This is a genomic window from Bradyrhizobium sp. NBAIM08, assembly GCF_020193935.1.
Lineage (GTDB): Bacteria > Pseudomonadota > Alphaproteobacteria > Rhizobiales > Xanthobacteraceae > Bradyrhizobium > Bradyrhizobium yuanmingense.
This window is the reverse complement of sequence record NZ_JADYVR010000003.1, coordinates 1-112988: the sequence shown is the minus strand read 5'-3', so window position 1 is coordinate 112988 and position 112988 is coordinate 1. Positions and strand designations below refer to the sequence as shown.

Here is a 112988-nt window from a genome sequence, read left to right as displayed (position 1 = left end):
GGCGAAGATCGCGAGCAGCAGGACGGCGACGAGTGCGGTCTGCAACCAGATGGTCCGCGTGGTCCAGAAGAAGTCAACGCCATGCAGGAAGCCGACGAACAGAGGGGGATCGCCGAGCGGGCTCAGCGCGCCGCCGACATTGGCCACCAGGATGATGAAGAAGATGACGACATGGGTGTTGTGGCGCCGCTGCCGGTTGGCGCGGATCAAGGGGCGGATCAGGATCATCGCGGCACCCGTGGTGCCGACGATGCTCGCCCCCAGCGTGCCGAGCGCGAGGATGCCGACATTCGCCGCCGGCGTGCCCTTGATGTCGCCGGTGATGAGGATGCCGCCGGCCACGACATAGAGAGCGAACAGCAGCACGATGAAGCCGAGATATTCGGCGAGCATGGCATGGACCAGCGCCGCCAAGGTCGCCGCGCCGCCGGCAAAGACGACGAGCGCGGCGAGCGCCAGCAGCGACCAGGCGGCGGTGATCTTGCCGTAGTGGTGATGCCAGATCTTCGGCAACAGCAGCGGCCCCATTGCAATCGACAGCAACAAGCCGGCAAAGGGCAGCGCATAGGGCCAGCGCATCGCCGCACCATCGAGGCCGGTCGCGGCAAGCGCATTCTGCGGCAGAAGCGTCAAGCAGGAGGCAGCGAGCGCGGGGATGTAACGTTGAGCCAAGCCGTCAGCCGCCAATGAAGCCTCTCGCCGTTTCGATCGCGCCATATTGATCGAGATCGTCGTGCCCGCCGCCCTCGATGCGAACGAACCGCTTGGGCTCGCGGGCGAGCGCGAACAGACGCTCTCCGAAGACGATCGAAATGACAAGGTCATTGGTGCCATGCATGACGAGCAGCGGCACCGTGACGCGCGACATGCGCTGGTCCGAATGGAACGGGTCGCGCATCAGAAGGCGGACCGGAACGAACCAGAACGATGACCCCGCAATGTCGGCCGTCGACGTATAGGGCGCCTCCAGGATGAGTTTTCCAACGCGATGCTCCGAGGCGAGCGCGACCGCGACGCCCGTCCCGAGCGAAAAGCCCCAGGCGACGATTCGTTCCGCCGCATAGCGCGCGGTGGTGAACGCGTAGGCGGCTGCAGCGTCGCGCAGCAGGCCCTGCTCGCTCGGCATCCCGCTCGAGCCGCCATAGCCGCGATAGGACAGCGCAACGAGGCCGGTGCCGTCGGCGGTCATCGCCTTGAAACGGCCGACGCGGCCGGCGAGAAAATCGCCATTGCCGTGGAAGTAGAGGATCACGGAACGACCGGGCTTGGCCGGCACGTGCCAGACGATGACCTGCTCGCCATCAGACGTGGTCAAGACATGCTCTTGCGCCTCAGGAAGGCCCGCAGCATCGGGTGCGGTGCGACCGGCGGGCGGGATCGGAAACAGCATCTCGCGCTGGCGGACGTACAGCACGAGGAGACCGGCGCAATAGACGGTCAGGAGCACGATGGCGATCCACTTGACAATGCTCATCATTGCGCGGCCGCTCCCTCGCTTGAGACTAGGGCTTGCGACGGCTCCGCAGCAATTTCATGACGTCGGTCGCAGGCTCGCCGGAACGTCGCGGCAGCTGCACGCCGCCTTGTGGGCAGCGTGCCAGGCGACGCGCTGCTCGCGCACGCCTTGGGCGGCATGCGATCGGACTGGTGCCATTCCTAATTGATGGCCACGGTCCCTCCCCCCGTCACATCGCCTTGACGATGTTCTCGGTGACCTTCTTGGCGTCGCCGAGCAGCATCATGGTGTTGTCGCGGTAGAACAGCGGATTGTCGATACCGGCATAGCCCGACGCCAGCGAGCGCTTGATGAACATCACCGTGCCGGCCTTCCAGACCTGGAGCACCGGCATGCCGTAGATCGGCGAAGTCTTGTCCTCTTCGGCCGCCGGGTTGGTGACGTCGTTGGCGCCGATCACGAAGGCGATGTCGGCCTGCGCGAATTCGGAGTTGATGTCCTCGAGCTCGAACACCTCGTCATAGGGCACGTTGGCTTCGGCCAGCAGCACGTTCATGTGGCCGGGCATGCGGCCGGCGACCGGGTGAATGGCGTATTTCACCTCGACGCCTTCCTTCTTGAGCATGTCCGCCATCTCGCGCAGCGCGTGCTGGGCCTGCGCCACCGCCATGCCGTAGCCGGGCACGATGATGACCTTGGAGGCGTTCTTCATGATGAAGGCCGCATCGTCCGCCGAGCCGAGCTTGGCGGGCTTCTGCTCGCCCGTGGCGCCGCCGGCCGCCGCGGTCTCACCGCCGAAGCCGCCGAGGATGACCGAGATGAAGGACCGGTTCATCGCGTGGCACATGATGTAGGACAGGATCGCGCCCGAGGAACCGACCAGCGCGCCGGTGATGATCAGCGCGGAATTGCCGAGCGTGAAGCCGATGCCGGCGGCCGCCCAACCCGAATAGGAGTTCAGCATCGAGATCACGACCGGCATGTCGGCGCCGCCGATCGGGATGATCATGAGCACGCCGAGCGCCAGCGCGATGATGGTGATCATCCAGAAGTCGAACGCGCCGCCGGTGAGGACGAGACGGACGATGAAGAACACCAGCGCGACGGCCAGCGCGATGTTGATGATGTGGCGGAACGGCAGGATGATCGGCGCGCCGCTCATGCGCGCGGACAGCTTCAGGAAGGCGATCACCGAGCCGGTGAAGGTCAGCGCGCCGATGGCGACACCGAGCGACATTTCGACCAGACTTGATGCATGAATGGCGCCAGGCTTGCCGATGTCGAAGGCCTCAGGCGCGTAGAACGCGCCGGCAGCGACCAGCACCGCGGCCATGCCGACCAGCGAGTGGAAGGCGGCGACCAGTTCCGGCATCGAGGTCATCGGCACGCGGCGGGCGATCACCGCGCCGATGCCGCCGCCGATCGCGACCGCGAGGATCACGAGGACCCAGGCCACGCCATCCGCCGGCGGATGGCTCGCCAGCGTGGTGGCGACCGCGATCGCCATGCCAATCATGCCGAACAGATTGCCCTGGCGCGAGGTTGCCGGGCTCGACAGCCCGCGCAGCGACAGGATGAACAGCACCCCCGCCACGAGATACAAGAATGCAGAGAGATTGGCGCTCATCTCAGGTCCCCATTGATCCCTTCAGCCCGAGGTGGCCGCTTACTTCGACTTCTTCTTGTACATCGCCAGCATGCGCTGGGTGACAAGGAAGCCGCCGAAAATGTTCACGCAGGCGAAGACGAGCGCGACGAAGCCGAAGCCGCGCGCCCAGCCCGAGCCGCTCGAAACCATGCCGACGCCGACCGCGAGCAGCGCGCCGACCACGATCACCGAGGAGATCGCGTTGGTCACGCTCATCAGCGGCGTGTGCAGCGCCGGCGTCACCGACCACACCACGAAATAGCCGACGAAGACGGCGAGGACGAAGATCGACAGCCGGAAGATGAAGGGGTCGACGACCTGTGCAGCGTGCTCCATGGCAATCTCTCCTTAAGCTTTCGGCTGGAAGTTCGGGTGGATCACGGCGCCGTCCTTCGTCAGCGCGGTAGCCTTGACGAGTTCGTCGTCCCAGTTGACGGCGAGCTTCTTCTCTTTCTTGTCGACCATGGTCTCGATGAAGGAGAACAGGTTGCGCGCGTAGAGGCTGGAGGCCGAGGCCGCAACGCGACCCGCAACGTTGGTGTAGCCGACGATCTTGATGCCATCGAGGTCGACGACTTCGCCGGCCTTGGCGCCCTCGACATTGCCGCCGCGTTCGACGGCGAGATCGACCAGCACCGAGCCGGGCTTCATCGACTTGACCATGTCGGCACTGACGAGCTTCGGCGCCGGGCGGCCCGGAATCAGCGCGGTGGTGATGACGATGTCCTGCTTCTTGATGTGCTCGGCGGTGAGCGCGGCCTGCTTGGCCTGGTATTCTTTCGACATTTCCTTGGCGTAGCCGCCGGCGGTCTGCGCGTTCTTGAACTCCTCGTCCTCGACGGCGAGGAATTTCGCGCCGAGGGATTCCACCTGCTCCTTGGTGGCGGGCCGCACGTCGGTCGCGGTCACCACGGCGCCGAGACGGCGCGCGGTCGCGATCGCCTGGAGGCCGGCGACGCCGACGCCCATCACGAACACCTTTGCGGCAGGCACGGTGCCGGCTGCGGTCATCATCATCGGAAAGGCGCGGCCGAAGGCTTCGGCGCCCTCGATCACGGCGCGGTAGCCGGCGAGGTTGGCCTGCGAGGACAGCACGTCCATCACCTGCGCTCGGGTGATGCGCGGCATCAATTCCATCGCGAAGGCGGCGATGCCGGCATCGGCCATCGTCTTCAGCGCGGCCTCGTTGCCGTAGGGGTCCATGATGGCGATGACGAGGGCGCCGCGCTTGTACTGCGCCAGCTCGGATGCCTCAGGGCGCTTCACCTTGATGATGATGTCGGCGTCCTTGAGCGCGTCAGCGCTGACGGTGGCGCCGACCGCGGTGAATTCGGAATCCGGCAGGCCCGATTTGATGCCGGCACCCGGCTCGACGGCGATCTCGGCGCCCAACGCCTTGAACTTCTTCACCGTATCAGGCGAAGCGGCGACCCGCGGCTCCGACGGATCTATTTCTTTGGCAACGGCGATCTTCATAGGCCCTCCGGCGACGCGGACAAAAACGCGCACGCGAACTTAGCGTTACTCCCGCAACGTTTGGATACCGGTTTTGAAACCGGCTTGTATGCAAATTTAATGAGCAGCCGCCGGCGTTGGCGGATGCAGCCGACGATGGATCAGGTCAGAAAGACCGCCATCAGGATCACGATGAGCGCGACCGAGACCGTGCCGTACTTCACCAGCTTGATGAAGCCCTCATAGGTCTGCTCGTGGGCAACGTAGTCGTTGCCGTCGGCGGTGGTGTACGCCACTTCGCTATGGTCAGCCATGGAATGTCCCCAGTCGAACGTCGAATTCTCGGGCTGGGATACCTGAAAGATTTAGACAGGGCAACGGCACCGAGGCGGGGTTTTCCCGCAAATCGGGTCATTTGGAATTCCAATTGTCCCGGATCCATCGCGTCAGACTCTCCTCACTGACTTCGCCGGCGGCGAGGGAGAGGATGATCGTTGTCGCTTCCGCGGGATCGGGGCTGAAAGCTACGCCGTTCTTGCGAAGAAAAGCCATCATGGCCATGAAGGCGATGCGCTTGTTTCCATCGACGAATGCATGATTTTTCGCGAGGCCGAATGCATAGGCTGCAGCGAGTTCGTCCAACGGCGCCTGTTCCGAGCGCCATTTGTTGATCGGGCGCTCCAGCGCCGAGCGCAGCATGCCTTCGTCGCGCAATCCCGGCGCACCGCCGAAGCGCCGGAGCTGTCGACCATGAATTGCGACAGCCTGCTCGTAAGTGACCCAGAGCGGCTCCTGAGGATCGCTCATGCGCATCGCCAGCTATTTTGCGAGCGCAGCGAGCGTGTCGCGATACTTATCCATGATCTCGTCGGCGATCTCCATCGTCCGCTCGAAATCGGGGTCGTAGGGCAGCAGCTGAAAACCACCACCAGGCAATTCCACCACATGCAATTGCTGGCCGCGCTTGAGATCGAGGCGCTGCATCAGCTCGCGTGGCAACAGCAAACCATCCGAATTGCCGATCTTCTTGATCTCAATTTTCATGGCTGACCTCCGGCGCGTTATACACTTGTATAACACAACCAACGAGTCGGTTCAACGGATGTTTTACGGATGGCGAATGCGTCAGCCCATCGCCTCCAGCTCGTCGATCATTCCGGCGATGACGCTGAGCCCGCCGTCCCAGAACTTTGGGTCCTTCGCATCTAACCCGAATGGCCGCAGCAGCTCGGAATAGTGCTTGGTGCCGCCGGCGGCGAGCATGTCGAGATAGCGCTCGGCGAAACCCTCGGCCGCGTTCTCGTAGACGGCATAGAGCGAGTTCACGAGACAGTCGCCGAACGCGTAGGCGTAGACATAGAACGGCGAATGGATGAAGTGCGGGATGTACATCCAGTAGTTCTCGTAGCCCGCCTTGATCTCGATCGCCGGTCCAAGGCTCTCGCCCTGCACCGACAGCCAGATCTCGCCGAGCCGCGTCGCGGTGAGCTCGCCGTTCTTGCGCTCGGTGTGGACCGCACGCTCGAAGGAATAGAACGCGATCTGCCGCACCACGGTGTTGATCATGTCCTCGACCTTGCCGGCGAGCAGCGCCTGGCGCTGCTTCGCGCTCTTGGTCTGGGCCAGCAGCCGCTTGAAGGTGAGCATTTCGCCGAACACGCTCGCGGTCTCCGCCAGGGTCAGCGGCGTCGGCGCCATCAGCGCGCCGTTCTTTGCCGCGAGCACCTGATGGACGCCATGGCCGAGCTCATGCGCGAGCGTCATCACGTCGCGCGGCTTGCCCTGGTAGTTCATGAGAACGTAAGGGTGCGCTGACGGCGTGGTCGGATGCGAGAACGCCCCGGGCACCTTGCCCGGCCGGACCGGCGCGTCGATCCAGCGGTCGGTGAAGAAGCGCTCGGCGATATCGGCCATTTTGGGCGAGAAGCCGCGATAGGCCGTCAGCACCATGCTGCGCGCCTCCGGCCAGGCGATGACATCGGTCGCCGCGAAAGGCAGCGGCGCGTTGCGGTCCCAATAGGCCAGCCGCTTCTTGCCGAACCATTTCGCTTTCAGCGCATAATAGCGATGCGACAGTTTCGGATAGGCTGCGCGCACCGAGGCGACCAGCGCATCGACGACCTCGCGCTCGACACGATTGTTCAGATGGCGGGAATCGGCCACGTCCTTGAAGCCGCGCCAACGGTCGGAAATGTCCTTGTCCTTGGCGAGCGTGTTGGTGATCAGCGCAAACGTGCGCTCATTGGCCTTGAAGGTCTTCGCCAGTGCCTCCGCCGCGCTCTTGCGCTTGGCGCCGTCGCGATCCTGCAGCAGATTCAGCGTCGGCTCGATCGCGAGCTCCTTGGCGCCGACCTTGAAGCGGAGGCTGGAGATGGTCTGATCGAACAGCCGGTTGAAGGCTGAATAGCCGGTCTGCGCCTTCTCCAGGAAAAGCTGCTCGAGCTTGTCATCGAGCTGGTACGGCTTCTCCTTGCGCAGATCCTCGATCCAGGGAGCGTAGTGCGCGAGCTCGGCGGCCTGCATCGCGCGATTCAAAATATCGTCATCGATCCGATTGAGCTCGAGCGCGAAGAACAACAGATGCGTGGACGCCGCCGTCAGCCGCTCGGACACGTCGCCGTAAAACTTTGAAATCGCAGGGTCCACACTGTCGCCGGCATGGACGAGCCCGGCATAGGAGCCGAGACGGCCGGCGAGATCGTCGATCGCCTCATAGCGTCGCACCGCCTCGGCGAGCCACTTTCCGCCATCTTCGTTTGCTGTCCCTGTCGCCAGCTTGCCCCTGTAGTCCGTCTCGAAGGCGACGCAGTCGGCATCCATTCTCTCGAGGTCGCGCGCCACCTCCGGCGCCTCGATCCCGGAATAGAGGTCGGCCAGGTTCCACTCCGGAAGCTTGCCGGTCTTGCTCGCAGCTTTGGAGGGTGCAGCTTTGGAGGGCCTTGCCTTGGCGGCGGATTTTTTGGTGCTTGGCTTGCGGGGAGCGGGCTTGCCGGGAGCGGACTTCTTGAGAGCGGTCTTGTTCAAGGCGGACTTGTTCAAGGCGGACTTGGAGCGCGAATTCATTGTGTGGGAAACCTGTGTTCAACAATCGCGGCGGCAGGCGGGGGCATCAAGGTTTAAGCGTGCGTTAATCGGCTTCGGCCAGAGTGCCCCGATTCGAGACAGATAGTAGTAGCGTGCGGGGAACACCATGGCTGCCAGTATTTTGATCGCCGACGACGACGCTGTAGCCCGCCGGCTGGTCGAGAACATGGTGCAGAAATGCGGCTATGAGACGGTCGTCGTGGACTCCGGTGACGCCGCAATTGCCGCCCTCACTGCCCCCGACGGACCGGCCATCGACGCCGTCATCCTCGACCTCGTCATGCCCGGCCTCGACGGCATGGGCGTATTGGCGAAGATCCGCGAAGCCGGCCTGAGCGTCCCCGTCATCGTGCAGACCGCTCATGGCGGTATCGACAACGTGATCTCCGCGATGCGCGCGGGCGCGGCCGATTTCGTCGTCAAGCCGGTCGGCGTCGAGCGGCTCCAGGTCTCGCTTCGCAACGCGCTCAACACGTCCGCGCTCAAGGGGGAATTGCAGCGCATCCGTCACAGCCGCGAAGGACGGCTCACCTTCTCCGACATCATCACCCGCTCCGAAGCGATGACGGGCGTGATGCGCGCCGCCCAGAAGGCGGCAAACTCCGCGATCCCCGTGCTGATCGAGGGCGAGTCCGGCGTCGGCAAGGAGATGTTCGCGCGCGCCATCCATGGCAGCGGCGAGCGCAAGGCCAAGCCGTTCGTTGCGGTCAATTGCGGCGCAATTCCCGACAACCTCGTCGAGTCCATCCTGTTCGGCCATGAGAAGGGCGCCTTCACCGGGGCCACCGAGCGGCACACGGGCAAGTTCGTCGAGGCTCATGGCGGCACGCTGTTTCTGGACGAGGTCAGCGAGCTGCCGCTGACGGCGCAGGTAAAGCTGCTGCGTGCGCTCCAGGAAGGCGCCGTGGAATCGGTCGGCGGCCGCAAGCCGCTCAAGGTCGACGTCCGCATCATCTCGGCCACCAATCGCAAGCTGCTGGAGCGGGTGAAGCAGGGACAATTCCGGGAAGACCTGTTCTACCGGCTGCACGTGCTGCCGCTGACGATCCCCTCGCTGCGCGCGCGGCGTGAGGATATCCCGCACCTGCTCAGGCATTTCATCGCGCGCTTTGCCGCCGAGGAGAGCCGCCCGATCACCGGGATCAGCGGCGAGGCGGTGGCCCATCTTGCCCAGCTCGACTGGCCCGGCAACATCCGCCAGCTCGAGAACGCGGTCTATCGCGCCGTGGTGATGAGCGACGGGGACCAGCTTGGTCTCGGCGACTTCCCTCTGCTCGCCTCGCAAGCGCATCCCGTCACGGATATTCCGACCGCTCCGTTGCTGCTCGAGCCGGCGGCGACGCCCTCCGTAGTGTCGGGTAATGAAATACCAATCGCCCCGCTCCCCGCGGTGGGAACGCTGTCTATGCTCACTGCGACCGGGGATGTCCGCCCGCTGGAGGACATGGAGAACGAGATCATCCGTTTCGCGATCTCGCATTATCGCGGCCAGATGTCCGAAGTGGCTCGCCGACTCAAAATCGGCCGCTCGACGCTCTACCGCAAACTCGACGAGGCCGGGGTTCCCGGGCATGGCGGCAAAAGCGGCGAGGAGACGCATTGAGCCCAGTGCGAACGAAGCTTCGCGCGGCGGTGCGAGATCGCTCTAAGCCGTTCGCGTGACGACGGAATTCGTCTGCGATTTGAACCGTGACTTGGAAGTGACAGACAGAGGGAAAAGCGCGTGGCAGAAGCGTACAATCCGTTGCCAAGAGGCTCCCTTGAAGTCAGTTTGTCGTGAGTTGCCCCGGGCAGCGCTGGCCGCAAAATCGGGGCCTGTATATCGTCTGCGTCAGAATCGTTGCGTGCAGGCGTGCAACTTTCGAGAGGCCGGCGCGGTTTAGCCGAAACACCAATAAGCGATAACAAGCTGTTCCATGAAGGAACAGTTCACCCGAGGGGTGCGACACAATGCGTGACTGTTTGAACCACCGTGTGGGCTTTGACCGTGTCTTGATGACGGTCGCGGCGACCTTCCTCACGGTGTCGGCCAGCTCGGCCCTGGCGCAGGATCTGCCGCGCAGCAGCGCCGCGGAACTCGCGATCGAAGCCGCGATCCCGCGCCCCGAACCGGCAAACGTCCCGCCCCCGACTGCAGCCGACATCAAGCTCGACACCACCGCCACGGTGCAGAATTCCACGAAGGACGTCGCAAGGGATTCCGCCAAGGTGAACGTCGCGCCCACGGCGGACAAGGTGGAGACCAAGCCCTCCGACGTTGCCACCACACCCGCGCCGGAAGCGCCGAAGAGCGAGACTGCGAAAACCGAGCCGGCCAAGGCCGACACCGCAACGGCCACGCCGGCGGCTCCCGCAGCACCGGCCGCCGAACCGGTGAAGGCCGCAAGCAACGTGCCCACCGCCGACCAACCGGTCGCGGACAAGCTCAAGGACATCATCGGCGCTAAGACCTCGCGCCATTTCGACCGCAAGAACGAGCGCGCCGCCGTCGAGAAGTTTTACGGCGCGCGCGACTTCGCGCCGGTCTGGACGCAAGGCGGCAACCTGACTGCTGCGGCCAAGGGCGTGATCGCACGGCTCAAGGACGCGGCGTCCGACGGTCTCAATCCCGCCGACTATCCGGTGCCGGATTTCGCCGCCACGACCCCCGATGCGCTGGCCGATGCCGAGCTCAAGCTCACCGCCAGCGTGTTCGACTATGCCCGCCACGCCCAGAGCGGCCGCATGCATTGGTCGCAGGTCGCCGGCGACATCCTCTATCCCGAGCATCCGGTCGATCCCGGCGAGGTGCTCGCCAAGGTCACGACGGCGACCGACGCCTCCGCGGCGCTCGACAGCTACAACCCGCCGCACAAGCTCTACAAGGAGCTGAAGGCCAAGCTCGCCGAGTTGCGCGGCCAGGGCAGCGGTCCGGTGATCGAGATCGCCGACGGCCCTGCGCTGAAATACACCCCTCCCGGCAAGAAGCAGGCTGAGATCGTCGTGGAAGATCCGCGCGTGCCGCAACTGCGCGCCAAGCTCGGGCTCGCCGAGAATGCCAGCGACACCCGCTACGACGCTGCGGTCGCCGAAGCCGTGCGCAAGTTCCAGACCGGCGCCGAGCTGAAGCCGACCGGCATCCTAGACGACAAGACGGTCAAGGCGCTCAACACCCCCAAGCGCGACAAGCAGATCGACGTGGTGCTGGTGAACATGGAGCGCTGGCGCTGGCTGCCGCGCGATCTCGGCGCGCCGGCGCTGGGTGACGCCTATGTCATCCTCAACATTCCGGACTTCACGCTGAAGGTCATGCAGCGCGGCCAGCAGGTCTGGACCACGCGCGTCGTCACCGGCAAGCCGGGCAAGCATGCCACCCCGCTCCTCACCGAGACGATGAAGTACATCACGGTCAATCCGACCTGGAACGTGCCGCCGTCGATCGTCTACAACGAGTACCTGCCGGCCTTGCAGCAGGACCCGACCGTGCTCCAGCGCATGGGCCTGAGGCTCGAGCAAAACCGCGACGGCTCGGTGCACATTTCGCAGCCGCCGGGCGAAGCCAACGCGCTCGGCCGCGTCCGCTTCAACTTCCCGAACAAGTTCCTGGTCTATCAGCACGACACGCCGGACAAACACTTGTTCGCCAAGGAAGAGCGTGCTTTCAGCCATGGCTGCATGCGGGTGCAGAATCCGGATCAGTACGCCTCCGTTCTGCTCAACATCGTCATGCCGAACGAGAAGTACACGCCGGAGCGCATCCGCAGCATGTACGGCAAGAGCGAGATCGACCTGAAATTCCCGACGCCGATTCCGGTCAACATCACCTACCAGACCGCGTTCGTGGATGAGGCCGGCAAGCTGCAATTCCGCAAGGACGTCTATGGTCGCGACGCGGTCATGATCAACGTCCTGAAGAACAATCGCGGCAAGGACCTCGAGGCCGTCGTGGCGCATTCCCAGCCGAGCTATTCGCGTCCGGCAACGACGCTGCCCTCAGGCGTGGCGGTGGCCAACAATGGCGGGGGCTTCGGCTCGTCCGGGCCGAACTTCTTCGAGCGGCTGTTCGGGGCGCCGACCCCGGCCGCGCCGCCGGCACCGGTCGGCCGTCGGCCGCAACAGCAGCAGCGGGTGTTTACCCGCTGACGCCTGCCCGGCCCCCCGATTTCCTGAAATTCTACAACGAAATCAGCGACCCCATCCCCCGATGGGTTCGTCTGACGTTAACCATGTCCCGCCGTCCACCCGGGCGGCGGGCGTTTTTTTGCCACAGTCAACCGGTTAGGATCGTAATCTGACTTGGTTTGGGGGCGGGAAGGTCAACCTCAAATTAACCTTCTCGCTTTAAGAAAGCGTTCATCCTCTTTCGCGCTGCTAACGGGGTTGGCGGGAGAGTCCATTTGAACGCTCGTCGACTGGGTGGGCTCATACGTGCTGACTGGTCTCGCACGCCAACTTGCTGTGCTGTCGTTGTCCCATGCGGGCGTGAAGGCCGGGTCCCGGATCGGCCTTGCGGCTGCATTGCTGCTTGCGGCCGCCGGTTCGGTTCATGACGCCGCCGCGCTGAACGAGACCAAGACGCTCTCGTTCCACCACACCCATTCCGGCGAAGACCTCACCGTCACCTTCAAGCGCGACGGGCGCTATGACGAAGCGGCGCTGAAGCAGCTCAACCATTTCCTGCGCGACTGGCGCAGCCAGGAGCAGACGGTCATGGACCGTCGCCTGTTCGACATCCTCTGGGAAGTCTATCGGGACGTCGACGGCAAGCAGCCGATCCAGATCATCTCCTCCTATCGCTCCCCCGCCACCAACGCCATGCTCCGCCGCCGCTCCTCCGGCGTGGCGCGCGCCAGCCAGCACATGCTGGGCCATGCGATAGACTTCTACATCCCCGGCGTGCCGCTGGAGCAGATCCGCTTCGCCGGCCTGCGTCTGCAGCGCGGCGGCGTCGGCTTCTATCCCACCTCCGGCTCGCCTTTCGTGCACCTCGACACCGGCAGCGTCCGGCACTGGCCGCGGATGACGCATGACCAGCTCGCCCGCGTCTTCCCGGACGGCAAGACCGTGCATCTGCCGACCGATGGGGTGCCGCTGAAGAACTATGAGCTCGCCAAGGCCGAGATCGAGCGGCGCGGCAGCGGCGATGATGCCGGCAGCAAGCCGAATTTCTTCGCAGCCTTGTTCAGGAGCAAGCCGGCAGCTCCGGCCGCCAGCGACGAGGATGACGAGGGCGCGCCCGCCCCGGCCGCGAAGCCGGCGGCACCGACCGTCGTCGCAGCCGCCGCCAAGCCCGCCGAGCCGGTGCCGACGCCCCGCGCCAAGCCGCAGATCGCCGCCGCGATCCAGCTCGCGTCGGCCGATGCGCAGATCGTCGCGCCGCCCAAGCCGAAGCCCGCGCCCGTGGCTGACAAGCCCGCTGCCAGCAAGCCGGAAACCCCGGCCGACATCATCAATGCGCGCGGCTTCTGGGATGACGTTCCGACCACGCCGCAGCAGGCGACACCGGCGCAGGTCGCCGCGCTGAAGGCGCGCCAGGCGCTGGCCGCGGCCACCGATCCGCAACCAACCGCGAGCGTGTCCAACGCGGCCCTCCAAGCCCTGGCTTTCGCGCCGGCGGCCTCCCCGGTCGACCGCGCCAACGTCGTCGCCGCCTCCGCGCCGATCCCGCGCACCGCCCGCCCCCGCAGCCTGGCTCAGGCAACGGAGATCAACAGCGTGGTCGGCAAGAGCGTCGACGGCAGGGTCGCAACCGCGACCCGCCTCTCCGCGGCCAAGGGCGAGAGCATCTGGCTCAAGATCGTGATGCTGTCGCCGAGCGCCAGCCACGCGATGTCGGTGACGCTGATGGGCGAGCTCGATACCGCGGCGCTGCGCGGCTATTTCGTCAAGCCGCGCTCCGTGATCGCGATGGGCTTCTCCGACGACCCAATGCAGGGCCTGTCCTGCGACAATTTCTCGGGCAGCGCGACCGCAAAGCTCGAGACGACGTCGTTCGTCGTGCGCACCGCCGCGCTGCGCTGAGTCCTCTGTACCAGCAAAGCTCTCTCTGTTCGTCCTTGCCCGGGGTCGATCAAGCCGGCAAGCCGGCCGCGATGAGACCGGCCTCGTGGCGCTGCCGGTCGGGCTCGCGCTTGTAGTGCAGCGTCGCAAGATAAGCTGCCACCGAGAATCCCGGTTCGCGCTTCAAGACCTCGGCGGCGTGAGCGCCGGCCGCGATCGCGTTCTTCATCTGCGCGAATGTCGCCGCCAGGAACGCATGATGGGTATAGTCGGGGCGCGTGATCCTTGAAAACGCCTCGGCGGCCTCGGCGTATTTCTCCGCGCAATAATAGGCGCGGCCCAGATGGCTCCAGAAGCGCTCGGGATGATAGGGATTGAGACGCATCGCTTTCCTGATCCAGTCGATACCTTCCTCCGGCAGGCCCAGCCAAGTCAGAAGCTCTCCCTGTTGCACGACGACAAGGTCGTAGTTCGGATTGAGGGCGAGTGCACGCTCCTGGTGATAGGTGGCCTTTTCGTAGTCGTGTCGCGTCAGATTGAGCGCGGCGAGAATTCGGTGCACGTCCGCGTCGTTGTCGTCGAGCGCCAACGCAATTTCCAGCTCCGAAGCAACCTGCTCGAAGGTCGCCTCGCGGTCGGCGCACCAGCCATAGATCCAGCACTGACCGAGCACGCATGCCTTCCAGGCATGAGCGTGGGCATAGTTCGGATCCATCGAAAGCGCACGGTTGAGCAGCGTCTGCGCCTGAGCGTTGTCGTCGCGGGTTGATCGATGATGCAGGAGCTTTGCAGCCAGCACGCATTCGTAAGCGGGCATGTTGTCGGTCGGCTTGCGCTTGGTGCGGTCGTGCGTTGCGGCTTCTACTCGCCCCGGCAACGTCGCCACGATCGCGCGGGTCATCTCGTCCTGGATGGCGAAGATATCCCGGAGCTCGCGGTCGTAGCGTTCGGCCCAGATATGGCGGTCAGTCTCTGCATCGATCAGCTGCACGGTGACGCGGACGCGCTCGCCGGCCTTGCGAACGCTGCCCTCGATGACATAGTCGACTCCGAACTCACGGCCGATGTCCTGAACCTTTACGGCCTTGCCCTTGTAGACGAACGTCGAGTTGCGGGAGATGACGAGCAGGTCGTGGAAGCGCGAAAGCTCGGTGATGATGTCCTCGGTGAGACCGTCAGCGAAGAACTCCTGCTCCGGATCGCCGCTCATATTGGCGAACGGCAGCACGGCGATGGACGGCTTCTTCGAAACACCCGGCGGCGTCAGAGCACGATTGGACCCGTCAGGCAGGCTTGCGGGCCCCTCCGCCAGCCGAATGCGGAAGATGCGGATTGGACGGGCGATGTTCTTGACGCTCTGTTCACCGAGATCGTCGAACTGAACGCCGTCGAGCCGGTCGCCGACCTGATCGCGCACCGCGCCGGAGACGCAGATTCCTCCGGGCTCGGCCAGCGTCTCCAGCCGCGCCGCGACGTTGACGCCATCGCCGAATATGTCGTTCTGATCGACGATGACGTCGCCGAGATTGATGCCGATGCGGAATTGGATCCACCGCGGCGGCGGGACGTCGGCATTGCGCCGCGCCATGCGGCGCTGAACCTCGGCCGCACATAGCACGGCATCGACGACGCTGTGGAATTCCGCGAGCATGCCGTCGCCGGTCGTCTTGATGATACGGCCGCGATTCTTGGCAATGGCAGGATCGATGAGCTCGACACGATGGGTCTTGAGGCGCGCAAGAGTGCCGGCCTCGTCGACCTCCATCAGCCGGCTGAAGCCGACCATGTCGGCAGCGAGAACCGCGGCAAGCCTGCGCTCTGGTCCCGGCACATCCATCGCTCGGTCCCTTCACCGAGCAACCTAGCAGATGCCGAGATTTTGCCCAAGCTTGGTGCGCTGCAACGCCGACCGGGCGGGGCGCCTCAGAGCATCCCCAGCGCCTGCATGTAGGTCTCGAGGATGGTCTCTGCCTCGGCGCGCTCGTTGGGGTCCTGCTTGCGCAGGCGCACGATGGTGCGCAGCGCCTTGACGTCGTAGCCGTTGCCCTTGCTTTCGGCATAGACGTCGCGGATGTCGTCGGAGATCGCCTTCTTCTCTTCCTCCAGCCGCTCGATGCGCTCGATGATGGATTTGAGCTGGTCCTTGGCGAATTTCGTCGCGGGCTCGTCGTCGCGGACGGCGGCGGAGGTGGCCATCTTGGTACTCCCAATGGAACTGGCAAAACGAGGTGACGCCGGCATCCCTCACCGCGCGTGCTGGGTAGACCCTTAGGGTCGGCGCTCCCAGCGTTCAAGCAAGCATCACGCTCGTCCACAGCGCGCCCACACCTTCCTGCGCCGACGCACAGAAAGCTGTTGTGTGGTGCGACTCAGGGCTCGGCGATGGGCCGTTCAATGCCCGTGGGGATGGACCTTCTTCATCGCCTCGAGCTGCTCGGGCGTGGCCGTGCCCTGGTGCTTCGCCTTCCAGGTCTCATAGGGCATGCCGTAGACGGCCTCCCGGCTCTCGTCCTTGCTCAAGGCGACGCCCTGGGCGTCCGCGGCGTCCTTGAGCCAGTTGGACAGGCAATTGCGGCAGAAGCCGGCCAGATTCATCAGGTCGATGTTCTGGACGTCGGTGCGGCTCCGCAGATGCTCGACCAAGCGCCGAAAAGCGGCCGCCTCGAGCTCCGTTCTGGTTTTGTCGTCGATTGCCATGGCTGTCTTTCCTCAAGGTCCGTTCCGGGGCAGGGTTACGGGATCAGGTGGGTCTTGTCACAGATTTTGCCATATCGCGGCGCAAAGGGGCCACTGCCCGGCTGCCCCCGGCCCAACGCCAAATCGTCAATGATCTGGTATAGCTTCCGCGACAATGACTGCCGAATCTCCCCGCTCCCCGCTTTACCTGCTCGCCCGGTTGGTCCCGGTGCTGGTGGTCGCCCTGGCGTGCCTCTACGCCGGCCCGGCCTCCGCCGATTTCCGCCTCTGCAACAACACGTCGAGCCGGGTCGGGATCGCGCTCGGCTACAAGGACGCCGAGGGCTGGACCACCGAGGGCTGGTGGAACATCTCGTCCCGTTCCTGCGAGACGCTGCTGCGCGGCACGCTGGTCGCCCGGTACTACTACATCTACGCCATCGACTACGACCGCGGCGGCGAATGGTCGGGCCAAGCCTTCATGTGCTCCCGCGACAAGGAGTTCACCATCCGCGGCACCGAGGATTGCCTGGCCCGCGGCTATGACCGCACCGGCTATTTCGAGGTCGACACCGGCGAGCAGCGCGCCTGGACGGTGCAGCTGACCGACGCCAACGAACAGCCGGCGCAGCAGCGCGTGCCTGGCCTGCCCGGCCCGGTGGGCCCGGGCGGCGTTCCGGGTTTGCCCAATAGCCCGCCCGGTGCTACGCCCCCGGGCTCGCCCGGCCTGCCACCCCCGTCTGGAAATAAGCCATGAGGCGCCTTCGCCGTATCAAGATTCTCGCGACCCTGGGACCAGCCTCTTCAGACCTCGCGATGATCCGCCGCCTGTTCGAGGCCGGCGCCGACCTGTTCCGCATCAACATGAGCCACACCCCGCATGACAAGATGCGGGAGCTGGTGGCGACGATCCGCAACGTCGAGAGCAGCTACGGCCGGCCGATCGGCATCCTGGTCGACCTGCAGGGCCCGAAGCTGAGACTGGGCGCCTTTGCCGAAGGGGCGATTCAGCTCCAGAACGGACAGACCTTCACGCTGGATTCCGACAAGACGCCCGGCGATGCCACGCGCGTCCAGCTCCCGCATCCGGAGATCCTGGCGGCGCTCAGGCCCGGCCATGCGCTGCTGCTCGACGACGGCAAGGTGCGGCTGATCGCGGAGGAGACCTCGAAGGAGCATGCGGTGACGCGTGTCGTGGTCGGCGGCAAGATGAGCGACCGCAAGGGCGTCAGCCTGCCCGACACCGACCTGCCGGTCTCGGCGATGACGCCCAAGGACCGCGCCGATCTCGAGGCCGCCCTCGTCACCGGCGTCGACTGGATCGCGCTGTCCTTCGTGCAGCGCGCCGACGACGTCATCGAGGCCAAGAAGATGATCCGCGGCCGGGCCGCCGTGATGGCCAAGATCGAGAAGCCGCAGGCGATCGACCGCCTCGCCGACATCATCGAGGCTTCCGATGCGCTGATGGTGGCGCGCGGCGACCTCGGCGTCGAGCTGCCGCTGGAGCGGGTGCCGAGCCTGCAGAAGCAGATGACGCGGATGGCGCGCCGCGCCGGCAAGCCGGTGGTGATCGCGACCCAGATGCTGGAATCGATGATCCAGTCGCCGGTGCCGACCCGCGCCGAAGTCTCCGACGTCGCCACCGCGGTCTATGAGGGCGCCGACGCCATCATGCTGTCGGCGGAATCGGCGGCCGGCAAATTCCCGGTCGAGGCGGTCTCGACCATGAACCGCATCGGCGAGGAGGTCGAGCGCGATCCGACCTACCGTTCGGTGATCATGGCCCAGCGCCCGGCGCCGGAATCCACCGCGGGCGATGCCATCGCCGACGCCGCCCGGCAGATCGCCGAGACCCTCGATTTGCCGGCCTTGATCTGCTGGACCTCATCGGGCTCGACTGCCGTGCGCGTGGCGCGCGAGCGGCCGAAGCCGCCGATCGTGGCGATCACGCCGAACATCACCGCCGGCCGACGGCTCGCGGTCGCCTGGGGCGTGCATTGCGTGGTGGCGGAGGACGCGCGCGACCAGGACGACATGGTGAGCCGCGCCGGCCAGATCGCCTTCCGCGACGGTTTCGTCCGCGCCGGCCAGCGCGTCATCATCGTCGCCGGCGTGCCGCTCGGCATCCCCGGCACCACCAACATGGTGCGCATCGCCTCGGTCGGGCCCGAGGGCGACGCGAACATATGAGGGTCCGCCAGGGCGGCCAAACAAAAAGTCAAAAAACAACCCCATGCACAGTAGCCGGCCACTCTGGCCGGTCTTGCCGGGGTTTTGCGAAAAGGCACGCTCGGGCAATGGCCTGAGCGCGATCAGGTCGCCTTTTGGCTCGCGGCGCGATTTCTTCAGGTCCCGACCAGCGCCGTGTTCGCCGGCATCAGCGTCAGCTGCACCAAGCCGCGGGGGCGGCGAGAAGTTGTTCGAATGGAATCGGTCGCATGGCCACCGTAGAATCCGAAGCCCGCGCCCGCCCGACGCTGGGCATCGTGCTCATGGCGGCCGCGATGCTTTCGATCCCGCTGGTCGATGGGATCGCCAAATATCTGAGCGCCGACTATTCGCCGCTCTTCATCGCCTGGGCGCGCTACGCCGTGGCAAGCGCCGTCGTCCTTCCGGTGGCCGCGATCAGGTACAAAGGAGAGATCTTTCCCGCCGAACGGCGCGCCTCCCATATGCTGCGGACGGTGTTCCTCGTCACCGGGATGACGCTTTACTTCCTGTCCATCGCGACCGTTCCGCTGGCTACAGCCGTCAGCGCCTATTTCGTGGGGCCGGTCATCGCGGTCGCGCTCGCCGCCATGGTCCTGAAGGAGCGTTTGACGCAACGAAAGCTCGCGAGCCTGGCGCTGGGCTTCACCGGCGCCATCGTCATTCTGCGCCCGGACGGCGACATCGAGCCCGGCATCCTGCTGGCGCTCGGCGCCGGGCTAACGTTCGCGCTCTATCTGATCGCAACGCGGCAGGCTTCTCTGGTCAGCGATCCCGTCAAGACGCTCGCCTTCCAGTGTGTCGTCGGCATGGTGCTCCTGACGCCACAAGCCATCTTGACCTGGACCACACCGGCTTGGGACGCTGTCATGTTCTTTCTGGCTTTGGGTGCGCTCTCTGCTGTCAGTCATGTCCTGTCCATCGCGGCATTTCGCTTCGCCGAAGCGTCCACCCTGTCGCCGCTGGTCTATCTCGAACTGCTCGGTTCCACAGCCATCGGCTATCTTGTCTTCAAGCATATCCCGCAAGGCTCCACGATCGCCGGAGCCGTCCTCATTGTGACCGCCGGGCTCATTCTTCTGAAGCGTCCCACCGGGGTTGATCAGTCCGGCCGGGAAAATGCTGATGCAGCAGGATAACAGGGAGCTTGGGCCAGATCCCGGTGGCGGGTCGGCTCAGGCGCCGACCAGTGCCTTGGTCGTCGGCAGCAGCGTCTGCTGCACCACGAGGCCGCGGGCACGAGCGTCCATGACGCCGACGGCGCGCAGCGCCAGCAGGGTCACGGTCTGCACCGCATCGCGCATCTTGACGGGATCCTCGAGATTGTCGGGCGCGAGCGGGCCGACGAGCGCCTCATGCAGCGCGCCGAGCAAGGCGGTGGCCGCAAGCGCGGTGTCCTGCGCCGGCAGATGGCCGGCACGCACGGCGGCGTCGATCCGGGAGGCGATCTCGCCGGCGATCTCGCGCCGGCTGGCCAGACGGGAGGCGCTGACATCGACATCGACAGGCTCGGCCAGGATGCCCCAGGCCAGCCGGCGCTGCGACAGCGTATGCACCGCCACGGTGGTGACGGCGGCCGCCAGCGCCGAGGACGGCCCCGGCGCGGCATCGGCCGCCCTTCGGATCGCCGCGAGCTCGTCGCGGGAGACCTCGGCAATGAGCTCGGAGATCAGGTCGGCCTTGGAGGGGAAATAACGGTAGACCGTGCCCGCCGCGACATTGGCCCGGACCGCGACCGGTGCGATCTGCACCGCCGCCATCCCCCCTTCCGCCGCCGCCTCCCGCGCCGCCGCCAGTATGGCGCTGCGCCGCGCCGCAAGGCGCTTCACCACTTGATGCGTCCGCCGATAAACCATGGCGCGCTTCCTGTCCCACCACGCCCACCGCACGCCCTGCGGCCGAACGCTTCTCACGCAATAGATGCAAATCGCCCCGCAAGGACTGAACAACTATTCAGGGTGAATGACAAGATGCAAATGCGTGGGGCGTCATGGTGGGCGGACGGAGGCGTCAAACGAACCGGTCGAGAGACTGAACGAGTATTCTTGGAGGGCTTGGATCGCACAATGTGAATTCAGTGGTCGGTGTTTCGCCTGTGAGTGTTCCGGCTGGATTGCGCTACGATCATATACTTATAGGTTCATTTATCCTGTTCGCAGCCAGAAGTTGACGCGCGCCTGGTGCAGTGTGCTGATGGCATCGATCTTCACTGCCAGGCAGTTTTCGAAGCCTCGAAAGACTCGGCGCTCTCTCAAGCTGCGGTGGACAGTCTCATGGACGAACGGAGCGTGCGTCATGAAGCGGCTCTTGGGCCTCGCGCTCATTCTCTTTCTGATGCCGACGCCAGACCGCGCGGCAGCCGGTGAATTATTTTCGGTGCGGTGTGAAGGCGGCATTCCCGCCCGCCTCTACTTCGCGACGTTCGACGTCGATGCCAATGCTGTCGTGTTTGAGACGCCACCGATAGACCTCGAAACAAATTTCGGCATCACTACACGTTCTGGAGAAATCATTTCCAAAAACGATGGAAAGATCGAATTCATGCTGCGCGTTCGTCCAGGTCGGATCGGCCTGATCTTTGATAGCAACAAGAAGACGATGACTTGGCCGGGACTCGACGACCCCACCTTTCGGCCGACATTAACCCATCCGTGCACTGTCACGCCCCCGAGAAGCATTTTGAGCTTCGGGGTTCGCGATCCCATTCTGAATCCGATCTCTGTACGCTGTGAACACACAGGCGCTGTGTACTTCACGATGGATGCAGCTTCGAAACAAGCACTCTTCGAGCGTGGCAAGGAGGGAAGAGGGTTTCGCGGTGAAGTCACCGATGCCGGCCAGGATGACGTCACGCTCTCGATGAATTTCGAGGTCCTCCGCCGGGTCGTATGGAGCAGAAGCCGCCAGACCATCACGATTGAAGGCATCGATGGCGATGCATCGCGACCTCGCACTGTCGTGCAATGTCAAGAAGTCCCGCCTCGAACAATGATGGAATTCCATAGAGAGTCGCAGCGGTAAGAGACGCCTCTCCACGACAGCAACAATCAAAGAAAACGAAAGACTGGGCGACCGTGCCGACGACATGAACGTTGATGGTGCGTCGTCATGAGACGCAAACTCGCTGCACGCGGAGCAAGCTGCGCCATTCTCGTTGTGGCGTTGCCCACAGCAACCTTTTCGGCCGAGCAGCCGACCAAGAACCAAACCCTCCAAGTCCGATTCGCGGCACATTTGGTCCCGGCAAGCTCATCTTGGAGAGGAGAACGAAAGATGCTGCTCACAGCCGGATCCGAGCTGCCCGTTATGTACTTTCTCGATAAGCCTCCGAGCGATATTCGCACGTCAACATTACCCACGACGGCCAAGGAAGTACTGCTGGCGAGAGTGCGGCTACTGGGGACTGCGGCCGGCCTGGGTGGGCGGATTCCACCGGGAGGCCGTGGGAACGATTCTCTCAGGGAGCGTCTCGCGGTCAGCCTCAGGGTTCTCGAAGTCCAGAGCGGAAATGCATCGGTCGACTCGGTCTTCGACGCGACGTTCGGAGTAACTGATCAAACCCATTCCCTAATTCCGGTGCCGCGTACCAAGTCCGAGCTGGAGAGGGATTATTTTGTCGTCGTGTACGCGGACGATGGCGGTCATTGGCATTTGGCCGGATTTCCGATGAGCGAGGCAGAGTATCGGAGTTGGGAAGAGAAATTCTGGAACGATGAGCGCGAGCGCCTGGGCATCAGGCCCTAAACGCTGCAGGTCGACCCGGAGGACCGATTCGAGCCCTCGACTACTCGCGACTTTGACGTGCAATCACGCAAAGTTCCCGCATAGATTCATACAACTTTAACTGGCTATCCATAGTCATACGGTTGTAAATTGGAATTCGGCAATGCATTTCACGAGCGGGCTTTCTGCGGTTCAGCGACCCGGCTCTGCTCGTGATGTTCCCGGCGCCGATGGCGCCTTGATGCTGGAACGCGCGGCCATTTCCTCCGATCTGCGAGAGGTCATGTCCCTGCCCGCGGCCGACAGGCTGCGGCGGTCGTGGAGGGCGAAGCAGCGCGGCAATGCGCTTACAGCCATCGCCGTTGTCGTCTGCGCGATGCTGGCGGGCGCGCTCTACACCCTGGCCATGGGCGAGGACGTCAACTGGGATTGGCAGAACTACCACGAATACAATGTCTGGGCCGTTCTCAACGGCCGCTATGGCGTCGATGTGGTCCCGCCGGGCTTTCAGACCTACTTCAATCCGCTCGTCTATTTTCCGGTCTACTATCTCCGCCATGTGCTGCCGGCGCCCTACGGTCTGATGATCATCGGCGCCGTTCACGGCCTCAACCTCGCGCTGATCTGCCTGTTCGCACGTCTGGTGCTGCGCCAGGCCGCAACCATCGCGTCGGTCGCAGCAGTGGTCGTCATCGCTGCCTCGGGTCCGATGACGCTCTCGGAAGTTGGCACGAGCTTTTCCGACGTGCTGCTGGCCTTGCCCGTGATCGGCGGCTGCCTTCTGATCCTGGTGGCGGATCGCCGACCCGCGATCTGCGTCCTGCTCGCGGGATTGCTGATCGGTGCCGCCGTCGGGCTGAAGCTGACCAATGTCGTCTACGCGATCGGCGCTGCCGCGGCGCTGCTCGTCTCCGCGCGTCCGCTTCGCGCGATCGCGCTTCTTGGCATCGGCGGGATGGTCGGCGCGGCGCTCACCGGCGGCGGATGGTGCCTGATCACGTGGCGCGACACCGGCAATCCGATCTTCCCGCTGTTCAATGCACTGTTCCAGTCGAGCGAGGTGGCCGGCGTCAACCTGATGGATGCGCAGTTCATGCCTCACGGCGTGCTCGACGCACTGGCCTACCCCTTCTACTGGCTGATCGGCGACCACCGAGGCGCGGAGCATCCGTTCCGCGACGCGCGCTTCGCGGTGGTGATGGTCCTGCTCGTGCTCGGCCTGTGGGTCCGCGCGAGGCGCAAGAGCGCGATCCTCACCCGGGGTGACGTGCAGCTGGTAGTGCTGTTTGCGGCCTCTTACCTCGCATGGCTCGGCTTGTTCTCGATCCAGCGCTATGCGGTGGTTCTGGAGCTCCTGTGCGGTCCGCTGATCGTTCTCCTGCTCACGCGCCTCGCCGCGAGCACCGGACCGCCATCGCTGACGGCGTCCCCTCGTCCGCTCGCCGTGTTGACGTTGACGCTCGCAGTCGCGATCGCAGCGTGGTCGCAGCCGGCGGACTGGTGGCACCGCCCCTGGTCCGACGTCTACCGGCCGAAGATCGCCCACGAGCTCGATCAGCCCGCGACCTATTTCATCCTCGGCAAGCCGCTGGCCTATATCGCGCCGCAGCTGCCCTCCCAATCGCGCTTCTACCTGCTCGCCGATATCGCCGTGCCGATCGTCCCCGGCGGCATCTTCGACCAGCGCATTCGCGCCGGGCTGAAGACGCCGCTGCCCGGCGGCGTCCGCGAATTGCACATGCGCGGCGATCCGGACCGCAGCGCGCTGCTGGATCGCTACGAGCTCACCATCGATCGCTCCCGGCCCTGCGTCACCATTGAGGGCGCCCGCCCCGGCACGGTGATCGAAAGTTGCCCGCTGATCGCGCGGACTGCGCATTAGTCGCCGTCCGCGCGGAACTCAAACTTGAGAACCATCGCGCCTCTCGAACAGAGGCCTTACCCTTTGAGCGTACAATGAGTCATGGCAAGCTCGGCACAGGCAATCCAGCATCAGTAAGGATCTACGCGTCCCTCACCGTGGTCGCTGCGGCCATTCTGCTGGCGGTTGTCATATTTGACTTCCAACTGGCAGCAGCCCAGTCGTTCCCATCGTTCGTACTTGACCCTTTCCGGTTGGTCGAGATTTTCTGAACACTTGGATAGGCGGCCGATCGGCTTTTTCCGGCGGCCCTGCGGACTGGTTTGATTCCAGCGCCTACATGGCTGCGATAGCGAAGGTGACCGGCATTCCCGATTTGGCACCTCTGTATTGGTCGTATCCGCCGCATCTTCTGTTCTTCATTTGGCCCTTTGGTTTGCTCGGTTTTCTGCCGTCGTACATTGTGTGGTGCGTCACCGGGCTTGCCCTGTACGTTTGGGCGGCAACATCATGTGGTGTCGAACGAAAATACTGGGTGTTTCTGGCCGTCGCACCTGCCGTCACGGTTAACGTATTCCTCGGCCAAAATGGCTTCTTGACCGCTGCGCTCTTGATCGGCGGTCTGGCAAACCTCGAGCGGCGGCCGATACTCGCTGGAATTTTGTTTGGTATGCTGACTATCAAGCCGTAACTCGGACTCCTGCTTCCGATCGTGCTGGTGCTGGGAGGGCACTGGCGAGTCATTGGTTCAGCCGTCGTCATGACGGTGTCGCTTGTCGCCGCGACTGCAGCATGGTTTGGGCCAGAAATCTGGATCGCATATTGGCATAAAGTTTTGCCGCAACAGCACGAACTGCTCGACGTGGCAGGTATCATGGGCTGGCCGATCGTTGCCTCAGCCTTGATCAACGCCCGCCTTGCGGGTCTTCCGGCTGATTTGGCCTGGGTAGTGCAAGGAGCGGCGTCGGTATGCGCCGTCGGTGCGGTGGTTTGGACGTTCTGGCGCAAGCGCGATCCGGTCCTCTCACTAGCGCTCTTCGTTACCGCCACCTTCTTGTTTTCAGCCTGGATCATGAACTACGACATGGTCGTATTCGGATGGATTGTCGCGCTTCTGCGTCAGCGCGGAAACGAAGCATTCGCCGATCAAGTTCTTTCGCTTGCGTTGTGGATGTTGCCTATTCTGATGTTTCCATTCGGCTTCGCGCAAATACCGATTGCTTTACTGATCCTCCCCTTGTTCGCCACTCGTCTCCTGTGGCGGTTGTCCAATGGCAAAACAAAGCAGGCCTCGTCAGTGGCATCGCCAGCTTTAGCTTGAGTGGCGACATTTCCCATCTGACGTCTGACCGGTGACTGTGCCCGACCGAGCTTCTCAGCTCGTTCGCGGGAGCACGACCTGCGCCGATGCGGCCTCGGCACTCCGCCAGGCTGCGCAGCGTCTAAGGATCAGCCCGAACACGATCAGGATCGCAGGAAAACCGACCGGTTGCCCGAGAAACAGGAAGCTCGCAAGCAGGCCGAAGACGAGCGCCAGCGCCATCCCCTCGTGGCGTGCGAAACCTTCGTCGAGACCGGCTCGGATGAGGAAGGCCACGGCGATGCCCAGCACGACCAGATCGTACATGAAGAGATAGGGCGTCGTCAGCAGCGCCGCGGTCGCGAGCATCGCCGCCTTGAGGGCATAGGGCAGCCGGCTCCGCCACACCACGACCAGCGCCACGGCAACAGCTGTGGTCAACACCCACTGGAAGATCCATGCGAGCTGCTCGGTGCCGCCGAGATAGCGCACCAGCGCGAAGATGCTCTGCATCTTGAACCAGGGCGCCCTGCCCTCGGTCAGGAAGGCCTGGGAGAACATCGGAATCCAGTGGAAGAACGCCTGCCAGCTTTCGGTGCCGAAGGCGAACCAGGATAGTGCAGCGATCGCAACGGTGACGATCGCGGCGCTGAACAGCACGGTCCATTCGGCGGCGGCGAGCAGGACAATCGGAAACAACAATCCGTATTGCGGCTTGTAGCTGAGAAGGCCGAGGCAGATTCCAGCCAGCACCGGCCGCGTCGGCAACAGATAGAGCATGCCGCCGATCAGCGAGGCCGTGAGGAAACCGTTCTGCCCGACCAGGATGTTGAGGAAGGCGGCCGGAAATCCAACCGCAATTACCAAGCCCGCGTTGCGCCCGATGATGGCGCGCATCACGGCGAGATAGGGTACCATGCTGAACGCGGCCCAGCCGATGAACGCCACCGTATAGGGAAATTGCGCGAGGAAGGACGCGACGAACAGGAAGGGCGGCGGATAATGCCAGGCGAAATGGCCGACAAAATCCTGCTTGAGAAGCGCAAGCTCGACCTGCTTCTGAATGTCCCAATCCCAGGCCTGCGCGGGATGCCCCTCGAGCGCCAGTCTTCCGGCCGCCCAGACGTTGACGAAATCAGTGGGGATGCCGCGCCCGTCGGCGTCAAAGATCCAGAGATGGGCGAGATAGGCCGTCGGAAAATACGCCAGCGTGACGATCGCCAGCACGAAGGAGATGTTGACGAGGATCGCTGGGACCGCACCGTGACGGCCGATTGCAGGCGGAACGGAGGAGGCTTCGGCCATGCGGCTTCCTTACGCGATCATGTGAGGCGGATACGTCCAAGCCATACACCCGAGTGGCTTGAAGGAGGCTTAAGCCCGATCGTCGAACGCCCCGCGCCGAATTCCCGGGCAAAGCAAAAGAGCCCCGTCGATGACGGGGCTCCTCGCTATTCCGCTGGTCGTCCAGCCTTACTTGAGGCTGGTCGAGATCGAGCTGAACTTCGTGTTCAGCGTGGTGCCGAGGTTGTTGACGACGGTGATGATCGCCAGCGCGATGCCGGCAGCGATCAGGCCGTATTCAATGGCGGTGGCGCCGGATTCATCCTTCATGAAACGCGCAACGAGGTTCTTCATAGAGTGCTCCAAATGAGTACACGAGGCTACAACTGATCTGGTCTCTTCGGCTTCCCAGCGCCGCCCGACCATGGCAACGGAACGTAGAGGCAAAGAATTGCACCGCAGTTAATTCGGCTGCGTAAACACCGAGCGGATTGCGTGTATCGGCCCATGGTAAATCCAAGTTCGAAACAATCCGTTAAATTGTAAGCATCTGACGCCGGCCTGGCGCGGCCGGTTTACCCGAAGTTATGACCGGCGTGGTCCAATGCCGCCCGCTCGGGCCGGCAAGAACAACCAGGACGACGAGACGGCATGTCCCTTTCCTTCGCCAACAGCATCGCGGTGCAGGGCCGCGCGCGTGCCCTGGTGCCGTTGTGCGTCGGCGCCGGCGCCTATCTGTTCTTCCTGTTCCTGGGCGACACGCTGCTTCAGGATTCCGACTCGTTCTGGCAGATCAAGATCGGGCAATGGATCCTCGATCACCGCGCCATGCCCATGATCGACTTCTATTCCTTCACGCGGACGGGCGCGCCGTGGATCTCGACGTCCTGGCTGTCGCAGGTCGCGTTCGCCTTCTCGCATGCGCACTGGGGCTGGGCAGGCCCCGTCATCCTCACCGCGGCCGCCGTCGCGCTCACCGTCGCGATCTTCGTCCATCTGCTCGAGGCGCATATCGGAGCCCCGCGCGCGGTGCTGTTCGCGATGCTGGCGCTGCTGCTGTCGATCCATCACGTGCTGGCGCGGCCGCATATTCTGGCGCTGCCGGTGATGGTGGCGTGGGTCGGCTTGCTGATGGCGGCTGCGAGCCGCCGGAGCGCGCCGTCCTGGACCTGGCTGCCGCTGATGGCGCTGTGGGCGAACCTGCACGGCGGCTTCGTGCTCGGGCTCGCGCTGATCGGCCCGATCTCGCTCGAAGCGGTCGAGCATGCCGGGAAGGGACGGCGGCTCGCCCTGTTCATGCGCTGGGTGCTGTTCGGAATCGGGGCGCTGATCGCGAGCTGCTGCACGCCGTACGGCTGGCGAACGCTGCAGGGCGCGACCAACATCCTCAGCCTCGGCGAATTGCTGACGCTGATCGTCGAATGGATGCCGGCGAACTTCGCCACGTTCACCCCGTTCGAAGGCGCCCTGCTCGCCCTGATCGCATTCGGTTATTATCGCGGCCTGGTGCTGTCGGCACCCCGGATCTTCCTGATCCTCTTCCTGACCTGGAGCGCGCTGAGCCACGTCAGGAGCATCGACGCATTTGCATTCCTGGTGCCGCTGGTGCTGGCAAAGCCGCTCGGCGAGATGTTCCCGCAGCCGGCGCTTGAGCCCGCCGGTGCCGACAGCTGGCCGGGCCGCTATGTCACGGCGCTCGGCGCGCTGATGATCGTGGCGGCAAGCTGGACCTCGACCTCGCTCTATCTGGGGCACCACCGCTTCACCTTCACGATGACGCAGACGCCGGTCGCGGCGGTCGACCTGCTCGAGCAACGCAAGGTGCAGCGCGTCTTCAACGCCTACCAGTTCGGCGGCTATCTGATCTCGCGCAATATCCCTGTTTTCGTCGACGGCCGCGCCGAGCTCTACGGCGAGAAATTCATCATGGACTTCTTCAAGGCGACCGAGGGCAAGAAGCCCGAGCTGTTGCCGCGCCTGCTCGACGAGCACAAGATCGATGCGACATTGCTGGGCGCGGATGCGCCGGGCCCGCAGATCCTCGACCAGCTCAAGGGCTGGAAGCGGATCTATGCGGACGACATCGCCGTGATCCACGTGCGCGACGCCGCAGATGGCGCGACCGCGGCGCCTTCGAAGTGACGACCCACTCCAGCGCGCGTCTTCGGCCTCAGCGACTTCATCAGATGGTTCCTTCCAGCAAGCCGATCCTGACAGATCCGGCGCGTTCCGCCCCGGACCGAGCCGTGGCGATGATCGTGCTTGCGATGCTGGCTGTGGTCTCGTTTGTTCCGGTGCTGCTGACGCCCATTCCGGCGATGGTCGATTATCCCAATCACCTCGCCCGCATGTCTGTTCTGAGCCAGAACGGCACCGCGGGTGCAAATCCGTATTACGAGGTGAGGTGGGCCTTCTATCCCAACCTCGGAATGGACCTGCTGGTCCCGCAGCTGGCGCGGCTGATGAGCGTCGAGAACGCGACGCGGCTGTTTCTGTTGCTGAGCCAATGCCTGATCGTCACCGGTGCGCTTCTGCTCGAATGGGTCCGGAAGGGACGCATCCATCTCGCCGGTTTCGCCGCGCTCGCTTTCCTCTATTGCCTGCCGTTCAGCTGGGGTTTCGTGAACTTCGAGTTCGGGCTCGGCCTCGCGCTCTGGGGCATCGCCGTCTATCTGATGCTGGCCGAAGGCCCCTGGCCGCTGCGCTTCATGGCCAATCTGATCTTCGTCGCCGCGCTCTATGTGGCGCATTTCTTTTCGCTCGGCATCTATGGCGCAACGCTCGGCCTTTTCGAGCTGTCGCGCATCCGCCAAGGGCGGGTCGCTTATCCCGTCGCGGCCGCGCGGCTTGGCGCGCTAGCCCTACCGGCGCTTGCGCTGCTTGCGATCATGCATGTCACGGCAGGCGCGATCGGAAGCCAAGGCAATGACTGGTTCCTCGCATTCAAGCCGGTCTGGCCGCTCCGCATCATGAACGGTTACAATCTGACGGCCGCGGCGGTGACGGGGCTGACCCTCATGACCGCGTTGCTGTTCGCCGCAAGGCGCGGCTTGCTCAGGCTCGAGCCCGCCGGGATCTGGATCGCGCTCGGTCTTGCGCTCCTGTACGTGGCCATTCCCTCGAGACTGTTCGGGACCTCTTTCGCCGACCTCCGCGTGTTTCCTGCTGCGGCGCTGATCCTGCCGGCGTTCTGCTCGCTGTCGCTGCCAAGCCGGGCTTGGCGGATGGCTGCACTCGCTGCGATCAGCAGCATCACGCTGATCAATCTCGCCGTTGTCTTCACGGTATGGCTGCCCTACCGCGCTGACTACGCGGCCATTATCGAGTCGTTCCGCAAGGTCGAACGTGGCTCGCGCGTCCTCGTCAGCAATGCGGACGAAGCTGGCGACCCGCCCTTCGCCGATCTCACCGCGTATCCGATGTATTATGCGCCAACGCTGGCGGTGCACTATGCCAATGCGTTCGTGCCCAATCTCTTCACGGAGGCGGGCAAGCAGCCTGTTCGGGCCATGGAGGCCGTGCGCCATCTTGCCACTCCGGATGGCGGACTGGTGTCCTCAGGCCTGCTCACCGCGATAGCAGCGGGCCACCCGCCGGCGGACTCGCCGCGCTTTGTCCGCACCTGGTACCGGGATTTCGACTACCTCTATGTGCTGGGACCGCGGGCCGCAAACCCGCTGCCGGATCTGCTGGAACTATTGGAGACCTCGGATCGGTTCGTCCTCTACAGGATTCGCCGCAAGTCCTGAGAAAGGCGACCTTAACCACCTGCCCATAGACTTCCGTCCCTGCAACCCAGCTGGACTCCTTCGCATGGCGGCCAATTCCGGACCGATCCGCTACAGCCTCGTCATTCCCGTCTTCAACGAGGAAGCCGTACTGCCGATATTGTTACGCCGGCTCGACTTGCTGCTGTCCCGGCTCGACGGGCCGGCAGAGGCGATTTTCGTCGACGACGGCAGCAGCGATTCCAGCTCGATCGTGCTGCAGGCACTCGCCGTGCGCGACGCCCGCTTTCGCTATATCGGCCTGTCGCGGAATTTCGGCCATCAAGTCGCCATCACCGCCGGCATGGACGCCGCGCAGGGTGACGCGATCATCGTCATGGACGCCGATTTGCAGGATCCGCCCGAAGTGATCGAGCAATTGATCGCAAAATGGCACGAAGGCAATGACGTCGTCCACGCCCGCCGCTTGTCGCGCGAGGGCGAAAGCCGATTCAAGCGCGCGACCGCACACCTGTTCTACCGGCTGCTCGGCAAGATGTCCTCCGTCGGCATCCCCGCCGACGTCGGTGACTTCCGCCTGATCGATCGCAAGGTGCTGGACGCGCTCAGGCGGATGCCGGAGCAGGATCGCTTCGTACGCGGCATGATCGCCTGGCTCGGCTTCCGCCAGGCCGAGGTCACCTTCCATCGTCTCGAGCGCGCCGCGGGCGAGACCAAGTACCCCCTGTTCAAGATGATCCGCCTAGCGGTGAACGCCGCGCTCGGCTTTTCCGATCTGCCCTTGCGCCTGGCGATCTGGTGCGGATTGACCGTCTCGGCATTCGCACTGCTCTACGGCGGCTGGGTCGTCGTGATGTGGCTGAGCAACGACACTCATCTCGTGACCGGCTGGTCCTCGACCATCGTCCTCCTCTCGCTCTTGTGTGGAATGAACATGCTGATGACGGGGATCGTGGGTCTTTACGTCGGCCGCATCCATGCCGAAGTAAAGCGCCGTCCACTGTACGTGATCCAGAAGCGAGCCGGCTTCGATCGCAACGAGGCGGCGACCGTACCCGCCAAGCACGCAATCACCGAGTGATCCGCCGCAATCATCTCGGACGTGAGGCCAACACCTCGTCTTCGATGCTGCTGGCGAGCTGGCTTTACTGCATCTCCCGGCGCTTGTGGACGACCGCCACATCGTCGCTGTACACGCGCTGCCAGTGCGGGAGCCGGTCAAGCATCGCTGTGGCGGGCGTATTCGGTGCGAGCAGCGTCGCGCGGATCTTGTAGTCGTCGAGCAGCTTAAGAAAATCTCCGAGGTCAATCAGCGCCAGGGCGCGATTGTAGCGGTCGATGAACGGTCCGCCGAACAGTTCCGCGCGGCCGTCGATGAAGGTTGGAATGCCGGCAAAGACCAAATAGCCGCCGAAGGAATAGTCGTTGAGCAGCGGCCCCGCCTTGGCGAGGTCGGCACGGGCGACCGCCGCCTCGGGGGTGATGAGGGGAGCCGGCCGGATGTCGCGCGCCAGCGCCAATCCACTCATCGCGGCCAAGATGCCGAATGCCGCCAGGTTCAAGCCACGCGAGGAGCGGTCGGTCTCGTTCCCGCTCGGCCCGCCGAACCTCCGGGCCAGCGGGGCCGCGAGGTAGAGCGGTGCCAGCATGGCCAGCAGATCCGCATTGCGCATCTGCGCCAGCGCGAAATGGAGCAAGCCGATCACCACCAGGGTCCGCACGACCGGCAGCGTGACGCCGCGCGAGAGCGCGAAGATGCCCCCCAGCAACAGCAGCTCGAAGCCGCCGATGCGGCTGAAATCCTGCGGCCGCCATTCCGCGATCCAGGCGAGCGCGGGACCGAGGCCGAGTGTCGTGATCGGCATCAGCAGCGGTTCCGGCCCATGCGGCGTCAGGCAGGATGCGGCGACGGCAAGCAGTGTGAATGGCACCCAGCGCAGCAGCACGCGTGGCCATTGGCTTCGCTCCTCGCGCAGCAGCGCCTCGAGCACCACGGGTCCAATCAAGCCAAGCGCCAGCACTCCGCTGCCGTGCAGATTGCCCCACACGACCAGCAGCGGCAGGGCCCAGTATGGTGGCGGCCTGCCATGATCCATGCAACGCACCAGGGCAGCCGCCCAGATCACCATGATGGGCATCACGAGCACGTGTGGCCGCGCCAGCATGTGCGGCGCCGTCAGGATGACGGCCGCGATCACCATGATCAGCGTCTGGGTCGGCGACAGCTCGCGCAGCAGGAAGTATGTGAGCAGACCAAAGGCGAGTGCGATCGCCGCGGCCGCGACGACGACGACGCCGGGCCAGCCGGACAGGACGTAGGCTCCGGCATAGATGACTTCCGACAGCCATTCGAACGTGATCCAAGGCGCGCCATGCTTCGAAAACGAAAATGGATCGCTCGTCGGCAGGGTCCCATGCGCCATGATCCAGCGCCCGAGCTCGACGTGAGAATAGCTGTCGGGATCTCCGAGCAGCTTCGGGCCGACAGCCAGCAACACAGCGTAGACGGCGAGCCCCACAGCCCAAGGGAGCGCTGCACGCGCCGAAAACGGTTGAACCGCGCTGGAGACGACCTGATCAGTCATGGCGGGCCAAGCTAGGCCTTAATTGTTAAGGTGTTCTTTAATGTTTCACCGATCGCGCGTGGGGGAGCGAGAGAACCGCCATCGCAACGCCCGGGCCCTCCGCCAAAACGCCACGCGGGCGCTATCGCACGAGATCGATCAGGAGCAACGCGGCGCTTGTGAACAGTCCTGCGATCGGCACCCAAATGGGCACGAAGAACACGCCGGCGGGAGGCTTGGATTCTCTCGTCTTGATGCGAAGAAGCGCCAGGTTGACCAGGACGAAGATCCCGAGCGTCAGGCGTGAGGTCCATTCGGCCAATCCGGTCAAGGGAATGCCGAGGGCGAGGATCAGGATGGCGCCCACGCCGAAGAGTGTTGCAACCACCGGCGCTCCGCTTCTGGCGTTCACCCGGGCCAGAAAGGCCGGAAGGCTGCCTTGGTCCGCAAGCCCGTACAGCACACGTCCGATCATCAGCATGTGAACGATGATCCCGTTGACCGTCGCAACGATCGCGATGACGCTCAACACCGAGAGGGGAAGACCGGTCAGCCGCTGAAACACCAAAGCAAGCGGAGCCGAGGCGTGCGCGAGTTCGGCCGGGGGCACCGCGACCACCGCGACCCAGACGACGATCATGTAGAGGAGCGCCGTCACGCCGAGGGTGATGAAGAGCGCCCAAGGCAGCGTTTGGGACGGATTCTTCATTTCCTCGGAGATGTTCACGAGGTGCTCGAACCCGATGAATGCAAACACGGCGAGCAGCGATGTCTGTGCGATCCCGGTCCACGCTGCTTTATCGCTCAGGGGAGCCAACAGTTCGGGCAGCCGGGAGACCAGGGCGTCGCCCTCAAACAGCCCGGCTCCGACAATGAGGACCAATCCTCCGATCTCCACGACCGTCATCAAGCCGGCGAAGCTGATGGACTGAACCGCGGATAGGCAGGCGATCGCTCCCATCGCGAGCACGACGCCCGCGATGATCCAGCTGGCAGGCAGCGGCAGGAACACGCTGATGTAGCCGGCACTCCCGACCGTGATGGTCGCGCCCGAAATCGTCGCTGCAGCCACCACGAGCAACCCTGTGGCACCGCTGAGCCATTTTCGATGAAACGCGGCCTGGACATAGGCGGCCTCGCTCGCCGCGACCGGCAGTCGCGTGCCCAGTTCGGCAAAGCTCCCGGCCGTCACGCCCATCACGACCGCGGCAACGAGGAACGCCAGAGGTGCATGCATTCCGCTCCGGGCAGCGGCCGCGCCCACCAGGACGTAGATTCCGGCACCGATCGTCACGCCGAGCCCATAGAGGACCGCGTGCGTGAGCGTCAGCGATCTGACCAGTTTCGTAGACCCGAGCGGCGCCACCTCCTGCATCACCAAGCGTCAATGCGAAAACAGGATCGGCACCGGCGGCTTGGACAGCAGGCCCCTGGTCGCGCCGCCGAGCACGAATTCCCGCCATCTCGGCGTTCCGTACGCGCCCATCACGAGGACGTCGATGCCATGGGACAGCACGTAAGATGTGAGGACCTCGTCGATCGGCTTGCTCTCGGCATCGATCTCATCCAGCACGACCTCGATGCCGTGACGAGCCAGGTTCTTCGCCAGTTCTCGGCCGGAATGTCTGGAATCCAGGGGCTTTTCGTTGGTGACAGTCACGACGCGCACACTTCTTGCGCTTTCAAGCAAAGGAAGTGCGTCGGAAACCGCTCGCGCAGCGGTACGGCTGAAGTCCCAAGCCACGCAGATGGCATCGAGCCGCAACGGACGCGACCGCGGGCCGGTGGGAAGGATCAGCGTCGGCCTGCCGGATTCGAAGATCACCTCCTCGGCGTACCCCAGATCATGGGAGTCCGGCACCGCCATGATCGTGAGATCCCGAAGCCTTGCATAGTCAACCAGCAGCGCGGCCTCGCTGGCGGTTGCACAGTGCTCGAAGATGGTCTCACGCCGGACGCCGGATTTGTCGGCGGAGGCTTCGAATGCGGCAAGCAGGGCTTTCGCATTCTCGCGGCTCTTGGCGGCCTCGCGCGCAATAAGCGCGGGTATGTCCAGGATGACATGCCCGAGCAGGCTTGCGCGCACCTCCGCATGGACCTCGCAGGAAATGGCTGCGAGGTGCGCCCCCAGGGTGGCGGCCACCGAGACGGCATCGTCGATCACTGAAACCGGCGTCGGCTCCGGGTAGCTCGCCAGGGTCAACAGAACATCCTTGAAAGCCATGTGTGCCTCCTTTGACGAGTCGGAACCTAACGCTGTCGAGATGCTCCTTCTTGACCCACCGCAACCGATTCAGCCGGATGGCTGTGGCAAAACGGCCCAGGCTCGAACGGTGGCGCCGGAACAGAACGCTCTGGGTCGGCGGCGCCTGCCTTGCGGGAGGGGCCAGCGCAATGCCAGCTCGCGAAGGCGCGCTCGGACAATAAAAAACGCGGCGTTACCGCCGCGTTTTTCGATTCTCAGCTGCCGCTTGGAATTACGCCTGCGGCTGCGGCTCGAGGCCGGGATCCGGATCGGGACGCGGGCGCGGCTTGCCGGCCGGGGGCACGGCGGAGGCGCGCGGGGTGGTCGGCTCGAGCACCGACTCGCGGTTCGGCTTCTTGCCCTTGAGCAGATCGACGATCTCGTCGCCGGTCAGCGTCTCGAACTCGAGCAGGCCCTTGGCCAGCGTCTCGAGATCGGCGCGCTTCTCGGTGAGGATGCGCGTCGCCTCCTTGTAGCCTTCCTCGACCAGACGCTTGATCTCGGAATCGATCTTCTGGACGGTGGCTTCGGAGGCGTTCTGCGTGCGCGACACCGACATGCCGAGGAAGACCTCGTCCTGGTTCTCGCCATAGGAGACGGTGCCGAGCTCTTCCGACAGGCCCCAGCGCGTCACCATCATGCGGGCCAGGCGCGTGGCCTGCTCGATGTCGGACGCCGCGCCCGAGGTCACCTTCTCGCGGCCGAAGATCAGCTCTTCGGCGACGCGGCCGCCCATCATGATGGCGAGGCGCGAGGTCATCTGCTCCAGCGACATCGACAGCTTGTCGCGCTCGGGCAGCTGCATGACCATGCCGAGCGCACGGCCGCGCGGGATGATGGTCGCCTTGTGGATCGGATCGGTCGCGGGCACGTTGAGGCCGACGATGGCGTGGCCGCCCTCGTGGTAGGCCGTGAGCAACTTCTCTTCCTCGGTCATGACGAGCGACTTGCGCTCGGCGCCCATCATCACCTTGTCCTTGGCCTCCTCGAACTCGGCCTGCGTCACCATCCGCTTGTTGCGGCGGGCGGCGGTCAAAGCGGCCTCGTTGACGAGGTTCATCAGGTCGGCGCCGGAGAAGCCCGGGGTGCCGCGCGCGATGGTCTTGAGATTGATATCGGGCGCCAGCGGAACCTTGCGAACATGCACCTTCAGGATCTGCTCGCGGCCGACGACGTCGGGGTTCGGCACCACGACCTGACGGTCGAAGCGGCCCGGACGCAGCAGCGCGGGATCGAGCACGTCGGGACGGTTGGTGGCGGCGATCAGGATCACGCCTTCGTTGGCCTCGAAGCCGTCCATCTCGACCAGCAGCTGGTTCAGCGTCTGCTCGCGCTCGTCATTGCCGCCGCCAAGACCGGCGCCACGGTGACGACCGACGGCATCGATTTCGTCGATGAAGATGATGCAGGGCGCATTCTTCTTGGCCTGCTCGAACATGTCGCGGACGCGGCTCGCGCCGACGCCGACGAACATCTCGACGAAGTCGGAACCGGAGATGGTGAAGAACGGCACGTTGGCTTCGCCCGCGACCGCACGCGCGATCAGGGTCTTACCGGTGCCGGGAGGGCCGACCAGCAGCACGCCGCGCGGAATGCGGCCGCCGAGGCGCTGGAATTTGCCGGGGTCGCGCAGGAACTCGACGATCTCCTGCAGGTCCTGCTTGGCTTCGTCGACGCCGGCGACGTCTTCGAAGGTGACGCGGCCATGGGCCTCCGTCAGCATCTTCGCACGCGACTTGCCGAAGCCCATCGCCTTGCCGGCGCCGCCCTGCATCTGCCGCGACAGGAAAATCCAGACGCCGATCAGCGCGATGAAGGGCAGCCAGGAGACCAAGAGCGAGACGAACCACGGCACGTTGTCGCCGGGCGGCTTCGCGGTGATCTGCACCTTGCTGTCATAGAGGCGCTTCACCAGCGTCGGGTCGTTCGGCGCGTAAGTCTGGAAGCTGGAGCCGTTGGTGAAGGTGCCGTGGATGTCCGGCCCCTGGATCACGACGTCGCGCACATTGCCGCGGTCAACTTCGCTCAGCAGCTGCGAGAAGGCGATGTCCTGCGAGGAGGCCCGCTGACCCGGATTCTGGAAGAGCGTGAACAACGCCAACAGCAGCAAGACAATGATGACCCAGAGGGCGAAATTGCGCAGATTGGCGTTCATCGATCTTCCTTCGTGGTCGCGCGGATCGCGGCCGTGATCCTTGGGCAGTTGATTTGGTCAATGCGAGGAAATCCCAAGGAATCCTCATCGTTAGACGGATACAATTTAGGTGCCGCCCCGGTCGCTGCCAAGGGAACGAGATGGGACTATTTATCCCATCTTAGCGCGATTCCCGCTGAAATCATGGCGTCCGAACCCGGGTTTTTCCTGCCTGGTTAAGGTGGCCTGACGGCACGGACGCGAATTGACCGGTGTCATGATCCGCTCTCGTCGCGCTCATCTGCCCTTGCGCCGCCGGGCCGGCGCCGGCGCGATCTGGATACGCCCGCCGGCAAGGCTGATCAAGGCTCCCGCGAGGGTCTGCTTCAGAACCGGCCGGCCATTTGCGGCTGCACCGGGGCCGGCGATCGCCCGATCAAGCACCGACATCAGGGTTTCGACCTTGCCGAGTTCCGCCGGCCCTTCATGGCCAAGCGCGTTGATGGCCCGCAGCAGGAGCCGCAGCCGCACCTCCTCCGGCAGGGCGGCAAAGGTCGCGGCCTCGAAGCTCCTGACACTCGCCTGCGGCGCATCGCCGCGATCCCGCAGGCGGAGGAAGCGCTCGGCGCCGTCGGCAAGCACCTCGACCGCCGCATTGGCCCGCGCCAGCCTTGCCGCGAGCCGCGCCAGATTTCTGGCGTCGCCGCCCTCGGCCGCGAGGAGCGGCAGCAGCGCGCGCAGCCGCGGCCGTGTGTAGGCGGTGTCCCGGTTGGTGGGATCCTCGGCAAAGCCGATCCTCGCCCGCCGCAAGGTCGCGATCAGCTGCGATTTCGGAACGTCGAGCAACGGACGCGCCAGCACGATTCCGTCGCGCTCGGTGAATGGAGCCATGGCCGAGAGTCCGGCAAGTCCGCTGCCGCGGAACAGGCGCATCAACAGGGTCTCGGCCTGGTCGTCGCGGGTGTGTGCCGTCAGCACATGGCTCGCGCCGGCGGCTCGGGCGGCCTGTGCGAGCAGGCGGTAACGGGCCTCGCGCGCGGCGGCAGGCAGCCCCGTCTTCGGCTTTTCACCGCGCCAGCGCAAGGTCCGGTGCGGCAATCCGAGCGCCGCGGCGAGCCGCTTGACCTCGCGCGCCTCACGGGCGGCCTCCGGGCGCAGGCCGTGATCAATCGTGACGACCGTGATTTGCGGGCCTCGCGCGAGGCTGCGCTGCCAGCGCGCTGCAAGCCACATCAGCGCAACCGAGTCGGGCCCGCCGGAGACCGCGAGCACCAGCGCCGGGGCATCTCTCAGGCCCGCGAAGAGCCGCCTCGCCTCGCGCGCCGAGATCGGTGAATCGTCGTCGTCTGACATGACGCTGCAATCATCCGCGGATTGACCGAATGTTTAGCGCAACGCCATCCGCTTTGTCAGCGGATCAGCACTTCACCCGCTTCTGCTCGCGATCGACGGCGGCTTTGACGCCGGCGGAGGCGCGGGGATATTTGCGGCCGATCTCGCCGAAGGCGGCGCAGGCGGCCTCCTTCTCCTTCAGCGCGGCGAGCGACTGGCCGAGCCGCAGCAGCGCATCCGGCGCCTTGGCCGATTTCTCGTATTTGGTGGTGACGGCGAGGAACGCTTCGGCGGAATCGCGATATTGCTGGCGCTGGAAATAGCTCTCGCCGAGCCAGTATTGCGCGTCGCCGACCAGCGGGTCGCTCGGAAATTTCTGCGTGAAGTTCTTCATGGTCTGCTCGGCCAGCGCGTAGTCCTTGCGCTGCATGTAGCCGATGCCGAGGTCGAACTCGTCGCGGGGCGTCGCCGACGGCGGCAGGGTGGCCAAAGCAGCGCCACCGGCCGGTGCGGGATAACCCGATTGTGCCGGCGGATAGCCGGGCTGCGCGGCCGGCGGCACACCTTGTTGGTAGCGCGGGCTGGTGTTGGCGAGATCGAGCGGCTCGCCCGCATTGCGGCCGCCGCCAGGCGTGACCGCCGGCATCGGCTGCTGCCCGCCGCCGAGTGCGCGCGGCGCGCCGGGTGCATTCGGGTTCTGGTTGGGGTCGAAGGCATCGCCGCGGCGGCGTGTGCCGGGAGCGCCGGGCGCCGGCTGCTCCTGAACGATCGGCGCGGGCGCGGCGATCTGCGGCTGCTCGTAGCTCGGCTGCGCGGCTTGCTGTTGCGGCGGCGGCTGGCGATAGCCGGGCGCGACCTGACCTGGTGCAATCTGGCTGGGTGCGATCTGCGCGGGCGGCATCGCCGCGACGTTGGGTGCCTGCCCGGGCGCCCCTTGCGCGCCGCCCTCGAGCGCCCGCAGGCGCTCTTCGAGCTGGCGGTTGCGATATTGCAGCTCCTCGTTCTGGCCGGTGAGCTGGCGCAGCCGGTTCTCCAGCCGCTCGATCCGCATCTCAGGGTCGACATCATCCGACTGCCCGTAGACCGATTGCGCAAGCGCGGGCGAGCACAAAGAGAGCAGCGCGGCGGTCGCCGCGGTACCGGTAAAAGCCTTAAATCTGGATGACATCTTGCCCTGACGACGAAAGCGAAATGGCCTGCGACGGAACCCTCGACGCGCCACACATCGAAGTGGAGTACGCCAAAAATGTGACTGATACCAAGGGGTGTTCAGTCACAGAATGCTGAAACGAAACCGGCGCCCGAGAGGGCGCCGGCATCATCCAATTGCAAAGCTGAACGGGGCCTGACTGACCACCGGGGACCTGACCGAGCGTCAGGAGCTGGCGTTCAGGACAGTGACGGCGCGGCGGTTCTGCGACCAACAGGAGATGTCGTTACAGACGGCGACCGGCCGTTCCTTGCCGTAGGAGATCGTGCGCATGCGGTTCGGGTCGATGCCGCGCGAGGCGAGGAACGAACGGACCGACTGGGCACGGCGGGCGCCGAGCGCGATGTTGTATTCGCGGGTGCCGCGCTCGTCGGCATGACCTTCGATGGTGAAGGAGTAGCGCGGATAGGTCTGCAGCCACTGCGCCTGCTTCTCCAAGGTCACGATCGCCTGCGGGGTCAGATCGGTCTGGTCGCTTTCGAAGAACACGCGGTCGCCGACGTTGACGACGAAGTCCTGCTGGCTGCCGGGCGTCGCCGCATTGGCCATCGCATCCGTCGCGGCATTCTTGTTGGCGCAGGCGCCCATCGACAGCGCGACGGCGAGCACCGCGGCCAGCTTCAATCCCTGGAGGATACGCATAGGATGTCTCATTCCGGAGCCTCCACGCTCACGTTAGTCCACTGCTGTCCGGTCTACAGGGGGTTGGTTAAGCGAACGTTCCGTCAACCTTGACGGAACCTTGCCTCAGCCGGTCAAATGCCCCCAACCAGCGAAAAGCAAACGTCATGGTTAATGGGTTGTAAATGTGGCGCGAGGGTGAAGGCAAGCCGCGTCGGCCGGCAAAAGGGCCGGCACTTGATGGAATTTTGGGCCGAAATGACCGGGGGCGCCCGCCTAGACCGAACCGAGCGCTTGAGAGGCCACGTCCAGGGTCCGCGGCGTGGTGAGCAGAATCGGCCGCGTGGCGGCCTGGCGGGGGATGCTGCGTTCAAACAGCATGCGCCGCTCGAACGCGCTGGAGCGCATGATCGGAAAGCGCGCCAGCACCTTGTCCCGCTGCCGCCGGACGTCGGTCGCCATCAGGACCGCCTTCTTGGTGGGCCAGCCCGGAAAGCCCCGCGGCTCCGGCGAAATGGTCTCGTGCAGGAAGATGCGGCGGTAGAACGCCTGATGATCGGTCCGGATCATGGCAAGGCCGGTGTCGGCGTTGAAATGATCGCACGCGACAAAGGCGAGGCGGACGGTCAAATAGGGCAGCTCGGGAAAGCGGTGGTGCTTGTCGGGATCTGCAACGAGCCGGCACGGATCGACAAAAACCTCGCCGCGATCGAGGCGGGGATGCAGGATGTCGCCGAACACCTCGGTGGTATAGGACATCCGCCATTCCGACGTCAGCAGATGGATGCGGACGGAGCTGCAAAGCTCTCCGTCAACATAGACCCCGAAATTCCAGGTGTTGGGCGTTTCGTCGAAACGATCGCTGACGCGCAGCGAAGGTGATGGCTCGATCAGACCGGCCTGCAGATAGGCGCGGTAGCGCATCAGATACAGGTTGTCCTTGTCCTCGGGCGTTTCGATGAGCCGATAATCGATGCGGTCAAACAACGCGGCGCCTCGTGGAAGGAGCGCCGTGTTCGGTTCGGCTCCGGACTTCATCTGCAACCTCTGACTCCAAGCAACTTCCACGAGTAGCCAGACCTTAATGGTTCCTTAACGGAATTGCAAAGCTATAGAATCGTTAGGGTTAACCTTTGCGAGCCCGCAAGACTACGGTGCACACGGGAGCCGATTGCGAGAGTGGAGCTGCCGGGAAGGGATCGGGCCTATCGCGACGACACAAGGGCGAGCTGGTCGTCGGGCACGCGACGACCATGCGAGGCGTTGAGCAATTGCCGGATCCGCACCGCCGGTACGGGCCGGCTGAACAGGTAGCCCTGCCCTTCGGTCACGGTGCCGTCGGCGCTGATCAGCTCGAGCTGCTCGTTGGTCTCGATGCCTTCGACCACGACGGCCATGCCGAGGTCGGCGGACAGCCGCGCGACACCGCGCAGCAGCGTCAGCGGCCGGTCGGAATCGATGCCTTCGAGGAAGGAGCGGTCGATCTTCACCTTCTGCATCGGGAAATTGTGCAGGTAGCTGAGGCTGGAATAGCCGGTGCCGAAATCGTCGAGCGAGATGCGCACGCCGAGCGCATGCAATTGCGACAGGATGTCGTGGGTGAGCTGGGTGTTGCGCAGCAGCGAGGACTCGGTGATCTCGATCTCAAGACGATGCGCCGGCAGGCCCGACACTTCGAGCGCGTAGCGGATTTCGCTCAGGACGTCGCGCTGGTGGAATTGTTGCGGCGAGAAATTAACGGCGACGCTGACACCCTCCGGCCACTTCATGCATTCCATGCAGGCGCGGCGCAGGATCCAGCGGCCGAGATCGACGATCAGGCCCATGTCCTCGGCGACCGGGATGATGTCGACCGGCGAGACCGTGCCGCGCACCGGATGATTCCAGCGCAGCAGCGCTTCGCAGGTGGTGATCTTGCCGGACCTCAGATTGACCAGCGGCTGGAAGAACAGCTCGAATTCCTCGTTGGCGAGCGCCTTGCGCAGGTCGAGCTCGAGGATGCGGCGCGCCTCGACGGTCGCGGCCATCTCGTCGCGGAAGAAACAATAGGTGCCGCGGCCGTCGGCTTTGGCGCGGTACAGCGCCATGTCGGCGTTCTTGAGCAGCGTGTCGGCGCTGGTGCCCTCCGGCGAGGTCAGCGCGATGCCGACGCTGGCGCCGATCTCGACCAGATGATTGTCGATGCGGTACCGCTCGCTCAACCGCTCGACGATGCGGCGGGCGAGTGCCGCGGCATCCTCGGGCGACGTGAGGTTCTGCTGGAACACGACGAACTCGTCGCCGCCGAACCGGGCGACGAAATCCTCGGGGCGCAGCATCTCGCGCAGGCGGTTGGCGACGGCGCACAGGAGCTGGTCGCCGCAGGGATGGCCCAGCGTGTCGTTGACCTGCTTGAACTGGTCGAGGTCGATGAACAGCAGCGCGGAGAGCTGCGCCGCATCGTGGGAGACAGCCAGCAGGTGCTCGATCTGGTCGCGGAAGTTGACCCTGTTCGGCAACGCCGTCAGGTCGTCGTATCGCGCAAGATGGGTGATCTTGGCCTCGGCGTTGCGCCGCTCGGTGATGTCCTCGAGCAGCAGCACCGCCCCTCCGTCCGCCATCGGCTGAACGGTCCAGCACAGTGACCGATTTCGCTCCAGGTTCGCCTCGGCGGTGATGATCTCCTTCTCCCGCGAACTTTCGATGCCGGCGACGATATGCTCGCCGTCCGCGCTCGAGATGGATCTTGCCTGCACGCATGCCGCGATGATGTCGCGCGCGCTGGCGCCGCTCCGAGGCAGATGGTCGGGCAGGTTCATCATCGCCGCGAAGCGGTGATTCATCACCGCGAGCTGGCCATCGCGATGGAACATGCAAAGACCGTGCGGCATGTTGTTGAGGGCGGTATCGAACTGGCCCGCAAGTGCGGCTTCGCGCTCGCGCGCCACCACGGCGCCCATGAAGATCCGGTGCAAGTTGACCGAGAGCTGCATGATCGCCAGCAGGAAGGCCGCGCTCACAACGGCCATCGCGATGTAGTAGGGCGTGCCGCGCCACGCCAATGCCAGCACCGCCGGGGCGAAAATGAGCAGCGCCTGCAGATGGAAGATCGACGGTCGTCCGTACGCCCTTCCCGCTCCCCCTGCGGCAATGCCTGTCGTGACCGACAGGGCAATCATATGCGCGACCGCGTCGTCGGTGGCGAGCAGAGTCGTGCCGCACCAGATGCCGATCGCTGCAGCCTGGATCTTCGCGCCGATCTGATACCGCGCCTGCCAGCGTTTGGCCGCCTCGGCGGTCACGCTCGACTTGCGTCCCTGATAGCGACGCAAATCGATCGCCCGCACCGTTCCGGCCAAGACGAGCAGCGCCACGCACGCCCAAATCAGGGGCTCACCTGTCTTCAGCGCAGTCAGCGCAGCACCGATCGACACGAAGATGAGACCGGCCAGCAGCGGTCCGGGCGCTTCAAAGAGCGAATCGATCTGCGCCGCCGGATTGACCGGCGGCGGCTGCCCCTGCTCTCCGCTCTGGCTTGCGAACTGCATTTTGGTTTGTACGCGCGTCCTGTTCAGCGCGTAGTCTTACCCAGCCGAGATGAAGCTTTTCTGAGGGAACATCGTTAAAGTCGGGTTGTTTTTCGGCAATAGCGAAATGATTTCCGCTGCAATATCAAGCAGGTAGGCAAGCCTTGCCGGGCGCAAGGTGAAGGAAGTGTTGCCGTTCACGGCAAACTCGGAAAAAATCGGTGCGGTTTTTCGAAAACATCGCGCGTCTGAACGCGCGATGTTTCAACTGCGCCGTGGTCAGCCCGAGGTCGAGGACAACAGTGGCGACCATGCCGGGTCCGAGGCAAAACCCGGCGTCGGCACTTTCAATTCGTTGCGGCCGGAGATGTCGACCGAGTACAGCGACGGCCCGCCATTGCCGCCAGGATCGCGGAAGAACATCAGCACGCGGCCGTTCGGCGAGAAGGTCGGGCCTTCGTTGTGAAAGCCGGAGGTGAGCAGCCGCTCGCCCGAGCCGTCGGGCTTCATGACGCCGATCGCGAACTGCCCGCCGCCCTGCCGGGTGAAGGCGATGTAGTCGCCCTTCGGCGACCACACCGGCGTCGAATAGCTGGCGTTGGTGTCGTCCTTGGAGAAGGAGATGCGCTGCGCCTGTCCGCCGCCCGCACTCATCACGTAGATCTGCGACCTGCCGCCACGATCGGACTCGAAGCAGATGCGGCTGCCGTCGGGCGAATAGGACGGCGAGGTGTCGATCGCCGGCGTGTCGGTGAGACGCGTAGTCGAACGCGAACGCAGATCCATCACGAACAGGTTGGAATTGCCGCCCTGCTGCAGGCTCATGATGACGCGCTGGCCGTCCGGCGAGAAGCGCGGCGCGAAGGTCATGCCGGGGAAGTTGCCGACGATCTCGCGCTGGCCGGTCTCGATGTTGTAGAGATAGACCTTCGGATCGCCCTGGCCGAACTCCATGTAGGTGATCTCTTGCGAGTTCGGCGAGAAGCGCGGGGTCAGCACGAGATCGGAGCCGCGGGTCAGATAGCGCACATTGGCGCCGTCCTGATCCATGATCGCGAGCCGCTTGACGCGGCGCTCCTTCGGCCCGGTCTCGTCCACGAACACGACGCGGCTGTCGAAATAGCCCTTCTCGCCGGTCATGCGCTCGTAGATCTGGTCGGAGATGATGTGGGCGATGCGGCGCCAATATTCCGGCGAGGTGAAATATTGTTGGCCGGCGAGCTGCTGGCCGGAGATGACGTCCCACAGACGGAATTCGGCCTTGAGCCGCCCGTCCGGCTGCCGCGTCATGCGGCCGGTGACGAGCGCCTGCGCGTTGATGGTCTTCCAGTTCTGGAATTGCGGCGCGACATCCATGTTGTTGATGCGCTCGATGAAGGCGGCCTGATCGATCGGCGCGAACAGGCCCGAGCGCTTCAGATTGTTGGTGATGACCTGCGTGACGCCGTTGCCGACGTCGCCGTCGGAGGGCGAGCCGGGCAGGAAGTTGCTGATCGCGATCGGGATCGGCTGGAATTCGGTGGGATTGATTTCAAGCCGCTTTTGCGGTTGGGCGAGCGCATGTCCAGCCCCAAGCGTCGCAAGCGCGGATCCGGTCAGCGTCATGAAGCGGCGGCGGTTCATCGATCGAATGTCATTCATCGCAAAATTCTTTTGTTCGGATCACAACATATCCTTCAGGCCGAAGCGCATCGGAATGGTTTTCCAAGTGTCATACTGCTGCTTCGGCAGGAACGAATAGACTTGACACTGGACGATGGCACGCTTGCCACTCTCCGCCACGGCCTGAGCGATCGACCTGGACGGCCCACGCGCTGCAACGACAACCGGCTCGGATGCCAGTGTTCCATCGATCTTCATAAAAATATCGATGTCGACTTCGTATTGGTCGGCATCCTGCCCGTTGTAGGTGGGCGTGAAGCAGCGCCTGACCGCCGACATGAACGCGCCCTGCCAGGTCGCAACATTGTTGGCGGCCGTCCCGGTTGCTGCTCCCAGCGACGCTGATGCATTCAACGCCGAGCCGGTCTGCTCGTGCCGGGTCGCGGCGCGCTTGTCGAGGTCGCGCTGGATCTGCGCGGGGTCGAAGGTGCGCTCCTTGGGCTTGGGCTGCTGCTGCGGCTGCACCGCCGCGACCTTCTGCTCCACGGGCTTGGGCGGCGGCTTCTTGGCCTCCATCTTCTTCTGCAGCTCGGCGATCGGATCTTCCTTGGCCGGATCAGGCTTCTTTTCCTGCGGCTTCGGCTCTTCCTTCGGCTTGGCCTCCGCCACGGGCTTCGGCGGCTCCGGCTTCTTCTCCACCGGCTTCTCGACCGGCTTCGGCGGCGGCTCCGGCTGGGAGTTGGTCTTGATCAGCTCTTTCTTCTCGGTGACCTTGCCGACGGCGTCTTCCTCGGGCTTGGGCTCCGCGATCTTCTCGACCTTCGGCTTCGGCTCTTCCTTCTTGCCGGTCTTCTGCCCCGCCATCATCTTGGCGAGCTGATCGGAGGAGATGATGTCGATCGGAAGCGATTCCTGCGTAGCGATGTAGGCCTTGCTGCTGAAGGTGACGAGCCCCCATCCCAGCACGAGGACATGCAGGGCAATCGACGCAACGAGTGTCTTGTCGACGTTCACCTTCACGGCCTCAAGACCCCTGATCCGCTTCCGTGACGAGCGCCAGCTTCTTGAATCCGGCGCCCGAGAGCTGGCCCATCACCTTGGCCACGGTGCCGTAATCCGCCTTCTTGTCGGCGCGCAGATAGATGCGTTCCTCGAGGCCGCCGCGCGCATCGGTGATCGCCTTCAGCTTCGGGATCAGCTCGTTCAGCGCAATCTCGGTGTCGTTGATGAACACCTTGCCCTTGATGTCGACCGACATCTGGATCGGCTTCTGGTCGTTGTTTTCGAGGCTCTTGGCACTGGTCTGGGGCAGGTCGAGCGGGACGCCGACCGTCAACATCGGTGCCGACACCATGAAGATGATGAGCAGCACCAGCATGACGTCGACCATCGGCGTGACGTTGATCTCGGCCACGACCGGCTTGCGCCGGCCGCGGCGCCCGCCGCCGCCGGACGAACTCGCAACGTTCATGGCCATGATCGCGTGCCCAGATTGCCCTTCACACTATACATGCCGTCCGTCAGCCCCGCTCGTCGATCTGACGAGACAGAATGGCTGAAAATTCATCAGCAAAGCCCTCGAGTCGCTGGGCCTGCCGGTTCACCTCGGAGGTGAACTTATTGTAGAAAATAGTGGCAGGAATGGCGGCGATAAGGCCGACGGCGGTCGCAAACAGCGCCTCGGCGATACCGGGGGCGACCACCGCCAGAGAGGTATTTTTCGAGGCCGCGATCGACTGGAAGCTCGACATGATGCCCCAGACCGTGCCGAACAGGCCGACGAAGGGGCCGGCGGAGCCGACGGTCGCCAGCACCAGAAGGCGCCGTTCCAGCCGCTCGACCTCGCGTGCAATCGAGACGTTCATCACCTTGTCGATGCGCATCTGAAGCCCTGCGACCGAGCGGGCATGGCTCTCGAACGAGCGCTTCCACTCGCGCATCGCCGCCACGAAGCAGGCCGCCATGGAATGCGTCGGCTTGGCCGACAGCGTGCGATAGAGCTCCTCGATCGACTCGCCGGACCAGAACGCCTGCTCGAACCGGTCCATCGAGCGGCGGGTGCGCGCGTAGAGAAAGATCTTGTCGATGGCGATCGCCCAGACCCAGACCGAGCAGGCCAGAAGCCCCAGCATCACCGCTTTCACGATCCAGTGAGCCTGCCAGAACAGCGCGATCAGCGACACGTCGGCGGAGGCAGCAACCGGAAGGGCTGTCTGAGCCAATTCGGCCGGATTCATAAGCAGTATCCTCTCAAGGCGATCGTTACCTAATGTCTTCGGCCAGCAAATCGCGGCCGGTGTTCCCCAACAGCCGCGCCGGACCCGCGCGGCGGGCAAGCCCGCTCAAAGCCTTGTCTTTCTGGGGTGCAGGGCTCGTCCAAAGGCTCGTCAAAAGCCGGCCGCCTGCATTCCCCGCCAAGATGTCAAAACTAAGGGGCCTCGACCCCAGGCCTTGACGTCGGGCTCCGGGCACGCCTGTCCGCACATACCAGAGCCCGCCGATGGTTAATGCGGGGTTACCGGCGGCGCATTTGGCTGCAGGAAAGACAGTCCCTGCAGGGAGATGGACCCCGGATCCCGTGTTCCAGACGCACCGGCCGGAGGAACCTGCTCTCGTGCCGAAAATTGTCCGGAAAATCACTCTCAGCGAGTCCTGCCATGTCCATCAACCCCAAGACGACCGCCGCGATCGGCGATCACCCGCTCCACCCCATGCTGATTCCGTTCCCCGTCGCGTTCCTGGTCGGCGCTCCCATCGCCGATCTGGCCTTCATCGGAACCGGCGACGGTTTTTGGGCACGCGCCGCGATGTGGCTGATCGGCGCCGGCATCGTCATGGCGCTGGTTGCCGCCGCAGCCGGCTTCACCGACTTCTTCAGCGAGCCACGCATCCGCCGCCTGAACGATGCCTGGTACCACATGGTCGGCAATCTCGCGGCGGTGGTGCTGGCCCTGGTCAATTTCTATCTCCGCTACGCCCAAGGCGCGGAGGCGGCGATCAAGCCCTGGGGCGTCGTGCTGTCCCTGGTCGTGGTCGGCATCCTCCTGTTCACGGGATGGAAGGGCTGGGAAATGGTCTATCGCCACCACGTCGCGGTGCTGGATGCGCCGGGCCAGACCAGCTCGGAGCCGGTCAACCCGCATCATGGCGGCGAAAGCCACCGCCGCGCCGCCTGAGCGACAGTCAAGCGGACGAAGCGGCCGCAAGGCAATTGGTGAGCCGCGCGGGATTGCCGATTGCGGTGCAGCCGCCAGGCACGTCACCGGTCACGACAGTCCCGGCGCCGATCTTGGCGAAGTCGCCGATCTCGATGTCGCCGAGGATGGTCGCGCCGGAGCCGATGAACACGCCGCGACCGATGCGAGGCGAGCGCATCGGCAGGTCGCCATGGCGTCCGATGCTGACATTCTGAAGGATGGTCACCTCGTCGCCGATGACGACATTGGCACCGATCACGATGCCGGTGGCATGGTCGAGATAAACCGACGAGCCGAGGCTCGCGGCCGGATGAATGCTGACCTGCAGGACGTTCGAAGCCTCGTTCTGCAACAGCAGCGCCGCATCACGATGGTCATGACGCCATAGCCAGTGCGAGACGCGCCAGGACTGCAGCGCGACATAGCCCTTGAAGTGCAGCAGCGGCGGCAACAATCCGGCGATGGCGGGATCACGGAGCACGATGGCGCGCAGATCGCGGCCGGCCGCTTCGACCAGATCCGGTTGGCCGCGAAAGGCATCGCGGGAAAACGTCGTGAAGCGCTCGCGATCGGCGGCGCTGCCGCCCAGCCGACGCCCGATCAGATCGGCCAAGGCAGCGGTAAAATCGTCATGGGCAAGGATGGCATCGGCGACAGCCTTGCCGAAGACGGGATCCGCCGCTGCGGTGCGCCGCGCCTCGCCGCGTATCTCCTGCCAGAGGATGTCGCTCGCCACGATCGCAGTCTCCGTCCGCATTGCCGCCTGCGGTGTTTTGACGCTTGCTTCTCGCTGTCGAATATAGGACGCAGGCCGCCTGCGCGCCAATTGGCGTCGGCAACACGCGCGGCCACCTGTGCGCCATGCTCCCCGTAAGACTACGGGCTTGCTTGCCAGAGAGCTGCGGCCAGCCTTCGGCCGAAGCCCGCGGTGGCATCCGCGGGTTTTGGTACCCGCCGGACGTCAAGCTGCCGGCCAGTTCCGAATCCACGTCATCCGAGGTCACGCTCAAATATGCCGCTCAACGCCCCCGCCGACGACCAGCACGACGACATCATGTATCCATCCGCCCTGCCGTTCCTGCTGGTCCATCTCGGCTGCCTTGCGGCAATCTGGTCGGGCGTCACCTGGCAGGCGGTCGCGATCTGCGTCTCACTCTATTGCTTGCGGATGTTCGCGATCGGAGCCGGCTACCATCGCTATTTCTCGCATCGGGCGTTTGCGACCAGCCGGGTGTTTCAGTTCATCCTGGCCTGCCTTGCGCAAAGCAGCGCCCAGAAGAGCGTGTTGTGGTGGGCGGCCAAGCATCGCCACCATCACCTGCATTCCGACACTGAAAACGACGTGCATTCACCGCGTCACCGCGGCTTCCTCTATAGCCATCTCGGCTGGATCTTTTACCGGCAGCACGACGCAACCGACCTCGTGAAGGTCGGCGATCTCGCCGCCTATCCCGAGCTGATGTGGCTGCATCGGCTGGAGCTGCTGCCGGCCTTCGTGCTGGCAGGGCTCTGCTTCCTGGTCGCAGGATGGTCGGGTCTGGTGGTCGGCTTCCTCTGGAGCACGGTGCTGGTCTATCACGCGACCTTCTGCATCAATTCGCTTGCCCATGTGCACGGGCGCAAGCGCTACGTGACCGGCGATGATTCCCGTAACAACTGGCTGCTGGCATTGGTCACGCTGGGTGAGGGCTGGCACAACAATCACCACGCCTATCAGAGCAGCGTGCGACAGGGCTTTCGCTGGTGGGAGGTCGACGTGACCTATTACATCCTGACGCTGCTGTCGTGGATCGGCGTCGTCTGGAACATGAAGGCGCCGCCCGAACAGGTGCTGCGCAACGAGCAGCCGCTCGGCGCGCGGGTCATCCAGCGGGCGGCCCGCGAGCTCGCCGGACGGTTCGATGCGCAAACCCTGGCGCATGCGATCTCGTCGGCACGCCGCCGGGCCGATCTCGCCCAGTTGCAGCTGCCGACGCTGCACGACATCCTCAATCGCGCGCATGAAGGTGTCGACGCGCTGACGCATCTGCATCTGCCGAAGATCCCGACACGCGAGGAGTTTCTCGCGGAAGCCAAGGCGATGTTCGCGCGCACGCGATCGCTCAACGAGATCGTCGACCACGCCTACGAATACTTCCTGGCCTCGGTTCGCGCGCAGCTCGCCACGGCGCGCTGAAGCTTCACGCCATGCGACACCGGCCGGCAGCGGTCATGCTGCCGGGGCGCGTCCATCGCGGGCGCGGCCGGGGTCAGCTTGCTTGCGGAGGCTGAGCGCATAGAGCCAGCCGCCTGCGGCGATCAGCACCGGCAGGACGAAAAGCGCGAAATCGCGGAGCAGGATCATGGGACGATACTTCCCTGCGCGAACGACACAGCGCGGCTGAGTGCGTACGATGCGCCCCAATATAGATTGGCGCTGAGAAACAACCGCCAGGACTCGCCGAGCTGCCATTCCGGGTAGAGCTGAACTTCCGTGGGCCACCCATTGAGGAACGCAATCGCCACCGGCACCACAGGGCCGAAGCGCTCGAACAACACGGCCGCGCGCTCGAACAATGCGAGGCGCTGGCTGATTTGTTTGCGTTCAATGTTGGTCATGATCGTGCCCGTCGGCGCCGCGGAGGCGCAGTCAAGGCTTGGTCGGTGCTAGCGCGGTCCGGGTTCTATCGATCCTGCACATCTGCGTGATGGGCCTCGCAAAGCCCTCGCAGGCGCTTCGCATCGCCAGGACGACCATCGAAGTGTGACATAAACCAAACCGCCCGCCTGCGGGTTGCGCAGGCGGGCGGCTCGGGGCCATCAGGACTTTGGGGGCATGCGCCTGAAGGCTTTGAGAGGTGTAATTCTTCGGATCAGCCCTGCTGCTGGTCGGTCGGCGGCGGGGTCGGACGCGTCTTGTGCTGCGCCATGAACTGATCGAACTCTTCCTTGTCCTTGGCGTGACGCAGGCGGTCGAGGAAGTTCTTGAACTCGACCTGCTCTTCCTCGAGCCGGCGCAGTGTCTCACTGCGATACTCGTCGAAGGCGCGGTTGCCGGAGGACGGCGGGCCGAAGCCAAAGCCGAAGCCGCGGCGCTCCATGCGGTCGCGCATGCGATCCATCTTGTACTGCATCTTTTCCATCTTGTTCTGCCAGCGATCCTGATTGCTCCAGCACGACATTCTTCTGCTCCCGAGTGTGAAAAAGAGGAGGGCAAGTCCGATCGGCCACCAGATGATGAAGCCGAGAATGGTCACGGCGATCCAGCCGGGATGCCAGGGCGTGTCCAGCATGCGGGGGCGCTCGTAATATTGCTGTTGGTCCGACGGGCCGCGCCAGCGATTGACATCAGCGGTGTAGGCCATTTCCCTTCTCCATCACGGCACCAGCGCCGTTGTGAATGTAAATAACATTTACATAGCTAGACCATCCCGCGATTTTGTCAAGCTGGCAGCAAGACACGGCCGCGTGATTATTATCGCAATCTTATTTCGGCTTGCCCCAGGGGCTGCCGGGCGGCAGGCTCGAACCGGAGGGAGCCTCCGGCGGCACCGGCGGCGGCTCGGCGCCCCTGGCCGGAGGACGGCGGTCGATCGGGAAACCGAGGCCGCGCAGATAGATCAGCACCTCGGCCTCCAGCAGCTCGTCCGGCGACATCGGCAGCTTGCGTCGCGCAGCATCGCCGCGGGAAAACAGCGAGGCCACGCCATGCGACATCGACCAGATGTGCAGCGCCATCATCATCGCCGGCGGGCGGGGTGTGCCGGGCGGCGTCAGTGCGGCGAGCCGCTCGGCTGCGGCTCGAATGATGTTGAAGGCGCGTTCGCTGGCCGCCTGAAGTGCGGGATTGGCATCGACCGGCACGCCCGATTCGAACATCGCGTTGTAGAAGGCCGGCTCCGCGCGGGCAAAGGCGAGATAGGCCTTGCCGACGCGCTCGAAGGCGGTGACGGTGTCGGGCCGCCCGTCGTCCCAGGCCGCCGACAGGCGCGCCTCGAACTGCTCGAAACCGCGCTGGGCGATAGAGGACAGCAGCTCGTCACGGTCGCGGAAATGCCGGTAGGGCGCCGCCGCACTGACTCCGGCCATGCGCGCGGCATCGGCGAAGGTGAAGCCGGCCGCCCCCTTCTCGGCGATCAGCCCGAGGGCCGCCTGCAACAGGGCTTCCTTTAGATTGCCGTGGTGATAGCCGCGCTCGGCGCGGCGCTGCTCCTTGCGCCAGCTCATGTGAACGAGCTTTACATGAGCCGGGCTTCAAGGTCACTAGCGGGAATCGCTCGTGATTAACCCGTATTCTCCGCAGTCATTCCGGGCGGCTCATAGAGCCGAACTATGGTGCGCGCTTGCGCACCTGAGAATGTCGAGATTCCGGGTTCGGTCCTGCGGACCGCCCCGGAATGACGGCCCACTTGGCCGCCCGGATACCTATTCGTTCAGGGCTACATCTCCGGAATCGGCAGCACGGGCATGACCTCGATTGCCTCGCCCGGGAAGATCGCAAAATGCGGATGGTTCTCGAACAGCTTTGCAGCGTCCTCCTGCGAGGCGGCACGCACCACCGTGAAACCGGTCAGCGCGTTGCTGACCTCGGTGATTCCGCTCCCGTCGATCCTGCGGGTCTTGCCGAGCGGGCCCCCCATCTCGACGATCACGGATTTGTGCTTCTCGACCCAGCCGTGCCAAGCGGCCATGCCCTCCTGCTCCTTCGCCTTCCGCTCGGCCTCGGGCAGCGCGCGCCACGCCGCCATTTTCGATCCGCTCGTGCTGCCGAGATAGACGGCGAGAAATTTGTGTTCGGTGCTCATGGGTTTTCTCCTCAGGGTTGATTGGGAATCGCGCAGCCGCCGTCTCGTCTACGTCTTCAGGTCGCCAAACCCGGCGACGATCTCTTGCACTTCGGGCGAGTAATCGGCCATCTCCTGCACCTGGCGGACCTCGATGATCTCGTTGGCTGAAGCGGGACATTTCTTGGCCCAGGCGATCGCCTCGGCGCGCGAGGCGACCTCGATCATCCAATAGCCGCCCAGGACTTCCTTGGCTTCCGCGAAGGGCCCGTCGGTGACGATGGGCTGGCCGGTCGCAAACGAGACGCGTGCCCCGGTCGACGGCGGGTGCAGCCCATCGAGCGTGATCAGCACGCCTGCGTCCTTCAGCGCCTCGTTGTAGCGCATCATCGCGGCGACGCGCTCGGGATCGAGCTGCAGCTCCGGCGGCGCGTTCTCGTAGCCGAGCGGGATCATCAGCATCATGAATCGCATGGGAGTTCCTTGCTGCTCTCAGTCATTCCGATATGTCCTGCGGGCGGAAACGGCCGGGCCCGCGTCCCCTCCAAGACGAACGGCCTTCTGCCGGGCCGACAGCGGGACAGAAATTATTTCGAGGCCGCAGCGCAGCCGCGGCTGGCGCATTCTGGGCCGCATCGGGCTCGATCGGCTCGGCGAGGCCTTTCATGCCGGAACGAAAGCGCAGTAAAAGGAACCGGCGCTTCGCGCGCTGCTCCCGGACACAGGACAGATCAGCCAATGCCGCAAGCCCCGCAAAAAGTCGCCCTCGTCACCGGTGCCGCCCGCGGCATCGGGCTTGCGACCGCGAAGAAATTCCTGGCCGAGGGCTGGCGCGTGGCCCTGCTCGACATCGAACACGAACTGCTCGGCCGCGCGGTCGCGGACATCGGCCAGAGTGAGGCGACGCTGGCGCTGACCTGCGATGTCGCCGACGCGGCCGCAGTCAGCACCGCAATGACGACGATCGAGCGGCGGTTCGGCCGGCTGGACGCGCTGGTCAACAATGCCGGCATCGCGGTGTTCGCGCCGCTGATGGAGACGTCGGATGCCGACTGGCGCCGCGTGCTCGAGGTCAACCTCACCGGACCGTTCCTCTGCACCAAGGCGGCGGTGCCCCTAATGCGCGACGGTGGTGGCGGCGCCATCGTCAACATCACCTCGATCTCAGCCGTGCGCGCTTCGACGCTGCGCTCGGCCTACGGCACCAGCAAAGCAGGCCTTGCACACCTTACCAAGCAGCTCGCGGTCGAGCTCGCCTCCCTCAACATCCGCGTCAACGCGGTCGCACCGGGGCCGGTCGACACCGCGATGGCGAAGCAGGTGCACACCAAGGAGATCCGCGCCGACTATCACGACGCCATTCCGCTCAACCGCTACGGCCTGGAAGAGGAACTCGCGGAAGCGATCTATTTCCTGTGCTCGGGCCGCGCGAGCTACATCACCGGCCAAATTTTGGCCGTGGACGGCGGCTTCGATGCGGCGGGCATCGGCCTGCCGACGCTGCGCGGGCAAAGGCGCAACGGGTAGGCGCAGGATTTGTAGGGTGGGCAAAGGCGCAACGCGCCGATCCCAAATTTGCGGTGCGGATGGTGGGCACGCTACGCTTTGCCCACCCTACGAAAGCGAGTTGGTGGAGAGTTCATGCAACGCATCACCTTCCTCAAAGCTCTGATGCTTGCATCCGCGCTGCTCGCCGCCGCGCCTGCGGCGGCCGAGATCCGCATCATCCAGTCCCCGGGCGGACAGGTCGGGCCGTTCCTCGATCTGTTCGAAAAGGTCCGCGACAGTGGCGAGCGCGTGGTGATCGACGGCCCCTGCCTGTCCGCCTGCACGCTGGTGCTGAGCATCGTGCCGGGCGAGCGCATCTGCGTCACCAAGCGCGCCGTGCTCGGCTTCCATGCCGCACGCTCGGTTGACCGGCGCGGCCGCTTCTATGCCGAGCCGGAAGCATCGGTCGCGGTGCTTGCCGCCTATCCCGGTCCGGTGCGCGACTGGATCAGCCGACGTGGCGGTCTGACCTCGCGGTTGCTGCTGTTGAAGGGGCGCGATCTCGCCGCGATCTATCCGCGTTGCCGCTGATACAGCCGGCAGCCGCCACCGCTTTCAAAACAGCGTCTGGATCACTGGCGCCAGCTTCGCGCTGGCGCAAATGAGCATTCCCCAAAGAGCAAAGTTGATCTGTAGCGCCGCCGCCATCGGTCGCTCCCCTTGCAAGTGATGTCCATCCCAGTTTGTAGCTTTTATGACTCACCAATAACGATTCTGACGTGCAGAGCACAGCCCAATCTTGCGCCAATTGTTGTGCGATGCAGCTCGCTTCACGAAGCGGCCTCACTGCGTCCGCAAAGTGATGCGAAAGCACGACTCATATTCGGCCATGCTGGCAAGTTTGTTTTGCCTTGAGTTCCATTGAACCGACGATGCGCGTGTCTCACGCAGATTCTGCGCGCCGATTGTGGAGGCAAAAGCCCGGCATGATTCGACACGGCTTGATCGTGCTCACTTTTTGCACAGCGCTGATCGGATGCGCAGAGGCGCCAGCGCAGGAACGCCGCGCCATTGCATGGGACGGCCTCGGCAAGGATCCGAACCGTCCGCATGTGGCCAAGCGGCGCGTCACGACCGGCGCGCCGGCTGCAAGTGATCCCAATCAGGAGCGCGAAAAAGTGCTCGGCACATTGCGCCCCTATTCCGAGGCGTGGTGGGCGGTCCAGGACGAGATACAGGCGGAGAACGACAGGAAGCTGGGCGCCAAGCTCGTGATCTGTCCTCGCTGCGTGGAATCGTCGCCGCCGCCCGAGGACGTCACCGGATCAATCCGGTGAAAGGACAACGGCTGATCGGCGCCTGACGTAACGAAACGTACGTCCCCTCTCCCGCAGCATTGGAGAGAGGGGATCGCAACGTGACGGTCGCGCCCAAAGCGCGATGATAGGATAAATCGTCATCGCGCTTTAGGTTGTTGTTTGAGCATGATCTTTTCGGAAAACCGCTTCACACTTTTCCGGATCATGCTCCTATCACATGCCCTCGGCCGGGCAATTCACCATCCAGGGAATGCCGAACTTGTCGACACACATGCCGAAGCCCTTGGCCCAGAACGTCTTGCTGAAGGGCATGGTGACGCTGCCGCCGTCGGCAAGCGCGTTGAACTTGCGCTCACCATCCGCGGGGTCCTTGACCGTAAGCGAGATTGCAAAGCCCTGCGGCTTCTGGAAATGCTCGGCCGGCGAGTCGGAGGCCATCAATACCGTGCCGTCCGGCAGTGACATCCGCGCATGCATGATCATCTTCTCGCGCCCGGGCGTAGCCGGCACCTCCGGCGGCGCATCCGATGCGCGCATCATCGCGTCGATCTTGCCGCCGAGAACCTTGGCGTAATAGTTGAACGCTGCTTCGCAATTGTCCTGGTAGAACAGATAGGGATTGAGCATCGTTTCTCTCCTCTTCGTTTGCAGTGAGGCTTATTGCTTCTCGGTGAGCTTCTTCAGGCCGGCGAGGCCGGTCTCGAAATCCTTGCCGATCATGCTGTCCATGTTGAAGAACACCTGCATCAGCTTGGACAGGAACGGGGCCGGACCGTACATTACCCATGTGACGAGTGTGGCATCGCCTTGCGGCACAAAGGTGAACTCGGCGGTGTTGTGGCCTTCGAACGGCCGCTCGAAATCAAGCTTGATGCGGAGCTTGGAGGGGCCGTTCGCCTCCAGGATCTCCATATGGCCGGCGCCGACCTTGTTGTTGCCTTCCCAGGCATAGGTCGCACCCTTCCCTGCCGCGGTTCCGCCGAACGTCCGCTTCATGGCGGGATCGCGGGTCTCATACGGCGACCAGGCGGTCCAGCGATGGAAATCGGCAACCAGCGGATAGATCACAGCGGCCGGTGCCTTGACGGCGAGCGAGCGTTCCACACGGAACGTGTCGGGTTTCGTCAGGGCGAAGACGAGGACCGCGGCAAGGCCGGCGGCGAGAACGATGGCGATGACGGCAATGGCTTTCAGCATGGATGGCTCTCCGTGGATACGGAGCCTAGGACGAACGGGGGAGGCCCCGGCCCGACAATGGGACAGAAATTCTTTGGCGCACTGCGCACCCCACGTCCTGGCGTGGAAACAGACGGGCCTACTTCGCCTTGGCGCTTTCCTTTGCCTTCGGCTGGCTGTCCCGGATCAGGCGATCGAGATGCATGCGGATGTGGGCGGCTTCGGCCGAGGTGTTGGCGAGCGCGATGGCGCGGTCGAAGGCGATTCGGGCTTCGTCGTTGCGGCCGAGCTGCATCAGGAAGGCGCCGCGCACGCCGTAGAAATGGAAATAATTGGCGAGCTTCGGCGCCAGCGGCTCGATCAGCTCGAGCGCGGCCTGCGGCCCGCGCACCTTGGAGACCGCGACCGCCCGGTTGAGCGTCACCACCGGCGAGGGCTGCACCACTTCGAGCGCGCCGTAGAGCAGGTCGATCTCCGTCCAGTCGGTCTCCTCCGGCGTCGCCGCGCGCGCATGCAGGGCGGCGATCGCGGCCTGGATCTGGTAGGGCCCGCTGCGGCGGTGGCGCATCGCCTTGTCGATCAGCGCGAGGCCCTCCGCGATCATGGTGCCGTTCCACAAGGAACGATCCTGATCATCCAGCAGGATCAGTGACCCGTCCGCGGCAAAGCGCGCCGCGCTGCGCGCGTGCTGCAACAGGATCAGCGCGGTCAGGCCCATGATCTCCGGCTCGCTCGGAAACAGCCGCAGCAGCAGCCGCGCCAGCCGGATCGCCTCCTCGCACAGCGGCTTCCTGATCTCCGCGGTGTCACCGCTCGCCGAATAGCCTTCATTGAAGATCAGGTAGATCATCGCCGCGACGCCGGCGAGCCGTTCAGAGCGCTCGACCGCGCCCGGCGCCTCGAACGGCGTCCCGGCCTCGGCCACCTTTGCCTTGGCGCGCGTGATGCGCTGCTCCATCGCCGCTTCCGAGACCAGGAACGCGCGGGCGATCTGCTTCACCGTGAGGCCCGAGACGATGCGCAGCGCCAGCGCGATCTGCTGCGTCGCCGGCAGTCCTGGATGGCAGCAGATGAACATCAGCCGCAAGATGTCGTCGCGATAATGCGAGCCGTCGAGCCGCTCGGCCAGCTCGCCTTCGGCGTCGTCGAGATCGGAGATCGCCTGGTCGTCCTCAGGCAGCGGCTGCTGCCTGCGCGCGCGTCGCACTTCGTCGATCGCGACGTTGCGGCCGACCATGATCAGCCAGGCCGCGGGATCGCGCGGCGGCCCATTCTGCGGCCAGGTCTTGAGCGCGCGCAGGCAGGCGTTCTGAAACGCCTCCTCGGCGGTGTCGAGATCGCGGAAATAGCGCAACAGCGCGCCGACCGCCTGGGGTCGCGCCGAAGTCAGCGCAGTCTCGATCCAGGCGGTATCGGCCTCGCTCACGTCAGGTTTCCTCCGGGCCGGAATACGCCGACGGGACGCACCTCATAGGCGCCGCCGGGATTGGCGGCACCCAGCTCGCGTGCGACGTCGAGCGCGTCGTCGAGATTCTTGCAGTCGACGATGTAGAAGCCGAGCAGCTGCTCCTTGGTCTCGGCATAGGGGCCGTCGAGCACCAGCGGCGGATCCTCCTTGCGCAGCGTCGCCGCCGCGGTCGTCGGCAACAGCCGCGCCACCGGCCCGAGTCGACCCTGCCTGGTGAGCTTCTCCTGCACCACGGTGAGCTTCTTCATCACGGCCTCGTCCTGTTCCTTGCTCCAGGAGCCGACGAAATCCTCATCGTGATAGCAAAGAATGGCGTAAAGCATGGGCAGCACTTCCCTCGTCTGTTCTGAAGACGCGCCAATATGCCCCGCCCCGACAGCGCTGCGGAAAAAATTTGCAAGAAAAATCCGGCAGATCGTGCCAAGGAGGACCTTCTTGCGCGGAACCTGAAGAGGCACTTCGAATGACCATGGGCACACTGGCCGTCCTGATCAACAGCACGCAGCAGAACTGGCTGCCGGAGCGCTGGAAGGCCCGCTTCGACGCGGTCTGCGGGGGACGCCGCGTGGTGCTGCTGCCGGACGCCGGGCTCGATCCGGCGGAGGTGCATTATGCGGCGGTGTGGAAGCCGGTGCCCGGCGATCTCGGTGCGTTCCCCAATCTGCGGGCGATCTTCAACCTTGGCGCCGGCGTTGACGCGCTAATGGCGGACAAGAGCCTGCCCGAGGTGCCGCTGGTGCGCGTCGCCGTGCCCGATCTCACCAATCGCATGACCGAATATGTCATGCTGCACGTTCTGATGCATCACCGCCAGGAGCTTTACCTGCGGCAATCGCAGCGCGAGAAGCGCTGGGAGCCCAGATATCAGTGGCCGGCCAGCGCGGTCACGGTCGGCGTCATGGGATTGGGCACGCTAGGCGCCGATGCGGCCGACGTGCTGCGGCGGCTCGGCTTCCGCGTCGCCGGCTGGAGCCGCAGCCCGCGCACGATCGAGGGCGTCGAATGCTTCCATGGCGCCGCCGGAATGGACGCGTTCCTGCGCAAGACCGATATCCTGGTCTGCCTGCTGCCGCTGACATCAGACACGCACGGCATTCTCAACCGCGAGGTCTTCGCCAAGCTCAATCGCATCAGCCCGCTCGGCGCGCCGGTGCTGATCAATGCAGGCCGCGGCGGCCTGCAGAACGAGGCCGATATTCTCGCCTGCCTCGACGACGGCACGCTCGGCGCCGCCTCGCTCGACGTCTTCGTGCAGGAGCCGCAGCCGAAGGACAGCCGGTTCTGGACCCACCCCAAGGTGGTGTTGACGCCGCACAATGCCGCCGACACCGACGCGGATGCGATCTCGGCCTATGTCGCCGAGCAGATCGCCCGGTTTGAGGCGGGCGGCGCGCTGGAGAACGTGGTGGACCGAAAGCGGGGATATTGAAGCTTCGCTTCCAGCTTATCCTTTGGCGCCGATCATCACGTCGATCGCGCTCTTGACGATCGCCTCCAGCTCCTTGCGCGGCACGCGGGCGCGGGAGCGGATGGCGATGGTGTGGATGGTGGCCGATGCGATCTGTGCCAGCGCGAACGGATCGGCGCTCTCCGGCAGCTCGCCTTTCTCCTTGGCGCGGCGGAAGCAACTGGCAAAGGCCTTGTCGAGCCCGGTGAGGCCGTCCAGCACCATGGCGCGGATCTCGGGATCGCCGACCGCCTCGGAGGCCGCGGTCACGACCGTGAAGCAACCGCGCGGTCCGGTGTCGCCGGACAGATAGATGTCCAGCGCGGCTGCGTAGATGCGCTCCAGCCGCTGGCGCAGCGGCATCTCCTCGCGGAAGATCGCGACCATCGCCGCGCCCGCCTCGTCGCGGTAGCGCTGATAGCTCTTGATGTAGAGCTCGCGCTTGTCGCCGAAGGCGCCGTAGAGGCTCGGCCGGTTCATGCCGGTGGCTGCGCTGAGATCGTCGAGCGAGGTGGCCGCGAAACCCTGCTTGCGGAACAGATCGAGCGCCTTGCCGAGCGCGATATCGGGCTCGTAGGCGCGCGGACGGCCGCGGCGCTTAGGCCCACCGCGACGCTCGGACTCGCCGCGACGCTCGGGCTGATTGGCAGCAGCTGGCGGCTTCGATTTTTGTACCATTCCGCAAGTTATTCCTTGACCTCACCCATATTATGCAAGATGGTACAAAAATCAATCTGGCCAGGTTGAGCGACACCCAAAGAGGAATTGCCCAAGGAGGCTACAGATGGATCTCTATTTCTCGCCGCTTGCCTGCTCGATGGCGACACGCGTCGCGCTGTATGAAGCCGGCGCCGAGGCGAACTACCTCGAAGTCGATCCGCCGACCAAGAAGGTCTTGAGCGACGGCTCCGACTTCCGCACCGTGAATCCGATCGGCCTCGTGCCGACGCTGCGCACCGATGAAGGCATGGTGCTGACGGAGAACGCTGCGATCCTGCAATATGTCGCGGACCGTTTCCCGCAAGCCGGCCTCGGCGCGAGCGCCGGCATCGAGCGCACCCGGCTGCATCAATGGCTCTGCTTCATCGGCACCGAGCTGCACAAGGGCCTCTTCATCCCCATGCTCGACCGCAAGGCGCCGCAGGAAGCCAAGGCCTATGCCCTGGAAAAGAACCTGTCGCGGCTCGACTATCTCGACAATTACCTGAAAGGACGCGAGTTCCTGCTCGACCATTTCAGCGTGGCCGATGCCTATCTCGTCACGGTCATCAACTGGACCATGGCGACGCCGCCGATCGAGCTTGCGAAATGGCCGAACCTGAAGGCGTATCACGAACGGCTGCGTCAGCGACCTTCGATTGCCAAGGCGATCGCGGAGGAGTTCGAGCTGTACAAGGCCGAGCTCGCGCGGAAGAAGGCGGCGGCCTGAAGCCGCACGCGAGCTCCGTAATCGCGCGGCAGCGCGCTATCTCGGCGCCTGCAGCGCGATGCCGTAGCGGCGGTAGATCCGGTCGATCGTGCCGTCGCTGCGCAGCCGCTCCACGGCTGCGTCGATGGCTTCGCGCAACGCATCGTCCGGGCGGACCATGCCGACGCCGACATTCCAGTTCAGATCGGCCGTGCTCTCGTCGCGATCGAGGATCCGGAGCGGTTTGTCCGGATGGGTCAGATTGAAATAGCTGGCGGCGGTGGGCGTGACCGCGGCGGCGTCGATCTCGCGGTTCGACACGGCCTCCAGGCTGTCGCTCTCGAAGCCGAAGGTCGATATCGGCACGCGCCGCTGACCGATGATCATGGCTGCGATCGATCCAACCTGCACGCCCACCTTGGTCGATTCGTTGAGGCTGGCGAAGGACGTGAGCGTGCTGGATGACGGCACGGCGAGCGCGACGCCTGTGCGATAATACGGTTTGGAGATTCTCAGACGGGTTTCGCCTTGCGCTTCGCGATCGGCGATGACGTCCAGGAGAATGTCGCAGCCGGCGCTGCGCATCTGGTACTGCGTGATGATCCAGTCGAGCCGCAGCGAGACACCGAGCTCGCGTGCCAGCACCCGACCGAGTTCGACCTGGAAGCCGGGCGGATCGCCGGTCTTGTGCGCGAAGGGAAGCGAATTGGGATGTGCGCAGAGCCCGATCACGCCGCTGGAGCGGATCGCCTCCAGGGGGCGCGCCGCCGCCTGCCCCGACAGGACGATGGCGGCAGCGACGATGACCGGGGCAAATGTCTTCATTCCACACTCTATGCTAGTCAGCCGTCGCGCGGTTTCAGGGCGCGGATGTACTTGACCATCTGGTCGATCTGGGCGTCGGTGAAGGCGCCGTCAAAGGCCGGCATCGCTCCTTGCTTGCCGAGCTTGATGCGACTGCGGATATAGTCGTCGTCGCGCGGCGAATTCATCAGTTGCGGCCCCTTCCCAGCGGCCCGGCCACCGTCGGAGTGACAGAAGCCGCAAGTCCCCGCAAACACCTGCTCGACCTCGAACGCCGCGTTCTCCGGCGCGGGTGTGGCGGATTGGGCCTGGGCCATCGCAGCCCACAGCAACGAGGCGCCCAGCCCCGCCAAAATCGTCTTGCAAGACAGTCTCAACAGCTACGCTCCATTCCTGAGCCACGCGGCCGCGACATCGATCGAGGAGCGGGCTTGCGCCCGCTCCATGATCAGAACATCTGCGGCAGACTATTTCAGGCTGAAGACGACCAGGGCGCCGTCGTCACGCGGCATGCTCTTGTAGACGCCGCCGAAGTTCGGCGCATATTCGTCCGCCAGCATCCCGCCGAAGCCCGCCGTCACCGCGATATATTGCTTGCCGCCGACGGAGTAGCTGACGATCCCGCCCTGATGGCCGGTGCCGTTGTTGTGCCTCCATAGCTCGGCGCCAGTTTCGGCATCATAGGCGTGCAGCACGCCACGCGAATCAGGCACGAAGACGAGGTTGCCTGCGGTCGACAGCACGCTTCCGAGCGGAGGCTCGGGATAGCGAACCTCCCATTTCTTCGCGCCCGTGATGGGATCGCGCGCGTCGAGATGTCCGTAGATCTCGCCACCCGGAGGAGGCACCATCTTGAAATCGGCACCGATGTTGAGCTGGACCTGCGGCGTGGTGACCGGCGTCGTCTTCTGGATATCCAGCGTCATGCACCATTCCTGTCCGATCTTGTAATAGAGACCGGTCTTGGGGCTGTAGGAGCCGGCGTTCCAGCTGATGCCGCCGCCGATGAACGGACACAGCGGCGGTTCGGTGACCTTGCCGACCGGGAAATCGCGACGGCCGATCAGGGCGCCGGTCTTGGGATCGATGTCCTTGACGAAGTTGATGTTCTCGACCAGCCGCCAGACGTTCTTCACTTTGAGATTGCGGTCGTAGACGAAGACAAAGCCGCCCTTGTTCGGATGGACCACGTATTTCTGGCCATCACGCTCGAGCATCACGAATTCGCCGACCGAGCTGTCGAAGTCCCAGGCATCGTGCGGCAGTTCCTGATGGTAGAATTTCAGCTTGCCGGTATCGATGTCGAGCCCGATCACCGAGCTCGTATAGAGGTTATCGCCGGGACGCGCCCCCTGGGTCTTGTAGTCCGGACCCGACCAATCGTAGAGCGGCGCCGGATTCGCAGTGCCCCACAGGACAGTGTTGGTCTCGGAATCGTAGGTGCCCGGCATCCAGCCGCCACCACCGCCGGTGCGCCAGGACTCGTTGCCCCAGGTCTTCATCGCCTCTTCGGTGCCTGCGACCGTGAGGAACTCCCACTTCTTCTTTCCGGTTGCGGCATCGAGCGCGAAGATCGGGCCGCGGCCCGGCCATTCGCCGCCTTGCGCGCCGATGATCACGCTGCCCTTGGCGTAGAGCGGCGCGCCGGTGAAGCCGACCGTCAGCTTCTGCGAGTCGATCAGCCTGGTCTCCCAGAGAACCTTTCCGGTCTTGGCGTCCAGCCCGAAGACACGACCGTCCATGGTGCCGACGAAGACCTTGCCTTCGCCGAGAGCGACGCCGCGGTTATAGGGCGAGTGGGTCTGGCGGCTGATCAGCGCTTCATCCAGCTCCGGAAAGAACGACCAGATCACCTCGCCGCTGGCGCCGTTCAGCGCGAAGACCCGGCTGTAAGAGCCCGAATAGTACAGCACGCCGTCGGCGACGAGCGGCATCGACTGCAGGCCGCGCGTCGATCGCCCGGGAATGTGCATCCATGCCACGCCCAGATTGCCGACATTGCTCGTATTGATCTGTGTAAGCGGGCTGTAGTGATGGGATTTGTACGAACCGTGATAGGTGAGCCAATCGTTCTGGCCGGCGGCCTCGATCCGGGCCGTATCCACGGACTGAGCCAATGCCGCCGTCGCTGCAAGTGTCGCAACGACAACGACAGCCAAGGCCGAGCTGAGCCACTGTTTCCTCATTTGCACTTCCTCCCGCTCTTGTGTTTGTTGATTGCGTCTCGTGAATGCGGCTTGCGAGGGGTATTTGCAGTTCAGTGTGCGTCGATCGTCCTCCATCGGACCGAATCGTCAACAGACGTCCCCTCTCTCGGCGCATCGCGCCGAGGAGCCACGTTCACTGGAGTGGTTGCTGTTGTACTTCTGCTTGCCGTTACACTGTACGACGGATCACAGGGCGTGCAAATATGGAATGCGCGCCGAAGTCAATTCGATGCAGCGCGACTTGAAACGGCAACGACGCTGACCGTTTTTGCTTTCGCTCCGCCGATCCCGGAACAAGTCGTCTTATCCGTAAAGCACCTTCGGCAGAATCGTGACGATGCCCGGCCACAGCGTCAGCAGCAGCACGAATCCGATCATGATCATGAGGTACGGCATCGTGACGCGGGCGATATAGCCGAGACCGTCGTCGGTCAGCCCCTGGATCACGAACAGGTTGAAGCCGACGGGCGGCGTGATCTGCGCCATCTCCACGGCGAGCACAAGGAAGACGCCGAACCAGACCTCGTCGAAGCCGGCACCCTTCACGATCGGCAGCACGATCGGCAGCGTCATCACGATCATCGAGAAGCCGTCGAGGAAACAGCCGAGCACGAGATAGAAGACGATCAGCGCCACGATCAGCATGAACGGCGACAGGCCGAGGCCCTTGACGAACGCGGCCACCGCCTGCGGGATGCCGAGGAAGGCCGCGGCATTGCCGAGGATCGAAGCCCCCAGCACGATCAGCGCGATCATCGAGCAAGTGACGACCGAGCCGATCAAGACGTCGCGGATCACCTGCTGCGACATTGCGCCTTGCGCCCAGGCAACCAGGGCCGCGCCGAGCACGCCGACCGCGGCAGCTTCCGAGGGCGTTGCGAGCCCGCCATACATCGAGCCGAGCACGCATGCGATCAGAAACAGCGCCGGCGCGAGATCCTTCAGTGCTGTAAAGCGCTCGCTCCACGGCACCTGCGAGAGCTTGGCTTCGGTCTCGGGCACCATCGCGGGTTTGAGGGTGGTGTGCAGCATCACCCAGGCCATGAACGTCGCGGCCAGCAGGAAGCCCGGCAGCACGCCGGCGGTGAACAGCTTCAGGATCGAGACGTCGCCGAGCACGCCGTAGATGATCATGATGTTGGAGGGCGGGATCAGGAAGCCCAGCGTGCCGGCGCCGGCGAGCGAGCCGATCGCGATGTCACGGGAATAACCTCGGCGCGTGAGCTCGCTGAGCGACATGCGGCCGATCACCTGCGTCGTCGCGGCCGACGAGCCCGAGATCGCCGCGAAGATGGTGCAGCCGATCACGTTCACATGCAGCAGGCGCCCGGGCAGCAGCCCGGCCCAGGGCGCCAATCCCTGAAACAGGGAGCGTGACAGACGGGTGCGGAATAGCAACTCGCCCATCAGGATGAACAACGGCAGCGCCAGCAGCTCCTGCGTGGTCAGGATGTTCCAGGCGTATTGCGGCAGCAGCTTGTCGAGCGGGACCGAACGGAACATCGCGAGCAGCAGCGTCGCGGTCAGCGCAAGCGTGAGGCCGATCCAGACGCCGCAAGCTAGCAGCACAAACAGGATCGCGAACAGGGCGACGACTTCGATGGTCATGCGATCTTGGATCCGGATGCGGGCAAGGCGGTCATTCGACGGGCGAGGCCTTCATGCGATGGTCCTCCAGCGGCAGGCCGAGCGCGGCCTGGATCGCACGCGCGAGGAACTGCAGCGTCAGCAGCAACATGCCGAAGGTGACGATCGCTTGCGGAAACCACAGCGGCGTGTCGCTCGAGGTCGAGACCTGGCCGCGCACGAAGGCGCTCCAGGCGAATTTCGCCATGGCCATGGTCAGGAACGCCATGAAGGCGAAGCCGGCCGCCGCCGAGAGGATCTCGAGCGCGCGCTGCACCGGCACGGGTGCGTTCTTCAGGAGCAGCACGACGCGGATGTGGCCGCCGACGCGCAGCGTCATGGCGGCACCGAAAGTGAAGGCCGCCGCCATCAGATAGGAGGAATATTCCCACGCGATCGAGATGGTCGGCGGGAAGAACGGCAGGAAGTTCGAGAGGAAGCGGGTTGCGACCTCGCACAGCATCAACAGCGTCAGCATCAGGAGACAGAAGCCGCCGATCCAGCCGTCGAGCCGGCCGAGGCGATCGATGCCGTCGAGGACGATGCGCAGCGGCGCAGGCGCCGCCGCGTTGAGGCTTTGCGATGCTTCAGGCGAAAGGCTCACCACGCCTCGTCCTCAGCCGCGCTTAATTTCGGCGAGATAGGCCCGCACCGGCTGGTCGGCCGCCGGCACGCGCTTGAGGAAGGCATCCAACTGCGGCGCGGTCTTGGCCCGGATGTCCTTCATCATGGCGTCCGAGACCGGCACCACCTCCATGCCGCCTTCCTTAAGGCGGTTGAGGCTGTCGACATCGGCCTTGAGCGAATTGGCCCAGAAGCCGGGCTCCATCTTCGCCGCGATGTCAGCGACCAGCTTCTGTTGATCGGCGCCGAGCGCCTTCCAGGCATCGAGATTGACGGTGAGCATCTGCGACGACCAGACATGGTTGGTCGGGTAGACGTATTTCAGGAACTCCCAGAACTTGCCGTCGACGCCGGACACCGACGAGGTGGAGACCCCGGCCACCGCGCCGGAGGCGAGTGCGGGGATCGTTTCGCCCCAGGGGATCATCACCGCCGCCATACCGATGGCATTGAGCATCTCGACCGCGTTCTTGTCGGGCACGCGGATCTTGATGTTCTTGAGGCCCTCGACGTCGGCGACCTTCGCCTTCAGATGCAGATATTGCGTCGGCCACGGCACGATGTAGAGGATCTTCTGATTGTTACGCGCGGCGATCTTCTCGTATTCGGGCCGCACATATTTGTGCAGCACCTTGAGCTCGTCCACGGAGCCGCAGAGGAAGGGGATGCTCTCGACGCCCATGAAGGGCTCGTCGCCGACCTGCTGGATGTTGAGGACGTCGGCGAGCGGCACCAGGCCGTCGCGCACGGCCCGCAGGTGCTCGGGCCCCTTGAAGCCGAGCTGGCCGCCGGCCTTCACGGTGATGGCGACCGCACCATTGCTTTGCTTCTTCACTTCCTCCGCGAAGGACATCGCGTTCTGGGTGTGGAAATTGCCGTCGGGCCAGACCGTCGACATATCCCAGCTCGTTGCCGCCCGTGCGCGAGTCGAGATGTGGCCGGCGGCGAGCAGCGTCGCTGCGCCCACAGTGAAGTTCCGTCGCGTAATCATTGCTCCCCTCCGTTTACCGAGCGTGTTGATGCATCAACGCGCGTACCCATAGACCTTGACTGCGTTCTCCGAAGACACGAGACCGCTTGCGACGTCGTCGTTGACGGCCGCGCGATCGCGCTCCCTGGGATCGCCGATGCCGGCACCGCCGGGCGTCAGCACGACCAGCCGGTCGTCCGGCGGCACCTGCTGAAAGCCCTTGCCGCGCAGCTTCTTGCCGGACTTCAAACCGACATAGCCGGCCTCGCCGTTCTGGCCGCCGTCCCGCCCGCGCGGCGGGTGGTCGATGCGGTCGAACGCGGCGAGGATGTCGAACGGCGCATCGACCCCGCTGCCGACTTCGATGATCTGGCCGAGGCCGCCGCGGGTGCGCCCTGCCCCGCCGGAATCCGGACGCAGCTCCTTGCGCCAGAAGATCAGCGGCGTCTGCGTCTCCGCGATCTCGACCGGCGTGCCGCGCACGCCGCTTGGGTAAGCGGTCGCCGACAGCCCGTCCTTGCCGAAGCGCGCACCGGTGCCGCCGTTGGAGGTGACTGCCATCGAGAACCCGTAATTGCCGCCGGCGCCGGAGCGGGTCTGGCCGCGCACGTTGAGATTCCACAGGCAGGAGGTGCCTTCCGCAGGCACGCGCTCGGGAATGATCTGGCGCAGGCAGCCGAACACGACGTCCGGCAGCATCTGGCCGATGACGTGGCGCGACGCCACGGGCGCCGGCTTTGGCGCATTGAGGATGGCACCAGCCGGCGCCGACACCGTCAGCGGCGAGAGCGAGCCGGCATTGTTCGGGATCTGCGAGGCGACGACGCAGCCGAGGCCGAACACGGTGTAGGCGGTGGTGTAGGACAGCGGCACGTTGATGCCGAATTTTGACGCGGCGGAGGTGCCGTCGAAATCGACGTGGATGCCGGTATCCGAGATGGTCAGCGTCGCCGCCAGCGTCACCGGCGCATCATAACCATCGACCACCATGGTGTTGCGCCAGCTGCCCTTCGGCAGCTTTGCGATCTCCGCGAGCACGGCCTCGCGCGAGCGGTCGCAGATGTAGTCGCCGAGCTCGTCGAGCGTGTCGATGCCGAACTCACTCATCATCTCGACCAGGCGCTCGCAGCCGACGTCGTTGCAGCCGGCGAGCGAATAGGTATCGCCCTCGGTGTCGATCGGCAGCCGCGTGTTGGTGCGGATCATCGCCATCAGCGTCTCGTTGACGACGCCCTGGTCGATCAGCTTCAGCATGGGGATGTAGAGCCCCTCCATGAACACGTCGGTGGCGTCGGGCCCGAAGCCGATGCCGCCGATGTCCATGAGATGGCTGGTGCAGGAGAACAGTGCGACGACCTTGCCGTCCTTGAAGCAGGGCGTGGTGACGACGAAATCGTTGAGATGACCGGTCCCCATCCAGGGATCGTTGGTGATGTAGGCATCGCCCTGCTTCATCGTCTCGATCGGGAAGTGAGCGATGAAGTGCTTGACCGATTCCGCCATCGAGTTGACGTGGCCGGGTGTGCCGGTCACTGCCTGCGCCAGCATCCGCCCCCTGAGGTCGAACACGCCGGCCGAGAGGTCGCCGCATTCGCGCACGATCGGGCTGAAGGCGGTGCGCAAGAGCACCTGCGCCTGCTCCTCGACCACGGCGATCAGCCGGTGCCACATGATCTGAAGGTCGATCAGGCTCGCGCCATTTGCCTTGCTCATGATCAGGCCGCCTTTCGTTCCATGACGATGCTGCCGGCACCGTCGATATGGGCGTCGAAACTGGTGGAGACGAAGGTCGAGGTTTCGTCTTCCGCGATCACGGCGGGGCCTGCGATGGTCGCCCCTGGCGCCATGTCCTCGCGCCGATAGAGCGGGATCTCGATCACTTCGCCGGCCCGGCCGTCGAAGAATTTTCGGCTGCCGGACGCCTTGGCCGCGGGCTGGCGCGCCACGGAAGCGACGGCGGGCGGATTGCGCGCCTCGGTGGTCGCGAGCACCGACCAGCTCAACACCTCGATCGCCGCGCCCGGGATCGGTCGCTCGAACATCGCCGAATAGTCGGCCTCGAACTTTTGCCGCAGACCGGCGAGATCGGCCGTCGTCAGCGGACGGTTCGGCAGCTCGACGGTGATCTCGTGGCCCTGGCCGACATAGCGCATGAAAGCCGCGCGGCGCTCGCGCACCGGCGCGCCGGCCGCGCCCGGCTCGACCAGCGCGCGCGCTTCGGTCACCATGTCCTGAAGCAAGTCAGAGACCGCCTCGGTATCGAAATCATCGAGCCGGACGTGACGGCTGCGCACCAATTCATACGCGATGGGAGCCGCCAGAAATCCGACCGCCGAGCCGACGCCGGCGTTCGAGGGCACGATCACGCGGGAGACGCCGATCTTCTCGGCAACGCGCGCCGCATGCAGCGGCGCGGCGCCGCCGAAGGCGATCAGCGTGTGCTGGCCGACCACCGCGCCGCGCTCGACAGCGTGCACGCGCGCGGCGCTCGCCATGTTCTCGCAGACCACCTCGTGCACGGCATAAGCCGCTGTTTCCGCCGACAGGCCGAGCGGCGCACCGACATCGCGCAGCAGCGCCTGTTTCGACAGCTCCGGATCGAGCTTGATCGTGCCGGCCGCAAAGGCGTCAGGATCGATCATTCCGAGCGCAACGTCGGCATCCGTCACCGCGGGGCGCTGACCGCCGCGGCCATAGCAGGCCGGTCCCGGCTCCGACGAGGCGCTCTCCGGGCCGACGGTGACGCGCTTCATCGCGTCGACATGGGCGATCGAACCGCCGCCGGCGCCGATCTCGACCATCTCGATCACGGGGATGCGCACCGGCAGGCCGGAGCCCTTGAGGAAGCGCGCGGCGCGATCGACCTCGAACACGCGCGAGGTCTCGGGCTGGTATTTCTCGATCAGGCAGATTTTCGCGGTGGTGCCGCCCATGTCGAAGGACAGCACCTTGCTCTCCCCGAGTCGCGCCGCGATCTGCGCCGCGAAGATCGCGCCGCCGGCCGGCCCGGATTCGACGAGACGCACCGGAAAGCGCCGCGCGGTCTCGATCGAGGTGACGCCGCCGCCTGAGGTGACGAGGTAGATCGCGCCGCGGAACTGCTCGACCTGCAGGGCGTCGGCCATGCGGGCGAGATAACCGTCGATCAGGGGTTGCACATAGGCGTTCGCGACCGCAGTCGATGTGCGCTCATACTCGCGAATTTCGGGACAGACGGCGGAAGACACCGTCACGGAGATGCCGGGCATCTCCTCGGCCATGATCGCCGCTGCGCGTCGTTCGTGCTCGGGATTGGCGTAGGAGTGCAGGAAGGCGACCGCGACGCTTTCGACGCCGAGTTCACGCAATTTCGGCGCGAGCGCGCGCACGGCCGTCTCGTCGAGCGGGAGGCGGACGGCGCCGTGGGCGTCGATGCGCTCGGGCACGGTGAAGCGGAGGCCGCGCGGCGCCAGCGGCTTCGGCTTGTCGATGCTGAGATCGTACTGGTCGTAGCGGCTCTCGGTGCCGATATCGAGCACGTCGCGAAAGCCTTCGGTTGCGATCAGCGCCGTCTTGGCGCCGCGCCGCTCGATGATAGCGTTGGTCGCAAGCGTCGTGCCGTGGATGAAGACGTCGATATCGCTGATATGCGCGCGCGCATCGGCAAGAATGAGCCGCATGCCGTCCAGCACCGCCTGCTCGGGCCGCTGCGGCGTCGTCAGCACCTTGCGGGTTTTGCGGTCTTGTCCCACGTCCAGCACGATGTCGGTGAACGTGCCACCGATATCAACGGCAAGCCGCACCTCGGCTCCCTCGAGCATTCCAATTTCTCCGTGCTGATCGTCAAGTTCGGGTCCAAAAGCACAGCAATTCCCGTGCCATGAGGCATGCCTGCAACGCTGTGCCCGGCTATTTTGCGCGGCACCCATGCAATAGGCAAGGCGTGTTCGCGCCTGAGCGATCAGAGCAGGAATGCAAGCGCCGCTTCACAGCGCTCCTCAACCTTCAGCGTCAGGAGATCGTCGGCGCGCGTGCGGCCGAGATTGACCGCGGCGATGGGGATATTGCGCCGCGCGGCGGCTTGGACAAAGCGGAAGCCGGAATAGACCATCAGTGACGAGCCGACGATCAGCATGGCATCGGCTTCTGCCAGATGATCCTGCGCCGTGGCCACCACCTCGCGCGGCACGTTCTCACCGAAGAACACCACGTCGGGCTTGAGGATGCCGCCGCAGGCTTGGCAAGGTGGCACCTCGAAGGAGGAAAAATCCTCGTGCTCCAGATCGGCGTCGCCGTCGGGTGCATCGGCGGCATCGAGCGTCAGCCATGCCGCATTGGCGCGGCCGAGCGCGTGCTGAAACTCCTCGCGCGACGTCTTCGCCCCGCAGCCCATGCAGCGGACCAGATCGAGCCGGCCGTGCAGGTCGATCACCTGCCGATGGCCGGCCGACTGATGCAGCCGGTCAACGTTCTGGGTCAGCAGCATCCCGCACCGGCCGTTCGCCTCGAGCCGGGCCAGCGCGCGATGCGCATCGTTGGGCCTCGCCCGGCCGAACCGCCGCCAGCCGATCAGGCTGCGCGCCCAATAGCGCCGGCGGGTCTGCTCGTCCGACATGAAGGCCTGGAAGTTGACGGGCTGGGTCCGCTTCCAATTGCCCTGGCTGTCGCGATAGTCGGGAATCCCGGAATTGGTGCTGCAGCCGGCGCCCGTCAGCACGAACAGGCGTTCGTGCCGGCCGATGAAATCCTGGAGCGGAGGTTTTGCCGGAGGGGCATTCGTCATGGCGCATGATGTAGTTCGCGCCGGCCCGTTTTGCCAGATGACGACAATCCCGGCGCATGGCGGCCGCATAGCCGCTATCGCGGCGACCGCCGTCCCGTGAGATCGAGCGGACGAGCTTTCTCTTGTCCCGCGATCCGCGCGGCCTGCTGCAGCGTCAGCCTGAACTCGTCCCGCTTCTCGTGCACCGAGGCGATCGCATGCCCGACTGCAACGCCGAGGCCGACCAGTGCGGCTTCGGAGAGCTGCAGGCTCGCCTCGATGGTTTCCGGCACCGCATCGGTTGCGCCGATCGCGTAGAGGTGCCGGGCATGATCGGCGTCCCGCGCACGCGAGACGATCAGCACGTCCGGCCGCACCGCCCGGATCCGCTCGACGACGGCATCGATCGCCGGCCGCGACTGGATGGTGATGATCACGCCGGTCGTCTGCATCAAGCCGCAGGCTTCGAGGAAACCCGGCTCTGTCGCATCGCCAAAATAGACCTTGTGACCGTCGCGGCGATCACGCGCCACGTCGACGGCCGCGTGATCGACCGCGATGTAGTTCAGGCCATGGCTGGTCAGCAGGGAGCAGACCACCTTTCCAACACGGCCATAGCCGACCACGATGGCTTGCGCCCGGTCGCCGGGCGGCCGGACCGCGAGCTCGGGATCGGGCGTGCGTTCGCTGCTCAGCTTCGCGGCCAATCGTCGCCCGAGCATGCCCAGAAGCGGCGTCAGGGCCATCGTCACGGCGGTGACGGCGACGGCAAAGCTCGACACGGGGGGCTCGATCATGCCTCCGGCCGCCGCCATTCCGATGCTGACGAAGGCGAATTCGCCGACGGGGCCCAGCAGGAAGCCGATCTCGATCGCCGCCGGCCATGACAGCCTGAAGAGGCGTCCCAGGATGATGAGCACGATCGCCTTGCCGACGAGAATGCCGACGACGGCGGCCAGCAGCCAGCCGGGCTCGCGCAGGAACACACGGACGTCGATCGCCATCCCGACTGTGAAGAAGAAGATGCCCAGCAGCAGGCCCTTGAACGGCTCGACGGTGGCCTCGATGGCCTTGCCATATTCGGTTTCCGCCAGCATCAGTCCTGCAACGAAGGCTCCGAGCGCCATCGACAGGCCAGCCTGGTGGGCGGCAAGGCCTGCGCCGACGATGACGAACAAGGTCGCGGCAACGAACAACTCCGTCGAATGGGTGCCTGCGACCATCTGGAAGAGCGGACGCATCAGCAGCCGTCCGACCAGAGTGAGGAAGGCTACCGCCAGCACAGCCTTCAGGACCGCACTGGAGATGTGCGCCACGACCGAGCCACCGCTTCCCGCGCCGAGCACCGAGACGAAAACCAGAATGGGGACGACTGCGAGGTCTTGAGCCAGCAGCACCGAGAAGCTGGCGCGCCCGGCCGAGGTGGAAAGCCGCTTCTCGGCGGACAGGAGCTCGAGCACGATCGCCGTCGAGGACAGCGCAAGGCTCGCGCCGAGGATCACGGCCGTATCGGAGCTCTGCCCGAAGAGAAGCGCCACGCCGAAAATCATGGCCGACGTCGCGAGGACTTGCAGGCCGCCGAGCCCGAACACCAGACGCCGCATCGTCATGAGCCGTCTGAAAGACAGCTCGAGCCCGATCAGGAATAGCAGGAACACGATGCCGAGATTGGCGATACCCTCGACGTTCTGGGCGTCCGTCACGGTGAACCAGTACAGGACCGGGACGTCCTTGACGAGCGAGCCGAGCCCGAGCGGACCGAGAATGGCGCCGGCCCCGAGATAGCCCAGCACGGGATTGATGCCCCAATGCCGGACCATTGGCACCACCACGCCGGCAGTCCCGAGCACCACCAGCGCGTCACTATAGGCATTGATGTTGATGGTTGTGGTCACGGGCCCTTCACGTGTCGGCGCCCGCCAATAGCGGCAGCGCCATCCACGGTCGATAGCACACGGCGCCGCAGATCCCCAACCGGTCGCGCCCCTCTATCCCACGCGAGGCGCGCGCAACCCCAAGCCGGTTTTCAGCTTGCCCAGTTCTCCCGAAACTCTGGAAACAGCGTCAGGCCCCCGCAGGCATAGATAGTCTGCCCGGTGATGTAGCTGGCGTCGTCCGAGGCGAGGAAGGCGAACACCGCGGCGATCTCTTCCGGCGTGCCGACGCGCCCCATCGGAATGTGGGAGGTGACGACGCCGCGCTTCTCCGGATCGCCGGTCCAGGCCGCATTGATCGGCGTGTCGATCGCGCCGGGACCAACCGCATTGACGCGGATGCGCTGGCCGGCGAATTCCAGCGCCAGCGTGCGCGTCAGATTGGCCATGCCGCCCTTGCTGATCGAGTAAGCGAGATAGCCGGGTTTGGGGATGATCTGGTGGACGCTGGAGCAGTTGATGATGCTGCCGCCTGCCCCGCGCGCGACGAAATGCGCCAGCGCCTTCTGCGCACACAGCACGGCGCCGTTCAGGTTGACGTCGATGATGCGGCGATAGGTTTCGACGTCGAGCGCCTCGCTCGGCGATTCCCGCTGGAAGCCGGCATTGTTGACGAGACAGTCGAGGCGCTTGAAACGCGCCAGGACCGTCTCGAACATCGCGGCGATGTCCTGCTCATTCCCGATATCGGCCTTGACGACGATATGGTCGAGCCTGCCGTGGCCGCGATCGCTCGATGCGGTTCGTGCGAGCGCGAGCGTCTCGTCCGCCCCCTCGGGACTGCCGAAATAATTGATGGCGACGGTCGCGCCTTCCTGGGCGAGCCGGATGGCGACGGCACGGCCGATGCCTTGTGAGGCGCCGGTCACCAGCGCGTACTGGCCGACGAGGCGCGAGGGAAACGGGGTCGAGCGTTCGGTTTGCGGCATGTGTTTTCTCCGGGATGCATCATCATGGATGGAACCGGCGTTTTGTTCCATCCCTCGCAGATGCCGGGATCTAGTCAGCTCGCTGCGCGCGCGGCGAGGTCAAGATCTGATAGAGGATGATCGCGCCGAAGGTCGCGGTGCCGATGCCGCCGATCGTGAATGCACCGAATTTGAGCGTGAGATCGCCGGCCCCTGCGATCAGCGCCACCGCGACCGTGATGAGGTTCGCAGGATTAGCGAAGTCGACCTTGTTCTCGACCCAGATTCGTCCGGCCATCGCCGCGATCAGCCCGAACAGCACGATCGAAAGCCCCCCGATGACGGGACCCGGGATGGACAAGATGAGCGCGCCGAATTTCGGCGAGAAGCCGAGCAGGATCGACACCAAGGCTGCGAACGCAAACAGCAGGGTCGAATAGACCTTGGTCGCCGCCATCACGCCGATGTTCTCGGCATAGGTGGTGACGCCGGTACCACCGCCGCACGCTGCCACGATGGTAGCTAAGCTGTCGGCGAATAGGGCGCGGCCGAGATAGGCATCGAGGCTTCGGCCCGTCATGGCGCCCACGGCCTTGATGTGCCCGAGATTCTCGGCAACGAGAATGACCGCAACCGGCGCGATGAGGAAGATCGCATCGGCATGGAAGCTCGGCGCAGTGAAGTTCGGCAGCCCGAGCCACGGCGCGGCCGACAATTGCGTGAAATCGATCGGCTTGCTGAAACCGAGGCCGTTCGCAAAAAGCAGGTACAAGAGATAGCCGCCGACAGCGCCGAGGATGATCGGCAGGCGGCGCCACAGGCCTGGCGCTGCAACGGCCACCACGCCGATGATCAGCACGGTGGCGAGCCCGATCCAGGTGTCGAAGGCATTGGCGCTCACCGCCTTGACCGCCACCGACGCGAGATTGAGACCGATCGCGGCGACGACAGCGCCGGTAACGGCCGGCGGCAGCAGCCGCTCGATCCAGCCGACACCGGACCACATCACGACCAACGAAATCAGGCCATACAGCACTCCGGCGCCGACGATGCCGCCGAGCGCAACCGACAGGTTCGGGTTCGGCCCCTGCCCGGCATAGCCGGTGGCGGCGATGACGACGGCGATGAAGGCGAAGCTCGAGCCGAGATAGCTCGGCACGCGCCCGGCGACGATGACGAAGAAGATCAGCGTGCCGACGCCGGAGAACAGAACTGCAACGTTGGGATCGAACCCCATCAACAGCGGCGCGATGATCGTCGCACCGGACATCGCGACGCAATGTTGAAGACCCGAGACGATGGTCTGGCCCCAGGACAGCCGCTCCTCCGGCATGATCACGCCCGAGGTCTTGAGCTTCCAACGTGGAAAATAACTCTGCTCGTCCGAGCCTGTTGCGATCGTCATGTTTCCACCCAAGTTCGACGCAACGACCGATGGTCGTGCCAACAGACAAAAATGTGATTGTCGCTTCTGCGGCGCCCATCACATGATGCAAATCATCCACGATCAATCCGTTCCCGAGCCTACATTATGACACAGATTGCGATCCCGTCAGCCATCCAGCGCCGGCACCAGCCCTGGTACAAGATCCTCTACGTCCAGGTGCTGATCGCGATCGCACTCGGCGTGCTCATCGGCTATCTCTATCCCGATCTCGGCAAGGCCTTGAAGCCGCTCGGCGACGGCTTCATCGCGCTGATCAAGATGATGATCGCGCCCGTGATCTTCTGCACCGTGGTGCACGGCATCTCCTCGATGGGCGATCTGAAGCGGGTCGGCCGGGTCGGGCTGAAGTCGCTGATCTATTTCGAGACGGTCTCGACCGTAGCCCTCGCGGTCGGCCTTCTGGTCGGCGAGATTCTCCAGCCCGGGCGCGGCTTCAACATCGATCCGGCCACGATCGACCCGAAATCGGTGGCGACCTACGTCACCAAGGCCCACGAAGAGGGCATCGTCGCCCATCTGATGGCGATCATTCCCGACAGCTATCTCGGGGCGATCGCGCGCGGCGACCTCTTGCAGGTGCTGCTGATCTCGATCCTCTCCGGCTTCGCCATCGCCTTTCTCGGCAAGGCCGGCGAGCCCATCGCGGACGCGATCGACAAGGCGGCGAAGATGTTCTTCGGCATCATCCGCATCATCGTGCGCGTCGCGCCGATCGGCGCCTTCGGCGCCATGGCGTTCACCGTCGGCGCCTACGGCCTCGGCTCGCTGCTCAATCTCGCCGCGCTGATCGGCACGTTCTATCTGACCAGTATCCTGTTCGTGCTGATCGTGCTGGGTTCGATTGCCCGGCTCGCCGGCTTCTCGATCCTGCGCTTCATCGCCTATATCAAGGACGAGCTCTTGATCGTGCTCGGCACCTCGTCCTCCGAGACCGTGCTGCCGCAGATGATCCAGAAGATGGAGCATCTCGGCGCCTCACGCTCCGTGGTCGGCCTCGTCATCCCGACCGGCTACAGCTTCAACCTCGACGGGACCAACATCTACATGACGCTGGCGACGCTGTTCCTGGCGCAGGCGACCAACACCCATCTGACCATCTGGCAGGAGCTCGGCATTTTGGGCATCGCCATGATCACCTCCAAGGGGGCCTCGGGCGTGACCGGCGCCGGCTTCATCACGCTCGCTGCGACGCTGTCGATCGTGCCTGATATCCCGATCCAGTCGATCGCGATCCTGGTCGGCATCGACAAGTTCATGAGTGAATGCCGCGCGCTCACCAACCTGATCGGCAATGGCGTTGCCTGCGTGGTCATCAGCATCTCCGAAGGCGAGCTCGACCGCGACGCGCTGCACGAGACCATGGCGCATCCGCTGGAGATCGGCGAGGCGCTGGAGCCGGGTGGAGGCGCGGCATCCTAGGCCGCGCAATCGGTGGGCAGACGAAGCCTGGTTCCGATGCGGTAGTTTCCCGGAGTAGAAAATCGATGCGGCCCGCGTCACAACAATGGCGTTGGGATCACGGATTTATACTCATTTTTTTCCGCCCGACGCGCTGGGGGCAGGGCGTCGGGCTTTTGAAAATCACAGCCAGATCCAGAGCGCCAAGCGGGATCAGACGATCCCGCCATCGATGCGTGGCAAATTGGCGGCAATTTCGATCCGCCGCGTGATCCCGATCGCCTGCAGGAACGCCTCGTCATGGCTGACGACCAGCAGTGCGCCGTCATAGGCCCGCAAGCCGGCCTCGACGGCTTCGATGGACTCGAAGTCGAGATGATTGGTCGGCTCGTCCAGGATCAGCAGCGACGGCGGCGGCTGCCCGCCCAGCACGCAAGCGAGGCCCGCGCGGAAGATTTGCCCGCCGCTCAGGCTCCCGGCGATTTGCAAGGCGGCATCGGCGCGAAACATGAACCGGGCCAGCGCGGCATGGCACTCGTTCGCACCGGCCTTCGGATTGAGACGCCGAAAATTGTCCAGGATGGAGCGCGCCGGGTCGAGCAGGCTGACCTTCTGGTCGAACAACGCGAAATCCGGCCTGAGCCGCACGATACCCGCAAGCGGACGCAGCTCGCCCGCGATGAGCTTCAGCAGCGTCGTCTTGCCGGAGCCATTGGGCCCGACCAGCGCGACGCGCTCCGGCCCGACCACCGCAAATGAGAGGTCGCGCACGACTGGCTGCTCCGGCCAAAAGCCAGCGCTGACACCGTCAAGCCAAAGCACCTCCCTCCCCGCCGGCAGGTCGGTTGCGGTCAATTTGACCGAGAGCGGCTGAAGAACCTCGACGCGCCGGCGCGCCGTGTCGATGGCTTGAAGCGCTTCCGCGCGCTGCCGCTCGGCGATTTGCGCATTCTTGCCGCCCGTGTCCTCGCTGCGATCCTTGCGGGCGCCGGCCAGGATGCGCGGCATGTCGCCCTTGGCGCGCTTCTTTCTGCCGCCGCTGTCCTTGCGCGCTTTCTTCTCCGCGGCCTCCCGCGCCCTCCCGTCGATCTCGGACAGCCGGTTCTCGGCAAGCGCGAGATCGTGCCTCACAGCCGCGAGCTCGATGGCCTTCTGCGTTCGAAAGCTGCTCCAATTGCCACCATATCGCGTCGCGCCGAGCGACGTCAGTTCGACGATCGCATCCATGGTGTCGAGCAGTGTCCGGTCGTGGCTGACGATAATCGCGCCGCCGCGCCAGGCAGCCAGCAGATCGGTGACGGCCTTGCGTCCGTCCTGGTCGAGATTGTTGGTGGGCTCGTCCAGCAGCAGGAAGTCAGGCGCAGCGAACACCAGCGCGGCGAGACGAACCCGCGTGATCTGGCCACCGGACAGGCACGACAGCGCCGTATCGGCAGACGGATCGAACCCGAGGCGCGCCAACGCGGCCTCAAGCCGCGTCTCGAGCGTCCAGTCGACCGCAGCGACCTCGTCGGCGGAGGCGTCGCCCCGCTCGGCACGGCGCATCAACTCGAGCGCCGGCCGCACGCCGAACAGATCCGCCACGGTCGCGCCGGCAAGAACCTGCACGTCCTGGCGCAACAAGCCGATAGTGCCGTTGATCAGAACGCGTCCTGACTGAGGAACATGTTCGCCGAGCATCGACGCAAGCAGCGTCGTCTTGCCAACGCCGTTACGGCCGACGAGACCAGTTCGCTCGGCGCCGAATGTCAGATCGAGGTTTGAGAAGAGAGAGCGCCCGTCAGGCGTGGACAGCGACAGGTTCGACAGGACGATTGAAGCAGGCATGGAATTCCCCGTGAGCAAGGCGGATGGGCGTTGCGGTCGGGGAGAAATCCATGGCTGCGAAGATCCTGATTGAGGAACTCTCTAACTAGTCCCATCAAAGGGCGAGATCAAGGCGCGGCACGAGGAGACAACAGGCGTGATGGGCGCTGTCGTCCTTCCTCGCCGTGCACCATCAGCCCTTGAGCGCGGTCACCACCACCTCAATTAGCGCACCGCCGCCGAGATCGGCGACGCCGACGGTGGCGCGGGTCGGCAGGTTGTCGCCGAAGAATTCGGTCCAGGCCGCGTCCATCTCTTTCTTCTTGGAGAGATCGGTGACGAAGATCGAGGCGCTGACCACGCGGCTCTTGTCGGTTCCCGCCTCTTTCAGATAGCCGGCGATCTTGCCGAGGATGTTGCGGGTCTGCTCGCCCATCGAGACCGAGGTGTCGTCGGCGATCGTGCCGCCGAGGAAGACGAAGCCATTGGCTTCGACGGCGCGGTGCATGATGGGCGTGCGGATGCTGCGGGTGATGCTCATGATATCCTCTTGTTTAGAGCGTGGAAGGGTGGAAGCGGTCGATGCCGAGTTCGCCGATACGGGTCTGGGTGCCGCCGTTGACGATCAGTTCCGCCATCACGGCGCCGGCGCCAGGGCCGAGCTGGAAACCGTGCAGCGAGAAGCCGAACTGGTGATAGAGGCCCTTGTGACGCGAGCTCGGCCCGAACACGGGAATGTCGTCCTTCATCTTGGCTTCAATGCCGGCCCAGGCACGGACGATGTTGGCGCTGCGCATCACCGGAAACAGCTCGAACACGGTCTGCGCACTGGTCGCAAGGCTCTTCCAGTCCAGCACCGTCTCGTTGCGATCCTGATAGGGCGTCGCCAGATGGCCGCCGCCGATCAGCACGGTGCCGTTCTTGAACTGCTTGAAGGACAGCTTTCGACCACGAAGGATCACGACGGGGTCGATGAAGTGCGGCACGCGCGAGGTGATCATCAGCATCGGCGCCACGGTTTCGACCGGGACGGGCTCGCCGAGATGAGCCGCGATCCTGCCGGCCCAGGCGCCGGCAGCATTCACCAGCACCGGCGCGGCAAAGCTCTCCGACCCGGCATCGACGTGCCAGAGGCCGTCACGGTGCCGGATGCTGCCGGCAGCTACGCCTTCGCGCACAGTTGCGCCCAATTGCTCGGCCTTGCGGCGGAACGCCGTCGTCGTCTGCGCCGGATTGGCCGCCCCGTCACGCCGAGAAACCACACCGCCGGGACAGGTCTCGGCCACCGCCGGCACCAGCCGGCGCAGTTCGGCGGCGTCGATCAGCTCCTCGTGGGTGAAGCCCAGCGCATTGAGCTCGGCGACGCGCGCGCGGCAGAGGGCGAGTTCTTCCTCGTTCTCGGCGACCAGCACCTGGCCGTAGCTCTCGAAGCTGCAATCGTCGTCGACGAGATCCGTGATCTTCTCCCAGATGTCCATCGAGCGGATCGACAGCGGAATCTCGGGAATGTGCCGCGCGAGCTGCCGGACGCCGCCGGCATTGACGCCCGAGGCGTGACGGCCGGCATAGTCCTTCTCGATCAGCACCGGCTTCAGGCCGGCGAGACACAGATGCAGCGTGGTCGAGCACCCGTGGATGCCGCCGCCAATGACGATCGCATCCACATTTGTGCTCATCCGCGCACCACAGCCTTGACGTCGGCCTCGCTCTTGGGAACGGCGGCGAGTTCGGCCAGCGTGATCGGCTTCACCGGCGCGCGCAGCCGGTAGTAACCGATCTCCTGCGGGGTCTTGCCGCGCGCCCGCGCCATCAGCTCGGTGACGGTGAGGCCGCAGAGCCGGCCCTGGCACGGGCCCATGCCGGTGCGGCGATAGGCCTTGAGCTGATTCGGCCCGGTCGCGCCGATCGCGACGGAATCGAGAACGTCCTTTGCCGTGACCTCTTCGCAACGACAGACGATGGTATCGCCTGAAGGAATCCGGAACTGCGGCGCGGGGCGGAACAGCGTGTCGAGGAACAGGCGACCACGCTCAGCCTTGGCGAGGTCGGAACGGAGCGTCGCCATTGCGGGAAGTTTTGCGGCAGAAGCGGGCGCCAGTGCTTCGACGGCGGCGCGCGCGGCAATGCGACCGCGCACCACGGCTGCACTCGCGCCGCCGATGCCGGCCCCGTCACCGGCGATCGCGATGCCGGCGACCGACGAATTGCCGCTCGCGTCGAGCACTGGCGACCAGCACAATTGCAGATCATCCCAGCGATGCTCGATGCCGGCTGACATCGCCAGATTGACGTTGGGCACGACGCCCTGATGCAGCAGCAACAGGTCCGCAGCGATGGTCTCGCGCTTGCCGCCGGCGACGTAGCTCACGCTGGCAAACTGGCCATCACCGGAAGCCGCAAGCTCGGTGACGCCGGAGACGACCTGCACCTTCGCCCTCACCTCGCGCATCATCGACAGGCCCTTGGCGAAATAGGGCGAGGTGAGGAAGGCGAAAGCGTGCGGGAGCGCGGCGAAATAATTGCCGCGCTGGGTGGTGTCGAGGATGCGATCGATGCGGCCGCCAAGCCGCAGTATCTGCGCGGCGAGCAGCCAGAGCAGCGGCCCCTGCCCTGCGATCACGGTGCGTCCGTCGGGCACCAGCGCCGAGGACTTCAGCATGGTCTGCGCCGCGCCCGCGGTCATCACGCCCGGGAGCGTCCAGCCGGGAATTGGGAACGGCCGCTCCAGCGCACCGGTCGCGAGAATCACGCGTTTCGCCTTGACGAAGGCCGAGGCGCCGCCGATCGAGACGGCGATATCGAGATTGCGGTCGAGGCTCCAGACGGTGGCGCGGTGGATGACCTCCGCATTGCTCGCGCGCAGCGACTGCACGAGATCGGCCCCGACCCAATAATCGGCGCCGAGCTGATTGCGCTCGGTAACCGGCGTCGAGGCGATGGCGCGAAACACCTGGCCACCGGGGCCGATGTTCTCGTCGAGCAGCAGCGTCGAGAGGCCGGCCTCGGCGGATGTTGCGGCAGCAGCAAGGCCCGCGGGCCCGGCGCCGATCACCACGACGTCATAGTTTTCGCGCTTGGGAGCCACGCTCATTTTCCGATCTCCCGCTTGCCCTTCTGGATTTCGATCTGCATGCCCTCGGCGACGGGCACGAGGCACCCTTGCCGGTTGCCGACGCCGTCGATGGTGACGAGGCAGTCGAAGCAGACGCCCATCATGCAATAAGGCAGACGCGGCGCGCCGCTCACCGCGGTGGAACGCCGTGCGTCAACGCCGGAGGCCAGCAGTGCGGCGGAGACGGTGTCGCCCTGGCGCGCTGCGACCGCGACGCCATCGACGAAGATCTGCACCTGTGGCCGCTTGTCCTGTTCGGATCGCTTGAACATGGGGATGCCTCTTGGCTCCTTCTCAGAATCTCTAGTAGCCGCTGCTGTTCGCAGCACCTGCGCCGCCAAAACGGCTGGCCGAGAACGCGCCGACCAGCTCCGGCTCGAGCGCGCCCTGCGCCACCATGCGCGCGATCTCGAAGGCGTGGTTGGAGGCGAGCGTCACGCCGGAATGGCAGCAGGCGACGAAGGCACCGGGATGCGTCTCCGACTGATCGTAGATCGGAAAGCCGTCCTGCGGCATGACGCGGATTCCGGACCAGCTCCTGACCACGTTGAGCCGCGCCAGATGCGGAAACATGCGCTGCGCGCGATCGGCCATGACGCCGCTGATCGACGGCTTCAGCGTGCGATCATCGAGCTCGTCCTCCTTGCTGTCGCCGATCATCACCGTGCCCTCGTCGGTCTGGCGGATCGTGGTCAGCGGATGCGGCAGGAACGGCATGGTGCGCTCGGTCACGACGACCTGGCCGCGAGTCGGGCCCATCGGCGCAAAGAGGCCGACCATCGGCGCCAGCGTCTGGTTGGCGTTGCCGGCGGCGAGCACGATCTTGGCGGCGCGCAGCTCGCCCTGCGGCGTGATCAGCCGAAATTCGCCCCCGCTCTTGCTGATCGCCGAGACCGGACGCTCCGGAAAATAGTCGATGCCGAACGCAATGAAGCCGGTGTGGAAGGCGCGGAAGGTGCGCAGCGAATTGACGTGGCCGTCGAGCGGACAATAGCTGCCGCCGGAGACCTCGGGGCCGACCAGCGGCAGCGCCTCCTTCACCTCGGACGGCCGCAGCATCTCCATCTTGTAGTCGGCCGCGCCGACCTGGTTGTGCATGCGCTTGACGAGCTCGGTGCGCTGGCCGAATTCGTCCTCGCCGAGCGTGAGATGAAAACCGCCGTTCTGCTGCAGGGCGACGTCGAGGCCGGTCTGCTGCTTCAGCTCGGAGGCCAGCCGGCCCCACGCCTGCGAGGCCTGCACGGTCCACCGCGTATAGGCCGGCATGCCGAGCCCTTTGCTCTGCACCCACACCAATGCGAAGTTCGCGCGCGAGGCGCGCTTGGTGATGTCGCCTTCGTCGAGCACGGCGACCTTCTTGCCGAGCCGGCCGAGGCCCCAGGCAATGGCGGAGCCGAGCAGTCCGCCGCCGACGACGGCGACGTCGTAATCTCCTGACATGAGTTCTCCTATCGTCCCGTATCGCCCTTGCCAGCGAGCACACGGTCGAGCCCGTAGAAGCGGTCGAGCAAAATGAGGGCGGCCATGGTGATTGCGATCACGCAGGCCGAGACCGACGTCACGAGCGGATCGATGTTGTCCTGGATGTAAAGGAACATGCGGACCGGCAACGTCTCGGTCCCGGGCGCCGCAAGGAAGACGGTCATGGTGAGATCGTCGAAGGACTGGATGAAGGCGAGCGCCCAGCCGCTGATGACGCCGGGCAGGATCAGCGGCAAGGTCACGCGGCGGAACAGCGTCCAGCCGCCGGCGCCGAGCGAGACCGCCGCCATCTCGACCGTGCGGTCCATGCCGGTCGCCGCCGCCAGCGTCAGCCGCAGCGCGAACGGGAACACGATGATGACATGCGCGACGATCAGCGCCGCGAAGCTGCCGCCGAGACCGGCCGAAGTGAAGAAGCGCAGGAAGGCGATGCCGAGCACCACATGTGGGATCATCAGCGGCGACAGGAACAGCGCCGCCAGCACATCACGACCACGGAAGCGATAGCGCGCGATCGCCAGCGCCGCCGGCACCGCAAACAGCAGCGCCACGAGGGAGGACAACGCGCCAAGGCCGAGGCTGACCCAGAAGGCGTGAATGAATTCGGGATAGTTCGCAATGGTCCTGAACCAGCGCAGCGAGAAGCCGTTGGTCGGCAGCGACAGGTATCCCTCAGGCGTGAAGGCGACGAGGCAGACCACCAGGATCGGCGCCACCATGACGATGACGAAGATGGTGTGAAAGATCAGCGCGAGCGGACCGTTCCGGCTCATCGGAACACCTCCGCATAGCGGCGTTCGATCAGTGCGTTGCTGCCGACGACGATCAGCACCAATGCGGCCAGCAGCAGCGTTGCGACCGCAGCGCCCAGCGGCCAGTTCAGCGTGTTGAGGAATTCGTCATAGGCGAGCGTTGCCGCGACCTTGAGCCGGCGGCCGCCGATGATCGCAGGCGTTGCGAAGGCGCTGGCCGAGAGCGAGAACACGATGATGGCGCCCGACAGCACGCCCGGCATGATCTGGGGCATGATGATGCGGCGGATGATGGTCGCAGGGCCCGCGCCGAGCGACATCGCAGCATTCTCGATCTGCGGATCGAGCCGCTGGAGGGCGGCCCATACCGACAGCACCATGAACGGCATCATCACATGCGCGAGCGCGATCACCACGCCTGTTTCGGTGAACATGAAGGGAATGGGGGAGCCGATCAGCCCGAGCGAGATCAGGAGCTTGTTGACGAGGCCGTTGTTGCCACCGAACAGCAGGGCCCAGCCCAGCGTTCGCGCCACCACTGAGATCAAGAGCGGCCCGAGAATGACCAGTAGGAAAAAACTCTTCCAGCGGCCGCTCATGCGGTTGAGGATATAGGCTTCGGGCGCGCCGAGCAGCGCGGTGAGCAGCGTGGTCAGAATCGCGATGCGAAAGGTCCGCGAGAACATCTCGGCGTAATAGGGATCGGTCGCGATCTCGTGCCAGTTCTTGAGGATGAAGACCGGCTCGATGCCCTTGTACTGGCCCCAATCGTGGAATGACAGCATTACCGTCATCGCCAGCGGAATCAGCAGCACGCCGACGAACAGCATCAAGGCGGGTGCGGTCAGCACCCACGGCGCGCGCAGGCTGCGCTCCTCGGCCGCCATGCTCATGCGCCGGCCCTCACGCGAACGCTCATGTCTTCGGGCCGCCAGGTGAGGCGAACCGCGTCCCCTTCGGCCGGCTGCGCTTTGCCGTCGTTCTGGCGGATCACGATCGCCGGGCCGCATTCACTGTCGCACTGGAACAGCCAGTGATTGCCCTGGAAGATGCGCGTGATGATTTTTGCGCTGAGCCCTGTATCGCCAAAGCCGATTCTTTCGGGGCGAACGCTGACGGTGACGGGACCGCCGAGCCCAGCCGGCGCCGGTGCGCGCCAGGAGCCGGCCACCAACTGCGTCGGCGCGACGGTCCGGTCGATCGTTCCGGCAAAATCGTTGGTCTTGCCGAGGAATTGCGAGACGAAGGCCGAGGCCGGCCTTTCATAGGTCTCTTGTGGCGTGCCGATCTGCTCGATCTTGCCCTGGCTCATGACCACGATGCGATCCGACAGCGACATCGCCTCGTTCTGGTCATGCGTGACCAGGATCGTGGTGGTGCCGACGGTGCGCTGGATCTGGCGCAGCTCGATCTGCATCTCCTCGCGCAGCTTGGCGTCGAGGTTCGACAGCGGCTCGTCGAGCAGCAGCACGCTGGGCTTGATCACCAGCGCACGCGCCAGTGCCACGCGCTGCTGCTGGCCGCCGGACATGCGGCGCGGATGGCGATCCTCGTATCCGGCGAGGCCCACCATCGCGAGTGCGGCGCGGACGCGTTCGGACCTTTCAGCGCGCGGCACGCCACGCATCTCCAGGCCGAAGGCGACGTTCTCCGCCGCGGTCATGTGCGGAAACAGCGCGTAGCTCTGGAACACGATGCCGAGGCCGCGCTTTGCCGGATGGATCGCGGTCAGGTCCTTGCCCTCGAGGCGGATCGCGCCGCGCGTCGGATCGAGGAAGCCCGCGATCATCTGCAGCGTCGTGGTCTTGCCGCAGCCGGACGGGCCGAGGAAGGAGATGAACTCCCCCTTCCCCACCGACAGGCTGAAGTCATCGACCACAGTCTGCGTGCCGAACTGCTTTGCGACCCGATCGAGCTCGAGATAGGCCATGACGCTGTCTCCGCGGCGACCGATCAGCGTTCGACCTCGCGATTCCAGCGCTTGGTCCACTCCTCGCGCTTCTCGTTGATCACGGTCCAGTCCGGATTGTAGAGCTTGGCCGCGCGCTCGCCGATCGGCGCCATCTTGCCGAGCTCGGGCGGGATCACCAGCGATTTCAGCACCGGGCCGTAGCCGTAATCCTTCAGCATCACGAGCTGGGTTTTCGGATCGAGCAGCATCTTGACGAAGCTCGCAGCCAGCGGCGAAGCATTGGGCTTATTGATCGGGCACGCCGTGGTCAGCAGCGTCGCTGCGCCTTCCTTCGGGTAGACGAAGTCGACGGGGAAGCCGGTATTGGCGAAGCTCTGCACGCGGCCGGTGCCCCATACCGCGATCACGGCCTGGCCGGACTGGAACAGCTCGGTCATCTTGCCCGGCGACGGCTCATAGGCCAGCACGTTCGGATTGATCTGCTCCTTGAAGATCTTGAAGCCGGACTCGACGTTGGTCTCGCCGCCGCCGTTCATCTTCGACAGCATCACCAGCGCTTCGAGACCGTAGGTGTTGTTGATCGGTGGAATCACGAGCTGTTTTGCGTATTTCGTGTCCTTCAGGTCGTTCCACGAGGTCGGCGGCGCCCAGCCTTTCTCCTTGAACACTTTCGTGTTGTACATCAGCCCGGTGGCGACGATGCCGATCGCAACCGCGCGATCGTCCTTGAAGCGTGCAGTATCGTAGAGATCGGCGGGCAAGCCGTCGAGCTTGCCGCAGAAGCCGAGCTGGATGGCCTGGTACATCGGGCCATCATCGACGATGGCGACGTCGATCTGCTGGTTGCCTTTCTGCGCCTGGAGCTTGGCCAGCGTGTCGGTGGAATTGCCGGCGACGTATTCGACCTTGACGCCGTTCTCCTTCTCGAAGGCCGGGATCACCTCGTCGCGGATGGTCTTCTCGAACGAGCCGCCATAGCCGGCGACGTAGAGCGTTTTCTGCTGGGCCGAGGCGACCGAGGGGACGGCAATGAGCGCTGCGATGCTGACCGCGGTCAGAAGGCGAAAAGTCTTCATGTGGACCGATCTCCAATACCGGAATGAGGTGACGTGCCGACGAGTCTCGCTGGCTGAAGCGCGTTGCCGCATTCCCTTCCGCGCCAATCCGCTTCCGATCAGGGCTCCGGCCCCCATTCGGCGGGTTTTGGCGCGATCTGGAGGTTTGAACCCCTCCAATCTGCCGAAAAAGCGGGCTGTCTCCAGTCCTGATGAAAAAGATCGCAGACCTATACTTCCATCGTCCAATGAATAATGGCACCCTCTGCATGCCGAAATGTTATGGATGGAGTTGGAATGGCGCGTATCAATTCGCGGCAGGTGGAGGCCTTCCGCGCGATGATGCTGACCGGCAGCGTGACGGAGGCGGCGGCGCTAATGAAGGTGACGCAGCCGGCCGTCAGCCGGTTGCTGCGCGACCTCCAGGCGCTGCTGAAGATGGAGCTGTTCGAACGGCGCGGCACCGGCCTGGTGCCGACCGCCGCGGCGATGGCGCTCTACACCGAGGTCGAGCGCTCCTTCGTCGGCCTCGAACGCATCACTGCGGCAGCAGAAGAAATCCGGGGACGCCGCACCGGCTCGCTACGCATCGCGGCACTGCCGGCGCTGTCGAACGGCTATCTGCCGCGGCTCACCGGTCACTTTCTGAAGGAGCGGCCAAACCTCAACCTCGCCTTCTTCGGTGTCATCTCGCCCATCGTGGTTGACTGGGTGCTGAACAATCAATGTGACGTCGGCTTTGCCGAGGTGCCGATCGCGCATTCCGGTCTGCCGAGCCAGAGACTGCCGGCGCCGGCGCGCGTCGCAGTGCTGCCGACCGGTCATCGCCTCGCGGAGAAGGAAGTCCTGGAGCCGCGCGATTTCGAGGGCGAGACCTTCATCTCGCTGTCGGCGGGATCGTCGAGTCGGCATCTCGTCGACCAGGTCTTCCACCGCCACGATGTCCGCCGCGTGCTGCGCGTTGAGACCACGCTGTCGGAAATCATGTGCGGCATGGTGTCGTCAGGCCTCGGCGTCGCGATCTGCGATCCCTTCACGGCGCAGGAATTTGCAACGCGCGGCGTCGTCGTGCGCCGCTTCCTGCCGCGCATCGATTTCGAATTCTCCGCGGTCTTTCCGGCGCAGCGCAGCCCGTCCCCGGTGGCGCTGGACCTAGTCGAGACCATGCGCAAGGCGCTGGTGGAGTTCGAGGACGACGAAGCCGGGGTCAGCCGTTGAACGCGGCCTGCGCCTCCGGCAGATCCCAGATCTTGCCGATCGCGGCGGTGCCGGCCGCCGTAATCGCGGCTTCATCCGCGCCGAGATAGCGTCCCTCATCGACCAGGACCCGGCCATCGACCATGACCTGATCGATATTGGCGCGGTTGGCGAGTGCGATCAGCGCGCGGCGCGGGTCGAACAGCGGCTGCAGATGCGGATGGGTGAGATCGACCACCGTGAGATCGGCGGTCGCGCCCGGCTCGATGCGGCCGAGATCGGGCCGCTTGATCACGTCGGCGGCGACCGTCGTGTTCGCCTCGATCAGTTCGGGTGAGTTCGCGACGTCAGGGCGCGCCGAAATGATCTTGGAGATCAGCGACGCCGCATTGAGCTCGCCGAGCACGTCCATGTTGTAGCCGTCGGTGCCGACCACGGTGCGCACGCCGTGCTCGGCGAAGCGGCTGAACGCTGCGGTGATGCCGGCACGCGCGAACACGCGCGGGCAGTTCAAGACGGTCATGCCGCGCGCGGCCATCAGCCTGAGATCGTCGTCGCTCGAGAACATGCAATGCGCCGCCATCAGATCGGGCGCGAGCAGGCCGAGCCAGTCCAGGTATTGTGCCGGCGTGCGGCCGCCATAGCGCTTGCCGATGGTCTCGACCTCGGCGCGGCTCTGCGCCATGTGCGTGGTGATGGGAACGCCGAGCTCGCGCGCCCGCGTGGCGCAGGCTTTCAAGAGATCGGGGCCGCAGGTGTCGGTCGCATGCGGGCTCATGGCGAGGTTGATGCGGCCGTCGCCGCGACTATTCCAGCGCTGATAGAGCGCGTCCCACGTCGCCATATCGGCAGCGCCGTCATCGCCGGAATATTGGACCACACCGTCAGGCCCGGCCTTGGCGTCGGAGGTCGAGAACAGATAGGGCGCGCCGTAGAAGCGAATGCCCATCTCCTCCGCCGCGTCGAACATCTCGGGGATCGCGTTGCGGAACGGCTCCATCACCGTGGTGGCCCCGCCCTTGAGCAGCTGGAGGATGCCGAGCCGCGCCACCGCAAGGCGCTCTTCCGCCGACAGGATATCGGCGCCGCGCTTGGTCAGCGGCAGCAGCACCGTGTAGACGATGCTCTGGTTGTTCTTGCGGCCGTTGCCGTCCTCGGTGTGGCTGCGCGCCACCGCTTCCGAGAAGCAATGATTGTGCAGGTTGAGCAGGCCCGGCAGGACGAAGCGGCCTGGGCGATCATAGACCTGATCGGCGCGCGGCTTGTCGCGCGTGATCGCCGCAATCTTCTTGCCTTCGATCAGAACCCAGCGGTCGCGCAGCACGTCCTGCGCGCCGTCTTTGCGTGACAGCACATAGCTGCCGAAGATTGCTGTGGTGCTCATGCGGGGCGTACGTTCCAGAACACGGCGGTGCCGTCGAGAATGCCGGTGATGGCCTTGCGGTAGGCCGTCGGCTGCTTGTACAGGCCGATCGGAATATAGGGGATTTCCTCGAACGCCACCCTCTGGACTTCGCGGCAGATGCGCTGCTGTTCGGCGAGTTCGGAGGCCGCCAGCCATTGGCTGCGCAAGGGTCCCATCTTCTCGCTCGCATACCAGCCGGCAACCTTGCCTTCGCCGCGAATGTTGGTGTTGCCGGCCGGGTTGAGCCAGTCGATACCCTGCCAGTTGCCGACCGCGGCGCTCCAGCCGCCCTGCGGCAGCGGATCCTTCTTCAGCTGGCGCTGCAGCACCACGGCGAAATCGAGGCCGGCATATTCGACGTTCATGCCGGCCTTGCGCAACGAATCCACCGCGATCTCGCCGAGCGGCTTCTGCGCCAGCGAGTTGGTCGGAACGAGCAGCACGATCTTCTCGCCGTTATAGCCGGCGGCTTTCAGGTCGGCCTTCACCTTGGCGTAGTCGCGCGGGCCGCGGAACACGTCGAGGCCGACCTCATTTGCCATCGGGGTGCCGGGTGCGAAATAGCCGACCGGTGAGACCTGGAACGCCGGATCGGTGCCGGCGACGGCGGTCATGAATGCGGACTGGTCGATCGCACCCAGGAGCGCGCGGCGGATAGCGGGATTGTCGAACGGCGGCTGCAGGTGGTTGAGGCGCAGCATGCAGGCGTAGCCTCGGGGATCGAGGATGCGCGTCTCGATATCGCCGGCCGCCTTGATCACCGGAAGCAGATCGTGCGGCGTAGTCTCCTGCCAATCCTGCTCGCCGGTCTGGAGCGCGGCGACGCCGGTGCCGGCATCGGGCGTCGTGGTCCAGACCACGCGATCGTAGTGCACGATCTTCGGCCCCGCAGTCCAATCCGGCTTGCCGTCGGTGCGCGGCTGATAGCGCTCGAACTTGGCATAGGCATTGCGCGCGCCCTGCACGCGCTCGTCGGCGAGATAGCGGAACGGACCGCTGCCGATCACCTCGGTGAGCGGCTTGAACGGATCCTGGCTCGCCAGCCGCTCCGGCATCATGAAGCAGGCATTGATCGCTGCCTTGCCGAGCGCCTGCGGCAGCAGCGGAAAAGGACGCTTCAGACGGAAGCGGATGGTGCGGTCGTCGGCAGCCGAGAGCTCGGCGGTCGCCTCCATCAGCTCGCCGCCAAAGCCGTCGCGCGCGGCCCAGCGACGGATGCTGGCGACGCAATCGCGCGCCAGCACGCGTTCGCCATCGTGCCAGAACAGACCATCGCGAAGCGTGAGGTCCCACTGCAGCTGGTCGGCGGAGATGGCGTGGCCCGACAGCATCTGCGGCGAGACCTGGAGCGAGGAGCTCATGCCGTAGAGCGTATCGTAAACCATGAAGCCGTGGTTTCGCGACACCTGCGCCGTCGAATAGATGGGATCGACGAAGGCGAGATCGATGACGGGGATGAAGCGCAGCGTGGATTGCGATTCAGCGCGGACGATGCCCGGCAGCGACAGCGCCGGCAGCGCCGCGCCGGCCTTGAGGAGCGAACGGCGGGAGATGGACATTAGCGGTGACCCGCTTCGTGGCGCAGGAAGTTTTTCGCGATGTTCTCGCCGGTGGTGATCCAGACATCCGGGCACGATTTTGCGTAGGTCAGGAATTCGCGCAGCAGCCGCAGCCGCATCGGGCGGCCGCTGCATTGCGGATGCAGCACGGTTGTCACCATCGCGCCCCAGTCGCGGACCTCATCCAGCTCGTCCTTCCACATCGAGAGCACGTGTTCCCTAGGGAAGATCGAGCGCGGACTGAAGCGCGCCGACAGGCCGTGCATCCAGTCGTCATAGCTCGCGGTCACCGGCAGCTCGATTGTGCCGGGCTTGCCGTCGGCGAGGCGATGGCGATAGGGCCTGACGTCGTCGCGGAACGAAGACGTGTAGACGATGCCGTGACGCACCAGCGCGACGCGCAGTTCCTCCGTGAACTCGCCATAGGGCGCGCGATAGCCGGTCGGCTTGAGGCCGAGCCGGCGCTTCAGCGCCTCGAAGCCGCGCTCCAGCTCCTCCTCGATCCAGGGATCGCCGGGGTCGGGCAGCAGATGGTGATAGCCGTGATGTCCGATCTCGTGACCGGCCTTCAAGATGGATTCCGCCATCGCCGGATGCGCGTCGACCGACCACCCCGTGACGAAGAACGTCGCCTTGAGATCGAGCTGGTCGAGCAGCTCCAGGAGCTTCGGCGTGCCGACGCGCGCCTCGTAGCCGCCATAGCTCATGGTGATGAGCCGCTGCGCATGACCTGCGTCCTTGCTGGTCCAGGCACTCTCGGCGTCCACGTCGAACGACAGGAACATCGCGGATGTGTACGGCTTCGGCCACGGATATTCCGGCGCGGGATCCGCGGTGTTGGCCGGAACGAGCGGAATGCTCTGGAGTGCCTTACTGTCCAGCATTGATGGTCGCCTTCTCGATTGCGTTGTCGCTCAATTTCCACTTCGCCAGCAGCGTCTTGTAGGTGCCGTCCGCGATCAGCGCGTCGACGGCTTCCAGCATTGCCTGCTGCAATGCCTTCTCCTTCACCGGCAGAGCAATGCCGGTAAATTGCTGTGCGATGGGCGCGCCCACGGTCGCATAGGTGTTGGGCTCGAGGTCCATGATGTAGGGCAGCGTCTCGTTGCCCTGGGCGGCGGCATCGATGCGGCCTTGCCTCAGCTGGGTGCGCGCATCGGCCGAGCCGTCGGTGCCGACGAACTGGATCGGAGAGCTGCCGCAATTCTTCTCGCTCCACGCCGCAATCTGGGCCGGGAACATGGTGCGTCGGCTGGCGCCGACCTTCTTGCCGCACAGCGACGTCGCATCCTTGAATTCCGCCTTGCGTGACGCCTGCACGAAGAACTGCGGGCCGCTGCGCAAATAATCGACGAAGGTCGCGACCTCGTGCCGGCTCGCATAGTCGGTGAAGCCGGACAGGATGGCATCCACCCGCCCGGTCGAGATCGAGGGCATGAACTCGGCAAAGCTGGTCTCGGTCCACTCGATCTTGAGGCCGAGCTTGCGGCCGATGGCCTCGCCGAGATCGACGTCGAAGCCGGAGAGCGCGTTGGTGGCGGGATCGCGGAACTCCATCGGCGGATAGTTCGGCACGATCGCCACTTTGAGGCTGCCGCGCTTTGCGACGTCAGGCGGCAATTCGGCCGCCATTGCCGACGCGCTCATGGCGCCTAGGAACGCCGCCGCAAGCAAGAATCTCTTCATCACCATACCCCCTCGTTTCAGATCACTGCCGAAAGAAATGCCTTGGTGCGCTCCTCGCGCGGCGCGCCCAACACGTCGGAGGCCCGGCCCTGCTCGACGATCGCGCCCTGGTCCATGTAGACGACGCGGTCGGCGACCTCGCGGGCGAAGCCGAGCTCGTGCGTCACCACCATCATGGTCATGCCGCTTCGCGCCAGCTCCTTCATGACCGCGAGCACCTCGCCGACCAGCTCGGGATCGAGTGCGCTGGTGGGCTCGTCGAACAACATCAGCATCGGCTTCATGGCGAGCGCCCGCGCGATCGCGACGCGCTGCTGCTGGCCGCCGGAGAGCTGCGCCGGATACCAGTCGGCCTTGGCCGACAATCCGACGCGCCGAAGCAGCTCGGTCGCCTCGGCGCGCACCTCATCCGGCTTGCGCCCCTGCACCTGGGTCGGACCTTCCGTGATGTTCTCCAGCGCGGTCTTGTGCGGAAACAGGTTGAAGCGCTGGAATACCATGCCGGTCTTGAGCCGCTGCCGCCCGATTTCGCGCTCGCTCAGGCGATGGAGTTTCCCGCCTTGCTCGCGCACTCCGAGCAGTTCGCCGTCGAGCCAGATGCCGCCGGCATCGATCGTGGCGAGCTGATTGATGCAGCGGAGCAGCGTGGTCTTGCCGGAGCCGGAGGCGCCGATCAGGCACATCACCTCGCCGGGCCAGACGTCGAGCGAGACGTTCTTGAGAGCCTGAAACTCTCCAAAGTTCTTGGCTACGGAGCGGATCGCGACGAGCGGCTTTGTCATCGCGCCAGCCGCAATGTGCCGCGTGCAAAGCGGCGTTCGAGCAACATCTGGAGCGGTGTCAGGATCGAGACCGCGAGCAGGTACCAGAGCCCGGCGACGATCAGCAGCTCGATGACGCGGGAGTTGGCGTAGTAAATGTTCTCGGCATTGTGCAGCAGCTCCGGATACTGGATCACGCTGGCGAGCGAGGTCGCCTTCACCATGCCGATGAACTCGTTGCCGAGCGGCGGGATCACCACGCGCATCGCCTGCGGCAGCACGATGCGGCGCAGCGCGCGCAGCCGTCCCATACCGATCGCCTGCGCCGCCTCATATTGCCCGATATCGACCGACAGCATGCCGGCGCGCATCACTTCGGAGGTGTAGGCGCCCTGGTTGATGCCGAGCCCGAGCAGCGCGGCAAGGAACGGCGTCATGACATCGACGGCGCGTGCAGACCACAGGCCGGGGATACCGATGGTCGGAAACACCAGCGCGAGATTGAACCACAACAGCAGCTGCAGGATCAGTGGCGTGCCGCGGAACAGCCAGGTGTAGCCGGCGGCGACCGACTTCAGCACCGGATTGGGCGACAGCCGCATGATCGCGACGACGATGCCAAGGAAGATGCCGAGCATCATCGCCAGCACCGCCATCACCATGGTGTTGACGATGCCTTCGAGGATGACCTTTGCGGTCAGGAAGCGGCTGACATAGGACCATTCGATCTGGCCGTTCGCAAAGGCGCGCGCGATCGCCGCCAGCACGAGGACGATCAGGGCCGCGCTGATCCAGCGAAACCAGTGCGGCTCGCGCGCGATCCGCATGCCCGACAGATCGGGAAATCCTTGCGCGAGTGCCGGCGCCTGCTTCATTGCGGCGCCGCGTTCAGCATGGGCTGGGCGACTGCATTGGTCCCCAAGCCCCATTTGTCGAGAATGGCCTTGTACGAGCCGTCAGCGATCATCGTCGCGAGTTTCTCCGTCACGACCTCACGCAAGGCCGCATCGTCCTTGCGGAACATGATGCCCTGATAGCCCCTGGCAAAGGGCTCGCCGACGATGCGATACTTGCCGGGCTCCTGTTGCTGCGCATAAGGCAACGTCTCGCTGCCCTGCACGGCGGCGTCGATGCGGCCCTGCTTGAGCTGGTTGCGGACGTCGATGGAATTCTCGCCCGGAACGTACTGGATTGCGGGCTTGCCGGCCGGCTCGCAATTCTGCTTGCTCCACTTCTCGATCTCGACCGGGAAGCTGGTGCTGCGGGTGGTGCCGACCTTCTTGCCGCAGAGATCGGTGGCGTCCTTGGCCGCGCTGTCCGCCGTCACGAAGAACTGCGGTCCGGTTGCGAGGTAATCGACGAAATCCGCGGTCTCGCGCCGCGAGGCACGATCGGAGATGCCGGAAATGATGAAGTCGGCGCGCTTGGTCTGGAGCGAGGGGATCAGCTCGGCGAACGGCGTCTCGCTCCAGACAATCTTGAGGTCGCCAAGCCGCTTGGCGAGCTCTTTCGCCAGATCGATGTCGAGCCCGACCAGCTCGTTGGTTGCGGGATCGCGATATTCCATCGGCGCGTAGGTGGAGTTGACCGTGAGCTTCAGCGTGCCGGCCTGCTTGATCTCCGCCGGCAGCTCGGCGGCTCGCGCCGACGTCGCCGCGGCCAGCGCTGCGCAGGCAAGCAAATACGAGAGGCGTGTCATGTCAGCTCCTTTTGCCAATGCTGCGACCGGCCGTTGGTCAATCCGCGTCGAGAACGGCCGGCTCGATGATTCCGGCACGCTCGGTGATCACCCTGTATTGGTCGGGCCGCCGGTGGGCGGCGAAGTTGAACATCTTGTCCTTGCCCTGGCGGCAGAGGTCGAGATCGATGTCGGCGACGATCACCTCGTCGGCCAGCGTCTGCGCCTGCGCGACGATGCGGCCGTTGGGATCAACGATGCAGGAGCCGCCGATCAGGCCGGAGCCGTCCTCCTCGCCCGCCTTCGCCACCGAAATCGCCCAGGTCGCGTTCATGTAGGCGTTGGCCTGCGTCACCAGCGTCGAGTGGAAGGTGCGCAAGGCTCCGTCCTCGGTCGTGCCGCCGTTGGGATCGTAGGCCGCCGAATTGTAGCCGATGCAGACGAGCTCGACTCCTTGCAGACCGAGCACGCGCCAGGATTCCGGCCAGCGACGATCATTGCAGATCATCATGCCCATGATGGCATGGGCCCAGGACGAGCCAGCGCGGAAGGCGGGAAAGCCGAGGTCGCCATATTCGAAGTAGCGCTTCTCGAGTTGCTGGTAGCGCGCGCCCGGGCGCGGCTCGACCGAGCCCGGCAGATGCACCTTGCGATAGCGGCCGAGAACCTCGCCGTCGCGATCGACCAGGATGGAGCAATTGTAGCGCCGCCCCTCCGGCGTCAGCTCGGCATAGCCGACATAGAAGCCGACGCGCAGCGCACGTGCGCGATCGAATAGCTTTGCCACCGCGGGGTTCGGCATGCTGCGCTCGAAATACCGGTCGAGGGCCTCGCCTTCGAGCAGCCAGCGCGGGAAGAAGGTGGTGAAGGCGAGCTCCGGAAACACCACAAGGCTCGCACCCCGACCGGCCGCCTCCTCCAGCATGTCGAGCATCCGCGACAACGTGTGTTCGCGCGTATCGGCTTTTTGCGTCGGCCCCATCTGAGCGGCTGCGGCGCGAAGGACACGAACCAAGATTGCCTCCAATCTGTGCGCAGTGCTGCCTCAATGGGCGAACGAACCCTTTGATGCGACGTGCAAATCCGCTGCCATTACGGGCGAGCGGTGCTGCAAAATCAATTCGCGTTGCTATGATGTTTTGGCCCTGACTATAATCGGCAGTGATATGAACCTGCGTCAGCTCGAGATCCTTCGCGCCGTGATCCGCCACCGCACCACGGTGGCGGCGGCGGACGAGCTGGCGCTGTCGCAGCCGGCGGTCAGCAACGCGCTGAAGACGATGGAGGCGCAGGCGGGCTTTGCGCTGTTCGAGCGCGTCAACAACCGGCTGTTTCCGACCGCCGAAGCGATGGCGCTCTACAAGGAGAGCGAGGCGATCTTCGCGCTGCACGCCAAGCTCGAGAACCGCATGCGCGATTTGCGCGAGAACCGGTCCGGGCATCTCGCCATCGTGGCGACGCCGCCGCTCGCGTACAGCATCATTCCGTCCGCGCTGTCGGGCTTCCTGCGCCGCCGCCCGGAGACGCGGGTGTTCTTCGATGTACGGCGCTATGAGGGCATCATCGAGGGTGTGCTGAGCCGCGTCGCCGAGCTCGGCTTCGCGCTCGGCCTCACGCATCATCCCGGCATCGCGCATGAGGTGGTGCACACCGGCGAGATGGTCTGCGTGCTGCCGCCACAGCATCCACTCGCCGACCGGCCGATGATCTCCGCTTCCGATCTCTCCGGCCTACCCTTCATCGGGCTCGAACGCGGCACGCGGCTCGGCGAAGCCGTGCGCGACAGCTTTGCCCGCGCCGGCGCGCCGTTCCGGCCGACGGTCGAGGTGCGCTACTGCAACACGGCCTGCGTGCTGGCCGCCGCCGGCGTCGGCGCGGCGGTGGTCGATCCTTTCTCGCCGCGGCAGAACGGCGGCAGCGGCCTCGTCGTCCGTCCGTTCACGCCGACGACGCAGGCGGTCGCCTATATGCTATGGTCTGAAGCCGAGCCGCTGTCGCGTCTGGCCAAGGCCTTTCTCAACGAGATCCGCAAGGAGAGCGCTCTGCTCGAGCGCACAGCGCCGCACCAGCAACATGGGGCAGAAAGAGGCTGAGCTTCGCAACCTTTTGACCGGGAGGCCCATGGCACGCATCACCATCATCGAGACCGGAGAGGTGCCGCAAAAATACCGCGAGCGCCACGGTTCGTTTCCGGACATGTTCGCGCGCATGATCCGCGCCGAGGAGCCGGCCGCGACGATCGAGGTCGTCAGCATCCCCAGCGGCGATGCGCTGCCCGATCCGAGCAAGCTCGAGGCCATCCTCATTACCGGCGCGGCGGCCGGGGTCTATGACGGGCTCGACTGGATCGCGCCGCTGGAAGATTTCGTGCGAACGGCTTACGCCAACAAGACACCGATGGTCGGTGTCTGCTTTGGCCACCAGCTGATCGCGCAGGCGCTCGGCGGCACCGTGCGCAAATCGGAGCATGGCTGGGGCATCGGCCGGCATGTCTATCAGGTGCTGCCGGAGAACGGCGTCATCGACGGTGAAGCGGTTGCGATCGCCGCCTCGCATCAGGACCAGGTGATCGAGCCGCCAAGCGATGCGCTGACGATCCTCTCCTCCGAATTCACCCCGCATGCCGGCCTGCTCTATGCCAATGGCGCGACGCTGACAGTGCAGCCGCATCCGGAATTCGATGTCGGGTTCGCGCAAGTGTGCTGCGATCTGCGCGATGGCAAGGCACCTGAGGATGTCGTTGCCACGGCGAGGGCGTCGCTGGCGGAGCCGATGGACAATGCGAAGCTCGGCGGGGCGATTACGCGGTTTCTGGCTAAGCGCACCTGACTACGAAGCTCGAGACGCACTCGTCTTCCCTTCTCCCCTTGCGGGAGATGGTGGCGCGAAGCGCCGGATGAGGGGTTCTATCCATTCGCCGGACTGCTCGTGAGGAGAGAGACCCCTCACCCGCCGAGCTTCGCTCGGCACCCTCTCCCACAAGGGGAGAGGGTGAAGCAGCGCCGCTGGTAGAATTCAGAACGGCTCGCTTCCCAGCCCGGGCACATCGGCCGGTCGCGGGCCCGGTGCCGCCCAGTGAAACCGGCGGTGCTTCTCCGCAATGGCGATGTCGTTGATCGAGGCCTCGCGCCGCTTCATCAGGCCGTGCTTGTCGAACTCCCATTGCTCGTTGCCGTAGGAGCGGTACCACTGGCCGCTTGCATCGTGCCATTCGTACTGGAAGCGCACCGCGATGCGGTTGCCGTCGAAGGCCCAGAGGTCCTTGATCAGGCGGTAATCCTGCTCCTTCTCCCATTTGCGGGTGAGGAAGGCGACGATGGCCTCGCGGCCCTGAAAAACTTCCGAACGGTTGCGCCAGCGGCTGTCCTCGGTATAGGCGAGCGAGACCCGCACCGGATCGCGTGAATTCCAGGCGTCCTCGGCCATGCGGGCTTTTTGCGCGGCGGTCTCGCGGGTGAAGGGTGGAAGCGGCGGGCGCGACATGATGACCTCATCGGTTGATCGTGTCAGCGAATGTATCGTCGCAATTGGCGGAGTCGATAGGCCATCCGCTATCGAGCGATCACGAAACCAGATCGGCCTTCATCAGTTGGCGGATCGATTTCGGGATCGGCTGGGCGCGGCCGCCGCTGATGAAGGCAACGCGGACCTCGGCTTTCACCAGCACGTCATCACCGCGCCGCACCTCCTGCGCCAGCATGATGGATGCCCCCTTCACCGCGACCGGCCAGGTCACGACGTCGAGCACGTCGTCCATTCGCGCGGGCTTCAGGAAGTCCAGATGCATCGAGCGCACCACGAAGGCGAAGCCCGCGCCGTCCGTCTCGGTCTGCTCGAACAGCACCTGCTGCTCGGCACCCATCAGCCTGAGATGATTGGTGCGTCCGCGCTCCATGTAGCGCAGGTAATTGGCATGATAGACGATGCCGGAAAAATCCGTGTCCTCGTAATAGACCCGGACCTGCATGTGGTGGCGGCCGTCGCGGATCTCGCCGTCGAGATGAGCTGTCACGTCCGGAGCCTCTTCGCTGGTCGGTAACCGGCACGTTTTGCGCAAAAACAGCCGGACGCGCAAGCGTGTTAGGACACGACCGATCCTGACCTTCCCAGCGTCACCTCGACGATCTCAGGCGGCACGCCGAAGCGGAGCGGCATGATGCTGCAACCGAGGCCGCCGGACACGATGAGATCGCATTTCAGGCGGAAATGGCCATAGGCGAGACGCAGGCCGTTCCTGGGCGCGACGGCCGGTGACCAGCCGAGCAGGCGGACCTGGCCGCCATGGGTATGGCCGGACAATTGCAGCGCGACGCGCGCGGGCACGAGCGGAGCGACATTGGGCTCGTGCGCGAGCAGAATGACCGGCGCATCGTCGGTGATCTTCGCCAGCGTAGCATTGAGATCGTCGGCACCGAAGTGCGCCATGCTCCGGAAGCGCCGCGCCGGCAGGAAGGCGAGCTGATCGCCGAGGCCGGCAAGCCAGAACGGACGGCCGTCCTTGGTGAGGCGCACAGCATCGTTCTCGTAGACGGGGATGCCGGCCGCCTCCAGCGCCCGATGTGCGATGGTCGGCCCGTGCCCTGCCTGCTGCACTGTTCTGTCATCCCAATAGTCGTGGTTGCCCATGACGGCATGGACGCCGAGGGGCGCCTTCAGGCGCCCCAATACCCTTGCCCATTCGCTCGACGGAATGAAGCGCGTGACATGGTGAAGGCCGGCGACATAGTCGCCGAGCAGCACGATGAGATCGGCGTTGAGCGCGTTGGTCCGGTCGACGATGCCCTCGATGCGCTCCAGCGACATCCAGGGATCGCAGGCATGGATGTCAGCGATGGCGGCAATCTTCAGCGGAAAATCCGCCGGCCACTGCCGCGGCATCGGATGATAGCGCGTGACGCGAAGGCGCAGCACCGGCTCGACACCGACGCCGTAGGCTGCGGTCGAGACGCCGAGGGCGGACAGACCGCCAATGGAACGGATAAGATGACGGCGCGTGATCATGGAAGCCCGATGATGATGCGGCGCCTTGATGATATCCGATTGGAGCGGAATTGGGGTGCGTTCGTGCAGATCGTCTGCAGGAGGTTAACGGAAATTCATCATAGGCGGAACGGCGCGAGGTTCAGCAGCTCACTCGTCGCTGTCATCCGTGCCGAACAGGCCGAACTGCGCCGCCGCATCGCGCGAGGGTTCGGCGATGCCGAGATGACGGAAGGCGTGCGAGGTCAGCAGGCGGCCGCGCGGGGTGCGCTGCAGATAGCCGCACTGGATCAGATAGGGCTCGATGATGTCCTCGATGGCGTCGCGCGGCTCCGACAAGGCCGCAGCCATGGTCTCGACGCCGACCGGTCCGCCGCCATAGTTGAGCGCGATGGTCGAGAGATAGCGCCGATCCATCGCGTCCAGCCCTGCGGCATCGACCTCGAGCGCGCTCAGCGCATGGTCGGCAATCTTACGGTCAATCTTGTCGGCATCGGCCGCCGAGGCGAAATCGCGCACGCGGCGGAGCAGGCGGCCGGCGATGCGCGGCGTGCCGCGGGCGCGGCGCGCGATCTCGTTGGCGCCGTCCGCACTCATGCCGACGTTGAGCACCCGCGCGCCGCGGCTGACGATGCTCTCCAACTCCTCGATCGTGTAGAAGTTGAGCCGGACCGGAATGCCAAAGCGGTCGCGCAAGGGATTGGTGAGAAGGCCGGCGCGCGTGGTGGCGCCGACCAGCGTGAATTTCGACAGCTCGATCTTGACCGAGCGCGCCGCCGGGCCCTCGCCGATGATGAGGTCGAGCTGAAAGTCCTCCATCGCGGGATAGAGCACCTCTTCCACCGCGGGGCTGAGGCGATGGATCTCGTCGATGAAGAGCACGTCGCGCTCTTCGAGATTGGTCAAGAGGGCGGCAAGATCGCCGGCCTTGGCGATCACGGGCCCCGAGGTGGCGCGGAAGCCGACGCCGAGCTCCTTCGCCACGATCTGCGCCAGCGTGGTCTTGCCGAGCCCCGGGGGACCGACGAACAGCACGTGATCCAGCGCCTCGCCGCGCTTGCGCGCCGCTTCGATGAAGATCGAGAGATTCTTGCGCGCCTGCGCCTGGCCGACGAAGTCGGACAGCGATTGCGGCCGCAGCGCGGTGTCGCCGACATCATCGCTGCGGCGCTCGGGCGAGACCATGCGGCTGGCCTTGGGGTCGCTCACTCAGCGAACTCCATCGGATCGTAGGGTGGGCAAAGGCGCACTTCGCGCCGTGCCCACCATGTCGCTGCTCGCTTTGTAGATGGTGGGCACGCTTCGCTTTGCCCACCCTACGAGACTGACCATTGAGGCACTCACTTTGCCAATTCCTTCAAACCCAATCGAATCAGCTGCGCCGTCTCGGCGCCCTCACCCGCGCTGCGCGAGGCCGATGCAATCGCCGCGGCGGCCTGCGGCTGGCCGTAGCCGAGATTGACCAGCGCAGAGATCGCATCCGCGACGGGGCGCGGCGCGCGCTGGTCGTCGACGGCGCCGGCGAGATGCACGACGGCGGGATCGACATTGGCAAAGGCCGGCGCCTTGTCCTTCAATTCGGTGACGATCCGCTCGGCGACCTTCGGGCCGACGCCGGGCGTGCGCGCCACCGCGGCCTTGTCGCGAAGCGCAATGGCATTGGCGAGATCGGCCGGCGACAGCGTGCCGAGCACGGCCAGCGCGACCTTGGCGCCGACGCCCTGCACGGTCTGGAGCAGGCGAAACCATTCGCGCTCCTGGTCGGTGCGGAAGCCGAACAGCTTGATCTGGTCCTCGCGGACATAGGTCTCGATCGACAGCACAGCGGCCTCACCCGGCGAGGGCAGATGCTGCAAGGTGCGCGAGGAGCAATGTACCTGATAGCCGACGCCGCCAACGTCGAGGATGACGAAATCCTCGCCGTAGGAATCGATCAAGCCCTTGAGCTTGCCGATCATATCCCCACCACCTTCAGCCTGAGAGCGGTGCTCTGGCGGTGATGGGCGTGGGTGATGGCGATGGCGAGCGCGTCGGCTGCGTCCGCGGACGGCGGCTCGGCCTTCGGCAGCAAGATTTTCAGCATCATCGCGATCTGTTGCTTGTCGGCGTGGCCGGCGCCGACCACGGTCTTCTTGACCTGGTTCGGCGCGTATTCGGCGACAGAGATGCCGAACATTGCCGGCGCCAGCATGGCGACGCCGCGGGCCTGGCCGAGCTTCAGCGTCGCAACGCCGTCCTTGTTGACGAAGGTCTGCTCCACCGCCGCTTCCACCGGCCGGTGATCGGACAAGACGGAAGCGAGCCCTTCATGGATCGCGAGCAGCCGGCTCGACAGCGGCAAATCGTCGGGCGGTTCCACCGAGCCGCAGGCGACGTAGATCAGGCGATTGCCCTCGGCCTCGATCACGCCCCAGCCGGTGCGGCGCAGGCCGGGGTCGATGCCGATGATGCGAACGGGGCCACGAATCGGGAGCGCAGTCATGCGCCAGTGATAGCGGCTGGCTGCCCTGGAGGAAACAGAAACAGAACGAAAGTAACAGGGGAAGTGCCGTCGAGCCCTAGCCGCCCATCTTCGCAACAAGCGCGTCCGACACCTCGAAATTGGCGTAGACGTTCTGCACGTCGTCGTGCTCGTTGAGCAGGTCCATCAGTTTCAAGAGCTTCTCGCCGGTCTCGTCGTCGACCGCAACCGTGTTCTGCGGCTTCCAGATCAGCGCGGCCTTGCGCGGCTCGCCGAACTTGGCTTCCAGCGCCTTGGCGACGTCGCGATAGCTTTCGGTCGAGGCGTAGATCTCGTGACCGTTCTCGCCCGAGACCACGTCGTCGGCGCCGGCCTCGATCGCGGCGTCCAGCACCGCATCGTCGGAGGCGACGCTGCGGTCATATTCGATGATGCCGGTGCGGTCGAACATGAAGGAGACCGAGCCGGTTTCGCCGAGATTGCCGCCGGACTTGGTGAAGAAGGAGCGGATGTCGGAGGCGGCGCGGTTGCGATTGTCGGTCAGCGCCTCGACGATGACGGCGACCCCGCCGGGGCCGTAGCCCTCGTAGCGGATCTCGTCATAGTTTTCGCCGTCGCTGCCGAGCGCCTTCTTGATGGCGCGCTCGATATTGTCCTTCGGCATGTTCTCCTGCCGCGCCGCGATCACGGCGGCACGCAGGCGGGGGTTCATGGCGGGGTCGGGAGTGCCCAGCTTGGCGGCGACGGTGATTTCCCGCGCCAGCTTGCCGAACAGTTTCGACTTCTGGGCATCCTGCCGCCCCTTGCGGTGCATGATGTTCTTGAATTGGGAATGTCCGGCCATGCGTGGTCTCGTGATGGAAGCGTGCGCCAAGGTAAATGCGGGAAGCGCGGCCTTATAGGCCGCCAACCCATCGGAATCAAAGGGCTCGGCTGCGCCTGAGGTAGCACTGTAAAGGTAGCCGCCGTAACGGCGCCTGCCTAGATGGGCACCGTTAACCCTGATTTCATTCCGGACTGCGAAAATAGCGCCCGACCGTCCCCCGACAAGAGAGACCCGATGGCGTTCGGATTATTTCGGAAGCGTCTGCCGGACACGGCCGCGCCCGCGGCAGGCCCGGAGGCTGCGCAGCCGGCCGCCCCTGCCGCCCCCGCCCCGGCCTCCGAAAGTGATTCGGCCCGGGAAATCCTGGAACTGCTGGAACTCGAGCTCGGCGCCATGATCCGCCAGCTCGAGCGCGCCGCCAATTCGGTGGCTGGCGGCGCCGAGGCGACCGCGGCGACCCTCGCTGCCATTCGCGACCGCACCGACGCCCTGACCGGCCGGACCAACGCGGCGCAATCCACCGCCTCCACCTTCGCCCATGCCGCCGACAAGTTCACCCAGTCCGCGCAAGGGATTGGCGCGCAGGTCCGGGAAGCCGGCAAGCTCGCCGACGAGGCCAGCGCCGCCGCGCAGGAAGCCCGCGCCAATGTCGACCGCCTGCGCGAATCCTCCGCCGCCATAGGCAACGTCGTCAATTTGATCGCACAGATCGCGCGGCAGACCACGCTGCTCGCGCTCAACTCGACGATCGAGGCCGCGCGCGCGGGCGCAGCCGGAAAAGGCTTTGCCGTCGTTGCCACCGAGGTCAAGGCGCTCGCGGTGCAGACCCAGAGTGCGACCGAGGAGATCACGAAGAAGATCGACGCATTGCAGCGCGACGCCGCCGGTTCGGCGGACGCCGTGCACCGCATCTCGCAGGCGATCGAGGCGATCCGTCCGGTGTTCGACACCGTCAACGGCGCGGTCGCCGAGCAGAATGCCACGACCAGCGAAGTCTCCGGCAATGCCGCCAGCGCCTCGGAGTTCATCATCTCGGTCGGCGAGAGCGCGGCCGAGATCGACGCGGCGACCAAGGCGGCCGAGACCCATGGCGAGAGCGTCGCCAGCGCCGGCAAGGCCGTCACCACCTTCGCCCAGAAGCTGAAATCGCGCTGCGCGGTGCTGCTGCGCCAGAGCGAGCACGACGACCGCCGCAAGACCGAGCGGCTGCCCTGCCACCTCAAATTCGAAACCGCGCGCGCCGTGATGCCGGTCTATGAAATCGCGATGGAAGGCGTGCTGATCGGCGGCGCGGACGCAAGCCGGCTGGCAACGCAAGCGACGATCGAAGGCAGCTTAGAGGACATCGGCGCCTGCCGCCTGCGCGTGGTCGAGCAATCCAAGGCCGGCGCCCGCGCGCAGTTCGTCGGCGCCACCGCCGCGCTCAACGAGAAGATCGAGGACAAGCTCTGGTCGATCCATGAGGAGAACACCGAGTTCGTCACCCGTGCCATGGAAGCGGGCAATGCGCTGACGCAGATATTCGAGCAGGCGGTTGCGCGCGGCGAGGTCAAGCTCGACGACCTCTTCGACACGGACTATTTGGAAATCGCCGGCACCAATCCGCAGCAATACCGCACCAAATATCTCGACTGGGCCGATCGCGCCCTGCCGCCGTTCCAGGAAGCCTTTCTGGCGCGGGAGTCGCGGATGGCGTTCTGCGCCATGGTCGACCGCAACGGCTTTTTGCCGGTGCACAACAAGATCTATTCGCACCCGCAGCGGCCGGGCGACGTCGCCTGGAACACGGCCAACAGCCGCAACCGGCGCATCTTCAACGATCCGGCGGGGCTGGCCGCCGCGCGCAACCTGCGATCGTACCTGGTCCAGAGCTATGCGCGCGACATGGGCAACGGGAACACGGTGATGATGCGGGAGATCGACGTCCCGATCCGCGTGCAGGGCCGGCACTGGGGCGGCTTCCGCACGGCCTACAAGCTGTAGCGCTCCCGCGCGTGCACGCACCTGCACGCACCTGCACTCCTGGGCAAGACGCCGGGCGCGAATCATCCTCTAAGGTCGGATCTGGAATCGGAATGCCGCCAAGGAGCCGATCAACGGCTCCGACTGGAGAGAGCCCGTACATGTCCTCTGCACAACTTGCCGTATTGGACACTGCCTCCAACCGGACGCTGGCCGAACGCCTGATCGACCAGCTCGCCGACCGCATCGGCGGTCTCGGCGTCGAGCTCGCCGACATCGCCGGCAACGTCCAGGACGTCGCCAACCGCGTCGCGAGCCAGTCGGAACGGTTTCACCATCTGCAGAAGACGGCCGAGAGGATGGTCTCTGCCAACCACGACATCGCCAACGCCTCGCAGGCGGTGCAAACCACGACGTCGGCCGCGGTCGGCGAGATCGCGCAGTCTCGCGGCGCGGTCGACACCGCGGTCAGCCACATCTCCGAGCTCGTCGCCGCGGTGGAGCGGATCGAGGCGCGCCTCAGCGCCGTCGGCGCGGCGCTGGCGCAGGTGGCGAAGGTCTCCGGCTCGATCGAGGCGATCGCCAAGCAGACCAATCTGCTCGCGCTCAACGCCACCATCGAGGCCGCGCGCGCCGGCAATGCCGGCCGCGGCTTCGCGGTGGTCGCGAGCGAGGTCAAGAGCCTCGCGGAGGCCACGCGCCAGGCCACGCATGAGATCTCCGACACGGTGCGCGATCTCGACGGCCAGATCGAAGGCCTGATCGGCGAGAGCAGCGACGCCTCGCAGCGCGCCAAGACCGCCGGCGAAGGCGCACAAGCGATCTCCGGCATCATCTCGCGGGTCCAGCAGGGCTTCGCCTCGGTCGAAGCCGAGATCGACGGCGTCGCGCGCGCGGCAACCTCCAATCTCGGCCACTGCGACACCGTGATCAGCGAGCTCAACGAGCTCGCCAAGGGCGTCGACCTCTCCTCGCGCGACCTCCGAAGCGCCGACGAGCGGGTAGCAAAGCTGCTCGACGCCTCCGAAGGCCTGATCGCGCTGATCGCCGACAGCGGCGTGGAGACGTCGGACGCGCCACTGATCCGTATCGTCGTCGACACCGCGAAGCGGATCTCGGCCGAGTTCGAAGCTGCGATCGACCGCGGCGAGATCACGCTCGACCAGCTCATGGACGAGACCTACCGCGAGATATCAGGCACCGATCCGAAGCAGTACCTGACCAACTACGTCGAGTTCACCGACCGCGTGCTGCCCGCGATCCAGGACCCGATCCAGAAGACCGATCCGCGCATCGTGTTCTGCGTCGCCTGGGCGCGGGGCGGCTACCTTCCGACCCACAATCCGAACTACCGCCTGCCGCAGGGCAAGGACCCGGTCTGGAATAACGCCAATTGCCGCAACCGCCGCCTGTTCACCGACCGCGCGGTGAAGAAGGTCGCGGCCAACACAAAACCCTTCCTGCTGCAGACCTATCGCCGCGACATGGGCGGCGGGCAGTTCGTGCTGATGAAGGACCTGTCCTCACCAATCATGATCCGCGGCAAGCACTGGGGCGCCTTCCGGATGGGCTTTCGCCAGGGCTGACGAGGACGCTCCGGCATCTTCAAAACAAAAGCTCGAAAACAACCCCATGCACAGTAGCCGGGGCGTGTGGAATCAATGGCTTGCGCCGGCAGGCCGTGGCGCGCGTTGACCCGTCGGGCAAAACAGGGGTAGAATGCTATTATTCCGAAATTGTGGGCGGTTCTCACCGCCGCCTGCCGAGCACCAAAAGCCGACTGCACTGGTGCGGCGGCCGACGTTGCCGTAGAAATGCCGCCGCGCATTCGGAGCGCGAACCCGAACACAACAAGCTGGTTTTTCGATGGCCTGTCCACCCGCCCAAATCGGCGCGCCGTTTTCCGAGATCGATACACCGGCGCTGATCATCGACCTCGACGCTTTCGAGCGCAATCTCGACACGATGGCGGCGGCGGTGAGCAAGCTCGGCGTTCGCTTGCGTCCGCATGCGAAGACCCACAAATCACCGATCATTGCGGCCAAGCAGATAGCGCGCGGCGCAATCGGCATGTGCTGCCAGAAGGTCGCCGAGGCCGAGATCCTGGTTGCGGGCGGGGTGAGCGACGTGCTCGTCAGCAACGAGGTGGTGGGCCTGCGGAAGCTGGAACGGCTCGCAGGCCTCGCGCGCCACGCACGCATCAGCGTTTGCGTGGACGATGCGATCATGGTCGAGCAACTGTCGCACGCCGCGGAGCGGGCAGGATCGCAAATCGAAGTCCTGGTCGAAATCGACGTCGGCGCCGGTCGCTGCGGCGTCAGGCCGGGGCCGGCGGCGGCCACCCTGGCGCGGCACGTGGCGGCTTCACGCTTTCTATCGTTCGGCGGCTTGCAGGCCTATCACGGCTCTGCGCAACATTTACGCACGCCGGAGGAGCGGCGCGCTGCCATCGCCGGTGCCGCGAACGCGACTGCGGAGACACTGCGCGTCCTCAAGGACGCGGGCTTTCAGTGCCGGACGATTGGAGGTGCGGGAACCGGCACATTCGAGCTCGAAGGCGCGAGCGGCATCTGGAACGAATTGCAGGCGGGCTCCTATATCTTCATGGACGCCGACTACGCCAAGAACCTCGCCGACGGCGCGCGCAACGCCAATCCGTTCGAGCATGCACTGTTCGTGATCGCGACCGTCATGAGCACCGCCGCCGGCGAACGCGCGGTCATCGATGCCGGCCACAAGGCCCTGTCGAACGACAGCGGATTTCCGGTCGTGCTCGGCCGGCCCGACCTGCGCTATCATCGGCCCTCTGACGAGCATGGCTTGCTCGATTTCGACAGCGCTTCGTCGCGACTGGCGATCGGCGACAAGGTGACGCTGATCCCCGGCCATTGCGACCCGACCGTCAATCTCTACGACTGGTATGTCGGCGTGCGCGGCTTCAACACGCCGGATTCCCGCGTGGAGGCACTTTGGCCAGTCGCGGCGCGGGGCGCGGTCACCTGAGATTGACGCGTGATTGCGCGCGACGCCGTAGCGCCCGGCCACTATCCTGTGCTGCATCTTAGAATGAATGTGGCCGACGCCATCGACGACTTGGAGACGATATCATGAGCGCAGACTCGGAAATCAAATCTGCGGGCGCCAACATTCAGGCAAGCACTATCAGCACCATTGTACTTGGCTTTGCAGCCGATCCGATGGCGCGTTGGGTTTGGCCCGATTCATCCGAATATCTCAGGATTATGCCTCAATTCGTCAAGGCATTTGGCGGACGGGCATTCGAGCATGGCACAGCTTACATCACAGAAGGGGCTCGCGCGGCCGCCCTGTGGCTGCCGCCCGGCGTCGAGCCCGATGAAACGGCCATGGACGCACTCATGGCGCAATCCCTGCGTCCGGAGATCGCCGATGATATTGGACACATGCTCCAGGGAATGGCCGAACATCATCCCCACGAGCCCCATTGGTATCTGCCTCTCATTGCCTCCGATCCGAACTGGATCGGCCAAGGTCTCGGCACATTGTTGATGAAGCACGCTCTTCGGCGATGCGACGAGGAGGGCATCGCCGCCTACCTCGAAAGTTCGAATCCGCGAAACATCTCCCTTTATGAACGCCACGGCTTCAAGATCATCGGCGAGATACAACATGGTTCTTCGCCGACGATGACACCAATGTTGCGGACAGCTTCTTGAACGGAATCCAATCTGTCGAAGAGAAGGGCTCGCAGCCGCCAATGACTGTTGACTTCCGCTTGTGGCCCAAAGCGGAGTTCCCTTGTTGCCCGTCGATGTCCGCTGCTGAGGGCAAAGTTGATATAATCGTCCGGGGACGACACCGGGTGATTTCGCTCGCGCTTCAGCTCAACCAGAATTTCGGCGTCGTCGGCTCCAGCCTTCCACCCACGCGCACCGGCGCGATCTTGAGCGCGAGCCCTGTCGCATCGTCCGTTTCCACGGCAACGCCGCTGAGCGTCGCGGCGCCTGCGGCCGGCTCGAAGCGGCCGGACGGAATTCCTGATGTGAACCTCCGCAGCGGCTCTTCCTTCTGCATGCCGATGATGGAATCGTAATCGCCGGTCATGCCGGCGTCGGTCATGTAGGCGGTGCCACCTGACAGGATCTGGTGGTCGGCGGTCGGCACATGCGTGTGCGTGCCGACGACGAGGCTGGCGCGGCCGTCGCAGAAGAAGCCGATCCCCTGCTTCTCGCTTGAAGCCTCGCAATGGAAATCGACGACGATGGCGTCGGCGGCGACGCCGAGCGGACAGGCGCCAAGCTCGCGCTCGAGCGCGGCGAAGGGATCGTCGAACGGGGTCATGAAGACGCGGCCGAGCGCGTTGACGACGAGGGCGTGCTTGCCGTTCTTGGTCTCGACCAAGGCGGCGCCGCGGCCGGGCGTGCCGCGCGGATAGTTGGCGGGGCGCACCAGGCGGTCGGCGCGCTCGATGAACACCAGCGCCTCGCGCTGGTCCCAGGAGTGATTGCCGAGCGTCACCGCGTCGGCGCCGGCCTCGAGAAACTCCTGGTAGATCGCTTCCGTGATGCCGAAGCCACCGGCCGAGTTCTCGCCGTTGACGACGACGAGATCGAGCGACCAGTCCTTGACCATGCCGGGCAGATATTCGGAGACGGCCTCGCGTCCGCTACGGCCGACGACGTCACCCACGAAGAGAATGCGCAACTTCAGAACTCCGGAAATCGAACACGTCCGATTCCGTTAGCACATAATCGAGCGCCACGTCGTGGGATAGTGCCGGAACCGCCTCGATCTCCTGCACTGCAAACGCAAGGCCGATGCCGACGATGTGCTTGGATTTGCGCAAATGCGCGAAGGTGAAATCGTAATGCCCGGCGCCATAGCCGATGCGATGGCCGAGGCGGTCGAAGGCGGCGAGCGGCGTCAGCATGATGTCGGGAATGACTTCGGCCGCAGCAGGTGAAGGTTCGGGAATGCCGAGCGGGCCGAGCATCAGGCGGTCGTTCGGATGGAAGAGACGGAAGATCAGCGACTGGCCGCGCGCGGTGACGCAGGGCAGCGCCAGCCTGGCGCCCTCTTCCGCGAGCTTTGCGAGCAGCGGCATCGGATCGATCTCGCTGCGGATCGGCGAATAGCCGGAGACGATGCTGCCGGGCAGCAGCTTGAACGGTAGCCCGCGCTTGGCGAGCTTTGCGGCGGCCGCGATGCGTTTCTTCTCGCTCAGCGCATCGCGCTTGGCGAGGGCTTTGGCACGGAGCTCGGCTTTGGAGTTGGACATGTGCTTTGGTCCCCACGTCATCACCCGCGAATGCGGGTGATCCAGTATTCCAGAGGCGGTGGTGATTCACACAAGGGCCGCGGCGTACTGGATTCCCCGCCTTCGCGGGGAATGACACCTGTTGAATTGGCCGCAGTCGTTTCAACAAGCACAAACGAAGCAAACGAAAGTGCGAAGCCGCGAACGCCGTTGAAGCACTCGATCCCGGAGTTCCCTACGAAAGTAGGTGGGCACCATATGTCCGAGCCCACGGGCCCGGCCAGGGACAGTTCCCTAAAGGATCGATAAGGCCCCGGGGATATATGGCTCCTGACGCACGTCGCAGCCTCGCGCAGGCAATGTAACAACTGTACTGACGAACCGCCAGTGCGACGAGAGTGCGGCTTCCGCTGCGCGCTTTCTTACCCTCCCCTGGAGGGGTCCGGGACGAGCGAAGCTCGCCCGTGGGTCGGCTCACATGGAGCGCAGCGAAATGTGAGACGGGGTGGGGTGATCTCTCCCCACGGGCACTGTCCGTGTGGAGAGATCACCCCACCCCGCTCGCGCTACGCGCGAT

108 protein-coding genes, 1 other RNA gene and 1 pseudogene (1 of these 110 running past the window's edge) are annotated in these 112988 nt (G+C 64.9%); 29 read left to right on the top strand and 81 right to left on the bottom strand.

The window, feature by feature from the left end:
• The 9 genes from I6F37_RS11365 to I6F37_RS11325 form a co-directional block, all read right to left on the bottom strand.
• Window positions 1–672, bottom strand: the beginning of a protein-coding gene (locus tag I6F37_RS11365) for a sodium:proton antiporter (protein ID WP_225139249.1). 756 nt of this gene lie to the left of the window's left edge; 672 of the gene's 1428 nt are visible here — the first part of the coding sequence; it begins with the start codon at window positions 670–672; its stop codon lies off the left edge, out of view.
• 4 nt (window positions 673–676) lie between these two features.
• Window positions 677–1474 (bottom strand): alpha/beta hydrolase, encoded by a 798-nt coding sequence (locus tag I6F37_RS11360; RefSeq protein ID WP_035998702.1) that lies wholly within the window; start codon window positions 1472–1474, stop codon window positions 677–679.
• A gap of 211 nt (window positions 1475–1685) precedes the next feature.
• Complete coding sequence (locus I6F37_RS11355; RefSeq protein WP_035998685.1) at window positions 1686–3083, bottom strand: NAD(P)(+) transhydrogenase (Re/Si-specific) subunit beta; 1398 nt, start codon at window positions 3081–3083, stop codon at window positions 1686–1688.
• A 39-nt stretch (window positions 3084–3122) separates the two neighbouring features.
• A complete protein-coding gene (locus tag I6F37_RS11350; RefSeq protein WP_035998681.1) occupies window positions 3123–3440 on the bottom strand; it encodes a proton-translocating transhydrogenase family protein in 318 nt (105 codons plus the stop codon).
• 12 nt (window positions 3441–3452) lie between these two features.
• A complete protein-coding gene (locus I6F37_RS11345; protein WP_035998677.1) occupies window positions 3453–4580 on the bottom strand; it encodes a Re/Si-specific NAD(P)(+) transhydrogenase subunit alpha in 1128 nt (375 codons plus the stop codon).
• A 140-nt stretch (window positions 4581–4720) separates the two neighbouring features.
• On the bottom strand, window positions 4721–4873 hold the full coding sequence (locus I6F37_RS11340) for an aa3-type cytochrome c oxidase subunit IV (RefSeq protein WP_035998674.1): 153 nt from the start codon (window positions 4871–4873) through the stop codon (window positions 4721–4723).
• Window positions 4874–4970: 97 nt separating this feature from the next.
• Window positions 4971–5366 (bottom strand): type II toxin-antitoxin system death-on-curing family toxin, encoded by a 396-nt coding sequence (locus I6F37_RS11335; protein WP_074447732.1) that lies wholly within the window; start codon window positions 5364–5366, stop codon window positions 4971–4973.
• 12 nt (window positions 5367–5378) lie between these two features.
• Complete coding sequence (locus I6F37_RS11330; RefSeq protein ID WP_035998672.1) at window positions 5379–5603, bottom strand: AbrB family transcriptional regulator; 225 nt, start codon at window positions 5601–5603, stop codon at window positions 5379–5381.
• A gap of 81 nt (window positions 5604–5684) precedes the next feature.
• A complete protein-coding gene (locus I6F37_RS11325) occupies window positions 5685–7622 on the bottom strand; it encodes a M3 family oligoendopeptidase (protein ID WP_225151241.1) in 1938 nt (645 codons plus the stop codon).
• Window positions 7623–7749: 127 nt separating this feature from the next.
• Between I6F37_RS11325 and I6F37_RS11315 the strand changes: the two genes are divergently transcribed.
• The 3 genes from I6F37_RS11315 to I6F37_RS11305 all read left to right on the top strand — a co-directional run bounded on the left by I6F37_RS11315 (window position 7750) and on the right by I6F37_RS11305 (window position 13643).
• Window positions 7750–9246: a sigma-54 dependent transcriptional regulator gene (locus tag I6F37_RS11315; RefSeq protein ID WP_036021934.1), complete on the top strand. Its 1497-nt coding sequence runs from the start codon at window positions 7750–7752 to the stop codon at window positions 9244–9246.
• A gap of 347 nt (window positions 9247–9593) precedes the next feature.
• Window positions 9594–11765 (top strand): murein L,D-transpeptidase, encoded by a 2172-nt coding sequence (locus I6F37_RS11310; protein ID WP_225151236.1) that lies wholly within the window; start codon window positions 9594–9596, stop codon window positions 11763–11765.
• Between the two features lie 285 nt (window positions 11766–12050).
• Window positions 12051–13643, top strand: a complete 1593-nt coding sequence (locus I6F37_RS11305) for a DUF882 domain-containing protein (protein ID WP_225151235.1) — start codon at window positions 12051–12053, stop codon at window positions 13641–13643.
• Between the two features lie 49 nt (window positions 13644–13692).
• Here I6F37_RS11305 and I6F37_RS11300 read toward each other — a convergent pair whose 3' ends face one another.
• From I6F37_RS11300 to I6F37_RS11290, 3 genes are all read right to left on the bottom strand, one after another.
• Window positions 13693–15459 carry an adenylate/guanylate cyclase domain-containing protein gene (locus I6F37_RS11300; protein WP_225151233.1) on the bottom strand — a complete coding sequence of 589 codons (1767 nt, stop codon included), beginning with the start codon at window positions 15457–15459 and terminating at the stop codon, window positions 13693–13695.
• Window positions 15460–15545: 86 nt separating this feature from the next.
• Window positions 15546–15818, bottom strand: coding sequence for a DUF2312 domain-containing protein (locus I6F37_RS11295; RefSeq protein ID WP_018641571.1), 273 nt, complete (start codon window positions 15816–15818; stop codon window positions 15546–15548).
• Window positions 15819–16013: 195 nt separating this feature from the next.
• Window positions 16014–16319 (bottom strand): DUF1244 domain-containing protein, encoded by a 306-nt coding sequence (locus tag I6F37_RS11290; RefSeq protein ID WP_035998652.1) that lies wholly within the window; start codon window positions 16317–16319, stop codon window positions 16014–16016.
• A 154-nt stretch (window positions 16320–16473) separates the two neighbouring features.
• Between I6F37_RS11290 and I6F37_RS11285 the strand changes: the two genes are divergently transcribed.
• The 3 genes from I6F37_RS11285 (at window position 16474) to I6F37_RS11275 (ending at window position 19645) form a co-directional block, all read left to right on the top strand.
• Window positions 16474–17055, top strand: coding sequence for a DUF1036 domain-containing protein (locus I6F37_RS11285; protein ID WP_035998649.1), 582 nt, complete (start codon window positions 16474–16476; stop codon window positions 17053–17055).
• Window positions 17052–18488: a pyruvate kinase gene (gene pyk / locus I6F37_RS11280; RefSeq protein WP_225151231.1), complete on the top strand. Its 1437-nt coding sequence runs from the start codon at window positions 17052–17054 to the stop codon at window positions 18486–18488. Before I6F37_RS11285 ends, pyk begins: the two co-directional genes overlap by 4 nt.
• Before the next feature lie 248 nt (window positions 18489–18736).
• Entirely contained in the window at window positions 18737–19645 is a 909-nt protein-coding gene (locus I6F37_RS11275) for a DMT family transporter (RefSeq protein WP_225151229.1), read from the top strand.
• A gap of 36 nt (window positions 19646–19681) precedes the next feature.
• Here I6F37_RS11275 and I6F37_RS11270 read toward each other — a convergent pair whose 3' ends face one another.
• Window positions 19682–20362 (bottom strand): TetR/AcrR family transcriptional regulator, encoded by a 681-nt coding sequence (locus tag I6F37_RS11270; protein WP_225151226.1) that lies wholly within the window; start codon window positions 20360–20362, stop codon window positions 19682–19684.
• A 439-nt stretch (window positions 20363–20801) separates the two neighbouring features.
• On the opposite strand from I6F37_RS11270, the gene I6F37_RS11265 reads away from it, so the two are divergent.
• The 5 genes and pseudogenes from I6F37_RS11265 to I6F37_RS11245 all read left to right on the top strand — a co-directional run bounded on the left by I6F37_RS11265 (window position 20802) and on the right by I6F37_RS11245 (window position 25411).
• Window positions 20802–21527 (top strand): hypothetical protein, encoded by a 726-nt coding sequence (locus I6F37_RS11265; RefSeq protein ID WP_225151224.1) that lies wholly within the window; start codon window positions 20802–20804, stop codon window positions 21525–21527.
• Window positions 21528–21779: 252 nt separating this feature from the next.
• Window positions 21780–22250: a hypothetical protein gene (locus I6F37_RS11260; RefSeq protein ID WP_225151222.1), complete on the top strand. Its 471-nt coding sequence runs from the start codon at window positions 21780–21782 to the stop codon at window positions 22248–22250.
• Between the two features lie 262 nt (window positions 22251–22512).
• Window positions 22513–24111, top strand: coding sequence for a glycosyltransferase 87 family protein (locus tag I6F37_RS11255; RefSeq protein ID WP_225151220.1), 1599 nt, complete (start codon window positions 22513–22515; stop codon window positions 24109–24111).
• 74 nt (window positions 24112–24185) lie between these two features.
• Window positions 24186–24362 (top strand): hypothetical protein, encoded by a 177-nt coding sequence (locus I6F37_RS11250; RefSeq protein ID WP_225151218.1) that lies wholly within the window; start codon window positions 24186–24188, stop codon window positions 24360–24362.
• A 68-nt stretch (window positions 24363–24430) separates the two neighbouring features.
• Window positions 24431–25411, top strand: a pseudogene (locus I6F37_RS11245) (glycosyltransferase family 87 protein).
• A gap of 54 nt (window positions 25412–25465) precedes the next feature.
• Here I6F37_RS11245 and I6F37_RS11240 read toward each other — a convergent pair.
• A complete protein-coding gene (locus I6F37_RS11240; protein ID WP_225151217.1) occupies window positions 25466–26695 on the bottom strand; it encodes a glycosyltransferase family 87 protein in 1230 nt (409 codons plus the stop codon).
• Window positions 26696–26863: 168 nt separating this feature from the next.
• On the bottom strand, window positions 26864–27028 hold the full coding sequence (locus I6F37_RS11235) for a Flp family type IVb pilin (RefSeq protein WP_035998610.1): 165 nt from the start codon (window positions 27026–27028) through the stop codon (window positions 26864–26866).
• 297 nt (window positions 27029–27325) lie between these two features.
• Here I6F37_RS11235 and I6F37_RS11230 point away from each other — a divergent pair, with 297 nt between their 5' ends.
• From I6F37_RS11230 to I6F37_RS11220, 3 genes are all read left to right on the top strand, one after another.
• A complete protein-coding gene (locus I6F37_RS11230; RefSeq protein WP_225151215.1) occupies window positions 27326–28816 on the top strand; it encodes a hypothetical protein in 1491 nt (496 codons plus the stop codon).
• 110 nt (window positions 28817–28926) lie between these two features.
• Window positions 28927–30423 (top strand): hypothetical protein, encoded by a 1497-nt coding sequence (locus tag I6F37_RS11225; protein ID WP_225151715.1) that lies wholly within the window; start codon window positions 28927–28929, stop codon window positions 30421–30423.
• A gap of 64 nt (window positions 30424–30487) precedes the next feature.
• Window positions 30488–31483, top strand: a complete 996-nt coding sequence (locus tag I6F37_RS11220) for a glycosyltransferase family 2 protein (RefSeq protein WP_225151213.1) — start codon at window positions 30488–30490, stop codon at window positions 31481–31483.
• Between the two features lie 64 nt (window positions 31484–31547).
• Here the strand turns inward: I6F37_RS11220 and I6F37_RS11215 are convergent, their stop codons facing one another.
• The 14 genes from I6F37_RS11215 to tolQ all read right to left on the bottom strand — a co-directional run bounded on the left by I6F37_RS11215 (window position 31548) and on the right by tolQ (window position 47853).
• On the bottom strand, window positions 31548–32987 hold the full coding sequence (locus I6F37_RS11215; protein ID WP_225151211.1) for a hypothetical protein: 1440 nt from the start codon (window positions 32985–32987) through the stop codon (window positions 31548–31550).
• A 121-nt stretch (window positions 32988–33108) separates the two neighbouring features.
• Complete coding sequence (locus I6F37_RS11210; RefSeq protein ID WP_225151209.1) at window positions 33109–34341, bottom strand: APC family permease; 1233 nt, start codon at window positions 34339–34341, stop codon at window positions 33109–33111.
• A gap of 9 nt (window positions 34342–34350) precedes the next feature.
• A complete protein-coding gene (locus I6F37_RS11205; protein ID WP_035998587.1) occupies window positions 34351–35190 on the bottom strand; it encodes a universal stress protein in 840 nt (279 codons plus the stop codon).
• A gap of 253 nt (window positions 35191–35443) precedes the next feature.
• Window positions 35444–37366: an ATP-dependent zinc metalloprotease FtsH gene (ftsH, locus tag I6F37_RS11200; protein WP_035998585.1), complete on the bottom strand. Its 1923-nt coding sequence runs from the start codon at window positions 37364–37366 to the stop codon at window positions 35444–35446.
• 276 nt (window positions 37367–37642) lie between these two features.
• On the bottom strand, window positions 37643–38698 hold the full coding sequence (gene tilS, locus I6F37_RS11195; protein WP_035998583.1) for a tRNA lysidine(34) synthetase TilS: 1056 nt from the start codon (window positions 38696–38698) through the stop codon (window positions 37643–37645).
• 64 nt (window positions 38699–38762) lie between these two features.
• The gene (gene ybgF / locus I6F37_RS11190) at window positions 38763–39845 is read right to left on the bottom strand and encodes a tol-pal system protein YbgF (RefSeq protein WP_109142503.1); all 1083 of its coding nucleotides are present in this window, start codon (window positions 39843–39845) and stop codon (window positions 38763–38765) included.
• Window positions 39846–40052: 207 nt separating this feature from the next.
• Window positions 40053–40541, bottom strand: a complete 489-nt coding sequence (gene pal / locus I6F37_RS11185; protein WP_035998574.1) for a peptidoglycan-associated lipoprotein Pal — start codon at window positions 40539–40541, stop codon at window positions 40053–40055.
• A 243-nt stretch (window positions 40542–40784) separates the two neighbouring features.
• Complete coding sequence (locus tag I6F37_RS11180; protein WP_035998571.1) at window positions 40785–41546, bottom strand: hypothetical protein; 762 nt, start codon at window positions 41544–41546, stop codon at window positions 40785–40787.
• A gap of 167 nt (window positions 41547–41713) precedes the next feature.
• Window positions 41714–44035, bottom strand: coding sequence for a bifunctional diguanylate cyclase/phosphodiesterase (locus tag I6F37_RS11175; RefSeq protein WP_036021865.1), 2322 nt, complete (start codon window positions 44033–44035; stop codon window positions 41714–41716).
• A gap of 36 nt (window positions 44036–44071) precedes the next feature.
• Complete coding sequence (locus I6F37_RS11170; protein WP_157783954.1) at window positions 44072–44215, bottom strand: hypothetical protein; 144 nt, start codon at window positions 44213–44215, stop codon at window positions 44072–44074.
• A 78-nt stretch (window positions 44216–44293) separates the two neighbouring features.
• Window positions 44294–45637, bottom strand: a complete 1344-nt coding sequence (gene tolB / locus I6F37_RS11165; protein ID WP_035998559.1) for a Tol-Pal system beta propeller repeat protein TolB — start codon at window positions 45635–45637, stop codon at window positions 44294–44296.
• 39 nt (window positions 45638–45676) lie between these two features.
• Window positions 45677–46636, bottom strand: coding sequence for a protein TolA (locus I6F37_RS11160; protein ID WP_081494442.1), 960 nt, complete (start codon window positions 46634–46636; stop codon window positions 45677–45679).
• Window positions 46637–46640: 4 nt separating this feature from the next.
• Window positions 46641–47093, bottom strand: coding sequence for a protein TolR (gene tolR / locus I6F37_RS11155; RefSeq protein WP_036021864.1), 453 nt, complete (start codon window positions 47091–47093; stop codon window positions 46641–46643).
• Between the two features lie 43 nt (window positions 47094–47136).
• Window positions 47137–47853, bottom strand: a complete 717-nt coding sequence (tolQ, locus tag I6F37_RS11150) for a protein TolQ (RefSeq protein ID WP_225126318.1) — start codon at window positions 47851–47853, stop codon at window positions 47137–47139.
• 420 nt (window positions 47854–48273) lie between these two features.
• On the opposite strand from tolQ, the gene I6F37_RS11145 reads away from it, so the two are divergent.
• Window positions 48274–48792: a DUF2231 domain-containing protein gene (locus I6F37_RS11145; protein ID WP_035998550.1), complete on the top strand. Its 519-nt coding sequence runs from the start codon at window positions 48274–48276 to the stop codon at window positions 48790–48792.
• A gap of 7 nt (window positions 48793–48799) precedes the next feature.
• Here I6F37_RS11145 and I6F37_RS11140 read toward each other — a convergent pair whose 3' ends face one another.
• Window positions 48800–49570, bottom strand: coding sequence for a DapH/DapD/GlmU-related protein (locus I6F37_RS11140; protein ID WP_036021861.1), 771 nt, complete (start codon window positions 49568–49570; stop codon window positions 48800–48802).
• Window positions 49571–49825: 255 nt separating this feature from the next.
• Here I6F37_RS11140 and I6F37_RS11135 point away from each other — a divergent pair, with 255 nt between their 5' ends.
• Window positions 49826–50989, top strand: a complete 1164-nt coding sequence (locus I6F37_RS11135) for a fatty acid desaturase (RefSeq protein ID WP_074447699.1) — start codon at window positions 49826–49828, stop codon at window positions 50987–50989.
• A 33-nt stretch (window positions 50990–51022) separates the two neighbouring features.
• On the opposite strand, the gene I6F37_RS45530 is transcribed toward I6F37_RS11135, so the two are convergent.
• From I6F37_RS45530 to I6F37_RS11110, 6 genes are all read right to left on the bottom strand, one after another.
• Window positions 51023–51157 carry a hypothetical protein gene (locus tag I6F37_RS45530; RefSeq protein WP_271542926.1) on the bottom strand — a complete coding sequence of 45 codons (135 nt, stop codon included), beginning with the start codon at window positions 51155–51157 and terminating at the stop codon, window positions 51023–51025.
• Complete coding sequence (locus I6F37_RS11130) at window positions 51154–51411, bottom strand: hypothetical protein (protein ID WP_035998541.1); 258 nt, start codon at window positions 51409–51411, stop codon at window positions 51154–51156. The genes I6F37_RS45530 and I6F37_RS11130 overlap by 4 nt, the downstream gene beginning before the upstream one ends.
• Window positions 51412–51665: 254 nt before the next feature.
• Window positions 51666–52157 (bottom strand): DUF2852 domain-containing protein, encoded by a 492-nt coding sequence (locus I6F37_RS11125; RefSeq protein WP_035998538.1) that lies wholly within the window; start codon window positions 52155–52157, stop codon window positions 51666–51668.
• 121 nt (window positions 52158–52278) lie between these two features.
• The gene (locus tag I6F37_RS11120) at window positions 52279–53019 is read right to left on the bottom strand and encodes a TetR/AcrR family transcriptional regulator (RefSeq protein ID WP_225149241.1); all 741 of its coding nucleotides are present in this window, start codon (window positions 53017–53019) and stop codon (window positions 52279–52281) included.
• A gap of 212 nt (window positions 53020–53231) precedes the next feature.
• Entirely contained in the window at window positions 53232–53597 is a 366-nt protein-coding gene (locus I6F37_RS11115; protein ID WP_036021849.1) for a YciI family protein, read from the bottom strand.
• 48 nt (window positions 53598–53645) lie between these two features.
• Window positions 53646–54050, bottom strand: coding sequence for a YciI family protein (locus tag I6F37_RS11110; protein WP_035998515.1), 405 nt, complete (start codon window positions 54048–54050; stop codon window positions 53646–53648).
• 264 nt (window positions 54051–54314) lie between these two features.
• Here I6F37_RS11110 and I6F37_RS11105 point away from each other — a divergent pair, with 264 nt between their 5' ends.
• The 3 genes from I6F37_RS11105 (at window position 54315) to I6F37_RS11095 (ending at window position 56401) form a co-directional block, all read left to right on the top strand.
• The gene (locus I6F37_RS11105; protein WP_036021843.1) at window positions 54315–55103 is read left to right on the top strand and encodes an SDR family NAD(P)-dependent oxidoreductase; all 789 of its coding nucleotides are present in this window, start codon (window positions 54315–54317) and stop codon (window positions 55101–55103) included.
• A 114-nt stretch (window positions 55104–55217) separates the two neighbouring features.
• Window positions 55218–55655, top strand: a complete 438-nt coding sequence (locus tag I6F37_RS11100; RefSeq protein WP_035998510.1) for a hypothetical protein — start codon at window positions 55218–55220, stop codon at window positions 55653–55655.
• 395 nt (window positions 55656–56050) lie between these two features.
• The gene (locus tag I6F37_RS11095; RefSeq protein ID WP_036041329.1) at window positions 56051–56401 is read left to right on the top strand and encodes a hypothetical protein; all 351 of its coding nucleotides are present in this window, start codon (window positions 56051–56053) and stop codon (window positions 56399–56401) included.
• Between the two features lie 195 nt (window positions 56402–56596).
• Here I6F37_RS11095 and I6F37_RS11090 read toward each other — a convergent pair whose 3' ends face one another.
• The 4 genes from I6F37_RS11090 to I6F37_RS11075 form a co-directional block, all read right to left on the bottom strand.
• Complete coding sequence (locus I6F37_RS11090; RefSeq protein WP_035998505.1) at window positions 56597–57010, bottom strand: VOC family protein; 414 nt, start codon at window positions 57008–57010, stop codon at window positions 56597–56599.
• A gap of 30 nt (window positions 57011–57040) precedes the next feature.
• On the bottom strand, window positions 57041–57580 hold the full coding sequence (gene kdpF, locus I6F37_RS11085; RefSeq protein WP_225126328.1) for a K(+)-transporting ATPase subunit F: 540 nt from the start codon (window positions 57578–57580) through the stop codon (window positions 57041–57043).
• A gap of 118 nt (window positions 57581–57698) precedes the next feature.
• Window positions 57699–58985 carry an RNA polymerase sigma factor gene (locus I6F37_RS11080; protein WP_035998501.1) on the bottom strand — a complete coding sequence of 429 codons (1287 nt, stop codon included), beginning with the start codon at window positions 58983–58985 and terminating at the stop codon, window positions 57699–57701.
• On the bottom strand, window positions 58982–59350 hold the full coding sequence (locus I6F37_RS11075) for a YciI family protein (protein ID WP_035998498.1): 369 nt from the start codon (window positions 59348–59350) through the stop codon (window positions 58982–58984). The genes I6F37_RS11080 and I6F37_RS11075 overlap by 4 nt, the downstream gene beginning before the upstream one ends.
• 140 nt (window positions 59351–59490) lie before the next feature.
• Between I6F37_RS11075 and I6F37_RS11070 the strand changes: the two genes are divergently transcribed.
• Window positions 59491–60456 carry a glyoxylate/hydroxypyruvate reductase A gene (locus I6F37_RS11070; RefSeq protein ID WP_035998496.1) on the top strand — a complete coding sequence of 322 codons (966 nt, stop codon included), beginning with the start codon at window positions 59491–59493 and terminating at the stop codon, window positions 60454–60456.
• A 15-nt stretch (window positions 60457–60471) separates the two neighbouring features.
• Here the strand turns inward: I6F37_RS11070 and I6F37_RS11065 are convergent, their stop codons facing one another.
• A complete protein-coding gene (locus I6F37_RS11065; RefSeq protein ID WP_035998494.1) occupies window positions 60472–61152 on the bottom strand; it encodes a TetR/AcrR family transcriptional regulator in 681 nt (226 codons plus the stop codon).
• A gap of 106 nt (window positions 61153–61258) precedes the next feature.
• On the opposite strand from I6F37_RS11065, the gene I6F37_RS11060 reads away from it, so the two are divergent.
• Window positions 61259–61903, top strand: coding sequence for a glutathione binding-like protein (locus tag I6F37_RS11060; RefSeq protein ID WP_035998492.1), 645 nt, complete (start codon window positions 61259–61261; stop codon window positions 61901–61903).
• Window positions 61904–61939: 36 nt separating this feature from the next.
• Here I6F37_RS11060 and I6F37_RS11055 read toward each other — a convergent pair whose 3' ends face one another.
• From I6F37_RS11055 to I6F37_RS11000, 12 genes are all read right to left on the bottom strand, one after another.
• Window positions 61940–62707, bottom strand: coding sequence for an ABC transporter substrate-binding protein (locus I6F37_RS11055; protein ID WP_035998489.1), 768 nt, complete (start codon window positions 62705–62707; stop codon window positions 61940–61942).
• 17 nt (window positions 62708–62724) lie between these two features.
• The gene (locus tag I6F37_RS11050; protein ID WP_225112963.1) at window positions 62725–63039 is read right to left on the bottom strand and encodes a cytochrome c; all 315 of its coding nucleotides are present in this window, start codon (window positions 63037–63039) and stop codon (window positions 62725–62727) included.
• A gap of 114 nt (window positions 63040–63153) precedes the next feature.
• Window positions 63154–64872 carry a PQQ-binding-like beta-propeller repeat protein gene (locus tag I6F37_RS11045; RefSeq protein WP_035998486.1) on the bottom strand — a complete coding sequence of 573 codons (1719 nt, stop codon included), beginning with the start codon at window positions 64870–64872 and terminating at the stop codon, window positions 63154–63156.
• Window positions 64873–65196: 324 nt separating this feature from the next.
• Complete coding sequence (locus I6F37_RS11040; protein ID WP_035998483.1) at window positions 65197–66501, bottom strand: TRAP transporter large permease; 1305 nt, start codon at window positions 66499–66501, stop codon at window positions 65197–65199.
• Window positions 66502–66532: 31 nt separating this feature from the next.
• Entirely contained in the window at window positions 66533–67126 is a 594-nt protein-coding gene (locus I6F37_RS11035) for a TRAP transporter small permease subunit (RefSeq protein WP_035998480.1), read from the bottom strand.
• Window positions 67127–67135: 9 nt separating this feature from the next.
• Complete coding sequence (locus tag I6F37_RS11030) at window positions 67136–68134, bottom strand: TRAP transporter substrate-binding protein (RefSeq protein WP_035998477.1); 999 nt, start codon at window positions 68132–68134, stop codon at window positions 67136–67138.
• 33 nt (window positions 68135–68167) lie between these two features.
• A complete protein-coding gene (locus I6F37_RS11025) occupies window positions 68168–69826 on the bottom strand; it encodes a hydantoinase B/oxoprolinase family protein (RefSeq protein WP_035998474.1) in 1659 nt (552 codons plus the stop codon).
• A 2-nt stretch (window positions 69827–69828) separates the two neighbouring features.
• Window positions 69829–71913, bottom strand: coding sequence for a hydantoinase/oxoprolinase family protein (locus tag I6F37_RS11020; RefSeq protein WP_035998471.1), 2085 nt, complete (start codon window positions 71911–71913; stop codon window positions 69829–69831).
• A 140-nt stretch (window positions 71914–72053) separates the two neighbouring features.
• Complete coding sequence (locus I6F37_RS11015) at window positions 72054–72875, bottom strand: NAD-dependent protein deacetylase (RefSeq protein WP_035998466.1); 822 nt, start codon at window positions 72873–72875, stop codon at window positions 72054–72056.
• Window positions 72876–72949: 74 nt separating this feature from the next.
• Window positions 72950–74749 carry a cation:proton antiporter gene (locus I6F37_RS11010; protein ID WP_225151207.1) on the bottom strand — a complete coding sequence of 600 codons (1800 nt, stop codon included), beginning with the start codon at window positions 74747–74749 and terminating at the stop codon, window positions 72950–72952.
• A gap of 131 nt (window positions 74750–74880) precedes the next feature.
• The gene (locus tag I6F37_RS11005; protein WP_035998460.1) at window positions 74881–75717 is read right to left on the bottom strand and encodes a glucose 1-dehydrogenase; all 837 of its coding nucleotides are present in this window, start codon (window positions 75715–75717) and stop codon (window positions 74881–74883) included.
• Between the two features lie 70 nt (window positions 75718–75787).
• A complete protein-coding gene (locus I6F37_RS11000; RefSeq protein WP_225151205.1) occupies window positions 75788–77101 on the bottom strand; it encodes a solute carrier family 23 protein in 1314 nt (437 codons plus the stop codon).
• 126 nt (window positions 77102–77227) lie between these two features.
• Between I6F37_RS11000 and I6F37_RS10995 the strand changes: the two genes are divergently transcribed.
• Window positions 77228–78562, top strand: coding sequence for a dicarboxylate/amino acid:cation symporter (locus I6F37_RS10995; RefSeq protein WP_109142485.1), 1335 nt, complete (start codon window positions 77228–77230; stop codon window positions 78560–78562).
• A gap of 192 nt (window positions 78563–78754) precedes the next feature.
• On the opposite strand, the gene I6F37_RS10990 is transcribed toward I6F37_RS10995, so the two are convergent.
• The 10 genes from I6F37_RS10990 to I6F37_RS10945 form a co-directional block, all read right to left on the bottom strand.
• Window positions 78755–80368 carry an ABC-F family ATP-binding cassette domain-containing protein gene (locus I6F37_RS10990; protein ID WP_225151203.1) on the bottom strand — a complete coding sequence of 538 codons (1614 nt, stop codon included), beginning with the start codon at window positions 80366–80368 and terminating at the stop codon, window positions 78755–78757.
• A gap of 172 nt (window positions 80369–80540) precedes the next feature.
• Window positions 80541–80888 (bottom strand): RidA family protein, encoded by a 348-nt coding sequence (locus tag I6F37_RS10985; protein WP_028138431.1) that lies wholly within the window; start codon window positions 80886–80888, stop codon window positions 80541–80543.
• 13 nt (window positions 80889–80901) lie between these two features.
• Window positions 80902–82023, bottom strand: a complete 1122-nt coding sequence (locus tag I6F37_RS10980; RefSeq protein WP_036021805.1) for an FAD-binding oxidoreductase — start codon at window positions 82021–82023, stop codon at window positions 80902–80904.
• A complete protein-coding gene (locus I6F37_RS10975; RefSeq protein WP_225151202.1) occupies window positions 82020–83438 on the bottom strand; it encodes an NAD(P)/FAD-dependent oxidoreductase in 1419 nt (472 codons plus the stop codon). The genes I6F37_RS10980 and I6F37_RS10975 overlap by 4 nt, the downstream gene beginning before the upstream one ends.
• The gene (locus I6F37_RS10970) at window positions 83435–83731 is read right to left on the bottom strand and encodes a (2Fe-2S)-binding protein (RefSeq protein WP_025034065.1); all 297 of its coding nucleotides are present in this window, start codon (window positions 83729–83731) and stop codon (window positions 83435–83437) included. Before I6F37_RS10970 ends, I6F37_RS10975 begins: the two co-directional genes overlap by 4 nt.
• Window positions 83732–83762: 31 nt before the next feature.
• Window positions 83763–84899 carry an FAD-binding oxidoreductase gene (locus I6F37_RS10965; RefSeq protein ID WP_109142480.1) on the bottom strand — a complete coding sequence of 379 codons (1137 nt, stop codon included), beginning with the start codon at window positions 84897–84899 and terminating at the stop codon, window positions 83763–83765.
• Window positions 84900–84907: 8 nt separating this feature from the next.
• Complete coding sequence (locus I6F37_RS10960; RefSeq protein ID WP_109142479.1) at window positions 84908–85714, bottom strand: ABC transporter permease; 807 nt, start codon at window positions 85712–85714, stop codon at window positions 84908–84910.
• Window positions 85711–86586 carry an ABC transporter permease gene (locus I6F37_RS10955; RefSeq protein WP_225151200.1) on the bottom strand — a complete coding sequence of 292 codons (876 nt, stop codon included), beginning with the start codon at window positions 86584–86586 and terminating at the stop codon, window positions 85711–85713. The genes I6F37_RS10960 and I6F37_RS10955 overlap by 4 nt, the downstream gene beginning before the upstream one ends.
• Window positions 86583–87623: an ABC transporter ATP-binding protein gene (locus I6F37_RS10950; protein ID WP_035998437.1), complete on the bottom strand. Its 1041-nt coding sequence runs from the start codon at window positions 87621–87623 to the stop codon at window positions 86583–86585. Before I6F37_RS10950 ends, I6F37_RS10955 begins: the two co-directional genes overlap by 4 nt.
• A 23-nt stretch (window positions 87624–87646) precedes the next feature.
• Window positions 87647–88681: an ABC transporter substrate-binding protein gene (locus I6F37_RS10945; RefSeq protein WP_035998434.1), complete on the bottom strand. Its 1035-nt coding sequence runs from the start codon at window positions 88679–88681 to the stop codon at window positions 87647–87649.
• 276 nt (window positions 88682–88957) lie between these two features.
• On the opposite strand from I6F37_RS10945, the gene I6F37_RS10940 reads away from it, so the two are divergent.
• Entirely contained in the window at window positions 88958–89878 is a 921-nt protein-coding gene (locus I6F37_RS10940; RefSeq protein ID WP_225126351.1) for a LysR substrate-binding domain-containing protein, read from the top strand.
• On the opposite strand, the gene I6F37_RS10935 is transcribed toward I6F37_RS10940, so the two are convergent.
• Genes I6F37_RS10935 through I6F37_RS10900 form a run of 8 tightly spaced genes read right to left on the bottom strand, consistent with a single transcriptional unit; the run spans window position 89868 to window position 97961 of the window.
• The gene (locus I6F37_RS10935) at window positions 89868–91241 is read right to left on the bottom strand and encodes an amidohydrolase family protein (protein ID WP_225151198.1); all 1374 of its coding nucleotides are present in this window, start codon (window positions 91239–91241) and stop codon (window positions 89868–89870) included. The genes I6F37_RS10940 and I6F37_RS10935 overlap by 11 nt on opposite strands.
• Window positions 91238–92821 carry an ABC transporter substrate-binding protein gene (locus I6F37_RS10930; RefSeq protein ID WP_225151196.1) on the bottom strand — a complete coding sequence of 528 codons (1584 nt, stop codon included), beginning with the start codon at window positions 92819–92821 and terminating at the stop codon, window positions 91238–91240. Before I6F37_RS10930 ends, I6F37_RS10935 begins: the two co-directional genes overlap by 4 nt.
• Window positions 92821–93705, bottom strand: coding sequence for a polysaccharide deacetylase (locus tag I6F37_RS10925; protein WP_225151194.1), 885 nt, complete (start codon window positions 93703–93705; stop codon window positions 92821–92823). Before I6F37_RS10925 ends, I6F37_RS10930 begins: the two co-directional genes overlap by 1 nt.
• Window positions 93692–94507 (bottom strand): ABC transporter substrate-binding protein, encoded by an 816-nt coding sequence (locus tag I6F37_RS10920; RefSeq protein WP_225151193.1) that lies wholly within the window; start codon window positions 94505–94507, stop codon window positions 93692–93694. Before I6F37_RS10920 ends, I6F37_RS10925 begins: the two co-directional genes overlap by 14 nt.
• 17 nt (window positions 94508–94524) lie before the next feature.
• On the bottom strand, window positions 94525–95289 hold the full coding sequence (locus I6F37_RS10915) for an amino acid ABC transporter ATP-binding protein (protein WP_057028105.1): 765 nt from the start codon (window positions 95287–95289) through the stop codon (window positions 94525–94527).
• Window positions 95286–96143 (bottom strand): amino acid ABC transporter permease, encoded by an 858-nt coding sequence (locus tag I6F37_RS10910; protein WP_036021759.1) that lies wholly within the window; start codon window positions 96141–96143, stop codon window positions 95286–95288. The genes I6F37_RS10915 and I6F37_RS10910 overlap by 4 nt, the downstream gene beginning before the upstream one ends.
• Entirely contained in the window at window positions 96140–96967 is an 828-nt protein-coding gene (locus I6F37_RS10905; RefSeq protein ID WP_225151191.1) for an ABC transporter substrate-binding protein, read from the bottom strand. The genes I6F37_RS10910 and I6F37_RS10905 overlap by 4 nt, the downstream gene beginning before the upstream one ends.
• Window positions 96968–97004: 37 nt before the next feature.
• Complete coding sequence (locus tag I6F37_RS10900; RefSeq protein WP_074447730.1) at window positions 97005–97961, bottom strand: N-carbamoyl-D-amino-acid hydrolase; 957 nt, start codon at window positions 97959–97961, stop codon at window positions 97005–97007.
• A gap of 151 nt (window positions 97962–98112) precedes the next feature.
• On the opposite strand from I6F37_RS10900, the gene I6F37_RS10895 reads away from it, so the two are divergent.
• Both I6F37_RS10895 and I6F37_RS10890 read left to right on the top strand, forming a co-directional pair.
• On the top strand, window positions 98113–99039 hold the full coding sequence (locus I6F37_RS10895) for a LysR family transcriptional regulator (RefSeq protein WP_225151189.1): 927 nt from the start codon (window positions 98113–98115) through the stop codon (window positions 99037–99039).
• A gap of 28 nt (window positions 99040–99067) precedes the next feature.
• Window positions 99068–99775 carry a type 1 glutamine amidotransferase gene (locus I6F37_RS10890; protein WP_225151187.1) on the top strand — a complete coding sequence of 236 codons (708 nt, stop codon included), beginning with the start codon at window positions 99068–99070 and terminating at the stop codon, window positions 99773–99775.
• Window positions 99776–99961: 186 nt separating this feature from the next.
• Here I6F37_RS10890 and I6F37_RS10885 read toward each other — a convergent pair whose 3' ends face one another.
• The 7 genes from I6F37_RS10885 to I6F37_RS10855 all read right to left on the bottom strand — a co-directional run bounded on the left by I6F37_RS10885 (window position 99962) and on the right by I6F37_RS10855 (window position 105231).
• Window positions 99962–100429 (bottom strand): nuclear transport factor 2 family protein, encoded by a 468-nt coding sequence (locus tag I6F37_RS10885; RefSeq protein ID WP_225151184.1) that lies wholly within the window; start codon window positions 100427–100429, stop codon window positions 99962–99964.
• Between the two features lie 79 nt (window positions 100430–100508).
• Window positions 100509–100958, bottom strand: a complete 450-nt coding sequence (ybgC, locus tag I6F37_RS10880) for a tol-pal system-associated acyl-CoA thioesterase (protein WP_197960645.1) — start codon at window positions 100956–100958, stop codon at window positions 100509–100511.
• A gap of 68 nt (window positions 100959–101026) precedes the next feature.
• A complete protein-coding gene (locus I6F37_RS10875; protein ID WP_225151182.1) occupies window positions 101027–101947 on the bottom strand; it encodes a metallophosphoesterase in 921 nt (306 codons plus the stop codon).
• A 129-nt stretch (window positions 101948–102076) separates the two neighbouring features.
• Entirely contained in the window at window positions 102077–103135 is a 1059-nt protein-coding gene (ruvB, locus tag I6F37_RS10870) for a Holliday junction branch migration DNA helicase RuvB (RefSeq protein WP_109142466.1), read from the bottom strand.
• Window positions 103136–103266: 131 nt separating this feature from the next.
• Window positions 103267–103884 carry a Holliday junction branch migration protein RuvA gene (gene ruvA, locus I6F37_RS10865; RefSeq protein ID WP_035998377.1) on the bottom strand — a complete coding sequence of 206 codons (618 nt, stop codon included), beginning with the start codon at window positions 103882–103884 and terminating at the stop codon, window positions 103267–103269.
• Window positions 103881–104408 carry a crossover junction endodeoxyribonuclease RuvC gene (ruvC, locus tag I6F37_RS10860; RefSeq protein ID WP_035998374.1) on the bottom strand — a complete coding sequence of 176 codons (528 nt, stop codon included), beginning with the start codon at window positions 104406–104408 and terminating at the stop codon, window positions 103881–103883. Before ruvC ends, ruvA begins: the two co-directional genes overlap by 4 nt.
• A 76-nt stretch (window positions 104409–104484) precedes the next feature.
• Window positions 104485–105231 carry a YebC/PmpR family DNA-binding transcriptional regulator gene (locus tag I6F37_RS10855; RefSeq protein WP_035998371.1) on the bottom strand — a complete coding sequence of 249 codons (747 nt, stop codon included), beginning with the start codon at window positions 105229–105231 and terminating at the stop codon, window positions 104485–104487.
• Window positions 105232–105447: 216 nt separating this feature from the next.
• Here I6F37_RS10855 and I6F37_RS10850 point away from each other — a divergent pair, with 216 nt between their 5' ends.
• From I6F37_RS10850 to I6F37_RS10835, 4 genes are all read left to right on the top strand, one after another.
• Entirely contained in the window at window positions 105448–107196 is a 1749-nt protein-coding gene (locus I6F37_RS10850) for a methyl-accepting chemotaxis protein (RefSeq protein ID WP_225151180.1), read from the top strand.
• Between the two features lie 140 nt (window positions 107197–107336).
• Window positions 107337–108761 carry a methyl-accepting chemotaxis protein gene (locus I6F37_RS10845; protein ID WP_225151179.1) on the top strand — a complete coding sequence of 475 codons (1425 nt, stop codon included), beginning with the start codon at window positions 107337–107339 and terminating at the stop codon, window positions 108759–108761.
• 280 nt (window positions 108762–109041) lie between these two features.
• Window positions 109042–110178, top strand: coding sequence for a DSD1 family PLP-dependent enzyme (locus tag I6F37_RS10840; protein WP_225151177.1), 1137 nt, complete (start codon window positions 109042–109044; stop codon window positions 110176–110178).
• Between the two features lie 104 nt (window positions 110179–110282).
• Window positions 110283–110870, top strand: coding sequence for an N-acetyltransferase (locus tag I6F37_RS10835; protein ID WP_085971997.1), 588 nt, complete (start codon window positions 110283–110285; stop codon window positions 110868–110870).
• A gap of 163 nt (window positions 110871–111033) precedes the next feature.
• Here the strand turns inward: I6F37_RS10835 and I6F37_RS10830 are convergent, their stop codons facing one another.
• The 3 genes from I6F37_RS10830 to ssrS all read right to left on the bottom strand — a co-directional run bounded on the left by I6F37_RS10830 (window position 111034) and on the right by ssrS (window position 112763).
• Window positions 111034–111858 (bottom strand): TIGR00282 family metallophosphoesterase, encoded by an 825-nt coding sequence (locus I6F37_RS10830; RefSeq protein WP_035998346.1) that lies wholly within the window; start codon window positions 111856–111858, stop codon window positions 111034–111036.
• On the bottom strand, window positions 111836–112432 hold the full coding sequence (locus I6F37_RS10825; RefSeq protein ID WP_036021727.1) for a 5-formyltetrahydrofolate cyclo-ligase: 597 nt from the start codon (window positions 112430–112432) through the stop codon (window positions 111836–111838). Before I6F37_RS10825 ends, I6F37_RS10830 begins: the two co-directional genes overlap by 23 nt.
• Before the next feature lie 170 nt (window positions 112433–112602).
• Window positions 112603–112763, bottom strand: a non-coding RNA gene (gene ssrS / locus I6F37_RS10820) — 6S RNA.
• Window positions 112764–112988 lie beyond the last annotated feature (225 nt).

Excerpts from the sequence above, each read along its gene's own strand:
- I6F37_RS11360 (WP_035998702.1), bottom strand. The coding sequence starts at position 1,474 with ATGAGCATTGTCAAGTGGATCGCCATCGTGCTCCTGACCGTCTATTGC.
- I6F37_RS11355 (WP_035998685.1), bottom strand. The coding sequence starts at position 3,083 with ATGAGCGCCAATCTCTCTGCATTCTTGTATCTCGTGGCGGGGGTGCTG.
- I6F37_RS11350 (WP_035998681.1), bottom strand. The coding sequence starts at position 3,440 with ATGGAGCACGCTGCACAGGTCGTCGACCCCTTCATCTTCCGGCTGTCG.
- I6F37_RS11345 (WP_035998677.1), bottom strand. The coding sequence starts at position 4,580 with ATGAAGATCGCCGTTGCCAAAGAAATAGATCCGTCGGAGCCGCGGGTC.
- I6F37_RS11340 (WP_035998674.1), bottom strand. The coding sequence starts at position 4,873 with ATGGCTGACCATAGCGAAGTGGCGTACACCACCGCCGACGGCAACGAC.
- I6F37_RS11335 (WP_074447732.1), bottom strand. The coding sequence starts at position 5,366 with ATGAGCGATCCTCAGGAGCCGCTCTGGGTCACTTACGAGCAGGCTGTC.
- I6F37_RS11330 (WP_035998672.1), bottom strand. The coding sequence starts at position 5,603 with ATGAAAATTGAGATCAAGAAGATCGGCAATTCGGATGGTTTGCTGTTG.
- I6F37_RS11325 (WP_225151241.1), bottom strand. The coding sequence starts at position 7,622 with ATGAATTCGCGCTCCAAGTCCGCCTTGAACAAGTCCGCCTTGAACAAG.
- I6F37_RS11315 (WP_036021934.1), top strand. The coding sequence starts at position 7,750 with ATGGCTGCCAGTATTTTGATCGCCGACGACGACGCTGTAGCCCGCCGG.
- I6F37_RS11310 (WP_225151236.1), top strand. The coding sequence starts at position 9,594 with ATGCGTGACTGTTTGAACCACCGTGTGGGCTTTGACCGTGTCTTGATG.
- I6F37_RS11300 (WP_225151233.1), bottom strand. The coding sequence starts at position 15,459 with ATGGATGTGCCGGGACCAGAGCGCAGGCTTGCCGCGGTTCTCGCTGCC.
- I6F37_RS11295 (WP_018641571.1), bottom strand. The coding sequence starts at position 15,818 with ATGGCCACCTCCGCCGCCGTCCGCGACGACGAGCCCGCGACGAAATTC.
- I6F37_RS11290 (WP_035998652.1), bottom strand. The coding sequence starts at position 16,319 with ATGGCAATCGACGACAAAACCAGAACGGAGCTCGAGGCGGCCGCTTTT.
- I6F37_RS11285 (WP_035998649.1), top strand. The coding sequence starts at position 16,474 with ATGACTGCCGAATCTCCCCGCTCCCCGCTTTACCTGCTCGCCCGGTTG.
- pyk (WP_225151231.1), top strand. The coding sequence starts at position 17,052 with ATGAGGCGCCTTCGCCGTATCAAGATTCTCGCGACCCTGGGACCAGCC.
- I6F37_RS11275 (WP_225151229.1), top strand. The coding sequence starts at position 18,737 with ATGGCCACCGTAGAATCCGAAGCCCGCGCCCGCCCGACGCTGGGCATC.
- I6F37_RS11270 (WP_225151226.1), bottom strand. The coding sequence starts at position 20,362 with ATGGTTTATCGGCGGACGCATCAAGTGGTGAAGCGCCTTGCGGCGCGG.
- I6F37_RS11265 (WP_225151224.1), top strand. The coding sequence starts at position 20,802 with ATGAAGCGGCTCTTGGGCCTCGCGCTCATTCTCTTTCTGATGCCGACG.
- I6F37_RS11260 (WP_225151222.1), top strand. The coding sequence starts at position 21,780 with ATGCTGCTCACAGCCGGATCCGAGCTGCCCGTTATGTACTTTCTCGAT.
- I6F37_RS11255 (WP_225151220.1), top strand. The coding sequence starts at position 22,513 with ATGTCCCTGCCCGCGGCCGACAGGCTGCGGCGGTCGTGGAGGGCGAAG.
- I6F37_RS11250 (WP_225151218.1), top strand. The coding sequence starts at position 24,186 with ATGAGTCATGGCAAGCTCGGCACAGGCAATCCAGCATCAGTAAGGATC.
- I6F37_RS11240 (WP_225151217.1), bottom strand. The coding sequence starts at position 26,695 with ATGGCCGAAGCCTCCTCCGTTCCGCCTGCAATCGGCCGTCACGGTGCG.
- I6F37_RS11235 (WP_035998610.1), bottom strand. The coding sequence starts at position 27,028 with ATGAAGAACCTCGTTGCGCGTTTCATGAAGGATGAATCCGGCGCCACC.
- I6F37_RS11230 (WP_225151215.1), top strand. The coding sequence starts at position 27,326 with ATGTCCCTTTCCTTCGCCAACAGCATCGCGGTGCAGGGCCGCGCGCGT.
- I6F37_RS11225 (WP_225151715.1), top strand. The coding sequence starts at position 28,927 with ATGATCGTGCTTGCGATGCTGGCTGTGGTCTCGTTTGTTCCGGTGCTG.
- I6F37_RS11220 (WP_225151213.1), top strand. The coding sequence starts at position 30,488 with ATGGCGGCCAATTCCGGACCGATCCGCTACAGCCTCGTCATTCCCGTC.
- I6F37_RS11215 (WP_225151211.1), bottom strand. The coding sequence starts at position 32,987 with ATGACTGATCAGGTCGTCTCCAGCGCGGTTCAACCGTTTTCGGCGCGT.
- I6F37_RS11210 (WP_225151209.1), bottom strand. The coding sequence starts at position 34,341 with ATGCAGGAGGTGGCGCCGCTCGGGTCTACGAAACTGGTCAGATCGCTG.
- I6F37_RS11205 (WP_035998587.1), bottom strand. The coding sequence starts at position 35,190 with ATGGCTTTCAAGGATGTTCTGTTGACCCTGGCGAGCTACCCGGAGCCG.
- ftsH (WP_035998585.1), bottom strand. The coding sequence starts at position 37,366 with ATGAACGCCAATCTGCGCAATTTCGCCCTCTGGGTCATCATTGTCTTG.
- tilS (WP_035998583.1), bottom strand. The coding sequence starts at position 38,698 with ATGTCAGACGACGACGATTCACCGATCTCGGCGCGCGAGGCGAGGCGG.
- ybgF (WP_109142503.1), bottom strand. The coding sequence starts at position 39,845 with ATGTCATCCAGATTTAAGGCTTTTACCGGTACCGCGGCGACCGCCGCG.
- pal (WP_035998574.1), bottom strand. The coding sequence starts at position 40,541 with ATGAGACATCCTATGCGTATCCTCCAGGGATTGAAGCTGGCCGCGGTG.
- I6F37_RS11180 (WP_035998571.1), bottom strand. The coding sequence starts at position 41,546 with ATGAAGTCCGGAGCCGAACCGAACACGGCGCTCCTTCCACGAGGCGCC.
- I6F37_RS11175 (WP_036021865.1), bottom strand. The coding sequence starts at position 44,035 with ATGCAGTTCGCAAGCCAGAGCGGAGAGCAGGGGCAGCCGCCGCCGGTC.
- tolB (WP_035998559.1), bottom strand. The coding sequence starts at position 45,637 with ATGAACCGCCGCCGCTTCATGACGCTGACCGGATCCGCGCTTGCGACG.
- tolR (WP_036021864.1), bottom strand. The coding sequence starts at position 47,093 with ATGGCCATGAACGTTGCGAGTTCGTCCGGCGGCGGCGGGCGCCGCGGC.
- tolQ (WP_225126318.1), bottom strand. The coding sequence starts at position 47,853 with ATGAATCCGGCCGAATTGGCTCAGACAGCCCTTCCGGTTGCTGCCTCC.
- I6F37_RS11145 (WP_035998550.1), top strand. The coding sequence starts at position 48,274 with ATGTCCATCAACCCCAAGACGACCGCCGCGATCGGCGATCACCCGCTC.
- I6F37_RS11140 (WP_036021861.1), bottom strand. The coding sequence starts at position 49,570 with ATGCGGACGGAGACTGCGATCGTGGCGAGCGACATCCTCTGGCAGGAG.
- I6F37_RS11135 (WP_074447699.1), top strand. The coding sequence starts at position 49,826 with ATGCCGCTCAACGCCCCCGCCGACGACCAGCACGACGACATCATGTAT.
- I6F37_RS45530 (WP_271542926.1), bottom strand. The coding sequence starts at position 51,157 with ATGATCCTGCTCCGCGATTTCGCGCTTTTCGTCCTGCCGGTGCTGATC.
- I6F37_RS11130 (WP_035998541.1), bottom strand. The coding sequence starts at position 51,411 with ATGACCAACATTGAACGCAAACAAATCAGCCAGCGCCTCGCATTGTTC.
- I6F37_RS11125 (WP_035998538.1), bottom strand. The coding sequence starts at position 52,157 with ATGGCCTACACCGCTGATGTCAATCGCTGGCGCGGCCCGTCGGACCAA.
- I6F37_RS11120 (WP_225149241.1), bottom strand. The coding sequence starts at position 53,019 with ATGAGCTGGCGCAAGGAGCAGCGCCGCGCCGAGCGCGGCTATCACCAC.
- I6F37_RS11115 (WP_036021849.1), bottom strand. The coding sequence starts at position 53,597 with ATGAGCACCGAACACAAATTTCTCGCCGTCTATCTCGGCAGCACGAGC.
- I6F37_RS11110 (WP_035998515.1), bottom strand. The coding sequence starts at position 54,050 with ATGCGATTCATGATGCTGATGATCCCGCTCGGCTACGAGAACGCGCCG.
- I6F37_RS11105 (WP_036021843.1), top strand. The coding sequence starts at position 54,315 with ATGCCGCAAGCCCCGCAAAAAGTCGCCCTCGTCACCGGTGCCGCCCGC.
- I6F37_RS11100 (WP_035998510.1), top strand. The coding sequence starts at position 55,218 with ATGCAACGCATCACCTTCCTCAAAGCTCTGATGCTTGCATCCGCGCTG.
- I6F37_RS11095 (WP_036041329.1), top strand. The coding sequence starts at position 56,051 with ATGATTCGACACGGCTTGATCGTGCTCACTTTTTGCACAGCGCTGATC.
- I6F37_RS11090 (WP_035998505.1), bottom strand. The coding sequence starts at position 57,010 with ATGCTCAATCCCTATCTGTTCTACCAGGACAATTGCGAAGCAGCGTTC.
- kdpF (WP_225126328.1), bottom strand. The coding sequence starts at position 57,580 with ATGCTGAAAGCCATTGCCGTCATCGCCATCGTTCTCGCCGCCGGCCTT.
- I6F37_RS11075 (WP_035998498.1), bottom strand. The coding sequence starts at position 59,350 with ATGCTTTACGCCATTCTTTGCTATCACGATGAGGATTTCGTCGGCTCC.
- I6F37_RS11070 (WP_035998496.1), top strand. The coding sequence starts at position 59,491 with ATGACCATGGGCACACTGGCCGTCCTGATCAACAGCACGCAGCAGAAC.
- I6F37_RS11065 (WP_035998494.1), bottom strand. The coding sequence starts at position 61,152 with ATGGTACAAAAATCGAAGCCGCCAGCTGCTGCCAATCAGCCCGAGCGT.
- I6F37_RS11060 (WP_035998492.1), top strand. The coding sequence starts at position 61,259 with ATGGATCTCTATTTCTCGCCGCTTGCCTGCTCGATGGCGACACGCGTC.
- I6F37_RS11055 (WP_035998489.1), bottom strand. The coding sequence starts at position 62,707 with ATGAAGACATTTGCCCCGGTCATCGTCGCTGCCGCCATCGTCCTGTCG.
- I6F37_RS11045 (WP_035998486.1), bottom strand. The coding sequence starts at position 64,872 with ATGAGGAAACAGTGGCTCAGCTCGGCCTTGGCTGTCGTTGTCGTTGCG.
- I6F37_RS11040 (WP_035998483.1), bottom strand. The coding sequence starts at position 66,501 with ATGACCATCGAAGTCGTCGCCCTGTTCGCGATCCTGTTTGTGCTGCTA.
- I6F37_RS11030 (WP_035998477.1), bottom strand. The coding sequence starts at position 68,134 with ATGATTACGCGACGGAACTTCACTGTGGGCGCAGCGACGCTGCTCGCC.
- I6F37_RS11025 (WP_035998474.1), bottom strand. The coding sequence starts at position 69,826 with ATGAGCAAGGCAAATGGCGCGAGCCTGATCGACCTTCAGATCATGTGG.
- I6F37_RS11020 (WP_035998471.1), bottom strand. The coding sequence starts at position 71,913 with ATGCTCGAGGGAGCCGAGGTGCGGCTTGCCGTTGATATCGGTGGCACG.
- I6F37_RS11015 (WP_035998466.1), bottom strand. The coding sequence starts at position 72,875 with ATGACGAATGCCCCTCCGGCAAAACCTCCGCTCCAGGATTTCATCGGC.
- I6F37_RS11005 (WP_035998460.1), bottom strand. The coding sequence starts at position 75,717 with ATGCCGCAAACCGAACGCTCGACCCCGTTTCCCTCGCGCCTCGTCGGC.
- I6F37_RS11000 (WP_225151205.1), bottom strand. The coding sequence starts at position 77,101 with ATGACGATCGCAACAGGCTCGGACGAGCAGAGTTATTTTCCACGTTGG.
- I6F37_RS10995 (WP_109142485.1), top strand. The coding sequence starts at position 77,228 with ATGACACAGATTGCGATCCCGTCAGCCATCCAGCGCCGGCACCAGCCC.
- I6F37_RS10990 (WP_225151203.1), bottom strand. The coding sequence starts at position 80,368 with ATGCCTGCTTCAATCGTCCTGTCGAACCTGTCGCTGTCCACGCCTGAC.
- I6F37_RS10985 (WP_028138431.1), bottom strand. The coding sequence starts at position 80,888 with ATGAGCATCACCCGCAGCATCCGCACGCCCATCATGCACCGCGCCGTC.
- I6F37_RS10980 (WP_036021805.1), bottom strand. The coding sequence starts at position 82,023 with ATGAGCACAAATGTGGATGCGATCGTCATTGGCGGCGGCATCCACGGG.
- I6F37_RS10975 (WP_225151202.1), bottom strand. The coding sequence starts at position 83,438 with ATGAGCGTGGCTCCCAAGCGCGAAAACTATGACGTCGTGGTGATCGGC.
- I6F37_RS10970 (WP_025034065.1), bottom strand. The coding sequence starts at position 83,731 with ATGTTCAAGCGATCCGAACAGGACAAGCGGCCACAGGTGCAGATCTTC.
- I6F37_RS10965 (WP_109142480.1), bottom strand. The coding sequence starts at position 84,899 with ATGTCAGGAGATTACGACGTCGCCGTCGTCGGCGGCGGACTGCTCGGC.
- I6F37_RS10960 (WP_109142479.1), bottom strand. The coding sequence starts at position 85,714 with ATGAGCCGGAACGGTCCGCTCGCGCTGATCTTTCACACCATCTTCGTC.
- I6F37_RS10955 (WP_225151200.1), bottom strand. The coding sequence starts at position 86,586 with ATGAGCATGGCGGCCGAGGAGCGCAGCCTGCGCGCGCCGTGGGTGCTG.
- I6F37_RS10950 (WP_035998437.1), bottom strand. The coding sequence starts at position 87,623 with ATGGCCTATCTCGAGCTCGATCGGGTCGCAAAGCAGTTCGGCACGCAG.
- I6F37_RS10945 (WP_035998434.1), bottom strand. The coding sequence starts at position 88,681 with ATGAAGACTTTTCGCCTTCTGACCGCGGTCAGCATCGCAGCGCTCATT.
- I6F37_RS10940 (WP_225126351.1), top strand. The coding sequence starts at position 88,958 with ATGGCGCGTATCAATTCGCGGCAGGTGGAGGCCTTCCGCGCGATGATG.
- I6F37_RS10935 (WP_225151198.1), bottom strand. The coding sequence starts at position 91,241 with ATGAGCACCACAGCAATCTTCGGCAGCTATGTGCTGTCACGCAAAGAC.
- I6F37_RS10930 (WP_225151196.1), bottom strand. The coding sequence starts at position 92,821 with ATGTCCATCTCCCGCCGTTCGCTCCTCAAGGCCGGCGCGGCGCTGCCG.
- I6F37_RS10925 (WP_225151194.1), bottom strand. The coding sequence starts at position 93,705 with ATGCTGGACAGTAAGGCACTCCAGAGCATTCCGCTCGTTCCGGCCAAC.
- I6F37_RS10920 (WP_225151193.1), bottom strand. The coding sequence starts at position 94,507 with ATGAAGAGATTCTTGCTTGCGGCGGCGTTCCTAGGCGCCATGAGCGCG.
- I6F37_RS10915 (WP_057028105.1), bottom strand. The coding sequence starts at position 95,289 with ATGACAAAGCCGCTCGTCGCGATCCGCTCCGTAGCCAAGAACTTTGGA.
- I6F37_RS10910 (WP_036021759.1), bottom strand. The coding sequence starts at position 96,143 with ATGAAGCAGGCGCCGGCACTCGCGCAAGGATTTCCCGATCTGTCGGGC.
- I6F37_RS10905 (WP_225151191.1), bottom strand. The coding sequence starts at position 96,967 with ATGACACGCCTCTCGTATTTGCTTGCCTGCGCAGCGCTGGCCGCGGCG.
- I6F37_RS10895 (WP_225151189.1), top strand. The coding sequence starts at position 98,113 with ATGAACCTGCGTCAGCTCGAGATCCTTCGCGCCGTGATCCGCCACCGC.
- I6F37_RS10890 (WP_225151187.1), top strand. The coding sequence starts at position 99,068 with ATGGCACGCATCACCATCATCGAGACCGGAGAGGTGCCGCAAAAATAC.
- I6F37_RS10885 (WP_225151184.1), bottom strand. The coding sequence starts at position 100,429 with ATGTCGCGCCCGCCGCTTCCACCCTTCACCCGCGAGACCGCCGCGCAA.
- I6F37_RS10875 (WP_225151182.1), bottom strand. The coding sequence starts at position 101,947 with ATGATCACGCGCCGTCATCTTATCCGTTCCATTGGCGGTCTGTCCGCC.
- ruvA (WP_035998377.1), bottom strand. The coding sequence starts at position 103,884 with ATGATCGGCAAGCTCAAGGGCTTGATCGATTCCTACGGCGAGGATTTC.
- ruvC (WP_035998374.1), bottom strand. The coding sequence starts at position 104,408 with ATGACTGCGCTCCCGATTCGTGGCCCCGTTCGCATCATCGGCATCGAC.
- I6F37_RS10855 (WP_035998371.1), bottom strand. The coding sequence starts at position 105,231 with ATGGCCGGACATTCCCAATTCAAGAACATCATGCACCGCAAGGGGCGG.
- I6F37_RS10850 (WP_225151180.1), top strand. The coding sequence starts at position 105,448 with ATGGCGTTCGGATTATTTCGGAAGCGTCTGCCGGACACGGCCGCGCCC.
- I6F37_RS10845 (WP_225151179.1), top strand. The coding sequence starts at position 107,337 with ATGTCCTCTGCACAACTTGCCGTATTGGACACTGCCTCCAACCGGACG.
- I6F37_RS10840 (WP_225151177.1), top strand. The coding sequence starts at position 109,042 with ATGGCCTGTCCACCCGCCCAAATCGGCGCGCCGTTTTCCGAGATCGAT.
- I6F37_RS10835 (WP_085971997.1), top strand. The coding sequence starts at position 110,283 with ATGAGCGCAGACTCGGAAATCAAATCTGCGGGCGCCAACATTCAGGCA.
- I6F37_RS10825 (WP_036021727.1), bottom strand. The coding sequence starts at position 112,432 with ATGTCCAACTCCAAAGCCGAGCTCCGTGCCAAAGCCCTCGCCAAGCGC.